General features: G+C 47.2%; 108 protein-coding genes, 2 tRNA genes, 1 pseudogene and 1 riboswitch (1 of these 112 only partly in view). Of the genes and pseudogenes, 20 read left to right on the forward strand and 91 right to left on the reverse strand.

Features of this window, described 5'->3' with window-relative positions; translation table 11 throughout:
- Positions 1–116: 116 nt before the first annotated feature.
- From BBR47_RS21995 to tnpA, 6 genes are all read right to left on the reverse strand, one after another.
- Complete coding sequence (locus tag BBR47_RS21995) at positions 117–1,310, reverse strand: M20 metallopeptidase family protein (protein WP_015892625.1); 1,194 nt, start codon at positions 1,308–1,310, stop codon at positions 117–119.
- 71 nt (positions 1,311–1,381) lie between these two features.
- Complete coding sequence (locus BBR47_RS22000; protein ID WP_015892626.1) at positions 1,382–2,380, reverse strand: histidinol phosphate phosphatase domain-containing protein; 999 nt, start codon at positions 2,378–2,380, stop codon at positions 1,382–1,384.
- A 143-nt stretch (positions 2,381–2,523) separates the two neighbouring features.
- On the reverse strand, positions 2,524–3,000 hold the full coding sequence (locus BBR47_RS22005; RefSeq protein WP_015892627.1) for a dihydrofolate reductase: 477 nt from the start codon (positions 2,998–3,000) through the stop codon (positions 2,524–2,526).
- Complete coding sequence (locus tag BBR47_RS22010; protein WP_015892628.1) at positions 2,997–3,791, reverse strand: thymidylate synthase; 795 nt, start codon at positions 3,789–3,791, stop codon at positions 2,997–2,999. Before BBR47_RS22010 ends, BBR47_RS22005 begins: the two co-directional genes overlap by 4 nt.
- 171 nt (positions 3,792–3,962) lie before the next feature.
- A complete protein-coding gene (tnpB, locus tag BBR47_RS22015) occupies positions 3,963–5,054 on the reverse strand; it encodes an IS200/IS605 family element RNA-guided endonuclease TnpB (protein WP_015892629.1) in 1,092 nt (363 codons plus the stop codon).
- 2 nt (positions 5,055–5,056) lie between these two features.
- Positions 5,057–5,416 (reverse strand): IS200/IS605 family transposase, encoded by a 360-nt coding sequence (tnpA, locus tag BBR47_RS22020; RefSeq protein ID WP_155801105.1) that lies wholly within the window; start codon positions 5,414–5,416, stop codon positions 5,057–5,059.
- A gap of 136 nt (positions 5,417–5,552) precedes the next feature.
- On the opposite strand from tnpA, the gene BBR47_RS22025 reads away from it, so the two are divergent.
- Positions 5,553–6,992, forward strand: coding sequence for a PLP-dependent aminotransferase family protein (locus tag BBR47_RS22025; protein WP_026134243.1), 1,440 nt, complete (start codon positions 5,553–5,555; stop codon positions 6,990–6,992).
- Between the two features lie 117 nt (positions 6,993–7,109).
- Positions 7,110–7,310, forward strand: a complete 201-nt coding sequence (locus BBR47_RS22030) for a hypothetical protein (protein WP_015892632.1) — start codon at positions 7,110–7,112, stop codon at positions 7,308–7,310.
- Between the two features lie 116 nt (positions 7,311–7,426).
- On the opposite strand, the gene BBR47_RS22035 is transcribed toward BBR47_RS22030, so the two are convergent.
- A complete protein-coding gene (locus BBR47_RS22035) occupies positions 7,427–7,633 on the reverse strand; it encodes a cold-shock protein (RefSeq protein WP_015892633.1) in 207 nt (68 codons plus the stop codon).
- Between the two features lie 124 nt (positions 7,634–7,757).
- Here BBR47_RS22035 and BBR47_RS22040 point away from each other — a divergent pair, with 124 nt between their 5' ends.
- Positions 7,758–8,237: a hypothetical protein gene (locus tag BBR47_RS22040; RefSeq protein ID WP_015892634.1), complete on the forward strand. Its 480-nt coding sequence runs from the start codon at positions 7,758–7,760 to the stop codon at positions 8,235–8,237.
- Between the two features lie 186 nt (positions 8,238–8,423).
- A complete protein-coding gene (gene putP / locus BBR47_RS22045; protein ID WP_173362208.1) occupies positions 8,424–9,887 on the forward strand; it encodes a sodium/proline symporter PutP in 1,464 nt (487 codons plus the stop codon).
- A 129-nt stretch (positions 9,888–10,016) separates the two neighbouring features.
- On the opposite strand, the gene BBR47_RS22050 is transcribed toward putP, so the two are convergent.
- Positions 10,017–11,438, reverse strand: a complete 1,422-nt coding sequence (locus BBR47_RS22050; RefSeq protein WP_015892636.1) for a PLP-dependent aminotransferase family protein — start codon at positions 11,436–11,438, stop codon at positions 10,017–10,019.
- A 114-nt stretch (positions 11,439–11,552) separates the two neighbouring features.
- Between BBR47_RS22050 and BBR47_RS22055 the strand changes: the two genes are divergently transcribed.
- Together BBR47_RS22055 and BBR47_RS22060 are read left to right on the forward strand one after the other, a co-directional pair.
- Positions 11,553–12,122 (forward strand): GNAT family N-acetyltransferase, encoded by a 570-nt coding sequence (locus tag BBR47_RS22055; protein ID WP_015892637.1) that lies wholly within the window; start codon positions 11,553–11,555, stop codon positions 12,120–12,122.
- Positions 12,123–12,136: 14 nt separating this feature from the next.
- Positions 12,137–13,000 carry a hypothetical protein gene (locus BBR47_RS22060; protein WP_041749569.1) on the forward strand — a complete coding sequence of 288 codons (864 nt, stop codon included), beginning with the start codon at positions 12,137–12,139 and terminating at the stop codon, positions 12,998–13,000.
- Between the two features lie 107 nt (positions 13,001–13,107).
- Here BBR47_RS22060 and BBR47_RS22065 read toward each other — a convergent pair whose 3' ends face one another.
- Complete coding sequence (locus tag BBR47_RS22065) at positions 13,108–15,075, reverse strand: dynamin family protein (RefSeq protein WP_015892638.1); 1,968 nt, start codon at positions 15,073–15,075, stop codon at positions 13,108–13,110.
- Between the two features lie 5 nt (positions 15,076–15,080).
- Positions 15,081–16,742, reverse strand: a complete 1,662-nt coding sequence (locus BBR47_RS22070; RefSeq protein WP_015892639.1) for a dynamin family protein — start codon at positions 16,740–16,742, stop codon at positions 15,081–15,083.
- A 210-nt stretch (positions 16,743–16,952) separates the two neighbouring features.
- On the opposite strand from BBR47_RS22070, the gene BBR47_RS22075 reads away from it, so the two are divergent.
- From BBR47_RS22075 to BBR47_RS31385, 4 genes are read left to right on the forward strand one after another with little or no spacing between them, the layout of a single operon-like run.
- The gene (locus BBR47_RS22075; protein WP_015892640.1) at positions 16,953–18,527 is read left to right on the forward strand and encodes a spore germination protein; all 1,575 of its coding nucleotides are present in this window, start codon (positions 16,953–16,955) and stop codon (positions 18,525–18,527) included.
- The gene (locus BBR47_RS22080) at positions 18,528–19,634 is read left to right on the forward strand and encodes a GerAB/ArcD/ProY family transporter (protein ID WP_015892641.1); all 1,107 of its coding nucleotides are present in this window, start codon (positions 18,528–18,530) and stop codon (positions 19,632–19,634) included.
- A complete protein-coding gene (locus BBR47_RS22085; RefSeq protein ID WP_015892642.1) occupies positions 19,627–20,859 on the forward strand; it encodes a Ger(x)C family spore germination protein in 1,233 nt (410 codons plus the stop codon). Before BBR47_RS22080 ends, BBR47_RS22085 begins: the two co-directional genes overlap by 8 nt.
- A gap of 4 nt (positions 20,860–20,863) precedes the next feature.
- Positions 20,864–21,016 (forward strand): hypothetical protein, encoded by a 153-nt coding sequence (locus tag BBR47_RS31385; RefSeq protein WP_015892643.1) that lies wholly within the window; start codon positions 20,864–20,866, stop codon positions 21,014–21,016.
- A 43-nt stretch (positions 21,017–21,059) separates the two neighbouring features.
- On the opposite strand, the gene BBR47_RS22090 is transcribed toward BBR47_RS31385, so the two are convergent.
- The 5 genes from BBR47_RS22090 to BBR47_RS22110 form a co-directional block, all read right to left on the reverse strand.
- Positions 21,060–22,931 (reverse strand): DNA/RNA non-specific endonuclease, encoded by a 1,872-nt coding sequence (locus tag BBR47_RS22090; RefSeq protein ID WP_015892644.1) that lies wholly within the window; start codon positions 22,929–22,931, stop codon positions 21,060–21,062.
- Positions 22,932–23,011: 80 nt separating this feature from the next.
- Positions 23,012–23,536, reverse strand: a complete 525-nt coding sequence (locus tag BBR47_RS22095; RefSeq protein ID WP_041749570.1) for a type 1 glutamine amidotransferase domain-containing protein — start codon at positions 23,534–23,536, stop codon at positions 23,012–23,014.
- Between the two features lie 175 nt (positions 23,537–23,711).
- Positions 23,712–23,794: transfer RNA gene (locus BBR47_RS22100), tRNA-Leu, on the reverse strand.
- Positions 23,795–23,811: 17 nt separating this feature from the next.
- Positions 23,812–23,888, reverse strand: a tRNA-Pro gene (locus BBR47_RS22105).
- Positions 23,889–24,022: 134 nt separating this feature from the next.
- On the reverse strand, positions 24,023–24,511 hold the full coding sequence (locus BBR47_RS22110) for a hypothetical protein (RefSeq protein ID WP_041749571.1): 489 nt from the start codon (positions 24,509–24,511) through the stop codon (positions 24,023–24,025).
- A 135-nt stretch (positions 24,512–24,646) separates the two neighbouring features.
- On the opposite strand from BBR47_RS22110, the gene BBR47_RS22115 reads away from it, so the two are divergent.
- From BBR47_RS22115 to BBR47_RS22125, 3 genes are all read left to right on the forward strand, one after another.
- Positions 24,647–24,871 carry a hypothetical protein gene (locus BBR47_RS22115; RefSeq protein WP_007722024.1) on the forward strand — a complete coding sequence of 75 codons (225 nt, stop codon included), beginning with the start codon at positions 24,647–24,649 and terminating at the stop codon, positions 24,869–24,871.
- 67 nt (positions 24,872–24,938) lie between these two features.
- Entirely contained in the window at positions 24,939–25,391 is a 453-nt protein-coding gene (fosB, locus tag BBR47_RS22120) for a metallothiol transferase FosB (RefSeq protein ID WP_050763840.1), read from the forward strand.
- 154 nt (positions 25,392–25,545) lie between these two features.
- The gene (locus tag BBR47_RS22125) at positions 25,546–27,267 is read left to right on the forward strand and encodes a protoglobin domain-containing protein (protein ID WP_015892650.1); all 1,722 of its coding nucleotides are present in this window, start codon (positions 25,546–25,548) and stop codon (positions 27,265–27,267) included.
- A gap of 5 nt (positions 27,268–27,272) precedes the next feature.
- Here the strand turns inward: BBR47_RS22125 and BBR47_RS22130 are convergent, their stop codons facing one another.
- From BBR47_RS22130 to BBR47_RS22220, 19 genes are all read right to left on the reverse strand, one after another.
- Complete coding sequence (locus BBR47_RS22130; RefSeq protein ID WP_015892651.1) at positions 27,273–28,376, reverse strand: hypothetical protein; 1,104 nt, start codon at positions 28,374–28,376, stop codon at positions 27,273–27,275.
- A gap of 1,195 nt (positions 28,377–29,571) precedes the next feature.
- Positions 29,572–30,882, reverse strand: a complete 1,311-nt coding sequence (locus tag BBR47_RS22135; RefSeq protein WP_015892652.1) for a nucleobase:cation symporter-2 family protein — start codon at positions 30,880–30,882, stop codon at positions 29,572–29,574.
- A 32-nt stretch (positions 30,883–30,914) separates the two neighbouring features.
- Positions 30,915–31,505: a xanthine phosphoribosyltransferase gene (locus BBR47_RS22140; protein WP_015892653.1), complete on the reverse strand. Its 591-nt coding sequence runs from the start codon at positions 31,503–31,505 to the stop codon at positions 30,915–30,917.
- Between the two features lie 230 nt (positions 31,506–31,735).
- Positions 31,736–31,837: riboswitch (purine riboswitch) on the reverse strand.
- A gap of 132 nt (positions 31,838–31,969) precedes the next feature.
- The gene (gene rsgA / locus BBR47_RS22145) at positions 31,970–33,055 is read right to left on the reverse strand and encodes a ribosome small subunit-dependent GTPase A (RefSeq protein ID WP_041749572.1); all 1,086 of its coding nucleotides are present in this window, start codon (positions 33,053–33,055) and stop codon (positions 31,970–31,972) included.
- 243 nt (positions 33,056–33,298) lie between these two features.
- Positions 33,299–33,547 (reverse strand): hypothetical protein, encoded by a 249-nt coding sequence (locus tag BBR47_RS22150; protein ID WP_015892655.1) that lies wholly within the window; start codon positions 33,545–33,547, stop codon positions 33,299–33,301.
- Between the two features lie 97 nt (positions 33,548–33,644).
- A complete protein-coding gene (locus BBR47_RS22155) occupies positions 33,645–33,866 on the reverse strand; it encodes a WYL domain-containing protein (RefSeq protein ID WP_015892656.1) in 222 nt (73 codons plus the stop codon).
- 170 nt (positions 33,867–34,036) lie between these two features.
- Positions 34,037–34,516: a DUF4265 domain-containing protein gene (locus BBR47_RS22160; RefSeq protein WP_041749573.1), complete on the reverse strand. Its 480-nt coding sequence runs from the start codon at positions 34,514–34,516 to the stop codon at positions 34,037–34,039.
- A gap of 280 nt (positions 34,517–34,796) precedes the next feature.
- Positions 34,797–36,038 carry an MFS transporter gene (locus tag BBR47_RS22165; RefSeq protein WP_041749574.1) on the reverse strand — a complete coding sequence of 414 codons (1,242 nt, stop codon included), beginning with the start codon at positions 36,036–36,038 and terminating at the stop codon, positions 34,797–34,799.
- 275 nt (positions 36,039–36,313) lie between these two features.
- Complete coding sequence (locus tag BBR47_RS22170) at positions 36,314–36,937, reverse strand: YcnI family copper-binding membrane protein (protein ID WP_041749575.1); 624 nt, start codon at positions 36,935–36,937, stop codon at positions 36,314–36,316.
- A gap of 14 nt (positions 36,938–36,951) precedes the next feature.
- Positions 36,952–38,238, reverse strand: coding sequence for a copper resistance protein CopC (locus BBR47_RS22175; RefSeq protein ID WP_015892660.1), 1,287 nt, complete (start codon positions 38,236–38,238; stop codon positions 36,952–36,954).
- A gap of 152 nt (positions 38,239–38,390) precedes the next feature.
- Positions 38,391–39,224, reverse strand: coding sequence for an alpha/beta fold hydrolase (locus BBR47_RS22180; protein WP_015892661.1), 834 nt, complete (start codon positions 39,222–39,224; stop codon positions 38,391–38,393).
- A gap of 65 nt (positions 39,225–39,289) precedes the next feature.
- On the reverse strand, positions 39,290–40,393 hold the full coding sequence (locus tag BBR47_RS22185; protein ID WP_015892662.1) for a Ger(x)C family spore germination protein: 1,104 nt from the start codon (positions 40,391–40,393) through the stop codon (positions 39,290–39,292).
- Entirely contained in the window at positions 40,390–41,499 is a 1,110-nt protein-coding gene (locus BBR47_RS22190) for a GerAB/ArcD/ProY family transporter (RefSeq protein ID WP_231850508.1), read from the reverse strand. The genes BBR47_RS22185 and BBR47_RS22190 overlap by 4 nt, the downstream gene beginning before the upstream one ends.
- A gap of 17 nt (positions 41,500–41,516) precedes the next feature.
- Positions 41,517–42,992: a spore germination protein gene (locus BBR47_RS22195; protein ID WP_015892664.1), complete on the reverse strand. Its 1,476-nt coding sequence runs from the start codon at positions 42,990–42,992 to the stop codon at positions 41,517–41,519.
- 151 nt (positions 42,993–43,143) lie between these two features.
- Positions 43,144–44,199 (reverse strand): ABC transporter substrate-binding protein, encoded by a 1,056-nt coding sequence (locus BBR47_RS22200; protein ID WP_015892665.1) that lies wholly within the window; start codon positions 44,197–44,199, stop codon positions 43,144–43,146.
- Between the two features lie 60 nt (positions 44,200–44,259).
- Positions 44,260–45,057 carry an ABC transporter permease gene (locus BBR47_RS22205; protein WP_015892666.1) on the reverse strand — a complete coding sequence of 266 codons (798 nt, stop codon included), beginning with the start codon at positions 45,055–45,057 and terminating at the stop codon, positions 44,260–44,262.
- On the reverse strand, positions 45,054–45,857 hold the full coding sequence (locus BBR47_RS22210; protein WP_050763866.1) for an ABC transporter permease: 804 nt from the start codon (positions 45,855–45,857) through the stop codon (positions 45,054–45,056). Before BBR47_RS22210 ends, BBR47_RS22205 begins: the two co-directional genes overlap by 4 nt.
- Positions 45,858–45,901: 44 nt before the next feature.
- The gene (locus tag BBR47_RS22215; RefSeq protein ID WP_015892668.1) at positions 45,902–46,888 is read right to left on the reverse strand and encodes an ABC transporter ATP-binding protein; all 987 of its coding nucleotides are present in this window, start codon (positions 46,886–46,888) and stop codon (positions 45,902–45,904) included.
- 154 nt (positions 46,889–47,042) lie between these two features.
- Positions 47,043–47,993, reverse strand: coding sequence for a DMT family transporter (locus BBR47_RS22220; RefSeq protein WP_015892669.1), 951 nt, complete (start codon positions 47,991–47,993; stop codon positions 47,043–47,045).
- 136 nt (positions 47,994–48,129) lie between these two features.
- On the opposite strand from BBR47_RS22220, the gene BBR47_RS22225 reads away from it, so the two are divergent.
- A complete protein-coding gene (locus BBR47_RS22225; RefSeq protein WP_015892670.1) occupies positions 48,130–49,479 on the forward strand; it encodes a PLP-dependent aminotransferase family protein in 1,350 nt (449 codons plus the stop codon).
- Between the two features lie 318 nt (positions 49,480–49,797).
- Positions 49,798–50,421 (forward strand): YqaA family protein, encoded by a 624-nt coding sequence (locus BBR47_RS22230; protein ID WP_015892671.1) that lies wholly within the window; start codon positions 49,798–49,800, stop codon positions 50,419–50,421.
- A 54-nt stretch (positions 50,422–50,475) separates the two neighbouring features.
- On the opposite strand, the gene BBR47_RS22235 is transcribed toward BBR47_RS22230, so the two are convergent.
- The 5 genes from BBR47_RS22235 to rbsK form a co-directional block, all read right to left on the reverse strand.
- Entirely contained in the window at positions 50,476–52,614 is a 2,139-nt protein-coding gene (locus tag BBR47_RS22235) for an ATP-dependent Clp protease ATP-binding subunit (RefSeq protein WP_015892672.1), read from the reverse strand.
- A 118-nt stretch (positions 52,615–52,732) separates the two neighbouring features.
- The gene (locus tag BBR47_RS22240) at positions 52,733–53,872 is read right to left on the reverse strand and encodes an MFS transporter (RefSeq protein ID WP_015892673.1); all 1,140 of its coding nucleotides are present in this window, start codon (positions 53,870–53,872) and stop codon (positions 52,733–52,735) included.
- A gap of 64 nt (positions 53,873–53,936) precedes the next feature.
- Positions 53,937–54,533, reverse strand: a complete 597-nt coding sequence (locus BBR47_RS22245; protein ID WP_015892674.1) for a TetR/AcrR family transcriptional regulator — start codon at positions 54,531–54,533, stop codon at positions 53,937–53,939.
- Between the two features lie 151 nt (positions 54,534–54,684).
- Entirely contained in the window at positions 54,685–55,047 is a 363-nt protein-coding gene (locus BBR47_RS22250) for a cupin domain-containing protein (protein WP_015892675.1), read from the reverse strand.
- Between the two features lie 9 nt (positions 55,048–55,056).
- A complete protein-coding gene (rbsK, locus tag BBR47_RS22255; RefSeq protein ID WP_015892676.1) occupies positions 55,057–55,959 on the reverse strand; it encodes a ribokinase in 903 nt (300 codons plus the stop codon).
- A 167-nt stretch (positions 55,960–56,126) separates the two neighbouring features.
- On the opposite strand from rbsK, the gene nfi reads away from it, so the two are divergent.
- On the forward strand, positions 56,127–56,813 hold the full coding sequence (nfi, locus tag BBR47_RS22260) for a deoxyribonuclease V (RefSeq protein WP_041749577.1): 687 nt from the start codon (positions 56,127–56,129) through the stop codon (positions 56,811–56,813).
- Here nfi and BBR47_RS22265 read toward each other — a convergent pair.
- The 22 genes from BBR47_RS22265 to BBR47_RS22370 form a co-directional block, all read right to left on the reverse strand.
- On the reverse strand, positions 56,810–57,448 hold the full coding sequence (locus BBR47_RS22265; RefSeq protein ID WP_041749916.1) for an immunity protein Imm33 domain-containing protein: 639 nt from the start codon (positions 57,446–57,448) through the stop codon (positions 56,810–56,812). The genes nfi and BBR47_RS22265 overlap by 4 nt on opposite strands.
- 143 nt (positions 57,449–57,591) lie before the next feature.
- On the reverse strand, positions 57,592–57,867 hold the full coding sequence (locus BBR47_RS22270) for a hypothetical protein (RefSeq protein ID WP_041749578.1): 276 nt from the start codon (positions 57,865–57,867) through the stop codon (positions 57,592–57,594).
- 39 nt (positions 57,868–57,906) lie between these two features.
- Positions 57,907–58,188, reverse strand: a complete 282-nt coding sequence (locus BBR47_RS22275) for a hypothetical protein (protein WP_041749579.1) — start codon at positions 58,186–58,188, stop codon at positions 57,907–57,909.
- Positions 58,189–58,214: 26 nt separating this feature from the next.
- Complete coding sequence (locus BBR47_RS22280) at positions 58,215–58,844, reverse strand: hypothetical protein (protein WP_015892682.1); 630 nt, start codon at positions 58,842–58,844, stop codon at positions 58,215–58,217.
- Positions 58,841–59,362, reverse strand: a complete 522-nt coding sequence (locus tag BBR47_RS22285; protein ID WP_015892683.1) for an imm11 family protein — start codon at positions 59,360–59,362, stop codon at positions 58,841–58,843. The genes BBR47_RS22280 and BBR47_RS22285 overlap by 4 nt, the downstream gene beginning before the upstream one ends.
- Positions 59,363–59,377: 15 nt before the next feature.
- Complete coding sequence (locus BBR47_RS22290; RefSeq protein WP_015892684.1) at positions 59,378–60,481, reverse strand: pentapeptide repeat-containing protein; 1,104 nt, start codon at positions 60,479–60,481, stop codon at positions 59,378–59,380.
- A gap of 17 nt (positions 60,482–60,498) precedes the next feature.
- Entirely contained in the window at positions 60,499–61,974 is a 1,476-nt protein-coding gene (locus tag BBR47_RS22295; RefSeq protein WP_015892685.1) for a contractile injection system protein, VgrG/Pvc8 family, read from the reverse strand.
- 228 nt (positions 61,975–62,202) lie between these two features.
- Entirely contained in the window at positions 62,203–62,442 is a 240-nt protein-coding gene (locus BBR47_RS22300) for a DUF7660 family protein (protein ID WP_015892686.1), read from the reverse strand.
- Positions 62,443–62,628: 186 nt separating this feature from the next.
- A complete protein-coding gene (locus BBR47_RS22305) occupies positions 62,629–63,324 on the reverse strand; it encodes a hypothetical protein (RefSeq protein WP_015892687.1) in 696 nt (231 codons plus the stop codon).
- Positions 63,325–63,590: 266 nt separating this feature from the next.
- Positions 63,591–63,875 (reverse strand): hypothetical protein, encoded by a 285-nt coding sequence (locus tag BBR47_RS22310; RefSeq protein WP_155801106.1) that lies wholly within the window; start codon positions 63,873–63,875, stop codon positions 63,591–63,593.
- Between the two features lie 358 nt (positions 63,876–64,233).
- On the reverse strand, positions 64,234–64,737 hold the full coding sequence (locus BBR47_RS29815) for an SMI1/KNR4 family protein (RefSeq protein WP_015892690.1): 504 nt from the start codon (positions 64,735–64,737) through the stop codon (positions 64,234–64,236).
- A 238-nt stretch (positions 64,738–64,975) separates the two neighbouring features.
- Positions 64,976–65,566, reverse strand: a complete 591-nt coding sequence (locus BBR47_RS22320; protein ID WP_015892691.1) for a CbrC family protein — start codon at positions 65,564–65,566, stop codon at positions 64,976–64,978.
- A gap of 116 nt (positions 65,567–65,682) precedes the next feature.
- Positions 65,683–66,213: a hypothetical protein gene (locus BBR47_RS22325; RefSeq protein WP_015892692.1), complete on the reverse strand. Its 531-nt coding sequence runs from the start codon at positions 66,211–66,213 to the stop codon at positions 65,683–65,685.
- Positions 66,214–66,512: 299 nt separating this feature from the next.
- Complete coding sequence (locus tag BBR47_RS22330; protein ID WP_015892693.1) at positions 66,513–67,016, reverse strand: hypothetical protein; 504 nt, start codon at positions 67,014–67,016, stop codon at positions 66,513–66,515.
- A 220-nt stretch (positions 67,017–67,236) separates the two neighbouring features.
- Positions 67,237–67,656 carry a hypothetical protein gene (locus tag BBR47_RS22335; RefSeq protein ID WP_015892694.1) on the reverse strand — a complete coding sequence of 140 codons (420 nt, stop codon included), beginning with the start codon at positions 67,654–67,656 and terminating at the stop codon, positions 67,237–67,239.
- A 326-nt stretch (positions 67,657–67,982) separates the two neighbouring features.
- Positions 67,983–68,366, reverse strand: coding sequence for a hypothetical protein (locus BBR47_RS22340; protein WP_015892696.1), 384 nt, complete (start codon positions 68,364–68,366; stop codon positions 67,983–67,985).
- 315 nt (positions 68,367–68,681) lie between these two features.
- Positions 68,682–69,146 carry an RHS repeat domain-containing protein gene (locus BBR47_RS22350; protein ID WP_015892697.1) on the reverse strand — a complete coding sequence of 155 codons (465 nt, stop codon included), beginning with the start codon at positions 69,144–69,146 and terminating at the stop codon, positions 68,682–68,684.
- A gap of 234 nt (positions 69,147–69,380) precedes the next feature.
- Positions 69,381–69,974, reverse strand: coding sequence for a hypothetical protein (locus BBR47_RS22355; RefSeq protein WP_041749582.1), 594 nt, complete (start codon positions 69,972–69,974; stop codon positions 69,381–69,383).
- The gene (locus tag BBR47_RS22360; RefSeq protein WP_162023130.1) at positions 69,971–73,585 is read right to left on the reverse strand and encodes an RHS repeat-associated core domain-containing protein; all 3,615 of its coding nucleotides are present in this window, start codon (positions 73,583–73,585) and stop codon (positions 69,971–69,973) included. The genes BBR47_RS22355 and BBR47_RS22360 overlap by 4 nt, the downstream gene beginning before the upstream one ends.
- A complete protein-coding gene (locus BBR47_RS31105; RefSeq protein WP_050763841.1) occupies positions 73,497–74,186 on the reverse strand; it encodes a DUF6531 domain-containing protein in 690 nt (229 codons plus the stop codon). The genes BBR47_RS22360 and BBR47_RS31105 overlap by 89 nt, the downstream gene beginning before the upstream one ends.
- Before the next feature lie 144 nt (positions 74,187–74,330).
- Positions 74,331–74,675: a hypothetical protein gene (locus BBR47_RS22365; RefSeq protein ID WP_015892701.1), complete on the reverse strand. Its 345-nt coding sequence runs from the start codon at positions 74,673–74,675 to the stop codon at positions 74,331–74,333.
- A 33-nt stretch (positions 74,676–74,708) separates the two neighbouring features.
- Entirely contained in the window at positions 74,709–75,257 is a 549-nt protein-coding gene (locus tag BBR47_RS22370; RefSeq protein ID WP_015892702.1) for a hypothetical protein, read from the reverse strand.
- A 283-nt stretch (positions 75,258–75,540) separates the two neighbouring features.
- Between BBR47_RS22370 and BBR47_RS30530 the strand changes: the two are divergent.
- A pseudogene (locus BBR47_RS30530) lies at positions 75,541–75,798 on the forward strand (endonuclease V).
- A 122-nt stretch (positions 75,799–75,920) separates the two neighbouring features.
- Here the strand turns inward: BBR47_RS30530 and BBR47_RS22375 are convergent.
- From BBR47_RS22375 to BBR47_RS22460, 18 genes are all read right to left on the reverse strand, one after another.
- On the reverse strand, positions 75,921–76,340 hold the full coding sequence (locus tag BBR47_RS22375; RefSeq protein WP_015892704.1) for a toxin-antitoxin system YwqK family antitoxin: 420 nt from the start codon (positions 76,338–76,340) through the stop codon (positions 75,921–75,923).
- Positions 76,321–79,065, reverse strand: a complete 2,745-nt coding sequence (locus BBR47_RS29825; RefSeq protein ID WP_015892705.1) for a YwqJ-related putative deaminase — start codon at positions 79,063–79,065, stop codon at positions 76,321–76,323. Before BBR47_RS29825 ends, BBR47_RS22375 begins: the two co-directional genes overlap by 20 nt.
- 13 nt (positions 79,066–79,078) lie before the next feature.
- Positions 79,079–79,501 carry a DUF4280 domain-containing protein gene (locus BBR47_RS22385; RefSeq protein ID WP_015892706.1) on the reverse strand — a complete coding sequence of 141 codons (423 nt, stop codon included), beginning with the start codon at positions 79,499–79,501 and terminating at the stop codon, positions 79,079–79,081.
- Entirely contained in the window at positions 79,488–80,039 is a 552-nt protein-coding gene (locus BBR47_RS22390) for an imm11 family protein (RefSeq protein WP_015892707.1), read from the reverse strand. The genes BBR47_RS22385 and BBR47_RS22390 overlap by 14 nt, the downstream gene beginning before the upstream one ends.
- Complete coding sequence (locus BBR47_RS22395; protein ID WP_015892708.1) at positions 80,036–81,181, reverse strand: pentapeptide repeat-containing protein; 1,146 nt, start codon at positions 81,179–81,181, stop codon at positions 80,036–80,038. Before BBR47_RS22395 ends, BBR47_RS22390 begins: the two co-directional genes overlap by 4 nt.
- A gap of 72 nt (positions 81,182–81,253) precedes the next feature.
- Positions 81,254–82,678 (reverse strand): contractile injection system protein, VgrG/Pvc8 family, encoded by a 1,425-nt coding sequence (locus BBR47_RS22400; RefSeq protein WP_015892709.1) that lies wholly within the window; start codon positions 82,676–82,678, stop codon positions 81,254–81,256.
- Entirely contained in the window at positions 82,675–83,343 is a 669-nt protein-coding gene (locus tag BBR47_RS22405; protein ID WP_015892710.1) for a hypothetical protein, read from the reverse strand. The genes BBR47_RS22400 and BBR47_RS22405 overlap by 4 nt, the downstream gene beginning before the upstream one ends.
- Before the next feature lie 14 nt (positions 83,344–83,357).
- Positions 83,358–84,137 (reverse strand): hypothetical protein, encoded by a 780-nt coding sequence (locus tag BBR47_RS22410; protein WP_015892711.1) that lies wholly within the window; start codon positions 84,135–84,137, stop codon positions 83,358–83,360.
- Positions 84,138–84,181: 44 nt separating this feature from the next.
- Positions 84,182–86,857: a molecular chaperone gene (locus BBR47_RS22415; RefSeq protein WP_015892712.1), complete on the reverse strand. Its 2,676-nt coding sequence runs from the start codon at positions 86,855–86,857 to the stop codon at positions 84,182–84,184.
- A gap of 52 nt (positions 86,858–86,909) precedes the next feature.
- Positions 86,910–87,605, reverse strand: a complete 696-nt coding sequence (locus BBR47_RS22420; RefSeq protein WP_015892713.1) for a hypothetical protein — start codon at positions 87,603–87,605, stop codon at positions 86,910–86,912.
- Entirely contained in the window at positions 87,596–88,873 is a 1,278-nt protein-coding gene (locus BBR47_RS22425; protein WP_016743186.1) for a hypothetical protein, read from the reverse strand. The genes BBR47_RS22420 and BBR47_RS22425 overlap by 10 nt, the downstream gene beginning before the upstream one ends.
- Complete coding sequence (locus BBR47_RS22430) at positions 88,870–90,792, reverse strand: PP2C family protein-serine/threonine phosphatase (RefSeq protein WP_015892715.1); 1,923 nt, start codon at positions 90,790–90,792, stop codon at positions 88,870–88,872. Before BBR47_RS22430 ends, BBR47_RS22425 begins: the two co-directional genes overlap by 4 nt.
- A gap of 20 nt (positions 90,793–90,812) precedes the next feature.
- Entirely contained in the window at positions 90,813–91,652 is an 840-nt protein-coding gene (locus BBR47_RS22435; protein ID WP_015892716.1) for a PP2C family protein-serine/threonine phosphatase, read from the reverse strand.
- Positions 91,653–91,657: 5 nt separating this feature from the next.
- Complete coding sequence (locus BBR47_RS22440) at positions 91,658–92,188, reverse strand: FHA domain-containing protein (protein WP_015892717.1); 531 nt, start codon at positions 92,186–92,188, stop codon at positions 91,658–91,660.
- Between the two features lie 69 nt (positions 92,189–92,257).
- Entirely contained in the window at positions 92,258–92,812 is a 555-nt protein-coding gene (locus tag BBR47_RS22445; RefSeq protein ID WP_015892718.1) for an FHA domain-containing protein, read from the reverse strand.
- 331 nt (positions 92,813–93,143) lie between these two features.
- Complete coding sequence (locus tag BBR47_RS22450; RefSeq protein ID WP_015892719.1) at positions 93,144–93,596, reverse strand: J domain-containing protein; 453 nt, start codon at positions 93,594–93,596, stop codon at positions 93,144–93,146.
- A 102-nt stretch (positions 93,597–93,698) separates the two neighbouring features.
- Positions 93,699–94,124: a hypothetical protein gene (locus BBR47_RS22455; RefSeq protein WP_015892720.1), complete on the reverse strand. Its 426-nt coding sequence runs from the start codon at positions 94,122–94,124 to the stop codon at positions 93,699–93,701.
- Between the two features lie 150 nt (positions 94,125–94,274).
- A complete protein-coding gene (locus BBR47_RS22460; RefSeq protein WP_015892721.1) occupies positions 94,275–96,443 on the reverse strand; it encodes a hypothetical protein in 2,169 nt (722 codons plus the stop codon).
- Between the two features lie 550 nt (positions 96,444–96,993).
- On the opposite strand from BBR47_RS22460, the gene BBR47_RS22465 reads away from it, so the two are divergent.
- Positions 96,994–99,027 (forward strand): VWA domain-containing protein, encoded by a 2,034-nt coding sequence (locus tag BBR47_RS22465; protein WP_015892722.1) that lies wholly within the window; start codon positions 96,994–96,996, stop codon positions 99,025–99,027.
- On the opposite strand, the gene BBR47_RS22470 is transcribed toward BBR47_RS22465, so the two are convergent.
- On the reverse strand, positions 99,008–99,934 hold the full coding sequence (locus BBR47_RS22470) for a serine/threonine protein kinase (RefSeq protein WP_015892723.1): 927 nt from the start codon (positions 99,932–99,934) through the stop codon (positions 99,008–99,010). The two genes, BBR47_RS22465 and BBR47_RS22470, sit on opposite strands and share 20 nt — an antisense overlap.
- A 97-nt stretch (positions 99,935–100,031) precedes the next feature.
- On the opposite strand from BBR47_RS22470, the gene BBR47_RS22475 reads away from it, so the two are divergent.
- Complete coding sequence (locus tag BBR47_RS22475) at positions 100,032–100,403, forward strand: VOC family protein (protein ID WP_015892724.1); 372 nt, start codon at positions 100,032–100,034, stop codon at positions 100,401–100,403.
- Between the two features lie 73 nt (positions 100,404–100,476).
- On the opposite strand, the gene BBR47_RS22480 is transcribed toward BBR47_RS22475, so the two are convergent.
- On the reverse strand, positions 100,477–101,697 hold the full coding sequence (locus BBR47_RS22480; RefSeq protein ID WP_015892725.1) for an MDR family MFS transporter: 1,221 nt from the start codon (positions 101,695–101,697) through the stop codon (positions 100,477–100,479).
- Positions 101,698–101,851: 154 nt separating this feature from the next.
- On the opposite strand from BBR47_RS22480, the gene BBR47_RS22485 reads away from it, so the two are divergent.
- Positions 101,852–103,711 carry an SgrR family transcriptional regulator gene (locus tag BBR47_RS22485; protein WP_041749583.1) on the forward strand — a complete coding sequence of 620 codons (1,860 nt, stop codon included), beginning with the start codon at positions 101,852–101,854 and terminating at the stop codon, positions 103,709–103,711.
- Between the two features lie 524 nt (positions 103,712–104,235).
- Here the strand turns inward: BBR47_RS22485 and nagA are convergent.
- The 10 genes from nagA to phnW form a co-directional block, all read right to left on the reverse strand.
- Positions 104,236–105,405 carry an N-acetylglucosamine-6-phosphate deacetylase gene (nagA, locus tag BBR47_RS22490; RefSeq protein ID WP_015892727.1) on the reverse strand — a complete coding sequence of 390 codons (1,170 nt, stop codon included), beginning with the start codon at positions 105,403–105,405 and terminating at the stop codon, positions 104,236–104,238.
- Between the two features lie 33 nt (positions 105,406–105,438).
- The gene (locus BBR47_RS22495; protein ID WP_015892728.1) at positions 105,439–106,512 is read right to left on the reverse strand and encodes an NAD(P)H-dependent flavin oxidoreductase; all 1,074 of its coding nucleotides are present in this window, start codon (positions 106,510–106,512) and stop codon (positions 105,439–105,441) included.
- Between the two features lie 35 nt (positions 106,513–106,547).
- Positions 106,548–107,582 (reverse strand): NUDIX domain-containing protein, encoded by a 1,035-nt coding sequence (locus BBR47_RS30540; RefSeq protein WP_015892729.1) that lies wholly within the window; start codon positions 107,580–107,582, stop codon positions 106,548–106,550.
- A 206-nt stretch (positions 107,583–107,788) separates the two neighbouring features.
- Positions 107,789–108,820, reverse strand: coding sequence for a FecCD family ABC transporter permease (locus tag BBR47_RS22505; RefSeq protein WP_015892730.1), 1,032 nt, complete (start codon positions 108,818–108,820; stop codon positions 107,789–107,791).
- A gap of 2 nt (positions 108,821–108,822) precedes the next feature.
- Positions 108,823–109,878, reverse strand: coding sequence for a FecCD family ABC transporter permease (locus BBR47_RS22510; protein ID WP_015892731.1), 1,056 nt, complete (start codon positions 109,876–109,878; stop codon positions 108,823–108,825).
- A gap of 128 nt (positions 109,879–110,006) precedes the next feature.
- Positions 110,007–111,599 (reverse strand): AraC family transcriptional regulator, encoded by a 1,593-nt coding sequence (locus BBR47_RS22515; protein WP_015892732.1) that lies wholly within the window; start codon positions 111,597–111,599, stop codon positions 110,007–110,009.
- Between the two features lie 129 nt (positions 111,600–111,728).
- Positions 111,729–112,703: an ABC transporter substrate-binding protein gene (locus tag BBR47_RS22520; RefSeq protein ID WP_041749584.1), complete on the reverse strand. Its 975-nt coding sequence runs from the start codon at positions 112,701–112,703 to the stop codon at positions 111,729–111,731.
- A 200-nt stretch (positions 112,704–112,903) separates the two neighbouring features.
- Positions 112,904–113,692, reverse strand: a complete 789-nt coding sequence (locus BBR47_RS22525) for a DeoR/GlpR family DNA-binding transcription regulator (RefSeq protein WP_015892734.1) — start codon at positions 113,690–113,692, stop codon at positions 112,904–112,906.
- 25 nt (positions 113,693–113,717) lie between these two features.
- Positions 113,718–114,881: a saccharopine dehydrogenase family protein gene (locus BBR47_RS22530; protein WP_015892735.1), complete on the reverse strand. Its 1,164-nt coding sequence runs from the start codon at positions 114,879–114,881 to the stop codon at positions 113,718–113,720.
- 19 nt (positions 114,882–114,900) lie between these two features.
- Positions 114,901–115,343, reverse strand: partial view of a 2-aminoethylphosphonate--pyruvate transaminase gene (phnW, locus tag BBR47_RS22535; protein WP_015892736.1) — the final stretch only. 676 nt of this gene lie beyond the right edge of the window; the window shows 443 of its 1,119 coding nt (coding positions 677–1,119); its start codon lies off the right edge, out of view — the gene reads right to left on this strand; its stop codon occupies positions 114,901–114,903.

Here is a 115,343-nt window from a genome sequence, read left to right on the forward strand (position 1 = left end):
AAAGGCCCCTCCCTCCCTTATTCGATTTTCTAGCTAGCCTCGTATAGCTTATGGTTGAAAGCAAAAAAAAGCGCCTTTGTCCTATGTAGGCAAAAGCGCATCTTTCATGCGTTTTCTTATCGTTGCTGTGTTTCCAAATAGTGCAGCGCTGTTCGTCCCAAGAGCTCGCCTGCGATGAGCATGGCATCCTCGTCGATATCGAAGCGGGGATGGTGGTGGGGATATGTTGCCAGTTTTTCCGGATTGCCTGCCCCTACGAACAAGTAAGCGCCGGGCACCTTTTCCAAATAGTACGAAAAGTCCTCGCCCCCCATCAACGGCTTCATCGACTCCACACGGCCAGCTCCAAACGCTGCAATGGCTGCTTCCCGTGCGATCGCTGTTTCCTTTTCATGGTTAATGACGGCTGGATATCCTCGCTCGTAGACAACTGTAGCGCTTCCTCCCATCATGGCAGCCGTCCCCTCCGCTATTTCTGTCAGGCGCTGCTCCGCACGATCGCGGACGTCTGGCAAAAAGGAGCGGACAGTCCCTGTCAAACGACAGCTATCTGCGATGATGTTCGTACTGTCTCCGCCGTGGAACGTCCCCACGGTCACGACCACACTTTCTAACGGGCTAACGTTACGGCTGGCAATCGTTTGCAGATGACCGACGATTTGTGATCCGATCACAATAGAGTCGACGGTTTCTTCCGGAACAGCACCGTGTCCCCCTTTTCCTTTGATCTCAATGGAAAAGTCGTCCGTATTCGCCATGAGTGGACCCGCACTAATGAATACCTTTCCTACAGGGAACATCGACCAGAGATGAACGCCAAAGATCGCATCGACGCCCTCTACAGCACCATCCTGAACCATTTGGATAGCTCCGCCCGGATTTTCCTCCTCCGCATGCTGAAAAACAAAGCGAATTTCACCGGCAAACTGCTCACGATGAGCTGCCAAAACAGAAGCGAGTCCCAGTAGCTGAGAAGTGTGCGCATCATGCCCACACGCATGCATGACGCCAGGTACAGTCGATTTATACGGTACATCTTTTTGATCTTGAATCGGCAGCGCGTCAAAATCTGCACGCAACCCGACGACCTTACCCGGGCGCCCACCGCGCAAAACGCCGATGACTCCCCTACCACCGACGCCTGTTCGAACCTCATCGAAGTGAAGTCCTCTCAATATTTCGGCAATAAGGGCTGGAGTCTTCTCCTCTTGAAAGGAAAGCTCGGGATGCTGGTGCAGATGACGCCTCCAGCTAATGATTTGCGGCTCCATCTCTTTTAGCAGCTCTTTTAATTGTTCCTGTAAGACCAAGGTTCTTACCCCCCTAGATTCACTATTCTTGTCCCATCATAGCAGAATCATGGGTCAAATGGGGAGCTTAACTAATCCAGAGCGAGCATGCTGCGTTTTCGTTTTTCAAAAACCGCAAAGCTCGTATAGCCTACCCGTTTCAACTGCGCTCGAGCCTCGTCCAAATGCTGACCGACTTGATCAGGCGCAGTAGCGTTAGACGCCAAGGTGATGGGCACCTCATTCTGAAACAAAATTTCCAGAAAACGATAGCTGGGCGAAAATTCACGGAGCTGACTCGCCAAACCGTAGCCCGTATTGATTTCCGTCGCAATCCCCATACGTCCAAGAGCCCGGGCCACACGCTGATAATACGGCAATAGGGCAGTCTCATTCGGTCGCATACCAAACGCTTTGATGCCATCGATATGGGCGATCACATCGAATAATTGCGATTCGATCGCCTGCTCCAGCTTATCAAAATAAAGGCTGTACAATCCGATTAGCTCCTGTCTTCCAAAGCGTTCTTGTGCACCCTGGATCGAATAGCCCCAGCCTTCCAGGAAATGCACGGCTCCTATGCACACATCCCAAGGATATTGATTGATGACATGCCGCAGTGTCTCTTCTCCACCCGAAAAATAATCCAATTCAATCCCGACACGTAGCTCAATTCCATCCTCCGCCCAGCGAAGCCGCTCTTTTTGCAGGAAAACAACAAAGCTGTCCAGTGAATCGTTTGCGACCTGGCTTAGCCATTTGCGCTGCGCTGTCCCCAAACGATCAGAGCCGATGTGCACATGCTGTTCGTAGTACGACCGATACTCATGAAAGCGATATAAGTGCTCGACCACGCAAACTTGCTGAATCCCAGCCTGTTTGGCACGTAATCGATACAATTCAAGCCAATCTCGTGAATACGGGCCTTGTTGTAGGCGTTCTGCCAACCCATTGGTCAGCATACTTGCCCATTTGCGGCTCCCCATCACTTCGGCATGCTCCACGTGGGGGCGCAATGATTCCGCTTGCTTGAGTAACCAGTCCAGCGAATACGGCCCTTCCTCCAGATGGACGTGAAAGTCTACCTTCACCCGATCACCTCCTTAGGTTCGTCCCTGCTATTTCCTATCGTTATATATGCGTTTGGTTCCATACATATGTCGAGTATAACGACCTAGTAGAAGAGGTAAAAAAAGAACAAAAAAATGCCTCAGTACCGAGGCATTTTTGTTTATCAGCTATTTTTCCGCTCATACACGTAAAACGCATGCGGATGAACGTTCTTCTCATCCACGATACCCTCACGCTTGTCCACCAAGGTGTAAGCATCACGGTCCCATGCCGGGAAAAACGTATCTCCCTCTGTTTCCAAATCGATCTCAGTAATGTACAAACGATCAACGACATCGAGGAACTGGCGATAAATTTCCGAGCCGCCAAAGATGATGACATCACCCATGGCGAGAACTTCTTCCTTCGTATGAACGACATCTACACCTTCAGGATGAAAGTCCTGACTGCGCGTCAAAACGACATTTCTGCGGTTAGGCAGCGGCTTGCCGATCGATTCGAACGTTTTGCGTCCCATTACAATCGTTTTGCCTGTCGTTAATTCCTTCACATTTTTCAAGTCGGCAGGAAGGTGCCACGGCATGTCGCCATCTTTTCCGATGACTTGGTTGCGGGCATAGGCAACAATCAGGCTGATCATACGGCCACCTCGCCTTTGATGTGCGGGTGGGATTCGTAGCCAACGATTTCTATATCTTCGTATTTGAAGTCAAAAATCGAAGTCACATCTGGATTGAGCACGAGCTTTGGCAGTGGTTTCGGCTCGCGAGTGAGCTGTAGCTTGACCTGCTCGATATGGTTGAGATACAGATGAGCGTCTCCGATCGTATGAACAAAATCGCCCACTTCAAGCCCTGTGACATGCGCCACCATATGCGTCAACAACGCGTAGGAAGCGATATTAAACGGCACACCCAAAAACGTGTCGCCACTGCGTTGATACAGCTGGCAGGACAGCTTGCCATTCGCTACGTAAAACTGGAACAGCAGGTGACAAGGGGGCAATGCCATCTTGTCCAATTCAGCCGGATTCCACGCGCTAACGATCAAGCGGCGGGAGTCTGGATTGCGTTTGATCTCATCAATGACCCATTGAATCTGGTCCACTGTTTTGCCGTCTCGTCCAGTAAAAGAACGCCATTGACTTCCGTATACCGGGCCTAAATCTCCGTTTTCATCGGCCCATTCGTTCCAGATCCGCACACCATTTTCCTGTAAGTAGCGGACATTGGTATCGCCTGATAAAAACCAGAGCAATTCGTGGATGATCGATTTCATATGCAGCTTTTTCGTCGTGACCATAGGAAAGCCTTCACTCAGGTCAAAACGCATCTGATGCCCAAAAACACTGGTCGTTCCGGTGCCTGTCCGATCCTCTTTTATGACACCCTCATCCAAAATGCGCTGGCACAAATCCAGGTATTGTTTCATCGTCCATCTCTCCTTCCATCTCATCTATTTTACCTGACCCAGACGAAAAGGAAAGATCGGAATGTCATGATTTGACACTCCCCATGCCTAAAGGCGGGGGATTCTTGGGTAGTCACTCCTAACGGAGTGAATATTACCAAGCTATCCCTATGTGTCCCACAGTTTAGTTGACTATGCCAACAATCGAAGTCCTTCTTGCTCAATATTGATCGCAGCGTTTTGGTCACGATCATGTTGTACGCCACAGTGCGGGCATATCCAACTGCGCAAGTTGAGACTTTTCACTTCTTTGTTGCGGTATCCACAGTTTGGAGTTGAGCAGAGCTGGCTTGAAGGAAATTGTTTTCCCACAATGGAGACCTTTCTTCCATACCATTCTGCCTTATACTCCAGCATCGTACGAAACATCGACCACGAAGCATCTGCAATGGATTTGGCTAACTTGTGATTTTTGACCATATTTTCCACTTGCAAGTCCTCCAAACAGATTACTTGGCTTTCGTTGATCAGCTTGGTTGACAGCTTATGTAGGAAATCGTTACGGGTATTTGCAATTTTTTCGTGGAGTCGAGCTACTTTGGTACGCGCCTTGTTCCGGTTGTTGCTGCCTTTTTGTCTACGAGATTGAATCCGTTGCCACTTCACCAGTTGCTTTTCATACTTGCGATAGTATTTGGGATTTGCTACCCTCTCACCAGTAGAGAGAATGGCGAAATCCTTGATTCCAAGGTCAATCCCAACTGTTCGTTCTACTTGTGGGAGTAATTTACTCTCCGTTTCACACAATACGGATACAAAGTATTTACCCGAAGGATTGCATCTAATCGTAGCCGATAGGATTCGCCCTTCCACTTCTCTGGATTTAGCAAACGATACCCATCCCAGCTTAGGAAGTTTGATGCGATTGTCTTCTATTTTGATGTTCATCTTGCATGTATAGGATTGCTTTGGGTTCTTCTTGCTCTTGAATTTGGGATAGCCTTTTTTCTCCTTGAAAAACTTTTTGTAGGAGGAATCCAAATCTTTTAAGGTTGATTGCAGGGCAGTGGAGTCCACTTCTTTCAACCATTCGATTTCTTTTTTAAGTTGTGTGAGCAAAGCAGAACAGTCGTTGTAATTCAACGTTTTGTTTTCTTGTTCGTAAGCATCTTTTCGTTTCGCAAGAAAGTGATTGAATACAAAGCGAGTACATCCAATTGTCTTGTTGATGAGTGTTGTTTGTTCTTTGTTTGGATACAATCGGAATTTGTAGGCTCTATGCAAGTTCAATCATTCCTTTCTTTTTGAGACTCCATGTAGTTCTTAATCACATCGAGTTGCACCGTGCCAACCGTTGCTACAAAGCAGGAGTTTGTCCATAGCGAGGGAAGTCTACTTTTGAGAGAATGTTTTACGACTCGGTGGATTCCGAAATGCGGATCGCATTTAATGAGCAAATGAACATGATCAGGCATGATTTCCATTTCAACAACTTCACGTAGTTCCACTGCCTTTTCAAGAAACAACTCTTTTAATCGAATGTCTACTGGCTCTTTCAAAACCTTTTTACGATACTTCGGACAGAAAACAACGTGATATTTACAGTCAAATACGACATTGTGGTTACTTTCCACTGATCTACTCAAAACCATCACCCATGGTTAATTATACCACTTCCTTAGCACCCCCTACAGAGGATGCAGAGCAAAGTACCTTATATCCCCATAGCTAAAGCAAGGGGTTTTACGGCACGAGTAATAAATGTAGAAAGCGGGATTCGTGATGGATGGCAAATCTTCTGTTCCTACAAAGCCTTTATATAAACAAATAGCAGAGCAAATCGAGCAACGAATCAGCAGTGGTGAATTCGGTCCTGGCAGCTACTTGCCCTCGGAGCGCACACTGGCCAAAGAACTGAACGTCAACCGCTCGACCGTCGTCGCTGCGTACGATGAACTGCAAGCAGCAGGGATGATCGAGCGCATACAAGGAAGTGGCACCATCGTCAGCCAAGATATTTGGGGACTGGCACGGACCCGCGTTCCGAACTGGCGTCATTTGACGGAATCAGGTTCGTTTCGTCCGAATTTACCGCTGATTCGCAAAATCCGTCGTGAAACACAGGAAAATGACTTGATCGATTTAGCGAGTGGCGAGCTCTCGACCGATCTCGTTCCCAATCAAACGCTCCAGCAGCTCATGACCCCCGATGATTTCCCGGCTCATCTCGGCTATGAGCATCCGCAGGGCAATTGGGCTTTGCGAGAAACATTGAGTCTCCACATGAAAGCATGGCGAAGCATCGAAGCACCCGCTACCTCGATCATGATTACGTCAGGCGCGCAGCAAGCCCTTCATCTCGTTGTTCAATGCTTGTTAAAGCCAGGGGATGCGGTTGCCATTGAGGAGCCGTCTTATTGTTATTCCTTGCCGCTTTTTCATTCTGCTGGCTTGCGTACGTTTTCGCTGCCTGTCGACCGGGATGGAATCGACCCGAAGCACTTGGCCCAGCTCCACCGCCAGCACCGCATCAAAATGGTTTTTCTCAATCCGAATTATCAGAACCCGACAGGAACGCTACTTTCATTGGAGCGGCGCCAGGAATTGCTCGCGTTCTCCTATGAAAAAGGGATTCCGATCATCGAGGATGACCCATACAGCCTGACCAGTTTTTCGAGAGAGCCCGTCCCAACCTTAAAATCACTGGATCAACACGGAACCGTACTCTATATCAGCTCTTTGACCAAAATCGTAGCCTCAGGTCTACGAATCGGCTGGATCGTCGGGCCCCCTACCGTCATGGAGAGATTGGCAGATGCGAAACAACAGTTTGATTTTGGGCACAGCATTTTTCCGCAATGGCTGGCGAATCGCTTTCTCGGATCGCCTCAGTTTGCGAGTCACATCGATCTGTTGCGAACAGAGCTATCCTTGCGGCACGATCAGCTTGTCTCCTCGCTCCAAGACAAGTTCGGTGATCAAGTAGAAATGGTCGGGTCAGAGGGAGGCATTCACCTGTGGTGTAAATTTAAAGGGGAATGGAGCGGCGAACATTTTCTCACAGAATCAGTCAAACGGGGAGTCGTTTTCGTTCCGGGGCATCTTTTCGGCGCGGAGCAAGGGTATGTCCGCTTCACCTTTGGCAGAGCTACCCTGGATCAGATCACGGAGGCGGTGTCACGCTTAGCAGATGCATTCACAGCAAGTGGATGGTCAAAATAATCCCCAAGTGGATGGCAACATTTTTGTGCGGTCGGTATATGATCGAAGTAAGCTACCGTATGCATCCTCGTGTATATCCAGCAGGATGACTGAGCCATACAGAAAGGACTGGCTGTTATGAGTATTTTGCCTTTCATTATTGCTATTATTGTACTTGTTCTCATAGGTCTCGTCGTTACCATAAAAATCGGTATGAACCCATCCGAATCCAAAGTGCGGGACTTTAAACAACGCTCCCGCAATCTGTTGATCATTTACGGCATGATTACCATCGCCTTGGTGATTGCATTGTCAGTCTTTCTCTACAACAACCTTTGATCCATCCCGAACGATACGTGACATAAATAAGACGCCGTCTGCCTTGTACAGGTATGACGGCGTTTTTGAATCGAAGGAGGTCCTTCGTCATGTGTTTTTAGAAGATGATACCTCTTTTACACGACTTTCCTCGCCACATTCGCGGCTTGCAGCCCACGCTGTCCATTCACGATTTCAAAAACCACCTGCTCGCCTTCCTCCAAGTTCCGGTAACCTGCCCCCGTGATCGCAGAGTAGTGTACGAATACATCAGGTCCTCCATCACGCTCAATAAACCCATAGCCCTTTTCTTTGCTGAACCATTTTACTTTCCCTTGAATCATTGTGTTTCCTCCCTGTAATCAGTGCAGCTCTTACGCTTACCCCATCATATGCGGATGCGAAGTCAGTGGATATACGGTAAAATAAATAAAGTATGAATCGTCACGCCAGAAAGGAGTGAATCACATGAAAAAAGTATGGATGATCGCATGCGCGTTGCTGCTCACTGCCTGCTCCGATCTATCAGAAGGGGTCCAAACCGCCCAGCAAGCAGTAGAAACAGGTCAACAAGCGATTGAGACAGGAAAACAGGCTGTCGAAGCGGGCCAACAAGCTCTCGAAGCCGGCAAGCAACTGGCTGAGTCTGAAGTCGCCAAACAGCTGCAAACATACCTCCAGCAAAAATACGAATCCTCTGAGGCATTGCGTAATGCCATGTTCAGTGGAGATGGTCAGTTGCTCGTGAATGAATTGCAAAAAACCGAGCTTGCGAACTTCAGCTTTTATAAATCTGACATGTTTGGTGTTGAATATACAGGCACACTCTCTGCCGATGGTACTTTCAAAGTGCTCAAGCATGATTTGAACAACCAAGGTGCGGAGCCTACTGTCGTAAAGGAATTCAAAGTAACACTCGACGGAAACGGTCAGGTTCAAGTTCAGTAATTAGGAAAATATTTCAAGAAAAGCCTGCGATCCATCATCGCGGGCTTTTTCCTGTTATTAAAAAACTTTTTATTGGGTTTCTACAAAATTTTCTGTATTTACTTATAGATTTTTATAATTGGGCATGATAATGTGTAAGATGTTCATATAATTTTCACAAATACTAAACACAACGAGGTGATGCCAATGAATATGCTGCTCGCATCTATTATTGTGTACATGGCAGGTATGCTCCTGATCGGCTATTATGCCTACAAACGTACCTCCAATCTGACAGACTACATGCTCGGCGGTCGGTCGCTCGGTCCAACTGTAACCGCTCTCAGCGCGGGTGCATCCGACATGAGTGGCTGGTTGATGATGGGCTTGCCTGGCGCCATGTTTGCCCAAGGTCTTAGCGCATCCTGGATTGCCATCGGTCTGACTCTCGGGGCTTATGCCAACTGGCTGTATGTCGCTCCCCGCCTTCGCTCGTATACAGAGGTTGCCAACAACTCGATTACGATTCCTGCTTTTTTGGAAAATCGTTTCGGGGACGGGTCTCGGATGCTTCGTCTTGTTTCGGCCCTTGTTATTATGATCTTTTTTACCTTTTACGTCTCATCTGGTCTCGTCTCTGGAGGCGTGTTGTTTGAAAACACCTTCCACCTGAGCTATCAAACGGGGCTATGGATTGTTGGATTGGTCACCATTGCCTACACATTGTTTGGCGGCTTCCTCGCTGTAAGCTGGACGGACGCTGTACAAGGACTCATCATGGTCATCGCACTCATTCTCGTTCCGCTTGTGACCGTTCTTACAGCGGGCGGATTTGGAGAAACATTTACCGAGATTCACGCTGTCGATCCCTCTTTGCTCGATATTTTTAAAGGGACGAGTCTGCTCGGCATCATTTCTTTGTTTGCATGGGGTCTCGGCTATTTTGGACAACCGCACATTATCGTTCGCTTTATGGCGATCACGTCCACAAGTGAGATTAAAAAAGCACGCAGCATCGGTATGGGCTGGATGATTTTCTCCGTTATTGGCGCCATGCTGACAGGTCTGGTCGGTATTGCCCTGTACTCCAAGCAAGGCTGGACCTTGAGCGATCCTGAGACGATCTTTATTCAGTTGGGTACAATTCTGTTCCATCCGATCATTACCGGCTTTTTGCTGGCGGCAATTTTGGCAGCGATCATGAGTACGATTTCCTCTCAGTTGCTCGTCACCTCCAGCTCCTTGACCGAGGATATTTACAAAACCTTTTTCAAGCGTTCTGCAACCGACAAAGAGCTGGTCACGATTGGCCGCTTGTCCGTCTTGCTTGTATCTGTCGTCGCCTTTTTGCTCGCCTTGAATAAAAATGACACGATCCTCGATCTCGTTGGATATGCGTGGGCCGGATTCGGCGCTTCGTTTGGGCCTGTCATTCTGCTGTCCCTCTATTGGAAGCGCATGAACAAATGGGGTGCTCTCTCCGGGATGGTCGCTGGCGCACTTACCGTTATTATCTGGACTCGTTTTGATGTGCTGAAGGACTTCCTCTACGAGATGGTTCCCGGCTTTGCCATTAGCCTGCTCGCCATCGTGGTTGTCAGCCATTTGACTAGCAAGCCTTCGAATGAAGTAACTGCTCAATTTGATGAGTACCAAAAAAGCATGAAATAATCTCTGCCGAAAAAAAGCCAAGCAGCCTATGCGCTGGACAATTGCCCTGTCCCACGCCATAGGCTGCTTTTTTCTGTTGAAACTATTTGGGACCCCCACCGGAACGAGAAGATCCGGCAAAAGCGCCAATCATACCGAAAACCAAGCTTCCGCTAGACGACTAATTCCTACCGCAATGTCTTGTTCCTCCACTCCACCAAATCCAACGATGATTCGCGGACGCACATTCGTCGGATCATTGGCCCAGTTATGACCGCTCGGATAAACGCGAACATCGGACGCACGCGCTAGCTCGATCAGCTCCTTTTCCGTTCGGGAAGTATCTACCTCTAGCAAAATATGCAGCCCCGCTGACTGTCCCAAAACTCGTACTTCCCGAGGCATGTAGGTCTGTATCGACCGAAGCAATGCATCGTGCTTGCGGTGATAGACGGTGCGCATTTTTCGGACATGCTTTTCCCAGTAGCCCTTTTGCATGAACAACTGCATACTCCGCTGCAAATGGCGGGAAACCGGAGAAGGATACGCCTGGAATGCTTCCAAATATCGCCCGAGCAATTGCCGCGGAAGTACCGTGTAATCCAAGCGAAGTGCTGGAGAAAATGCTTTGGAAAAATTCCCGATATAAACCACACACCCGTCCCGATCCATCCCTTGCAAAGATGGCGTAGGGTGTACGTTGTAGCGGAATTCGCCATCGTAATCATTTTCGATGATGATTCCGTTCCTTTTCTTTGCCCATTGCAACAATTGCTGGCGCTGACCGACTGGCATAACCATCCCAAAAGGAAATTGATGCGCAGGCGTCGTGTACACGACAGTTGCCTTGCTTTTCTCCAAGGCATCTATGGACAGCCCGTCTTCCACTAGCGGGATGGACACGACCTCATAGCCGTGCTGGGAAAAGACGATTCGTGCATCTGCATAGCCGGGCTCCTCGATCGCAACCACACGATGTCGATCTGCCAAGAGCAGACACAAAAAGCTGAGAGCCTGCTGCAATCCAGTGCCGATGATGATGTGCTCAGGCCGACAAATGAGCGTACGTGCTCTGCGCAAATATTTACTGAGCTCTTCTCGGAGCTCCCACTCTCCTTGATCATCCCCGTAAAAAGAAAAGTCCTCCGGATAGACATCCAGCGCTTCCAGCATGCAAGAGCGCCATGCAGCGTAAGGAAACGACTTCGTATCGATGACCGAACCGTGAAAATTGTAGCGACAGGTGAGATGCTCCCCTTTTTTCTTTTTCAAGAGAGATGAGTACAAGGCAATCTCCTCATCCTGCTCCACTGGCTCTGACCATCTCTCGATCTCGGCAGCATAAAAGCCACTTCGCTCCCGGCTCACGATGTAGCCTTCTGCGAGTAGTTGCTGATAGGCAGCCTCAATCGTATTTTTCCCGACGCCGCTTGCTTTCATCAACTGACGGATCGACGGCATCTTGGTTCCGGACGGTATCTCTCCCGATGCAATCCGTTTGCTCAATTGCTTGTATAGCTGCTGATACAGAGGTTCCTTGCTCTGTGCATCCATGACCGGCATGTACTCCATCAGCGGCCCTCCATTCTGTCCCTATCCAACTCTCCCAAACTGTCACTATGTATAGGAGCAGTTCTCTTTTACAATGATTGTACCAGATTCACCCAAACGAAAGGAGAACAAGTCATGCGTATTCATTTGCAAGGAGAAAAGGTGGTTCTTCGAGATATTCGAGCAGAAGATTTGGATACGATTTACTATTGGAAATACGAAGCCGAGGATCGGGAACATCTCAATTGGAATGGCCCCTATAAACCGCTTGACCCGTACACAAAAGAAGAGTATCGTGCCCTCCCACGCTCCCAGGAGTCTCTCGCTCTCGTCGGGACAGATGCACCAAGAACCGAGCTGATCATTGAGATTGACGGCGAGCTAAAAGGCAGTGTCGGTCGCTACTGGGTATCTGAGGAGACGAACTGGTGCGAAATAGGAATCGTCATTTACGACTCCCGCTACTGGCAAAATGGTTATGGCCGGGAAGCGTTTCGGATGTGGATCGACTACTTGTTTACCCACATGGATACGGTACGTTTAGGCATTGGTACGTGGTCCGGCAACGAACGGATGATCAAGCTGGCTGCTCACATGGGAATGGTGGAAGAAGCGCGGGTACGCAAAGCAAGGATTGTTCGTGGTGAATATTATGATGCGATTAAGATGGGGATATTGCGCGAGGAATGGGAGAATCGGGAATAGAAGCAGGAGGAACCATGAGACTGGAAATATGCAAACTCGATGAGGTGATCGTCATAGGCGTCCCAGAGGATTTGGATTTCGATTCTCATGACGATGATTACGCACAATTTTACAATCCTAGGCTTACGGGGATCGAGCATGTACTTGAGCCAGAAAAAATATTTGAGATGTGGGATTCAGATGGCACGATCATCGGGAAAAGAGTGAGTCATATTGAACACATTCCAGATGGGTGCTATGTGAAAACGATACCAGCAGGAGAATTTGCCAAGCTTCATAAGAGTCAATTGCAGTACTCACTAGATATGTTTGCCAGGACAAATTATCTCGAAGAAATGAGCTATGGATTCTCTACCAAACTGACGAAAAAAAATGGCGATAAACAAGAATTTTCCTATCGGCCGGTTCAGTATCGTCCTGATGTTGTGAATACACGTACGATTCCATCTTTAGAGAAAGAACGTTCTAAGTTGTTAAAAGAACGCTATGTTTCCATCTTTTTTGATACGGAAAGCTGTAGCTTTCGTCGATTTTTATATAAGCGATATGTTTCACAGGACAGAGGTTGTCTCTGGGAATTAGCGAGATTCAAAAACAATGATAAGGGTATCGTCAGAGAAGGTCTTTCAAAAAATGAAGCTGCAACATTTTTACTCCAAAAAGGCGAGGTTCTCGTATTTTGGGAAGGGTACAGTACGTTTGGTAAAGAGATGATTCGTGACAAAGTAATGAAGATGGACGCAAAGCATCTGCTAGAAAACTACACGCGATTCACCTTGGATATGTACATTTTTGATGAGTCATTGACGTGGACAGTTATTTTTCAGCACGAACGAGATGAAGATGGATTCAAGCATATTTTGCTACGGGTAGAGTGATGAATAGGCTGACTCCCTATGCACTCCCCACACTTTTACCGAAAAAAGGGCAATCCCTGGTCTGAACAAGACATAGGGACTGCCCTTTATTACTTTCAGAAAATTAATTACGCCAACTCAGCCGCTACACGACTTACTTTTGCCGCCAGCTCGTCGAGATCGACGTTCATCTCAAGAGCCGCAAACAGACCTGTGAAGTACTCGTTGATCTGGTCGATGACGCGATTGCGCTCACTTGCCACCAGCTCTTGGAACAGCGTAGAAAACTGCTCATCCAATTGCTTGTTTCCGATTTCTACGTACGCGCTCACTGGTTCTTGCATGCGCTTCTCCAGCTCGTCACGCATTTTGGCTTTGCCATCCTGCTCGAAAAAGTCTTTCGTGTTTTTGAACAAGGAAACCGCTGAAGCAAATGCCGATTCGGCTACTGGCAGCTCGTTCGCAAAGGACAGTGTTTCTACCTGTCTCTGCTGATAAGGTGCCAAGGTCAAACCTGCTGCGTAGCCTTGTACATCCTGTTGCCACACCGCAACAAGTGTCGTCCCCTGCTTGTTCGTGAATTTCTCCAAGCGAAGGGTAGTGGCACGCAGCTCCTGCGCCAAGTCGTAGCTGATCGAACGCAGAAGATCAGTCAAGCATCCTTGCAGGGCTTGCTTCATGTTGCGTCCATCGTCCTTGATGACAGCCGGGTTAAATGCGAGATTAAACAGCTCATTAAAACGGAAGAACAAGCGCTGGCGAACGTAGTAGAGCAGCTCCTCGCGCTCTTTTGCCAAGTCGCGTTCGAACGAAGCGGTAGACAGTGCTTCAACAGCTGACAGAGCCTGTGTCTTGGCGTTGCTTGCTGCTTCTTTGCGCAACAGACGCTCGTCTTCTCCGGACTGTGCCATACGCATGAATTCTGTCAAGGTATCATGGGCGCGGCGGATTTCACCGATTGCAGCATTCACGGCAATTTGCGTCAGCTCTTCAATCGTAAAGCGGAGGAACTCTGCTTCAAACGACGCCATTCCCGAGAACTTGAATGCTTCATCTGCTGGCATTAGCTGCTCGCCTTCAGCCGTATTCGTGCGCTGGCGGTATACTTTCTCCGCAGAAGCTGCGAGCTTGCCTTTTTCATGCATCCGTGCCAACAGAGCAGTCTGGCTCGACACCGGATAAATACGTGGGAGGCGAATTCCGCACGAGAGGAGGTTTTTCTCTACGTGAGTAATCACACCCTGCAATTCCTCATCGTTTGCTGCAAGGTCACAAGCATTGACGATAAAGAACATTTTGTCCATTTCAAACGTATCCTTGACCCGTCCCATTTGTAGCAAAAACTCGCGGTCTGCCTGTGAAAAGGCGTGGTTGTAATAGGTTACAAACAACACAGCATCCGCGTTTTTCATGTATTCAAACGCCACACCTGTGTGACGCGCATTGATGGAATCTGCACCAGGCGTATCAACGAGAACGATGCCCTGGTCTGTCAGCGGGCAGGAATAGAACAGCTCGATGTATTCCGCAAAACAAGCTTTTTCTTCCTTGGCTACAAAGCCTTTGAATGCCTGCATATCCACAAGCAGTTCTCCACCCAGATGAGCAGCCATTTCTGGCAAACCTTTTGTTACAGCCTTCAAAAAGGTGTAGTGAGGTTTTGCCGTAGGCGGGATTTGGGCTACGTCGATCTTGCCCAGCTCAGCTAATGCGCCATCCAGATCAGATGCAACCAGTCCAAACACAGCGAGTGAACGGATAACATCCTGCTCAATTGCTTCGCGCTCCTTCAAGACGACACGCACAGTTCCATGTGGATGCTCATCCGTAGGCGGCATAATTTTGTTGATCGCTGCTGTCGTCGGATTCGGCGATACAGGCAACACGAGATCGCCCATCAAGGCGTTGGCAAACGAGGATTTACCTGCGCTAAAAGCACCAAACAGTGCAACGGTAAAACGATTGGCGGTTAGACGATCTGCTCGATCCAGCATCGCCTGTGCCTGCGCTTGCATCCCTGGTACGGAAACGACTTCTTCACTTGCACGTCGCAGACGCTCTGCTGCTGCAATTAGTTTGTCTCGTAGTTGATTCATGCTACTTATTCTCCTCCACGCATAATCGCCAACAGACGACCCTTGGTTTCTTCTTCTCTCGCTGCCAGTCCTGCCAGCTTTTGATGCAGCGCTGCCAATTCACGCAATGCGCCAAGACGCTCGCCTTGAGCTGCACTTTCTACGCGCACTTTCTCCTTTATCATCTCAACCACTTGTGCAATGAAGGAGAGACCCACTCGTCTGTACTCCAGCTTCATCCCGCTGGAAATATCCGCACAGTAGTTCAGGACGTACTCACTCGAAGCAGCACCCTCTTTGATGTGCTTGCTCAGGAACTCACCTGTAATCTCGATCTTGGTCGCGTGCACGCTAGCGTGATATTCTTCGTTCCGCAAATCAAACACTTGCGGCTGCTTGCCAAGCCATTCTTTGAAATGGAAGTCGAGATTTCCCGCCACTTTTTCGCGGAACTCGACGAGAAGCGCTTCTTCGCGGCGTTCGCGCTCTTCTTCTGTCTTCTTGCCTGCAAACAATAACCCCACCTTGAAGCCCGGTTTGCGGCTCTCCAAGTAGCTTCGTGCTGCTTCGTTCGTACTGAAATAAGTCAAACGAGCATTGTCCAAAAGTACACTCAGCTCTTTTTCCATCTGCACTCGGGCATCCTCAGCACGCTTCTCTAGAGCCGCCGCTGTTGCTTCCTCCTGCTCAAGCGCTTCCTGAACAGCCGCTGCATTACGACTATCGATGCCTTCTACTTCCAGACCATCTAGCTGGGCTTCCCACTGCTGTCGTTGATCTGCCTGGCTTGTTCTTACTACTTGGATGTGTTCATCGATCAAATGCTCGGCAGCACTGCGAACGCTCGTGCCAACCAGCTTTTCACGATCAGCGATCAACTGCGAAAGCATGCCCTTAAATTCTTCATACATGTTCTCAGAATGATCTGGTTCCGCAAGCGACGTGTAAAAAATACCATCCGGATGAATGTTCCAGGTCGCGAATGCCTCCTCGACACTTTCCTTATAGCTATCGAAATCCAATTCAAAATCAATATGCTTATCAATCATGTTCACAACCAGATAAACTGGCTTGCCACGGTCCTTCAACGTCTTCGTAAAGTTGAAGTTCTCTTCGGCTTGAACATGGTTATAATCCATCATATAAATGACGACGTCAGCCAAATGCAGAGCAGATTCTGTAGCGATTTTGTGTGCAGCATCTGTTGAGTCAATGCCCGGTGTATCGAGCAAGCTGGCGTATTCGTCAAGGAATGTTCCCGGATAAGAGACCTCTACGGATTCAACCGTATCTCCGTCAACAGCAAACTGCTTGAGCTTCTCCATCTCCGTATCTGGATCAAAAGTAAGGACTCCGCTGTTCATGGTGAAGACGCGAGCCGCTTTTTCTCCGCCACGAATCTTCACGACATTCGCACTTGTCGGAATCGGATTGGAAGGCAACAAATTAACACCCAGAAGCGTGTTAATCATCGTTGATTTTCCAGCGGAAAAATGTCCGCAAAACGCAATATTCAGCTCAGCGTTCTTTGTTTTCGCGGCCAGTTGAATGAGCTTGAGCGGCGTGTTTTCGTCTCCCTGCGACTTCATTACTTCTGCGAGTTCTTCCCATGTATGTGCCAGTCGGGAAAAGTCCGTTTCCCGGATCAATACTTGACTGTCAAGCACTTCTATTCCACCCTTCTCCATCGTTCCTACTCTCTCTACTAATACCTGTTTATGAACTTCCTTTTTACTTCACTCTATTCTACCATGCCGAATGTATCACAGGTCACAAATGAGTTCAATTCAAAACTATGAAAGATTTAGCATTCGCCTATTCTTCCGCATAATTTTCCTCTCATCTGGAAAAAATCGCACTAACATGATATTCGTTATCTGAACGGGAGGAAACTTCAAATGATGCGCAGATTTTTGTCACAGCGTCGCAAAAAGAAAACTCCCTCTCTTATCACACAGCGCTTGCAGCAGCGAAATGATCCTGCGCTTGTACTAACGACCAGTTTGCAGCAAAACTTGGAGACGTTTAAGACCGTGCTGGGCAGCCCACACGATTTATTACTTCGTTCCTTTACGATCGGCAACACCAATCATTCCTGTGCCGTGATTGCGATTGATGGATTGGCGAACTGCGATATGCTGGATACGCAAGTTCTCGGACAAATCCAGTTGATGATCTCAACTGCTTCCAAAGTAGTACCGACTGAACCAGACGAGATTGTCCGGATGCTTTATGAGGAAGTCCTTACTGTCGTTGAAATATCGAAAGCAACGGATTTGACAAAAGTACTCGAAGGCATTCTTTCCGGGGATACAGCCATTTTTGTAGATGGAGCGACCGAAGTCATTATTGTCGACAGCAAGGGATGGAAAACTCGTGCCATAGAGGAGCCGGTCTCCGAAGGATTGGTGCGTGGTCCGCGGGATGGCTTTACGGAGAGTATCCGGGACAACACCGTTCATATACGCAGACGTATCAAAGACCCGAACTTGCGCTTTGAAGGGTCGATCATAGGCAGACGCAGCCGAACAGATGTGATCATCGCCTACATTGAAAACATCGCTGATCCAGAACTACTGAATGAAGTGAGACGACGAATCTCTACGATCGATGTGGACGAGATAGAAGAGTCCGGTTTTATTGAGCAATGGATTGAAGATGATTTTTTATCACCTTTTCCGCAGATTCATAACACGGAGCGTCCCGATAAAGTGAGTGGAGCGTTGTTTCAAGGTCGCATTGCAATATTGGTGGACGGGACTCCGATGGTGCTCATTTTGCCTGTGACGATTGGTTTGCTCCTGCATTCACCAGAGGATTACTACGAACGTTGGATTGTCGGTTCATTGGCTAGGCTGTTGCGGTATTTGGCAGCATTTCTGGCCGTCTATTCGCCCGCTTTCTATATCGCTCTCGTCACCTTCCACCCTGGCTTGATCCCGTCTGATCTCGCCTTCTCGATCGCGGCCACACGTGATGGGGTTCCGTTTCCGGCATTCGTAGAAGCGATCATGATGGTGACGACGATGGAGCTGCTGCAGGAAGCCGGATTACGCTTGCCGAAGCCGATCGGCCAAACAATCGGGATCGTCGGCGGTCTTGTCATCGGTGACGCAGCGGTTTCTGCGGGCATCGTCAGTCCTGTCATGGTCATCGTCGTCGCCCTCACTGCCATCGCTTCTTTTGCCATCCCTTCTTATCACCTCGCCATTGCCTTTCGGATGATTCGTTTTTTCGCCATGTTTATGGCGGCCATTTTTGGTATTTATGGTGTGGTGCTTAGCTTTATTGCCATCATGATTCATTTATCCAATCTGACCAGCATCGGGTACCCTTATTTGGCGCCTCTTGCTCCACATATGCCAAGGGATTGGAAGGATATGATTTTGCGTGCCCCTGTTACCTTCTTGAAAACCCGACCAGATGCCCTTCACACGAAAGATGAAAACAGAATGAGTACAGGAGGGTCGTGAGTGAGTGCAGAAACCTTGGCGGAGAAGTTGATCAGCAAAAATCATATGGGGATTAACATTGCCTCAGTCACAATCGGCGTCGGCATCCTGACCTTTCCCCGCTCCTTAGCCAAGGCAACCGGAGCATTCGATGGATGGATCTCCGTCGTGATTAGCGGTCTTTGTGCGTGTCTGGTTGGCTGGCTGCTAGCCAAGCTCGCTGCTCGGTTTCCGAGACAAAGCTTCTTTGAATACAGCTCGATAATCGCAAGCAAACCGATCGCCTACATCTTGACCTTTCTCGTCTGTATTTACACGATGCTATTTGTCTCGTTTGAAATCAGGGCAATCGGAAACATCGCTAAGCAGTACCTGTTCTACAATACCCCGGTGGAAATGATCACGCTCTCTTTTCTCTTGATCGTTCAATATTCCGTGATTGGATCACGTATTGCCATGCTGCGGCTCAACTTGCTGTTTTTGCCTGTGGTTCTTGTCGTCATGTTCGTCGTCCTGCTGTTTACTACCCAGTTGTTTGACATCCAAAATGTTCGTCCCTTCTTTTCATCAGACTGGCGCTCACTCTTGGAAGGCTCCAGAGTAGTCGGATTGTCTTATTCCGGCTTTGAGATTATCCTTTTTTACACCATGCTGATGAAAAAGCCTCAGGAAGGGGCAAAGGCCGTGACGTTAGGTCTCTCGATCCCCATTCTGCTCTACATGACCATCTACATGTTCGCCATCGGAGTATTCTCTGCGGAGGTTGCGACGAACCTGACCTATCCAACCATCGAGTTGGCAAAGGAAGTCGAAATCCCCGGCGGCTTTTTTGAACGGGTGGAGTCCGTTTTCTTCACCATCTGGATCATGACGATCTTCAACACATGTGCGATGTGGCTCGATATTACCGTGCTCAATCTGTCGTCCATGTTCAACAAGGTGCGCAAAACGTTTTGGGTGCTCATTCTTTCTCCCATGATTTATTTTGTCGCGATGCTCCCACAAAACCTGGTTGATTTCTTCACGTTTGCAGATAACATCACTTATTTCGGAATGATCCTCGTCTATTTATGTCCGATTTTACTGCTCCTCATCGCTGTCATACGAGGTGTAAAGGGTCATGAATAGACAGCTCACTGCTTTCTGCATCTTCCTGCTTCTATCGACTTTGCTGGCTGGATGCTGGGATCAGGTTCAAATTGAGGAACGAGGATTTGTAGTAGGCGTAGCGGTTGATAAACCTCGTACAAAAGAAGCCGAGCAGCAAGCCAAACAAGAGGCACCAGACAAACCTCAAGTAAAAGAGCGCTTTCTCGTCACCCATCAATTCGTCGTCCCCGGTGGATTGATCTCCGGCGGACAAGGAAAAGGCGGTGGTCAAAACACAGCCAATGAGGCTTTCCTCAACCTCATATCCGAGGGAGATTCTCTTTTCGAGATTTCCCGGGAATTGGCTACCCGGACCAGCAGAACTCCGTTTTATCAGCATATGAAGATCCTGATCGTCTCCGAAGACGTCGCCCGTACGAAAAACGGTTTTGCCAGAGCACTCGATTTCTATCTGCGTGATCCAGATTCCAGACGAAGCAGCAAGGTATTTATCTCAAATGGCCCCGCTAAAGAAGTACTGGAAGTCAAACCGAAAACAGAGAAGCTGCCCGCTATTTACGTCAACTCGATTGGAGAAAACGTTAATAAAAATTCCCGCATGCTTCCAGAGGCCCGATTGGGCGATGTCCACGAGGACCTTCTCAGTTCGTACAGTTTTGTGGTTCCGCGTATCAGAGCCGAAGAGCAGGAGGTAAAATTAGCAGGCGCCTCTGTTTTTACCCGAGACAATCAGTTGGTTGGTTTTCTGGGGGAAGAAGAGACGGAGGGGCTGAATTTTCTCACGGGAAAAGTTAAGGGAGGTATGGTAAAAGGCAAGGTAAAAAACGGTCTTGTCTCGATGAACATCCAAGGGATCAAGCATAGCATTGAAGTAGATTTACGCGATCAGCAACACATGAAATTTACAATAACGATCGAATGTGAAGGGACATTGGCTGAGTCTTACGCCACAATGGATTCACTGAATAACACTACGTTGAAAAAGCTTGAACAAGTGTTTGCCGAAGAAATCGAGCGAATGAGTAATGATACCATCAGAAAGGTTCATAAGCAGATGAAAGTGGATGTCATCAAGCTTGGCAACTATCTGAAGCAGCATTATTTTTCGCTATGGAAAAAGATTCGGCATGATTGGGAATTAGGGCAGCATCTGTATGAAAAAAGCGAAATAAAAGTTCAAGCAAAAGTCTATTTACGCAATATCGGTGCAATCAACCGTACCGAACGTCAAAACAACAGGTGATCCCATGTTCAAGTTTTTAGGCGTAGTTCCTCCTTATTTGACCTTCGCAGGGACGATCATGGCGTTTTTGATTCCCTATCTTTTTTTTAAAATCAATAACAAAATTCATGAGTTAGGCGATCCGCCGTGGAAGAAACGGAATAACTCCGGTTCATAAAACCCCAAGCCGAAATGTACCATGTTTCGGCTTGGGGTTTCTCTCATTCTGTATCAATTGTGCGCAAATCGATTTTGTCTTTCAAAAATCCGTCAAATGTCTCAACTCGCCTGCAACTGTTTTTGTTCCACTCGAAGTCTCGTAAATTTTTTTCATCACTCACCGTTTTTCTGCTTTTCTTCTTCAAGATTTTAAATCTTTCATGCGCGGCAATCGATTTTTTGACCGACCTTTCCCATTTTCTTTTATAGATGGGACGTGTTTTTTTGACGATCTTTGAATACGCCATTCTTTCCCGTCTATGATTGAGGATGACTCGTATAACGCGGCTTTGCTTTTGGAGCATGGCTTTGCATTCCTTCAGCAGGTCTGGGCTTATATCTTTTGCGTTCATTTTTGTTTCGATGTCTTTCAGATGATCCTTTTCAAGCTGCAAGCTTTTCAAGTCATCATCCTTCATAGAAAATGATTCCAAATAATTTTCATTTGCATATTTCAGCTCATCGTACTCCTTACCAATCTTTGCATCCCGCAACTCTTTGATAAAACAGCTTCTATATTCTTCGTCAACCATTTTGTCCATCACAACAGCGGGAACTAGCTCAAAGTCCTCTGGTTGATCTGCATCCTCCATGGCATCAAACTCGAGAAAATCTTGTCTGTTTTTCTCATACATGATGTCAATCGCTTTTCGAATACCCGCAGACTCTGCCACCAATCCGTCTTGTACACTCCCGTAGTCCGCTACTCTTTCCCTTCCTTTCCATGCTATCGGGTCTTTATTTTTCGCATGATCTGACATCAAGGCTTGATGCATGGAAAAACGAACACCTGTAACGCCCTTCGTATCCTCCAAATCACCGGGCGTATAATCTTTGTCTTCTCCTCGATTGACGGAATACCATAAATGGTATCTCGCCGTATAGTCGCTCTCCGTATAATCTAGATTACCTTCGTCCATATTTTCTGAATATTGATCATAGGACGAATTCCCTGCCGTCGGACGACCAAATTGCCCATTGTTGAGCATCTCTGCCTTGGCCTCCCATTTGAAGGGTATTCTGACAGGAAGCTGAATTTCCCATGGTTTATCCGCGTCTATTTTTTTCAAGATCCCCAATTTCAAGAGCTGATCCTGGTCTACACTGAAGTTCAATTGATCGTATTTTACTTCCACCGTGTACTCGTACTTTGTTCCAATTTTCGCTTCACGAAGCATTTCCTCGATTGTATTATTGTAGGATTCTTTATTATTTTTTGTATCCTGCGGGGCTACATTCCATTCTTGATCGCCTCCTTGTCCTCTGAGGATCTGATAGCCAACCAAATGACCTCCCTCGTAGCTGGCCAATAACCCGCTAATCGCGCCTTCCCGTATGAAAATCTCTTCTTTTCCAAGATTTCCGATGGCTGTTACCACCTTTAAGCCTTCACGGTCATTTTTAGAGGCACTTTTTGTAACAAGAGCGGTAACAGAATGAGGACGGTCGCATGTATCTCCCAATTCGTTTTTTGTTTTGGCAAATATCTCTGCATTCAAATTTTTTTCGCCGAATACTTCCTTTAACATCCCCCAAAAAGTAGGAAGTCCTTTGTCTGCTTGCACATCCGTAAACTTCCCGTCATCTCCAACGGCTTCTTCAAAATCTTTTTGTTGGTATGCATCTGGATGATCCGCTTTCATTTTATTGAGATTCTCTTGTTTGAGTTTTCTTTGGATGAGTGGCATTCGAGGTTGCTTTTGATTTTGCAGGAGTTGCGTCATTGCCTTGTTTCCTACTTTTTTGGCGAGTTGTAAAACGGGTGGCATGTTTCGGTGGGAATTTTGTGGGGGAAGCACATTGTCAGATAGATTTTTGCTGCTTGGCCTCTGATTTTGATTTTCTTTTGGGAGTGACTCCCGATTATTGAACACCCTATCATCCCCTACTAGGTTGGCGTTTCTTTCATGAAAGGACTTACCCGTCAATCCGAGCAAGCCCTTTTCATCATTTCCTATTGTAGTGCCAGCAAATCAGCAAACGCTTTGGCGTACGCAGGGAGGTCAGGCGGTCTACGGGAACCTACAATGTGACCGTCTACCACAACCTCTTCATCTACCCAAATCGCTCCTGCATTCTCCATATCATCTTTAATGCCTGGCGTCGATGTCGTCTTTACCCCGCGCAAAATTTTTGCGGAGGCAAGCACCCAACCCGCATGGCAAATGTGTCCAATCGGTTTTTTCGCCTCGTGCATCGCTACCACAAACGACAGCACTTCCGGATAGCGGCGCAGCTTGTCAGGTGCCCACCCTCCTGGAACGAGTACGCCTGCATAGTCGGCAGGATTGACCTCTCCCATCGCTTTGTCAGCCTCACACGGTACACCGTACTTCCCTATATAGACTTGATTCGCCTTCGGACCGACGAAATGGACGGTAGCGCCTTCCTCTCGCAGTCTCATCACCGGATACCAGAGCTCGAGATCCTCAAATTCACTTTCGACGAAGCAAACCACTTGTTTTCCTGCAAGTCTCAACGTTCTCGCCTCCATTTCCTTCTATACTACGCTATTGTAGCAGGTACAAAAGGAAAAGACAGCAGGTACATGGATCAAGCTTGCTGCCTATCTATCCTCGGTATAATAAAAAAAGTGAGAAACAGGCCTACTCACTGTTCCCCACCTTATAACGAAAACCATATGTATAGATTGCTGGTGCCGGTAGAGGGACTTGAACCCCCACGGTTTCCCTCACGATTTTGAGTCGCGCGCGTCTGCCAATTCCGCCATACCGGCCTATTCAAAAGAAAACATGGTCGGGAAGACAGGATTCGAACCTGCGACCCCTTGGTCCCAAGCCAAGTACTCTACCAAGCTGAGCTACTTCCCGATCGCCAACCATATCGGACCTTCTCTCATTCGACAATTTCCGATAAGTATCGCAACACTTACATACTATACAGGCAAATTGAACCAATAGCAATACCGGATTTTTTTGGAATATAGTCATTTTTTCCTAGTGTTTCATTTCCCTCTCCATGATGCACAGGCTTTTCCACAAGGTATTTGGCGTTTCAAGAAATCCTGCGGTAGATTAAACGGATAGTCCAGCGGATGACGCCCTACAACAATCCAGCGCCCATTCGAAAGCTTTTTCAACTGGTACACACGGAAAAATCGATCGCTTGGATCGAAGGCAAACCATACCACAAGCGTCGCACACCTGCTGCCCGAGGACAGGACCTGTGATTTTACAATTGGTGGAGCCCCTATCGTATCCCCTACCGGGATCGCGAGTCGTCCGTTTATTCGCCGCAAATCAAGATTGCCGATCACTCGATTTGCCAGACAAGGGGTCATGAATTTTTGCAGGAAACGGCGAATTTTCACCTTGGAATTGAACCGTTTTGGCAAAATGATTCCGCGATCCCCCACACGCTTATGCGCTGAAAAGATAATCGTAAAGAATGCTTGCTCTGCCAATCGAATGACCTGCACCCATTGCTTTTTCATCTGACGTCCCTCCCCCTGTCAGATTATGCATCACGGGAAGAAAATGGTTGGACGCTTACCTATATACATAAACCGTTGCGTGCAGGGCAAATTAATACGGTGTTCTGATCACCCAAAACCGCAGGAGGTATAGCAATGCCTAGCCAAATTAACACGGACTCGCTTAAAAAAGCAGAGGTAGCCACCACGCTGGCAAAAAATATGATTACGCAAGCAATCGAGCAATCTGCTGCCAATCCACAGCTCGCCGAAGAAGCCTTGAAGCAAGCGTCTCAGGAAATTGCCCAAGCGCAAACAATGGTGTCCCAAGTCCAATCTACGCTGCAAACCCAAGCGCAAGCTCAACAAAGTCAATCCTAACCAAATGGCAGGCAGACCCGGATTAGACTGGTGGTTTGCCTGTTTTCCCCATACAATAGCAATTGAGATGATTGCTAAAAAGGTGGGGGACATATTGCCGCAACTTCAAGGATTGAATCATTTGCTTTTCTCTGTCTCAGATCTGGAGAAATCTTTTTGTTTTTACCGGGATGTCCTGCACGCCAAACCACTAGTACGAGGTCGCAAGCTGGCTTACTTTGACTTAAATGGCTACTGGTTGGCGCTGAATGAGGAACCCGACATCCCGCGCAATGAAATTGCTCACTCCTATACACACATGGCCTTCACTATTACAGAAGAGTCATTTGATGAGTGGTATGCTCACTTGGAAAAGCATGGCGTGACCATTTTGCATGGACGGGATCGCTCAGAGCGGGATAAGCGCTCCATTTATTTTATCGACCCTGATGGGCATAAGTTCGAATTACATACAGGCACTCTCCAGGACCGTCTCGCTTACTACCGGGACGAAAAGCATCACATGACCTTTTTTGAATAATCGATGACGCTGTCCATTTCTTAATATAATTTTCACAAAATCACAATAGTTCCAAAGATTCAACTCCATACGTGAATGCTATAATCGATAAAACACTTATGGCCTATTCCCTTATGAATAGGCCCGTTTTTCGTAAACATTATGGAGGGATTTTATGTTTGGTAAGCGTGGCGCCCAAACCGTTACCGCCTTAATTCAAAAAAGCGATGTCCAAATGTCCGATCAGCTAACGGGGAAAATTCATTTTTTACAAATGAATCAAACAGACCTTGATCGGCTGAAACAAATTGAACCACTCCTAACAGAACACCTAGAGGCCATTACAGAGCGTCATTACCACATGCTTTGCCAATACTCCCATCTTATGCAGATCATCGAAACGCATACGACGGTTGATCGATTGGCCGTATCCTTTCGTCACTATTTGCAATCGCTTCCACACGCCAAGCTAGACGATGCCTATGTAGCCGGGCGTAAGAAAATCGGAGAGGTCCATAGCAAAATTGGACTTGCGCCAGAATGGTATACGGGCTCATACTTGCGGGTTTATGAATATTTGATTCCCGCTATCGTCAATACCTATTCGAAACGTCCCCAGGAATTATCTTCTGTCCTGTTGGCGCTCATGAGAATCATCACGCTTGATTCGCAAATCGTCCTCCAATCATATCAGGAGGACAATGATTACAAAGTCATTGATCGCCTGGGCGAAGTTCTGGAATTAGTGATTCAGATCGATAAATTCAAGCATGTGCTGGACACGCTTGAGGCTACGACTGAGGAAGCTGGCAATGTGGGATCTGCTGCTGAGCAGCTAAGCGAATCTGTGCAAAAAGTGGCTCAATCAGCCGTCTCTGTCGCAGAGAGTGCTTCCACGACAATCGAGCAAGCAACGATGGGCAAGGATATTATCCAAGATTCATTAACGAGCTTTCTTTCCATGGCAGATGAATTCCAAGAGATGCAAGCAAAAACTTCGCAATTAATGACATCCATTGCAGAAGTTTCTCAGGTCGTCCAAGTCATCCGCAATATTGCCGATCAAACCAATCTTCTTGCATTAAATGCGTCGATTGAGGCAGCGCGTGCCAACGAACACGGGCGAGGCTTTGCTATCGTGGCAGATGAAGTACGAAAGCTCGCCGAGCAGACCAAGCAATCCGTTCAAAGCATTACTGCTACAATCAACAATGTTCAGAATGAAGCTGTCCAGGTAAAAGAAACGGCCACTCTCATGAGCGACCATTTTAACGATAAAGTGATTCAGACACGCGATGCCATTGGAATATTAGGAGATATTGTGCAAAACATTGAGACTGTCGGGCATTCCACCGGACACATCGCCGCATTGGCACAAGAGCAGTCTGCTGCCACAGATGACATTTCCATGCGCATATCGCAAGTCCTGACGAATATGGAGCAGGTCTCTTCGCACGTCTCGAATGTAGGTAAAAACGTCTATAATGTTGGGGCTGGCATTAACAGCCTACACAAGCTGAGCATCACACAAACGAGCCACTTTAAGACCAAGCATTACTTGCGAATCGTCAAAACCGACCATCTCTTATGGAAATGGTGGCTGTACAACTTCATGCTTGGGTATCACCACATTGATGAAAAAGAACTCGTGGACCATCATCAATGCCGCTTGGGGATTTGGTATGACGAGGCCCTGAACAATCCATCCTTGAGCACCTTGCCTTCTTTCAAGCAATTAGAAGCGCCTCATCGCCAGTTCCACGAAACGGTTCGGCGGATTTACCACCTCGTCAAGCAAGGAAAACTAGAGGAAGCAGAAGCTACGTTTGATACGCTAGAAGATATCTCACAACGCATTCTCAACGTACTGGATCAGCTCGCCAAAGAAGTATCCTAATGCTATTATCTACTTTTCTTTTGCTTGCCCGGCTGCCTTTTGGAGGCAGCTTTTTTTGTTTGGACACGGTTTAACTCTGCGGGAGATAGCGGTCCAGTACGGGTGTCGGTTCGCCTGACCCTTTTTGCTTTGACAACTGACCTGCCTGCTCTCCCTGTTGCTCTTGCTATCCCCACGCCAAACGCTTGCAATGCCCAGACAACCGGATACGAAATGGAGAGCCTCCCATTGGCTGAACCAGCAAAATTCACAGCCGCCGCGTAATTGCCCGCAGTCAGCCAAACAGAGCCGGAATCTCCCGGCAAGGAGATGGGAACCGTACTTCTGATGACCGTCTGGTTCTGAAAACGAATGGTCCCCAGTCCTCCGTAGTTCCCGTAACTGACATCAATATCGGTGTGGATCGATTCGACCGTTCCCCATGCCAGCCCCGATGAACGGCCCACCTTTTTCAATCTGCGCCCGATACCATACGAGCGAATCACACCTGGTACTCTGCCTACGGTTGCATAACGAGGGGCAAGGAGTCGATTGGAAGTAGGGATGCTAAGCGCTGCATCCATTCGATTACCTGCATTTCTCCGAAGACGAACATACCGATACAGGCGTCCGATTCGATCTCTTCCCGAGCGACCACCGTCGGCTCCACCTGGCTGGATGGTCTCGGTATAGCCGCTCGTATTGTTACGATTCAGGACGTGATTGTTGCTCAACACAAACCGTTGGCCTCCTCGGGCAACGATTAACCCAGCCGTTCCGGACGCCCCTGGGTAGCCGATGCTATATCCAGCGATCACAGGTCTGATTCTACTGCGATAATTCGTTGCAGAAGGACGTACAGCAGGATGACAATGGCACCGTCCAGAGGTTACGGTGCGAACAGGAACGGATACATGGGCTGTCGCCACTTGTCTTTTGACAAGGACGCAACTCGGGCAGCTCTTCTTCACGGCGGCACTTGCATTGACGGTATACATCACAATACAGGCGCCGCCTTTTTTGTTTTTTCCGTTTGCGTAGCCAATCCCGATGCCAATTACGCCCGGCATCCGCTTCCACCTTTTGACCAAATGCTTCTTGGCCAGGAGCGCTTCCTGAAAGGTTGCCATGGCACCCCTTCCTTTCTGGAGGTAGTTTGTTTTACATGGTCATCGTATGTAAAACTTGGCCAGCACTGTTGGACGCTTGTCATTGCGGGGAAGCCTTTTTTAAAACCTGTTGTTCGAGCTGTTGGGGTGAGAGGAAACAGGAGAAAACGCTCAGCTTCTTGTCCCACCCGCTGAGGGATTCACTGCCCGACTCCATGAAAAAAAGTGAAACCCGCGTCCAAAGTGGTCCATTCAGGAAGCGTCTCAGAGGTGGCCGCTAAAAGCTTGTTTCTCTTTTTTTCATTGCGTCTCGGTCGGTGTACCAAAGATCTTCGCTTATTTCTCCTGTTTCCTCTACGAACTTTACGTGTTAATCGATTTTTAAAAACCTTAGAAAGAATGTAAGAATATCATCAGTTACGCCAGAGAAGAATATTTCCAGACGTAGCGACTTGTGGAGTCCTACCGAGCGGAGAAGGGATTCGCGGGCAACAGAAACGCAACTGTGCCCGTGCTACGAAGCGGCTACCACTTTTGCGTTTCCCCGCGAATCCCTTCGGAGCGGACAGTCCAACCCTCAGCGGGACGGAGCACTGAGCTTAGACTGGAAATATTCTTCTCCCCACCGCAGCCACATACATAGAAACTCAAGTACGTTGCACTAGTGCCGGGGAGGAAACAGGAGAAAACGCTCAGATTCTAGGTCCACCCGCTGGGGGATTGACTGCCCGGCTCCATGAAAAAAAGCGAAACCCGCGTCCAAAGTGGTCCATTCAGGGGGTGTCTCAGAGGTGGACGCTGAGGGCTTGTTTCTCTTTTTTTCATTGCGCCTCGGTCAGCGTCCCTAAGATCTTCGCTTTTTTCTCCTGTTTCCTCTACGAGCTTTCCGTGTTTACCGATCTTTTCACGAATTAAAAGATTGAAGAATGTGATCAGTTACGACAGAGAAGAATATTTCCAGACGTAGCGACTTGTGGAGTCCTACTTAGCGGAGAAGGGATTCGCGGGCAAAAGAAACGCAACCGTGCCCGTGCTACGTAGCGGCTACCACTTTTGCGTTTCCCCGCGAATCCCTTCGGAGCGGACAGTCTCAACCCTCAGCGGGACGGAGCCTGGAGCCTAGACTGGAAATATTCTTCTCCCCACCGCAGCCACGATAAAAGAAAACCGCCACCTCCTGTCTAACCAGGAAACGACGGTTCATTATCTGATGATGTTAAGACGCTTCCGAAACAGTTACATTTGCCGGAGCAGTCTGAGATGCTTTTTTATTCGTATGAACAAGCAAGATATTCAAAATGACTGCCGTCAAAGAACCTGTCACGATACCATTTTGCAGCATCATTTTTGCCAAAGTAGGCAGTTGATCGAACATCGTCGGAACCGCAGCAGAGCCTAGTCCAACAGCGATACTGCAAGCAGCGATCAGCAGATTTTCGTTTTTGCTCAGGTCAACCTGCGAAAGAATATTGATACCTGATGCAACAACCATCCCGAACATAGCGATCATGGCCCCACCCAATACCGCGTTAGGAATGACCGTTGTCAAAGCTGCCAGCTTTGGCAGTAATCCGAGAACGACCAGGATTCCACCGGCACCAATCATCACATCGCGCGATTTAATGCCAGTCAAGGAAACCAAACCGACGTTTTGCGAAAAAGCCGTGTAAGGGAATGCGTTGAAAATGCCACCCAGTACGATTGCGACACCTTCTCCGCGCAATCCTTTGACAACATCATGATCCGTCACTTTTGTATTGGTCACTTTACCGAGTGCAAAGTAAACACCAGTGGACTCAGCCATGCTGATGATATTGACGAGAATCATGGTAACAATGGCCACAATACTGAACTGTGGTGTACCGAAGTAAAACGGTTCAACCACACTAAACCAAGAGGCTTCCGCAACATTCGCGAAGCTGACCATCCCCATCGTGTAAGCGACAGCCGTACCGACAATCAAGCCGAGCAGAACAGAAATCGCACGAATAAAACCGGTAAAGAAACGATTAATAAGCAAAATGATAACCAACGTTCCTAAAGCCAAAAGCAAATTGTGCGGTTGTCCAAAGTCCGGCATGCCTTGTCCGCCAGCTGCGTTGTTCATCGCAACGGGAATGAGCGACAGTCCAATGATTGTAACAACTGAACCTTGTACCACGGTTGGGAAAAAGCGCAGCAGCTTGCCAAACAGTGGAGCTGCCAAGACAACGAATATACCCGATATGATGATGGCACCGTAAGCGGTCGCTAGATTACTCGTAGACGCAATCGCAATGATCGGTCCTACTGCTGTAAACGTACAGCCTAGCACAACAGGAAGGCGAATCCCCGTATAACGTGTACCAAGAACTTGCAAGAGCGTCGCGATTCCGCATGTGAAAAGGTCAGCAGCAATCAAATAAGCGATTTGCGTAGGAGTCAGATTCAAAGCACCACCGATGATCAACGGTACGACGACGGCTCCTGCATACATGGCAAGAATGTGCTGTAAGCCCAAAGTAACAATTTTATGTTTGGCTAGCATGAGTGAACCCTTACCTCCTATTGATTTTTTGATTATACGCGAGCAGGCTCTTCTTCAATAAAATGAATGCCTTCTGGTGACATCGATTCAATACGTGCCAATGATTCGATTCGTACGCCAGCTTGCTCCAAGAGACCGCGGCCCTCCTGGAAGCTTTTTTCAATAACAGCGCCCACTCCAACGAGATGAGCACCGGCATCTTTGACAATATTCGTAAGCCCTACCAGAGCAGCTCCCGTAGCCAAGAAGTCATCGACAATCAATACGCGGTCTTCTTTGGACAAATACTGACGGGAAACACTGATTTGGTACGTTTCCTGACGGGTAAAGGAATGAACAGGAGCAGAATATACTTCCTCTGTCAGCGTGACAGCTTTTTTCTTTTTCGCATAAATAAAGGGAACACCCAAAGCAAAGGAAGTTGCCATAGCAAAATGAATTCCACTTGCCTCAATCGTCACGACTTTTGTAATGTTTTCACCAGCGAACAACTCGGCAAAGCGTTGCCCGATCTTCATCGTCAATTGCGGATCTACCTGGTGGTTCAAAAACGCATCCACCTTCAAAACGGATGCCGACAGTACCTTGCCATCCTGTACGATGCGCTCTTGTAATTCTTTCATCAGTTCTTCCTCCTCAGATATCGTTCCGGCCATTTTTACTTGCGGCCTGCTGAAATATAGAAAGCCCAGAGTGGACAGTGTCACAAGCGGGCTACGTAACGAACCAACGCCAAGTGAAACTGTCCCTCTGGGCTTTTATCCCTTAGGTGTGACACATCATTCGTGCCTGCGCCGCTCGGACCAGCTTTCTTTCAACCCTATGATTGAAATAGGAAAGAAAGAGACGGAACCCTAGACGCACTTTCACTCGTAGTCAGGTGATTTACGGTCACCTGGTAGAAACGGTTGGGCCTTATTCCCAAAATTATACGAGCTACCTATCTTTTTCGAAGTGTAATAACGAGTATTGACCAAATCTATCATAACTCTCGCGTTGGTAGCAAGCGTTAATTTTTGAAAGAAAAAGGAAGCGCTTACTTGCCCGATTAAAGGAAAGAGCCCTGATTTCTCAAGGGCTCACGTACTTATCTCTTTGGTTTTTTCTCCCGCATTTGAACGTTGAGCTTCTTCCATTTATCCCTTTCAGCAGCAGCAAGCCTTGCGTCTTCTTTGCGTGCCAGATGTGCCAATTCGCGTTGGAGCTTTAGGTAACTGTCAAAGCGTGCCTTTTCCAATGATCCATCATTGATAGCAGCTTGAACAGCACAGCCGGGCTCGCGCATATGCTTGCAATCATTGAAACGGCATGTTTCCGCAATGGACTCGATATCGTCAAAGGCACCGCGGAAGCCCTCATCTGCCTCCCAGAGCTGGAGTTCCCTCATACCCGGTGTATCGATCATAAGAGCACCACTCGGCAATCGGAACAGTTCGCGATGAGTCGTCGTATGGCGGCCACGGTCATCACCTTCACGCACGCCACTGACTTTTTGCATCTCCGCTCCGCTCAATTTATTGATCAACGTGGATTTTCCAACACCAGAGGAACCCATCAAGGCAATCGTCTGGCCCTCGCCCAAATACGGTGCGAGCTGATCCAGTCCTTCTCCCTGCTCAGCACTGACTACGTGAACAGGTACTCCGATCGCGATTGATTCTATCTCTGCCATACATGCATCCAGATCGTCACACAAATCTGCTTTGGATAGCACAATCACCGGATTGGCTCCACTTTCCCACGCAAGAATGAGATAGCGTTCAATCCTGCGTAGATTTAAATCATTGTTTAAGGAATTCACGAGGAAAACCGTATCGACGTTCGCAGCCACAATCTGCTCTTCCACTGTATCCCCAGCTACCTTGCGGGAAAACTTGCTCTTACGTGGAAGAAGTCCGTGGATCGAGGCTTTCTTTTCCTCTGGGCGGGCACTGATCACTACCCAGTCCCCGACAGCCGGAAAATCTTCTCGTCCGGTTGCCTCATAACGAAGCTTACCTGTTACCTCGCCTAGGAGCTCGCCATGCTCACTCCACAGACGATAAATACGTTTATGTTCAAGTGTGATACGTCCCACACTGAAGCCTTGCTCAGCATAAGGGGTAAAATGATTAGCAAAATACTCATTCCAGCCCATAGATTGCAATACTTGTTGATTGGTTGTTTGATTCACTGCGGATTCCCCCTGCAATTGGTTAGATATATGGCTATCAGCCAGAACCAGTCACAGTCGAATCCTCATTTGGTGAACGATATTACTGTTCGCTTGAAAGGAGGATTCCCGTGACCCCGACTACGACACTCTGAACAAATTTGATGACTACCATAAAACATCTCTCCTTTAGCAAACCTACCATTCAGGTTTGGAATCATATTTCCCAATTATTGTACCATAATGAAACAAAATGCAACAGCGTCAATCTCCCCCGCCGCCGCCTCCGCTATCTCCGCCACCACCACTATCGCTTCCGCTGTCATAGCTATCCCAACGATCATTTGAATCATGACTTCGATGATGGTGATTATGAGAGCTGTCTACATAGAAGGCTCCGCCCCCGCTGTCTGAAGAGGAATGAGAGCGCCCACTTCCGCCTTCTGCAGCTTTGGACGCTAAGACAAACACTACGATCAAGAACATGATGACAATGACAATGAAGAACTCCATTGTTGTCCCCGCCCTTCCTCTTTTTTGAAGTTGTTTACCTATTTAGTATAACATAGTATAGCTGGAATAGGCTGGGGGCGTGGAGGATGATTCCTTTTTATCCGGCAAAATACCCTGACACAGGTGCGATCGCCAAAATGTTTTCTAACACAAATACACGATACGCCTTCCTCCTATAACAGTATGCTTTCAAGCTCCCTTTGTTCCCATCGATATGAACCACACGAATCGTACGCCTGCTAGCCTCTCCATCCTTCTTCAAATAGATGATCTCCACTGCTTGCTGCCTCGCTGCGTACCTTCTCAACTCCTGAATCATCAGGCTGTCACCACCACAAAATGTGTCTTCTTGTTGTTGAGATCATCATACTAAAAGAGAACACTGGTTCTCAAGTTCCCCTTTACAAAAGAAAAAGAGACCCATAAACACATACGAGTCCCCATCCCAGAGATAGTGCGGAGTGCCGAAGAACTGACGTTTTCAGACGATTAATCCAGATCTCTAGCCCAACTAACTAACTCTTCATCTTCAAAATCATATGGATTCTTGTAAATATTAGAGTAATAGTACTCTGCTTCTAGGACGTCTCTAATTTTATTAAACGTATGATTGGTTGCATGAAATCCATTACTGATTGGAGCAGTAAACGCGAGTGAACCATTATAAAATCCATCTAGAGAGCCTGATAGTTCTTTTTTAACTATAGATTCAACTGCTTCTATCTTTTCTTTGATAGGCTGCTCTTTGTAAATTTGAATACAGAAATTACCGCCATGCTTTATTAACTCAAAATCTCCGTTGGGATGGAGTTTTATTGTATCTCCTTTCGCAAGACCGAGAGCTAGCCCTGGAGATGCACATAATTTGAATTTTTGATCGCTTAGGTATTCTGCAGGAAGCTCTTCTAAAACTGTTTCCTGCGAACTTGTGCCAGCAAAAACTTTAATCAATGTTAATTTATCTTCCATACGATGCTCCACACCTGTCTCTATTTTGAAAGATTATTTTTTCTTGATTATACCAAAAAAAGTCAAGACTTCAGAAGATTGATGAAATCGCAGAGTGTGAAGATACACCACACACGGTAGAGAAGGTGCTCGCCGTGCATCCTGATCTCATTCTTCGTGACGACTGGGATGAAAAGAGCATCGACAACCTCAGTCACGATGCGCTTCGCCACCCAACTATTGCCCCAACCAAAAAGGCATGCGTCCTAAAAATGGACACATGCCTTATGCTTGTTACAACTCAGCGCCTCCTAAGCGCACGTCCGAACACAATCAGAATCGGTGCCAACAAGATCGCCGCTGCAACGAGCGAAGCGCGAATCGAAAAACGCGTCCCAATCCATCCGACAGCCGGACCACCTGCCGTTTGTCCCAACGCATTGGACTGGCCCATCATCGACAAAACCGTCGCTCGCACATTGCTTTCAATGTTTAAATTGAGCCACGTATCATACAGCGGATTGCTCAATGACTGGATCACACTGATCAAAAGCAATGCAACTAATGCCCAGCTAAAGCTAGGAGAAAAGGCAAAAGCTATCATTGCTGCAATTTTGAGCCCCGTCAACGTGAACATGCCTACAAGGACAACCCGCTCATTGTTCACATCCAATCTTTTTTCCACAACGCCTACGACGATGAGGCCGAGCAAGCTTGCAAGTGCGGCAATGATCCCGAACCACATGGGCATCGAAATAGCAGCAAACTCTGGAAAACCAATTTCTGCGATCAAATGCGCTTCCCACAAACGGTCATACCCTTCTGAGGCTGCACCCGTAAATAGCGTCACGAACAAGATCAGCATGAGAATCGGCTGACTGCGAATTACTTTGGCACCCGAAGTCCACGTCTGAATCATTTCCTTCACGTGGGAAGCACCTTGCTCACGTTCACGAGGAATAAATCCGGTCTCCTTCATGAACAGAATCAGAAAGACGCCAAGCCCCAGATACATGAGGCCACCTATGAGGTAAGGCAAATTGGGAGCGAGTGTTGCCAATGCCACACTAAGTGCAATCCCGAGCAGATTCCCAAACAAGGAGTAGCGCTTGGCCTTCATGAAAATCGTACCGATCTTCTCTTCCCCGACCTCATCTACAATCCATGCAGTATCCGCTCCACTGATAAACGTATACCCAAGACCACTGACGACTTGCGAAAACAACACCAAACCAAAGACAGAAATCATCGGTATCCAAGCATCAAGCGCGGGAACAATCCCCTGCATCGCAAATCCGATTCCCAGAAAAAACATCCCGAGAATGACGGAGCGACGGCGACTGTACGTATCCGCCACGACTCCTGTTATCCCTTCAAGCACCAACACGGATAACTCCAATACCGTCCCGATCACTAGCAATTCAAACGGGTTAAAGCCCAGTGTCACAATGTAGTAAAGCGCATAGGTCGTGAACATGGTCGTATTGGCCAGGGAAGTCAAAAAACTTTTGATCATATATACTTTTGTCGCATTCATGAACATGGAAGCAGTATCCACCTTTTTTTAGGCAGATGACGCGTTCCGTTTTCACATACTGATCGTACCTCTACAATCCTCTACTGTGCAAAATGCGTCCGCGTCATGCTGCCGTTCGTATTTTTCCTTCCGTGTACTTGCTTGCTCTGAATAGTGTTTTTAACATGTGATATACACCTCCGAAAGTAATTACAGCTATTATAGAACGTTTTTAATTCCCATACAATGGAAAAAGCCGTGCAGTATGATTGGACACACTGCACAGCTTCATTAGGAAGTACTTACGCTTTTTTTCTAAACAGGCCAACTATGGAGATCAGCAACGCCAAACCAGAAAGTACCAATGGCAAGGTATTGTTGCTGCCTGCACCAGCCGCTTCCCCAGCAGGAGCGGTTGTCGGCTTTTGTTCTTGTCCATGCTCATGCCCTGCTTCGCCTACACCAGCCTTAATGGTAGTAACAGACGCTGGCGTGTTGGAATCCTTGTCCCCTGTCCATTCCACAACCTCGCCGTTTGCATAGGTCTGATAAGCCTTCCAAGCCAATTGGCCCTCTTCTTTTGGGTTTGCCCCGACAAACGTGAACTCTTGGAACTCATGCGCCTTGATTCCGCCTGCTGTGGCTGTCCACACAAGTGCTGTGTTCACACCGTCTTTATCTTTCTCGAACTCGTAGGACCAGCCCGGAATCGGTTGTACGGAATTTACCTTAACACCAGCCGGGAATTCCACCTTCACTTTTGTCGTGTTGACGTCTTTTTCGACTGGAACACGCACGGTGTATTTTTCATAGGAGCCTGTAGTAGTCTCTTTCGGATAGACGTTCACATGTGCTTGTGCTGCTGTCGCCAACGTCAAAACTGCACCTGCTACCAGTACACTACTCATCCATTTTTTCATTTTCATCGTATAAATCCTCCCTAGTTTGAATCTGTTTGAATTACGGCTTGATTATTTGTCACCGCAGTTGGGTAGTTGATTTGGCTCATCCAAAGTCCGGCCAGAATAGCGATAATCCCGAATACAATCTCCCAACGCAAGTAAGCGGGCTTCAAGGAATTTTTCGTCCGCCAGCGTCTGGTTTGCCTAAAGGCCAGAAGAAGCATGAGGCAGACACTTGCTATTTTTCCGTATAACAGATAACTCCATGCTGTTGCACTCTGGATAATATTCATGACATCCGTCTGCACGATGAGCATGACAACGCCCGTCACGACGGCAAGCACTGCCGCCACCGCAACTGTCTGCAAAAAGAACTTCTTGAACGACTCCTGTCCTCGTTCAACCGCTTTGACTGTAAGTAACAAGTAGACAAGTGCCCCCATCCACACAGCGACCGTCAAAACATGCAACAGTCTCAGCAAAATCGACAGCCAGACAGGAGCAATGCCCCATGCATGACCGCCAAAAGCTTGCGCGCTGATCAATAGAACCCAGATTCCCACATACCAGCCAGACACCATATTGGGGATCGCAATCAATAACAGTAGGGCAAAGGACACCAGCAGCATGATCGCAAACGGAGACTGACTGAGCAAGTTCCCGTCCATCTGCCATAGTGCTTGCGTGAGTGATACAGTGGTTAACGATTCGTCATACAGGAACCACAAAAATATAAGTCCGATGATCGCCAAACTCCATCCGATTTGTCTGCCAATCCCGATGAGCTGGGCAAGCGAAGGCAAACCATGACGCTGTGCTGCCCACGCTACCAGATACAACCCGCCACCGACGAGAATAATTCCCTGCGCCAAATAGCGGTACATGATCAAGTAGCTTGAATCTGCTTTTTGCTCATTTGGGGGAACCACCACTGCACTTTTTTGTCCGATGGAAAACGTGAGCTTCTCTGAGATCGGATGTCCGTCCTCGGAAACGACCGTCACGATAACCGAATACGTCCCCTCAGCCAAATCGCTCGGCAAATTCGCATTCAACTGCGAGGCATCACCCGGCTGCAATGTCGGCCGCTCCAGTTTTATTTCCTTGCCATTCCAATCAAATAGACGCACGTTAACAAGATCCGGCTCCAAAGTTTCAGTAAACCGCGCAGATATTTGTCCTGGATTCGCCTTCAGTACCTCACCATCTTGTGGGGAGCTGCTCATCAAGCCAGCGTGGGCGTAAGCAGTTGTCATACCCGTTGTCAGTACAAGTAAGAAGGCGAGCAAAAACACAACCGTATATTGTCTGATGTTGTATGTCACCCTGTCACCTGCTTCCTTATTTCGTCCTTAATCCTATCAGATTAGTACGAGAATCTATATGGCTCCATCGGGCTATCTGTTGTGGCAAAGTGTTGAAAACAAAAAAAGGCATGAACGGAAATTCTGTCCGATCCGTGCCTTTTCAAACTGTATTAGGATGATTTTACAATGTTTTGTGCGAGAAATTCCAGGACAAGCTTGTTGAATACCTCTGGTTGATCCATCGGTGGGATATGTGCTGAATCAGGCAGGATGACTTTTTTTGCGCCTGTAATCCGCTCACCTAACACATCGGCGATCTGTAAAAAATCAGGATAATCCCGCCCTCCTGCAATAACGAGTGTCGGGGCTTTGATTTCTTCCAAGCGCTCGATTGGTGATGGGGATAAAGTCTCCAATCCGACTCCAAACTCCGGCAGCGAAAAGGCGTGTCTGTTTATTTCTTTAAAGCGGTTACGTGCTTCGCGAGCTTGCTCATTTACCGGCTGACCAGGACCGTCAAACCACATTTGTGTCGTCATTTCCAACGCTTCCTCTGTCGTGCCACGCTGACATACTTGATTGAAGCGTTCTACATCGTGCAGCCTTTGTTCACTTCTTGGGTGACCAAACAAGCCGGATGCAACCAGAATCAAGCTGTTCACCATCTGCGGATAAGCAAGGGCGAACTCCTGCGCCACCATTCCCCCAAACGAAAGCCCAGCCACATGCGCTTTTTCGATACCAAGCCCTTGCAGAACCGCTTTCACATCATCGTACAAGGTATAAGGAACGTCAGTCGCCAGTGTTTTACCGAACCCGCGGATATCAAAGCGAACGACCTTATATGTCTGTGCAAATGCTTGCAGCTGGGCATCCCATAGCCTTGTATCCAGATTGAAGCCGTGGATCAATAAGAGCGGTTCGCCTTCCCCTGCTACTTCATAGTAAATGCGTGCGCCATTTGCTTCGAGAAAGCCGGTTTGTACAGACTGCCTGTTTTCCATTTTTTCTCACCTCCCCCTCACTATCTCACCCGGGGTTGTAGCTTGTCTATGTATTTTTGTTCCGATTACCCAATGACTCCTGTACGTAAAATCTTGATCTTGACATCGACATCAAATTTCGCCCTTTTCATGATTTCCCGCCATTCATCCTTACTCATTTTCTTTTTCCCGCTTCTTTGACTGGCTATATTGTAGATTTCCCCAAATCCTACCGGGTCTACATCTTGCTTTCTAAACTTTTCCAGTAAATGCTCCATCTCTTTTTTAACCGCCAGCTCGATTGCTTTTTGTACCTTTTTCAACTGCTCAGGCTTGGATAAATCGATTTTTTCAGCCATTTCCTGAATCTGCGCTGTCATATTGACTTTCACAGAAAATCTTGGTTTCTCCAAATCCAACACTTTTATTTGCTTTTTGCTTGAGATATGTTCAATGACAGTAAAAAAACGCTTTTTATCGAGGGAGATGTTTATTTCCAATTCACCCTTATTGTAGCGCTCCCGTAATATCTTGAGGAAAAATCCCTCCCTTGATGTAATCTCTGCCACCAGTTTTTGATCTCGAAATAAACCAATTTGATTAATATGCAATTCATTCTCTACTCTTTCGATATAAGGCATCACGGGATCTTTCCCGATTGCATAATAATCTTTCATGAACTCATGAAGTTTCGAGGAGATCATGTTCTCCCCTTCGACATTCTGCCGTATGGCTTGATAGAGGTATATTCCAATGTTGCTGTTCTCGGGATAGCGATGTGTCAAAATATCATACGCTCTTCCTTTGGCTACTGTTAAATAGACATTGCTTCCGATGGAGGCATCACGCGTTAAGTTTTCCACAAGAGACAGGATTCCTTTACGAGCTAACTCATCGTGGTAGACCACGACGCGAATTTGACCTCCTACAATTTTTTTGGAAGACTCCCTGTTCTGTGAAACGGTAAGTCCTTTGCTCGTATGCGCTGTGCCCGAAATGACGGTGACCAACTCACGTGCCTCCGGGTCAATTTGATAAAATACCGTGGTACCCAATAGCTTTCCGTCTTTACTAAGATCGTACCCCACTGCAACTGCCAGTCCCAATTTTTCTAATACGTGCTGCTCCCCACAGCCGTTCAATAACACGACCACTGCTAAGTAGTAAACGAGCAACCGTAACCTTTTCATGTTCGGACCGCCCCCTTCCGAAACAGCCGAATCACTACATAAAGCACGATGGGATAAATAAAAATGATATAGAAACCTACTCCACCGAAAATATCCGTGATGAGATTAATCGACTGGCGTGTTTCCAAAAAATTGCTAGCAAAAAACATAACACCAACAATCCCGATAAGGGCCATTCTCTCCTTGACCCCACTAATATGGTGGACCCCCCGCATGGCTACCCACAGGTTCATCAGCAAATTATCCAGCATGATGAGCATCCACAGTGAGATCGACACAAACTCAAAACGCTCCAAAAACGGAAACTCTACAATTTTCATCATCATTAGCGTTGCCCAGATAAGATGCTGAAGCTGCTCCCCTTGAAAGTACAAGAGTGTAACCAGCATGACTGCCACATACAAGAAGGTGGTCATAAACAGGCCACCATGTACATATCGCGGTAGCATTTCCTTTTCCTTCACAAACGGATAGATGAACAAAATAATCTCAAATCCGATGATGGAAAAAGACATCTTCTTCGCACCGTCCATAAGCTCTACAAGATCATGATGAAAGACTGGCTGCAATAAATGAAAATCGGCGTATTGCATGGGGTAAACCAAGAGCAGTAACTGCCAAACCGTCAACCCGACAGAAAAAAAGCTAATGCCAGCCAGCACCCGAATGCCACCCGTCACTCCATAAATGGCTAGGCAAAGCAAGGAGGCATTTAATACCCAAGAAGGCACTCCTGGAAACATCCATGACTGAATAATCTCGATGTACCCTCTCAAGATCGTTAAGGCAGAGCCCATGATATATACGATAAAGATGAAATTAAGAACACGTGCAGGCCATTTTCCAAATACCGTTTGATGAATGTCATACAAATCCATATCTTTGAATTTCGCTAAGATTTTCAGCATGAACCATGCTGCTATATGTGTCATAATGCCTGCTATTATGACCGAAATCCAGGCGTCTTGCTGCACCCTATCATAAATAAAGCGTTGGACACCCGCTATGCCGATTCCAACCTGATTGCTATGAACCATAAATAACGCAAGCGATACGCTGATAGCCATGTGAGTATTTCGACGAAAAGTGGACCGTGACATTGACATTCTCATTCAACACCTAACTACTGAACTGGTCTTTTTTTCCTGGCCTCATCAGGCACACGGGTATCGTCAGGAGAACGTGTCATAGCCGGACGCTTGCCGAGAGAGTAAAAAGGAAACCGGATCAGACTGTTTTTAATATCCTGCAAGCGAAAAGGAAAAAAGGGAAGAAAAAACGGACGTCCCAGACTTGATTGACGCAGGATGTGTATCAAGAGAAAAGACGCGCCTAGCATAATACCAAACCCTCCCCAAATCCCAGCTAACACGATAATCGGAAAGCGGAGGATGCGTACTGCCGTACTCATCATGTAGGAAGGAAAAGTAAAGGAAGCTAATGCACTGAGCGCCACAATCATGATCAATATGTTACTGGTAAAACCCGCTGCAACGGCTGCCTGTCCAATTACGATACCGCCGACAATCCCTATCGTTTGTCCAACTTTAAAAGGAAGTCTCGCTCCAGCCTCCCGCAAGAATTCAATAATCATCTCAAGCAGCAAAGCTTCAAACAAGGGGGGAAAAGGTACCTTGGAACGAGACTTTACGAGCGATACAAGGAGAGCAGATGGAATCATTTCATAATGGAACGTAAGTGCAGCCACATAAGTAGCAGTAAAAAACAAAGAGACAAAAAGGGCCGAGAAACGTAACAATCGAATGAAGGAAGCCATTTGCCACCGGATATAAAGATCTTCATTCGACTTAAAAAAGTCCACGAAGGAACTGGGACCGACGATAGCAAACGGGCTTCCCTCCACAAACACGGCAACCTTTCCTTCTAACAGGGCTTCACTTACATGATCAGGTCGTTCGGTTAGGATTAACTGCGGAAAAATAGAGAACGTATTGTCATCAATCAGTTGAACCAATTTTCCACTGTCAATCACGCCGTCTATATCTAGATCGCGTAAACGCTGAATGACGGTTTGAACATTTTCTGGAGCAGCCAGTTCCTCCATGTAACATACTTCCACATTCGTCCTGCTACGTTTCCCAATCGTAATAGTTACGTTGGTAAGCAAATCAGTTGAAAGATATCCCTGTAGAACCCCTAAATTGGTTTCCAAGTCTTCTGTAAAAGAAACCTGAGGACCGAAAATCTGGGTTTCGACCTGAGCCTCTCCCAAAGAACGACTCGGTATTCTTGCTACGTAGAGAAGAAGCCCGCACGCCATTCCTTCTATTTGAAGGTAAATCCATCCCCTCACGAGATGATCGCTGACTTGTCTGTAATCCATGGTTTTGGTGACATGAGCAACAGGAACATTCCCCAAAATCGTATCAGGATCGATCTTTTCGTCAGGTAACCTTTCGAAATAGGGAAGCAACACCTGCTGAAGAATGACCGTATCGACTAGATAGGGTAGGTAGGCTAGCAACAAGCTATTGGTTCCACAAGAAAGGGTACGAAACACCATTCGCGGATTTCGCATGTGATCCCATAATTTTTCTCGCGTCTCGCTAACGGATTCAGATATCATGTTGGTTGTCATCTTATGTTTGCCCCAATATATGGTGTCCCCTTATTATTTTTCCAATGCCCTCGCTCTATTCCCCTTTCAAGCCGAAGAGTAGGCTCCCAGACAAAATAAAAACAAAAAAAACCGAGACGGAAATGCTCCATCTCGGTTCGTTCACCACTATTTATCTGCCGCTCTTCATTTCAGTCCAGTAGCGGTCGTATTGCTGCAAGGTTTCTCCTACATCCACCAGCCACTCCGCACGGGCAATGTCTGCTGTATCCAGGAAGACCATCTTGTTGGCACGGTATTCTTCACTGTGCAGTGGGTATGCTTTTTCGTTCGGGTTACTGTAGCCGATAGACTCGTAGTTTTTCACACTGACCTCTGGGTCCATCAGGTAGTTGATGAACTTCTCAGCCATTTCCTTGTTCTTAGCACCCTTTGGAATTGCCATCGTGTCTGCCCAGATCGTTGCGCCCTCTTTCGGAATGACGTACTCTACATCTGGATTTTGTGCGTGAATGAAAGCCGCGTCGCCGGACCAAACCGTTCCGATCCATGCTTCTTCCGCAATCATCTTTTGCTTGATGTTGTCTGTATCAAAAGCAACAACATTCGGTACTACTTTTTTCAAATCAGCAAAGGACTTTTCCAGTTCCTCTTTGTTCGTCGTGCTATTGGAGAAGCCATTTTTGATCAGTGCCATTCCCATAACCTCACGAGGGTCATTCAGCATGATGACACGGCCCTTGTAAGCTTCGTTCCACAGATCATTCCAGCTTGTCGGGGTTTCTTTTACATATTTCTTGTTGTAAGCGATCCCGGTAATTCCCCATGTATATACGAGTGAATACTTGTTTTCTTTGTCAAAAGGAGGTGTCTTGAACGTAGACACGATATTGCCCATGTTCGGGATGTTCGCTTTGTTCAGTTCTTCCAGGAGACCCAGCTGAATCATGGTACCTACCATGTAGTCGGAAGGTTGGATCAGGTCGTAACCAGATGCACCCGCTTGAATTTTTGCCAGCATTTCTTCGTTGCTGCCGTATACATCATAGTTGACCTTCACGTTGAATTTTTGCTCAAAACCTTTGATGACGTCTGGGTCGAAGTTGTCTGCCCAGCTGTAAATATTCAATACTTGTTGCTCTTGCTCAGATGACGATGAGCAGCCTACAGCAGTCACCGCAAGTACGGCGGTCAGAGCGCCGATCATCAAGGACTTGAAACGTTTCATTTTTTCCTCTCAACCTCCAAATCAGTTATGGGATTGCCTTATGAAAACTCCATGATGGTTCTAAAAGATGGATTGATTATTTTTCGAGTCTTTGCGGCGAAAAATCTCTGCCACCACAACCAACAGCACGGTACTCACGATCAAAAGTGTCGAGAGTGCATTCACTTCTGGCGAGACGCCTCGTTTTACCAACCCATAAATGTAGAGTGGCAATGTAGTCGAATTCGGACCAGCCACGAAGAACGAAATAATGAAATCGTCCAGCGACAGGGTAAACGACATCAGGAAGCCTGCGATGATCCCTGGCATGATCAGGGGCAGCGTCACATAGCGCAATGTCTCCCATGGAGTTGCTCCCAAATCTTGGGACGCTTCTTCTAGTTCTTTGCCCATATCAGCCAAACGTCCAGAAATAATAACCATCACATAGGGCATGCTAAACGTAACATGCGCCAGGATCAGGGTCACTTTCCCCAGCTCCATCTGTACCTGACTAAATAGCACGAGCATAGCCAACCCCATCATGATCTCCGGGATGACAATCGGCAAGTACATTAACCCGTTGAAGATATTGCTCCAACGCAGGGAAAAGTGCTTGACCGCCAGAGAAGCAGCCGTACCCAATACCGTTGCAATGACGCTACTGATAACCCCAATCGTCAAACTGTTCATCAGCGCTTGCATGACCTGCCTGTTTTCAAACAAAGAAACATACCACTTCCACGTAAAACCAGTCCACGTAGCGTTGATCCGTGAATCATTGAACGAATAAAGGACAAGGATCAAGATTGGCAGATACAAAAAGACCAGCATCAGCCATGAGTATCCAGATAGTGCGTTTCGACGTAATGTTTTCATGCTGATCCCTCCTTTGTCTCGCTCGCTTTGGTAGCGCGGAAATAAAGAAGAATCAATAGCATGGACAATAGCATCAGCACGATGGACAAGGCAGATCCAAACGGCCAGTCACGGGCAGACAAAAATTGATTTTGAATGACGTTTCCGATCAGAGCCGATTTCGCTCCTCCCATGACATCCGGAACGACGAACATCCCGATGGAAGAAACAAATACGAGAATCGATCCAGTGACGACACCTGTCTTGGTCATTGGCAAAGTCACATGCCAGAAAGCCTTCCAAGGTGTTGCACCCAGATCATACGCTGCTTCCAGCTTGCGGCGATCCATCTGCTCCAGTGACACATAAATCGGCAGTACCATGAACGGCATAAGCGTGTACACCATCCCGAGCAGAACAGAACCCGAATTGTACAGAAGCGGCAGCGGCTCCGAAATAATGCCCAGCGACTCCAGGAACGTATTGATTACGCCTTGCGAACGCAGGATGATTACCCACGCATAGGAACGGACCAAGAAATTGATCCAAAACGGAATCATCACGAGCAACAGCCATATTTGCTGAGTCGATTTTTCCAGCCGTGAAATGTAATACGCCAACGGATAACCGCACAAAATCGAAAATACAGTTGTCAAAACCGCTACGACCAACGTATCCCAAAAAATTTGGCCATACAGCGGATCGAAAATACGGATGTAATTGTTCAGCGTAAACTCATAGACAACTTGTCCGTACGTGCCTCTTTTGAGGAAAGACAGTATGGCGATCATAAGCATAGGCAGAACGAAAAGCGCACCCATCCACAAAAGGGCGGGAAGCGCGAGCAGTTTTACCGGCTTCTTGTTTAACAAGGAAGGATCACCTCGTCCGTCTGTGCCCAGCCAATGGCCACCTGATCTCCCACCTGCCAGTCCAGACCGTCACCTGCGTACTGGTGTGCCATTACGGTCATATCCTGCCCCTCAAGGCGGATAAATACCTTGCGCAAATTGCCGAGGAACACCGCGTCAGCAATGGTGCCCAGCTTCTTGTGCTTGTCCTTGTCGCAGTCAACCGGGTACAACTTGATCTTTTCCGGACGTACAGCTGCATTCGTTCCGTTTTCCCGGAAAATGTTGTTTTCCCCAATAAAGGTAGCCACAAACAAGGTTTGCGGGGAGTTGTAAATCTCTGCTGGAGAAGCAATCTGTTCAATTCGTCCCTTGTTCATGACCGCGATTCGATCGGACATCGCCATCGCTTCTTCTTGGTCATGGGTAACGTAAATGAACGTTATCCCTAGGTTTTTCTGCAAGTTTTTCAGTTCAAGCTGCAAGCTTTTTCGCAATTGGTAGTCTAAAGCACCTAAAGGCTCGTCCAGAAGCAGAACGCGTGGGTTGTTAATAATCGCCCGTGCGATTGCTACACGTTGCTGTTGTCCGCCAGATAGCTGCTTTGGCGTACGTTTACGCAATTCTGTCAGTTGGACGTACTGAAGTACTTCCTCCAAACGCTTTTGTTGTTCAGCTGCGTTCACTTTTTTCATTTTCAAGCCAAACAGGATGTTTTGCTCCACGGTCATGTGTGGAAACAAAGCATATTGCTGGAACACCATGTTCATATCGCGCTGATATGGCGGCACATGGCTGAGGGGCTTTTCGTCTAGGAAAATTTCCCCGGTCGTTGGCTGCTCAAAGCCAGCAATCATTCGCAGCAGTGTCGTTTTCCCACAGCCACTGGGGCCGAGTAACGTCAAAAACTCCCCTTCTTCAATGGAGAGAGAAAAAGAGGGGACGACGACAGTATCTGCAAATCTCTTTTCAATCGAATCCAGATGTATAATTTTTTTCATTCCGTCATCTCACCATATGTCATTATACTCACAATCTAGGTAACTATATCGTGTATGATACGATTTGTAAACAGTTTCACGAACGATTCCTCCTCAAAAACAAACAGAGCCAATGAATAAACATTCGCTCTGTTGCGTATCCTTTCTCTTTTTCTCACACAGATGTAGATTTCGATTGAGGCGTGTGCTTCTGTTTTTTAAATTTTGCCCCTAGGAAATTCGTCCCAATCACCCCGATAATAATCATCACTGCGCCAATGAGATGGTAGTATGCCAGTTGTTCCTGTAAAAAGATAACGCCTGCCACGATCGTAACCAACGTAGACAAATTGTTAAACACGCTGAGTTTGGATGCTTCCATCTTGGACAAGGCAAAGTTGGTCATAAAGGACGTCATGAGCGAGGACAGAATCCCCAAAAATACAATCGAGATGATAAATGTCGAACTGGCGAAAGGAACAAAATAGGTCGATAAAGTCCCCTCCGCACTATGGCGAATGACTGACCAGCCGTTAAAAAACAAAAATCCGAGTAACGCCACCATATACGTCATGTCTATATAATGAAAGGACTTTGTCATTTTCCTCGCCAGAACACTATATCCCGCCAAAGAAAACGCGGATAACAGGATGAGAATGGTACCGATACTGCTCCCTGAGCCTGAGCTTACACCCAGCCCCTTCATTGCAAAAATGTACACGACACCTCCGACGGATAAAAGCGTGGACAGCTTTTGCAGCCACGTAGAAGACTCTCCCAAAAAGAATGCCGCCATGACCATGGTAAAAATCGGAACGGTTGCTTGAATAATCCCCGCCTCAGACGAAGTGGTATACACCAGTCCAAACGCCTGAAGGGTAAAGAACAGAATGGGGTACAGCATGGCGAGCGGAATAATCGTGAGCATGTCTTTTGGTTTGATGGACAGCTTGATCCACCCAAACAGGATCGGGATAGAAGCAACGATAAATGCCACGGTAAAACGGTGTGCCAAAGTATCAACCGGATTGGTTACAGCGAGTGCCATTTTCAGAAACAAAAACGATAAGCCGGTAATCCCCGCGTTCAGTAATGCTGCAAGAATCGCTTTTTGTTGGTCTTTCATCGTATGTATCTCTCCTACTGGGGACTTTTTACAGACGGCCGTCTTAGGTTAATAGTAATGGGGGATCAATCGTGCTACAATGCAAAAAAGGAGTAACTGTACCGATACAAATTCCGCGTAAGGGAATGTTTTTTGGATGCACAAATATTTGCAGCTTCAAAATGAACTCGAAACGTTGATTGAAAGCCTCTCCTATCAAGACGGAGACCGGCTTCCCTCCATTCGGGAGCTCGCCACTCGCTACCAATGCAGCAAAAGTACCGTTATCCGCACCTTGGATGAACTCGAAAAGCGTCATCTCATCTATTCGGTCGACCGAAGCGGCTACTACGTCGTGAAAAAGCAAAGGAAGATACAGCCCGCAGATACGTCGATAATCGATTTTGCGACCTCTGCTCCCGATCCTGACCTCTTTCCTTATGTCGACTTTCAACACTGCATCAATAAAGCGATTGAAACCTATAAAAACGATCTTTTCATATACGGAACTACACAAGGCCTGCCATCACTCATTTCCGTCGTTGCCAAGCTGCTTGGGAACCATCAGGTTTTTACGGACCCGGGCAATATTTTCATTACCTCCGGTGTCCAACAAGCTCTAACCTTGCTGTGTAGTCTTCCTTTTCCAAATGGCAAAAAAACGATTCTGATTGAGCAGCCCAGCTACCACCTTTTCATTGAAAGCTTGCAAGTACGCAAGCATCCTGTTCTCGGGATCAAGCGGACTGCCCAAGGAATCGATTTAGAAGAGCTAGAGTCTATTTTCCGAACGGGAGAAATCAAATTTTTCTATACGATGCCTCGCTATCATAGCCCGCTCGGGACGTCATACAGCCGAAAGGATAAGCAGCGCATTGTGGAGCTTGCCCAGCAGTACGACGTCTATCTCGTGGAAGACGATTATATGGCAGACCTTGAGCATGACAGTAAAGCCGATCCGCTCTTTGCCTATGACCGTTTTTCTCGCACGATTTATGTAAAAAGCTATTCCAAGATTATTTTTCCCGGGCTCCGTCTGGGTGTAGCTGTTATACCTGATGCACTAAAGGATTCCTTCAACCAGTACAAACGACTCATGGATATCGACAGCTCCATGCTATCTCAAGCTGCGCTGGAAATTTACCTAAAAAGCGGAATGTTTGAGCGACACAAGCAAAAGATACGCAGTTCCTATCACCGGCGATCTAACCTGCTGATGGCGTCCTTGAACCAGTTTGCGGTGAATGAAGAGCATCTGTTCACCTTTCAGCCCCTTGCGTATCCGGGGATTCATACGCATATTATGTTGAACGATTCTATTCCGGTCTCAGCTGTTATCAGCCAGCTCAAAAAACGCTCGATCCTTGTGGATGCTACTGACAAAAATTACTTGCTGGGCTTTCCGCAAGAAAATATGTTAAAGCTGAATGTGTCCTATGCCAAGGAAACAGTGATTGAGCAAGGAATTGATGTGTTGATGGATGTGCTACGCCGCATGCACCGTTAACCTATCCGCCTTAAGTCTTAGATAAAATCCGGCGGGGGTGCGTTTTTGGACAACAATAAAATCTCGATAATGGAACAGTAACCAGAAAACGATCTACATCGTATTATCAGATACAAGGAACATGGTTTACCCGGAAGATTCTCTGGTATAAATTGTTTCAGGATGCAGGGATTGGGGTATTTCATTGTATAATTAGTGAATCCATATCAAAAAAAATTCGTTCCATAGTCGGCCAGTTTGAAGTAGAATCGCATCTATACACATACTTAATTGAGTTGATGACTGGCAGTTAACGATAGAATGACAAAGGAGAAATAGATGCTTCAGAACATTTTAGATTTCTTAATGGAATACGGCTATTTAGGAATGTTCATCCATTCTTTTGCAGACGCAGTCATCTTTCCCGTTCCTGCCTTCTTTCTTCAAGTGCCACTCAGCCTCGTTGACCCTTCGCAGGCATTGTGGATTGCTACGGTAGGCTACATCGCTTGTCTCATAGGGACTCCCGTCGGTTATTTTATCGGTAAAGTACTAGGCAAATCCGTTCTGTACAAACTCCTCAAGAAGGAATGGATTGACTCTGCCACAGAGATGTTTCAAAAGAAGGGCGAAGTCGCGATCTTCATCGGTTCGTTTACACCGATTCCGTTTAAAGTATTTACAATCATGTCGGGTTGCTTGAAATTCCCGTTGTGGAAATTGATCGGGTATGCCGCAATTGGACGGGCAGTCAAATTTTACGCAGTTGGACTCTTGTTCTATTTTTACGGTAAAATGGCGGAAAATATGGTCCATAACGTTTCTCTCTATATCTTTCTCACCGTGGTGCCGCTCATCTTGATCGGGTTATGGGTGAAGAAAATTGTCGCCAAGCGCCGCCAGCTGAAAATGGAAAGTAATGGCGTCAGCAATGGCATCAATGAGAAACTCATGAATAAATAAAGAAGATCTTAAAAAGCAAAGAAACCCCAATCGGGGTTTCTTTTTTTACAACTGTTAACCTTTTTTCACTCGAATTACATCATCCTCGACATCAATGACCATTGCTGTCACATTGTCTTCTTCCATCACCAGATCCGCAATGCCATCCTCAACATATTGCTGAATCACGCGGCGCAATGGACGTGCCCCGAAGGCAGGGTTGTAGCCCAGCTCAGCCAGCTTTTCTTTTGCGGCATCTGTCACGCTGATCTCCATTCCTTGCTCAGACAGATTGCCCATGACATCTTGCAGCAGCAGATCGACGATTTTGACCAAATCCTGTTTTTCCAGATGAGCAAAGGAAATGATCGAGTCGAAGCGGTTCAGGAACTCCGGCTTGAAGTACGCTCCCAGAGAATCCAGCACGGTGGCAGGCTCGGGCGCTTGTGCTCCAAAGCCAACGGAGATTTTACGCTCGATCACACCGGCATTGCTCGTCGCAATGATGACCGTCTCCTTAAAATTCACCGTACGGCCCTGACTATCTGTCAGACGGCCATCCTCCAAAATTTGCAGGAACATGTGCATTACGTCCGGATGTGCTTTTTCGATCTCATCCAGCAGGATAATGCTGTACGGATTGCGGCGTACGCGCTCAGTCAGCTGACCTGCTTCCTCATGACCGACGTAGCCAGGAGGAGAACCGATCAATTTGGATACCGAGTGCTTCTCCATGTACTCGCTCATATCGAGGCGGATCATGGAATCACGGGTACCAAACAGCTCCTCTGCCAGCGCTTTGGACAGCTCTGTTTTCCCTACGCCAGTCGGACCGACGAACAGGAAGGAAGCAATCGGTCTGTTTTTCGGTTTCAGACCTGCCCGACTGCGTCGAATCGCCTTCGCTACTTGTGTGACTGCCTCGGACTGGCCAATGACTTTTGCTTCCAAATGAGCTGCCAGGTTTTTCATTTTCATCTGCTCATCACTTTGCAGCTTGGTAACAGGAATCCCGGTCTTTTGCTCGATCAAGGCTTGGATGTCTGTGACATCAACCTTGACGCGTTGGTCCTTGCCCTCGATTTGATCCAGCTTCTCTAAAATGCCCGCTTCCTCGTCTCGCAGACGGGCAGCACGTTCGTAAGCTTCTTGCTCCGTCGCTTCCTTTTTCTCCTGATTGATTTGCGCAAGACGCTCATGTAACTCTGACGTATCCATCACGGAGGATCTCAGGTTCAAACGCGAGCCCACTTCATCCATGAGATCAATCGCCTTGTCAGGCAAGAATCGATCCTGGATGTAACGATGGGAGTATTCCACGGAGGCACGGATGACATCATCCGAGTAAGCGACTTGGTGGAATGCTTCGTATTTCGGGCGCAAACCTTTCAAAATCTCGATGGCTTGTTCTACGGTTGGTTCCTTGACCATGACTGGCTGCAGGCGGCGCTCCAGAGCAGCGTCTTTTTCAATCACGCGGTACTCTTTTAACGTAGTTGCCCCAATCAGCTGCAACTCACCGCGAGCCAGTGCAGGCTTCAGAATGTTCCCTGCATCCATAGATCCTTCCGCAGAGCCTGCCCCCACCAAGAGATGAATCTCATCCACAAACAAGATGACGTTTTTGCGTTTTTGCAGCTCGGCAATCACTTGCTTCATTTTTTCCTCGAACTGTCCGCGAATACCCGTTCCTGCAACTAGAGAGGCGACATCTAAAATGTACACCTGCTTGTTTTTCAGCTTGGTCGGTACTTGCCCTTCCGTAATGCGCAGAGCGAGGCCTTCCGCAATCGCCGTCTTCCCGACCCCTGGCTCCCCGATCAGAACCGGATTGTTTTTGTTCCGACGGTTCAAAATCTCGATGACACGCTCGATTTCTTGTTCGCGTCCAATCACAGGGTCAATTAGTCCGGCACGTGCCGCATCGTTTAGATTACGGCCCAGGTCATCGAGGATGCCCCCACCGCGTTCTGGCGCTTGTCGCTGCGGTTGACCGGAAGCTTTGCCCGGATTCATCTGGCCTTGAGCAAAGCCTTGCAGGAACTCATCCAGTCCAGAGAAGGAGGAGAAAGGACTAAAGCCCATACCCACTCCCATTTTGTTGGTCAGCTTTGTTTTGCAATCCTGGCACAGATCGTATTTTTGTTGCTGATTTTGTACACGTATATGAACAGTCACAGTTGCTTCTCGTTGTTTGCAGATTTCACAATGCATATTCAATCCCCCCAAAAGCGTTGTTTTGGAATTCAGAAGACCTTTGACCTTTTCTGACCTTCGTTGACTTTATTATAGTTTGACCTTTTTTGACTTTCAAGAGGGATTGTATGGTTTTTTACACTTTGCTCTTTTGCAGGTAAGGAACGATTGAAAGTAACCCGATAACGGCGAAACAAGCACCTACCCACAATGGTGAAACAAGTCCATAGCCACTGCTGATCCCGATCCCGCCTAAGAAAGATCCAATGGCAACACCCAAGGTAATAAAGGAAGTATGCACCGTGTTTACCATCGTCCCACTGCCTGCTGTATTCATGACGCGTGCAATCATGGCCGGATTCATCGCTACACCCGTCAACCCAATCAGAACAATGGACAGCACCGCGATCCATTTATTTTCGGCACCTACCGCAAACAGAACCAATGCCCCTAAGAGGATGCTTAATCCTGTTACAAGGATTCGCATGGTAAAACGATCAGCAAGTCTGCCAATCACGATATTTCCGATCACGGTCGCGATGCCGTAAAGGGCAAGCAAATACGGGATGCTCGCATCCGAAAATGCCGTTACATCCGTAAGAATCGGAGTAAAATAACTAAACGCTGCGAAGGTACCGCCAATGATTAGCATACTCGTTGCATACGCGGCCCAAAGGTGTGGATTTTGAAAACTGGCAAGCTCATCCTTTGCGTTCATCCGATCTTTTTGTGTGGAGGAAGGGAGCAGCCATTGAATCAAAATCCCTGATAGCAATACGACGATAGCAACAGCCCAAAAGCTCATTCTCCAGCCGAAATATTGTGCAATCACGGTTGTCAGCGGGAGTCCTACGACAGTAGCAATCATTAAGCCTGCCAAAACAATCGAAGCGGCCTTTCCCCGTGAATGAGGGGGAACCAAGCCGGCTGAAATACTGACAGAGATGCCAAACGCAGCGGATGAGGCAATACCCGTTAAGATACGCGCAAGCATCATTGACTCGTAATTCCAAGCCATTGCTCCTAACGTTTGACCAATAAAGAAGACGGCAATCAATGATAGCAACGCTTGTTTTCGGCGAATGTGCAGGAGCGTTGCCGTTAGTAGCGGGCCCCCTATCACCATTGCACCCGCATACGCCGTAATGAAATACCCGATGGATGAAATCGATACGCCGAAATCATCGGCAAGCTCATTCATCATCCCTGCCACCATAAATTCAGAAGTCGTCATTGCAAAAATCGCTACCGCTAACAAATAAATCATCGACGGCATAAAGAAACCCTCCCCACTTATTATTGTAACAATCGGTACAAAAATCACTCAAAAAAAGAGCGCATTACGCGCCAAAGATAGATTCCATGGTCCCCTTCATAATTTGTTCAGCCAATGTCCGATTCTGTGTGGAAGTATTCAATACACGAAAGCCGTAGTAACTGCTTAAAAATAGGCTTGCCAAATCCACCGCAGATCGTTTTTGAGAGATTTCACCCGTTCGCAAGCCTTCCTCCATCACTTTTTCCATGGTATCCTTCAGAAGTTCAACATGCCTGGAGACGATTTCTTCAATCTTGGGATCGTCTTTTGCACGTTCCAATCCCGCATTGATCAGCAAGCATCCCTTTGGATTCGTTGATTGAAAGTCTTCCACGAATGCCCACGCTAAAAAATTTTGCAACCGTTCTTTCACGGAATCCGGACCTTCCAATAACGCCCGCTGTTCACGAATCCCGGTATCGTGATAGTGTTCCACCACTGCAAGATACAGGTCTTGTTTGCTGCCAAACGTATTGTACAAGCTGCCTTTCCCTAGTCCAGTATCACTGCATAAATCATGCGTAGAGCAACCATTGTAGCCTTTTGACCAAAATGTTTTCATGGCCACATCTACGATAGATGTGTAATCAAAATCACGTGGTCTGCCGCGTTTGCTCACCGGAATCCTCCTTTCGTCTCCAACTGTTATGGAAATCTTACACATTATGTACCGTTCGGTCAACAAATGAAATGGTTGCAACTGTACAAAACCATGCCTATAGAAAAAGCCCATTTTGAAAATCATCTTTCAAAATAGGCTCGATCATTGATTATATCGTCTCTAAATCTGTTACTGTTTTTTCGTTTACTTGATCACCAGTATTCAGCGTCGTCTTTGGTTCAAGCAATAATACATGAACCTCTTCCTCTGCAACTGGCATATGCTCTACACCTTTTGGAACAATGAGAAATTCCCCTTCGTTTAACCAAACATCTTTATCGCGAAACTTAATAAGCAGTTTCCCTTTCACTACCAAAAACATCTCATCCTCATTTTCATGCTGATGCCAGACAAACTCTCCTTTCAATTTCACCAGCTTTACATAGGAGTCATTGATTTCGCCTGCAATCTTGGGATTCCAATACTCATGGAATAACGTAAACTTTTCAGCTACATTGACCTTCTCCATCATTTTCCCCCATTAAAAAGAATATGCTTGTACTTCATCGAAAGTAGGCAGGGATGGTTGAGCACCGTTCCTAGTAACGACAATCGCAGCTACTTTGCTAGCGAAAGTGGCCGCTTCGGTTTCGGTCATTCCTTGTGTGATCCCAACCGCAAAAGCAGCTGTAAAGGAATCGCCTGCCGCAGTTGTATCCACTGGCTCTACGCGGAACGCCGGGATATGGGTCGCTTCATCAGCGGTTATTAAGAGAGCGCCCTTTTCTCCCAACGTCACGATGACGCGCTTTGGTCCACCAGACAAAAGCTTTTTGGCTGCGGCATGCACTTCGTCTATCGTGGATACAGGCATTCCTGTGAGAATGGAAAGCTCTGTTTCATTCGGGGTTAGGGTATGTACATGGGTTAATAGCTCACTGGATAGCTCGCGTGCAGGTGCCGGATTTAAAATGACCAGCTTGCCGAGTCGAGCTGCCTCTTTGACTGTATATTCCACGACAGGCATCGGGATTTCCAGTTGGAGCAATACAACGTCACTGTCCTTTAAAATAGACAGATTGTCAGCAATATGCTCAGTGCTGACGAGTGCATTCGCTCCTGGAACAAGCACGATGTTGTTTTCCCCATCATCACTTACATTGATAAAAGCCATGCCTGTCGTACCTGAGCATTTGATCCCCTCTATGTGAACCTGCGCATCTGTTAGTCCTCCCAGCATGACCCGGCCGTTCTCATCTTCTCCTACCATTCCAATCATGGAGACATGCGCACCCAGACGAGACGCTGCTACTGCCTGATTCGCTCCCTTTCCACCCGGGATCAGCTCGAAGTGATGGCTTGCGATCGTTTCTCCTGCTTTAGGCAAATGTTGTACATGGGTTACGAGATCCATATTGATGCTTCCTACTACTGCGATTTTCACGACGAGCCCTCCTCGTTCCATCTCGAACATGATCATTCTGTCGGTTACAAAATAGTGCTTTTCATCCGAGAAGTCAACGTATTTTCTCGGAATTGTTCCTAAGACTTGGAGCATAGCACATCCATTGGATATAATGAACAAATCTTCTATCATCCGGAGGTAACCAGATGGAGCCGATTATCCAGCATCCTTGGAACATGAATGAGCAAGAGGCAATCAACTTACAGCGCCAGCTAGCCCAGCAAGTAAAAGAAGAAGATCAACTAACGGACGTATGCTATATCGCCGGGGTAGATGTCGCCTATCATGCCGAGTCTGATTTGTTAGTCGCTGGTGTCGTGATCCTCGACGCCAATTCCCTGCAAGTCGTCGAGTCTGTCGTCATTCAAGACACCGTCGAATTCCCGTATATTCCTGGCTTGTTCTCTTTTCGAGAGCTGCCTCCGTTGGTACGTGCATTCAAGGAACTCAAAACAACACCGCAACTCGTCGTCTGCGATGGGCAAGGTATCGCTCACCCGCGAAGATTCGGACTAGCCAGTCATTTGGGCGTCCTTTTTGACATTCCTACTATTGGCTGTGGAAAGACGAGACTACTAGGTGAATACAAAGAGCCAGCACACCAAAGAGGTGCGTATTCCCCGTTGATCGATCAGGGTGAGATCATCGGTGGAGTCTTGCGCACACAACCGAATATCAAACCAATCTTCGTCTCGATCGGACACGGAATCTCTTTGCCAACTGCATGCACGTGGATCACCAAGCTCTCACCCAAATACCGTTTGCCCGAAACGACGCGGCAAGCGGATCAGCTCGTGAATAAAGTATCGGCGGAGTTAAATCGGAGCCGCTAATGAAGTGTCGGCCATACATTAACATCGTGCTCGTCCAAGACTGCTTCAATCTGATCTCCTTGGAAAACGACAATGTAGCCTCGTGGCAGAGCCATCGCTTGCAAAAGAGACGGACGTAGCTTTAGCAGTTGGAAAACGTAGTATGACTCTAGCTGGTCACTGTCTACTTCGCCTTCCACTGGCCCAAGATACCACCCGGAGTCTCCTTTTCGAACATCTTCTGCACGCTGCAAATAGACGTGTTCTTGTTCAAATGCACCTTTTGCCACCACCATTTTATCTTGGAACAAAGCAGCTTCCCCTTCTGCTCGCACGGTTTGCAAGCAGTTGTTTTGCGCCATTTGCACGACCAAGGACACAGACAGGTCAGAAGTTGTTTCGGAAAAAGGATTCGCGTCGTAGTCGGGTGCCACGATCTCCATACACCCATCCCGTTCGAAAACCAGTAGAATGGTCCAGCCTACCTGAATTTTCGCACCGTTCTTGATAGGACCCATCTCGTCTTCTACATCAGAGAATACGTCCAATAGAAAGTCTGCTTGCTTCACCAAAAACTCTCGGCAGGTCACGACAAACGTGCGGTTATGAATCTGTTTGGAGCGTTGGCAGAGTCGGTTCTCTTTCTCAGCTGACATGGACCTCTTCCTTTCTGCGTGATCGATTGCAACTATCTTCAGGATAACATGAATAGGGGAAAAGCTCCGTGTAAAAAACAAGGCATATTCCTCCTCGGTGATTCGAGTTGGAATATGCCTTGTAGACATCTTAGTATCGCTCCTTATTGCCCTTCCATGCCGATTAAAATAAACGTGATAATTGCGGTTATCGTACCAAAGACGAAATATAACCCCATAAGAATGGCCATTAACAACAAACCGGCTTTTGCCCAATTTTTACGATTCAGATTCCCATCTGAACCAAAAGCCCAGACAAATAACAAAACAATATTCGCGATCGGAATCATCATGAACAACGAGACGACTATCCAATCTTTCATTGTCATGACTTTTTCGTTTTCCGCTACGCTTCCTTCCACATACGCTTGGTGATCCATTCTATACCCTCCACGTTTTTTGCCAATCCACCGTTCTCGCTATTGTTCAACCGATGCTCCAATGAATGCCAAGATCAGAACAAAAAAGAATACGCATAAGTACAACCCGATGCAAACGCCCATAATCAGCAAGTTCGCTTTTGCCCAGTTCTTTCTATTTAAATTGCCTTCACTGCCAAATGCCCAAACAAAATACATCACCAGATTGACCACGGGCACCATCATAATTAAAAAAGTAATCAACCACTCTTTGACCGACATGACCCGCTCATTTTCAGGCACGCTCACTTGCCATTGCTGTTGATGTTGCTGCTGTTCCAATTGGAAACCTCCTTGTTCTGTCTTGATCAAATGTTCTCTACCCGCAGCGTGCGAATCAACGCATCGGCCAAAGGTTGCCACACGAGCACTTCCTCAGACTCAAAATGAAAACTCCCGAGTAGTGCCCGCCCGTTTAGTGATGTCGCGAACAAGATTTGGTAGTAAGTTTTGTCCTCGACCGGGATGATGAATTCGCTGCAGGCAATCCTGCATCCATCCAGCTCGATAAGCTCATGATGTACGACCTGCAAGCCTGCCTGCGCCTTTTTGACTTGCGCTGTCATCGCCTGCACAAACGGTTCTACGCCGCTCATCGGCAACTGATGTGCCATATGATTCATGCCGAGCATGACCGCGCTCTCTTCCTCTTTATAGGAAATCTGCTCGTGCTGAGAATTCCCTCCGCTATTTGACCCGCGTCCCCTCGGCATCAGCTGCATCGAACGGGGCAGCTGAATGCCAAGCTGCCCGTCAAAGAGGAGATTCTCCGCGAATTCGAACCTGCGCCCTTCGTACTCCAGGTAGCCTTTTCGCACGCCATCCAGACACTCCTCAAGCGTCAATTGCACCCGTTGTTCTTCCATTTCAGCGAGTTGACGCCGTGTCTGAATGCTGTTCCATACATCCAAAATCTTTTCGTCCCAGTAGATCGTCATAGCTCCCTCCGCAGTGCCTGCTCTACTTTTTGTAAAACAAATCCGTTCAAGCTTCTGCGAAGGAAGCTTTCCGCAGCATCCAGACTCACCACGATATACGGCTCCAAGATCCCTTGAACTTTAAAGAAATGATGTGCCTTTATCTTATCGGTATCTAATACAAGTCTCTTTACCGTTCCATTCAAATGAAAATCAGTCTGCATAGAAAGACAATCTACAGCAGGTACCTGCATGGCCCAGTAAACGTTGCGCAGATTGGTTTCGCTGTCAATCAAATCGACGCGCTTCCATTGTATGCTCGGATTGTATTTGGCAGTAATGGTTTTCATCCGCTCCGAAATCATCGGCAGTGGCTTTTCCAACCAATCTGTATAGGCTTGGGCCCCATCCGTGTTGACCTCAAGAACGGATATCGGCGGGAGTTGATCAAATGTGTTTTCCTTTTGCAGCCCCAGCCCCGATGGCACGACCTTTTGAGCCATTCGACCGTCATCTGCTAGCAAATAATAATCGCGCATGTCATCCCGCCTCCTTTATTCCGTTCTCCACTCAATCTGCTGTATCTGTGTTTCACTCAATGCAAAGCGCTCACGATCCTTCTCCAAAAAAACAGCATTCCGCATATTCGCTCTATGAAAATTCGCATGATACAGACGAGAATGGCGAAAATCCGCTCCTTGCAAATCAGCATATGAAAATTGGACACCGAGTAAGCCCGGTACACGATGCAGCTCGTCCGCACTGACTCCTTGTCCCTCGGCATATGAGAAGATGGCTCCGCTCAAGTCAGCATGACGAAAATCGGCATCACAAAGAAGCGAATGGCTGAAATCAGTGCGTGGAAGCTTGCTACTGACCCACCTTGTTCCGAATAGGATACACGCACGGAACTGACTGTCTGCAAAATTACTGCCACTAAAATCGCAATAGCGCAAATCTAATGCGTCTACATTGCTTCGCGGCAAATCCATATGGGCGAATGTTTCATGGGTGCAAAACGTTCCTTTCGGTTGCCCAAGCAGGCTTCTGCTCTCCTTCTCCTTCCGCTTGATTCTCTCTTCTATGTACACCACTTCGCTGATGTCTTTGAATTCGCCCACTCGTATGTACAGACGATCCGCTTTCCTGATCTGTTGGTACTCAGGCAGCTGAATGGCCTCCGGAATCGCCACTCGGGCAAGCGCTGTGACAAACTGACCGAAAAGCTCCATTTCCTTTAGCACCATAAACTCCACATCAGTAGCTTGTATGATCCCCATGTACATTTTTCGACGTTCGTCCAGTAGCGAAATGAGCTTGGAAGCCTCTTGCAATGCCCATGCTGCATCGTACCTTGCATAGCATTCCACTGGCTCCCAGTACCATTGCTCCGTATAACCCTCAATCAAAAATGTGTGCGTGCCATCCAATACGGTTGTCCGAAGCAATGAGAAGTGAATAAAACCGACAGGGGGAAGCTCCTGGTTGTTCTGCATAAACTCAACATGCAGGAGCATTTGCCGAAAGGACTCCACGAACTCCCGGACGAGCTGATCCTTGTTTTGCTGGAAATAGCGCTCGAGTGCCGCTACGCTTTCAGCCAATGCTGGTAGAAAGGTGTTATCATGCAGATGCTGGAGCGCTTCCTCTTTCTTCATCGATGTAAGTGCCCCCTCTAGTTCATCTTGATTTCCGAACCTTTCAGCTCGATCTTGTCTTCCAGTTTGATCGTATTTCCTTTTCCACTCAGCTCGATTTTATCCGCACTAATATGAAGAGAAGATGCTGATAGCTTCATGTCCTTATCCGCTGTTATATTCACGTTCTGGCTACTCTTGATATCGATTCCACTCGTATCACTGATCGTGATCGACATATCTCCTGTCGTGATCACAATTTTGTCAGGAGCTAGCACGATTTCCTTGCCATATTTGGTACGAAACGTCTTTACAGCAGGGTCCTTCATCCGGTCTCCCCCGCCACCGCCACCTCCACCTGCATTGCTTTTCGGTGTGGCTTGCTTTTTGGGAGCTGGCTTGTCGTCGTCTGGGATTTCCTTGAGAACAGAGCTGATCGCGATACCGTCCTCTTCTTTTTTGCTCGGGAAATAAATCCGAATCTGGTCGTTCAGCTCTGGCATGACATACCATCCGGTTTGATCCTCCGAGGCATAAATGGTGGAGTAAGGGAACCAATATGCCGTGCTCTGATCCTGCTGATCATCCATGTCCAGCTTGGCCCGCACATTATCCTTCTGGACTTGCAACACCCGGCCCTGGATGGATGCCCCGATGATGGCATGGTTATACTGCTTTTTACGCGCCAGACCTAGCCGTGGATAAAGCTTGTATGTGTGCGTGACAATGCCTTCCTTCACCTCCGTGACCGCTTCTCCGACGACAAGTGGTCTGGACTTGAAGTTCACCTCATTGCCGACCTCCAGCACTCGTTCACTCTGCACTTCATAAACGGTATAGTCCTGGTCATCGATTCCCGGAACCTTGTTCTCCGCATCACTCTGGTAATCCCCGACACGCTTGTGCACCGTATAATGACTAACCGCAAGCTTTCCTTTATCTTGACCTTTTGGCAAACCGAAATAAAACTTGGGAATGTCAAAAGCTGTTGTCGGGATCAAACCTGTATAAAAACGCGATGCCATCCTCTTCAGGAACTGCCAATCGGTTTCTTCATATTGCATCACAAACGTATTCAAAGCTTTGCCGTTGGTAACAGAGTCAATAAAGTCAGCTTTGCCGTACCCGGACAGCACCGTTTTCACGAGCCCCGCATAAGTCATCGCCGGGTTTTGAAACGAACGCTTTCTCGTTTTGACATCCAACAAATACGTATGAGAAATAGCCTCCAGCGACAAGTAATAAATACCGCGAACCGCTTTGACATGGACGCGCAAAACGATGCCCTGGAACCATGTTTTCGGCTTGCCCGATTCATCCGCCAGTGCCACGCTGATCAGTGTTTGCGCATTTGTCTGGTTCACGTAGCTATCTTTTCGCTCTTCAGAAATAATCCCTGTGAGCGTCAGTCGCGCATGCTCGTTCATCTTTTTCACGACTTTCATCGTTTGCAAATGAGTAAATTCGTAGGGCGAAACTTGTATATCTCCATAAGTGAGTGTTCGATTGCTCATGGTATCCCCTCCCTGCCAGATGAACCCCCTCCCTTCGATACTTCTAGGGAAATGGATTCACCCTTCCAAATAAGACCATTATTTTACACACAATCTTACAATCGGTATTATTTGGGATTTTTTGAATGGGTCGTTAGTCCTGAATGATATGTTTTTGAGGCAAGGAGAGGGGCTTTGTACCTTTAATAACCCTTAAAATCGTCGAAGACCCTTGAATTCGGTTCCTATTTACTCATAACGGCTTCCTGCAATTAAAATGGTAGCAAACAAATTCCAGTCTACCCCTTCAAGATCAGCTAACATATTATCACAATCCTCAATCCATGATTCCATCCCACTTAGGAACTCTTCCAGAGACATATTCGCCCACTCTTTTTTATTTTGCTGATAATCCTTAATCAAATGAGAAATGAATTGAACCATATCCTCTCTACTCTCAACCGTACCCGCTCTCTCTAGAATATCCATGCGAAACTCATCCTCTCCTATGTCTTTATCTTCCATTTTAGTATAGATGCTTCAAAGGAGTTTGACGAATCGGGGAATGACAAAAAGCCCGCTGGCGTGCAACGAGCTTTTTGTCTCTTATGTGAGGGGGAACATCTGTCTCGTCAATAACAGGATTCGGGCTGTCACTATTCTCGTAGACGTTCCTTATTGAATAATCTCGGAAATTGCTTGCTTCTGCTCCAAAATCTCGCTTTGTACCTCGATCAGATCTTTCAACAGATCTGCAGCCTCTTGCAAGGATGTCGCTGCTTGCTCCTTGTCACCAGCCTTGAATACTTCTTTTGCTTCTTTCACTGTGTTCTTCTCTTTTGCTTTCAGTTCTTTTGCTTGCTCTTTGTTCTCTTTCTTTTCTGTGCGGATTGGCTTCAATTGTTGGTTCATCTCTTTGAAGGACGCTTTTTTCTCTTTTACTTGGGTCAATTCTGTTTGGATCTGCGCTAGTTTTTCTTCGATGGCGGTATGGTTCGCGGCGATTTCAGCCTTGATGCTCGCTACCTTTTCTTTATCCTTTGCTATCTTCGCTTCTTTCAGTTCAGCAGATAGCGCCTTGTTCTCTTCGCGGAGTGGCTTTGTCTCTGCCAGCGCGCTTTTCACGGTTTCACGTACTTCTGGCGTCACATCGCCCCAAAGAATATCCCATGCTTGTTTGTTGGTCTGGGTTTGGGCTTTTCGTTTATCTTGGAGAGCTTTTTGCTCCACTTGCAATGCTTTTAGTGATTGAACTTCAGGCAGGCTGCTCCACCCTGCTCCTTTTTCTTCTTTCTCCGCCGCAAAAGCTCCTACCGCACTCGTTGCCAACAAGCACGCTGCGATTACAGATACGGAAAGCATTTTTTTCATGTGTGAACACTCCCTGTCTCCTATTGTTTCTTGCAAACAAATCGTACCGTACGAGCGCCGGGAATGTTCGGGATAACCTCGTGAAAAGTAAGGGGAAAGTGTGGGATTTGGGGAAAACGCAAAAAGCCTAGGAGAGGCCTAGGCTGATCTGGATTGTCACTCAGAGAAAGCTATTTGATATAACCGTTCTTGGTGTAATCTACTTCCACTTGCAGAATGACATCATGTTCCACTTTTATGATGAGTAAATTATACATGTTTTAGCTCTAATCATTCGATTTGAATTTCAAAACAACAATATTTCCAGCGTTTCCAAAACAAGAAGCATGGTACAACCCTTCCAAAATATGCTTTTTATGAAATTCCCCAACAAATATGTGGTCTTCATTCTTTTGTTCATGAGCGTATCGAACAAGGATTACTGTGGCATTCTTCACATGCTTGTTTTGCATAAACAGTTGAATATTGCGGCTGAAACTTAAAATATCAACTGGTACTTCCTCTCTTTCCAACCACTCGTCAAACTCTCCAATGAATTCTTGATTCACCATTTCAAAAACGCTTGAATGTAGTGACATCAGCTTCATTATCGGAATCAAATGAAATAAACTGTGTACAATCAAACGTTACATATGACATAGCCGCACCTCATACTGCTCAATTAAAATGATGAAAAGTTTACGCTATTCTTCATGATTTTATCTAAAAACTGATCAAACGAAGATGCGATTTGTTCAACTTCTTCAAATTCAGGTTCATAACCGCATACGATTGAACCAACTTCACTCCCGAGATCGGTATAACCATTTCTTACAGATAAAGCTCTGGGCAAATACATGTCCCAAAATTTTGTAATCTCTTGTTTCCACGAGTCATCGTCGCACGCCGATTCTAAACTTACTGTCATTATTAATCTAAATCGGTACCATCATAAGCATCTCCAAGAGACTCAAAATCCTCTTCATACCAATACCATGTTGTGCCTTCACCTTTTGTTTCTATAAGCCTATTCAGTAAGTCCGTAAATGATTTGGCTATAATCGCACAACTACCTGCAATAGCATGACAATCCCAATGACTGTCATAACATTTACCTAATCTATCTTTATGAAGATCAATTGTTAGATAGTCTCCATTTCTATCATCGGCTATGATAAACCAATTAGAAGAGATATCATATTCACATAACTCTTTTACTATAACGGGATTTGCTAATTCGAATTTTTTTGGAGATACAATGTCTACACCAAAATCTTCATCTTTAAAGAATTCAATTCCCCCGCAAAGTTCATAGAACTCTTTCACGTCATCTGGTAATATGTGCGGGTATTCAATCTTAGGTAAACCTAGAGATGGATGTATAATGCAATTATCAAAACCTTTTATTTCGTCGATAATTTCCTTGATATTCATTCATTACTCCCTCCATTTTTAGTCTCAATCAATTATTTTCTAAGTTTATCTGAATAGTCTCCTTACAATAGTTTTAAAGGAAAGTTCTTCTACAATATCTCCTATTACAAGATTGAACGGATCCTCTTAAGCACCCTTCTCATAATAACTAGTTTTGTCGTCTTACCATTCTAGGTCGGTGAGGTGTCCCCTATTCTACTTCATAGGTGTACATAGCTTGTAATAAATTTCCCACAAATTATGTGTGATCAATGTGAATTCTATGTTGTCCGAATGTAAGACACTGAAACAAATGTATTCCTGAATCCTCACTTACTTGGTCCAAAGTATCAATACCATAGTTTTCCTTTATTGCAAACAATTCTTCATCTCGTAAATCTATCTTCATTGCTGATAGCTCACTTTTATTCACGTATCCAATATAAGCACAAAATTCATCGCAGTGGCTTAGCCATTGTGGTTCCTGCCATGAAATGTAACCAGGGGTACGAAAAAGTAACTCCTCTAGTTTATCATCTTGAAACGGTTCGACTTCATCGTATCCTATAAAATACAAATACTCATTCGATTCATCATCATAAGTCACAGACAACAACTTATCCTTATATTCTACTGCTGCCTGTAGGACACCATTATATTGCTTAGTAACAGTTCCTTCATAAATGCACCAGGGACAAACATTGTCGACTTCGTCTATTGAATAAAATGGTCCCGTGTAAATATAATCTGTTTCTTTATTACAAATACTGCAATTTTGTGCAGGTACCTTTTTGAAGACTCCAACATCGTACGCTTTTGGTTGATACTTAAATATTGGTAGGTTATTCATATAAAATATTCCTCCCATGTAGAAAAAGGCTGATCCATCCTCATCTTTTAAGATGGATCAGCCTTTGTAAGTTCATCAAATGAAAATAATTTTTGAGTTGTATTGAAAGGCTCTTACTACGTTAACAAACCATTCTCTTCTAACATTTTATACCATTCATCCTCTTTTGAACCAACGGTATTTATACTTCCTCCAGATTCAACAAGCTTCAATCCAATTTCTCCATATTGTTCCCCTAGAAAATAGTTAAGTAAGAAGTTATTGAAGTCTCCATACGACTCTAAAACATAATTTTGATCTAATGGATCTCCAAATAAACACGTTACTTGACCATTTTCCTTATTAATAAACAAGGGGTACATTTCAATTTTTCCTATACAAATCCAGTCACCATCAAACCTTTGCATTTCCTCTACATAAAACTGAATATCGGCAAATTTGCGTTGACTAGAAATATTGATAACTCCTCCAATTAATCTTTCATATCGATTTGTAATTAAATAATAATCTTTTAAATGACTATTCTCGGAATTTGTGAATTGTTCTTCATTAGTATTTTTAGTAATGTCCATAAAGGTCAGACTAAATGGGTCGTCACTTAATATTTCACTAATTTTATCTATTTTTCCGATTAATAATTCGATCATATTCCTCACCTTTCGGAACATCTTTTACCTGTACTCTCAATACTCCCACCTAATCTTCTATGAGGAAACTCCCTATGAATACTTTTTCAACAAGAATCATTATTGTTCCAACTACATGATGATGCCATATATAACCTTTAGGTGCTTTATCAGGCGTCGGTACTGGTGGATCCGAATCCTTATTCAATTTCGCTTCTGTATTTGCTCCCCTGTAATCTCTTGATCGTTTAGTAGGTGATGGAATTTTTATTGTAACTAAATCACCTGTCGCTTTTTCAAATTTGGTAAAATATTTTATCCTACCTTTTTATAGAGATTCTTTTTAATTGGTGTAATGCATTCTTTTCAATTTCTTTTTCCTTTGATTTACTTAAGAGTTCTAATATCTCTTTAGACTCCGGCGTATTAATATCACCTAGAGCCCAGATGCATTTTACGGCAAGGGCATTTGTGTAATGAAGATACTCAAATTTTGTTATTGCTGCTTTATAAAGACTTTCTACTGATGAATTTGATTGAAAATATTGAAGCAAGCCAGCAATATCCTCATGTGCCTTATGCCAAGCTTCAGTAAGTAACTGGTTCAACATTTCCAAATGTCTTTCATCAAACAAATCAAATGTAAATCCTATATAAAATAGTAATCCTAGGTCATCTTTATTTTTTTCTCTACAAGTAGCTTCTAATAGTTTGTCAAAGTAGCTCGTTATTTCTATATTTCCCTTGAACAAATCCAAAAATTCTATATCTGTTATTTCGCCACCAATAAGTTTTTTGATTAGTATTCTTAGTTCTTGATTCATTTTTCTATCCTCTCAAAACTAGTAATATGATCATTAAAAATATCCTGCCACGCGAATCCGTGTGATAGGACAAATAATTTTTTATTAGTTAGATGGTTAATTCTTTCGTCAACAGCCGTTCAAAAAATGAAACCTTGAGAGGCAAGCAGCCAATCAAGGTTCTGGATATTTCCACTCAAAACTTTAGACTAACCCATCATTTAGGCAAAACTTTCTAATCCTAATCCCATTCATTAAGTGGAAAGTCTAGTAACTCATTACTGCATTTCGGGCATTTTTGTTTCGAAAAATCTCTTGTCCAAATCCTGCAATAAATACACCTTTTGCCGTATAATTCCGGGTGTTGTTTATTTTCCTCATCCGCTTCTGGTTCCAGTATAGCAAATACTTTTTGTCTGGTTTTTTCATATAAATGCATAATTTCGGGGGAAACATCATACGAATTGGTAGTCGAATCCCACTCACACCCTTCTATTATTTCAACTGGTCTTTCCAAATCCTCTTCTAATCTTTCAATAGATGTTTCAGGCCATTCATCAGTATGAAAAATATCTATCTCAATTTTGTACCAATCTTCCCAACTACATATTTTTTCTAAATCACTATATAATTTGCTTGTATCAATATTAATATTGAACATTACATTCACCTACCTCGGTGTTTGTTGTTTCTTAGTTTCCTCACATACATATTACGCTTTGGTCGCTACAATTTCCTCTAGTTCCACAAGAACCTGGGTCAGGTTAGCGTTTTGGTCGGCCACACATACCGTGTCTGTCTTCCTCCCCAAGTCATAGAGGTGCGCACGTATTCTACATCATAGGTGTATTGCTTCCCTTGCAAATATCCCTATCCCGTTGTACGCAAACTTATGGCTGGAACATGCAAAAAGGGCTCATTCCTCCTCACCATTTAAGTTGGAATAAGCCCCCCCATTATTTGAACAACTTTTTACCGATTTAGAAACTATTCTGTAATAATAATATAATCTTGCTCGACAATTTGTTCATGCTTTATCTTTATTTGTTCCGTTCCTTCAAGAAGAGAAGCGACATAACAAGTTAAATCAATTTCAACTTCATTCACATTATCCGGGGCATCATTACCAGGGTGAGAATGAACTTCTACTATATATCCTTTTTCGCCTCCATAACCTTGTATAACAAATTCCAGCCCCAAAATACTCCTATTAATGTATACGGCCGGAACCTCTTCATAGATATAATCTTCTAATCCACCAAATGTAATACCGCCAACTAACTTTTCAGAAATAATTTTTGCAACACCATAAATATCTTCCTCAGATGCAATTGGTAATGAACAAGTAAAATAGGGGTACTTTTTTCTCATAATAATTCTCCTAGTCAATTATTTGACTTCCTTTTCTATATTGGTTGGCGAACTCTTCCTCAGTGAATATTCGGAAAGTAAATTTATCCGGTCTTCCTTTCTTATCGAACTTTCTTAACCCCTTTAAAGATCCTCTAAGAGTTTTATCTACGTCCTTCTGTATCTGCCTAATTTCTCTAATCTGGGTTCCTGCTCTCCAAGTGACATCAGGATCAAATCTTGAAGCTAATTTATCGCTAACAATAAATGCATCGATATCGAAATCTGTTGGATCAAAAGGCGCATATCCCTTGTGTCTACCCTTCCTACCAGTAGCTAGGGAACCTCTATATCCCACTTTTGCATTGGATCTAATTTTTTTATCTTCTTCACTTCAGGACTCAAAGTCTCTCGAACAATCTCCATTATTTCCGTTCTAGTTTGAGATTTCCCCTTCTCATCCTTACACTTCATCAACCCCAACGGATCAATGAACCCAATCGGATCCCCATTGACATAAGCAAAACGGTTAAACGTCTGCCCGTCCGTCATATCCCCTTGGAGCACATCTCGATTCAGGAACCGCTTTAATCCCGGATGGTAATACCGCGCCCGCATGTAGTACAACCCATTCGGATCGGTCATGACTCCATCACGGCCGTTATAGCAAAACGGCTGTTTTGTCCTGCCCTCATGTGCTTTCAGTTCACCATACAATCCGTAGGTATAACGGTCTGTGACTCGACCATGCTCGTCGGTCAACAGGGTCGTGCTTCCGCGCGTATCCGCGTGATAGGACAAATAATCGCCTTGTGCATCCTCACGACCAATGAGCCCCAGTCATATATATCTATCAACAGACAGTAAATACTTCTTTCTAAGTAAAAATGTCTCGGTGGATATTAATTCCACCAAGACATTTGGGTCTTTAAATCAAAACTCCTCCGATCATGACAAGAACATTCATTCAAATTTCCGATTCTCATTCAGACTTTCAGAATATGCATTTTTAGGCATCAGATATCTCATGTATGCTTAATCATCTGTTTCATTACCTACTAAATCTTCTTCCTCTTCCTCTTTTCTCTCCACTTCAAAGGTCTCCATCCAATATTTAGCCCTTAAAGCTACCAGTTCATTATTTGAAGTAACTAAAGTAGATATAAAATCTTCTGCATTCTCATCATTCCATACAACTGTCTCAAAATATTTCTCGATTACTGCAGCTGACCATGAAGAATTTATTTGTTCCGATAATTTTTTGAGCGCAGGCAGTGCGAGATTAGAAATGTTTTCAGGCATATACTGTATCACATCAAGGACCCAATAATGAGGTGCATTAGGATCCTCTTCACTTAAAACCATCAAAAAGTAATCCAAATATCGTGAAGAAGGGTGAATTAAAGCTGCACCAATCCAATGTTGGGCGTTTTTCCAACTTTTTGTTACAAGATTGTCTTTAATATAAGACAATATTTCTCTCTCAACATAATCATGATCCAATAACCCAACTTCTCTTCCAAGTTCATCAAGTTTTTTTTGCACTTCATCATAGGCAGAATTTTTCCCTGCAGTAGTAATTGCCATACCATACATTTCAATTAATTGTTCTAACTTATTATTTTTCAAAGTTCCCTCCAAGACACAATGTTTTTATTAAATAGCTCAAGCCCATCTTTGCTAGAACCTAGACCCAAACTTAATACTCCTCTCTTTTCAAATTTCACTTCAACTAATCCCTCTTTATGCTCAGGTAAATGTGGAAAAGTGGATCTAGCAGACTCATGGGTACCACCGAGCTTAATAAGCTCTTCCTTCGTACCAGCTTTAACTTCAAATTCGACAAATCTAGTGTAATTCCTAGATTTTTGGGACTTCCGCTTAGATAAATCACCCGATCCGTATTGTGGATCGTCCGTAATTTTAAGCTCACTTTTTCCTTCAAGTCGCTTTGTTAGTCTTCCATCATTATTTTGCAGTTTCTTAAATTCTTTTTCTGACATTGCCCGATAAAACTTTTCAGTTTGTTGATTACTTCCCGTCTCCTCTTTACACTTCATCAATCCCAACGGATCAATGAACCCAATCGGATCCCCATTCACATAAGCAAAACGGTTAAACGTTTGCCCGTCCGTCATGTCCCCTTGGAGCACATCTCGATTCAGGAACCGCTTCAATCCCGGATGGTAATACCGCGCCCGCATGTAGTACAACCCATTCGGATCGGTCATGACCCCATCGCGGCCATTGTAGCAAAACGGCTGTTTAGTCCTGCCCTCGTGTGCTTCCAGTTCCCCGTACAATCCGTAGGTATAACGGTCTGTGACTCGACCATGCTCGTCGGTCAACAGGGTCGTGCTTCCGCGCGTATCCGCGTGATAGGACAAATAGTCGCCTTGCGCATCCTCACGACCAATGAGGCCCAGTCCATATACATAATACGCTCTGGCGGTTCCACTTTCCTCCAGCTCCATAAGAACCTGAGTCAAATCGGCGTTTTCGTCAACCACATACCGTGTCGTCTTACCGTTCCAGGTCATGGAGGTGCGGACGTATTCAGCATCGTAGGTGTAGCGAGCTTGTCCGGCGCGAACAAGACGATTGCGGGCATCGTACGCATACGTTTCTGGCTGTTGCTTACCTGGGAGCAGCAGAAGGTTGCCGTCCTCGTCATACTGAACCGGTTGACCATCTACTGTGTCCAGTCGGTTGTCCTTGGCGTACGTCATCGCCGTAGCAAGACTCGAACCTGAATCCCCGATCGCGGTAATATTCCCGCCCTGGTCATAGGTATAGAGAATCTTGCGTCCTGCCATGGCTCCGCTCGTCAGGCGTCGCAGGGCATCATAGGTGTATTGCTTTTCTTCCTCTTGGGTGATCTGCCCGAGCTCGTTGTACACAAACCGATATTGCTGGAGCATGACGCCTTGCGCATTTTGATCCCAAAGACGGAGAAGCTGCCCGGCTGCATCATAGTGACGCTGCTCTACCGTACCGTTCGGTCGCTCTGTACGGATGAGGCGGTAATTTTCATCGTACGTGTACCTTGTAACACGACCTGCCCAGTCTGTGACCGTGGTCAATTGACCTGCGAGATCGTAGGAATAGTGAACCTTCTTGCCATCTGGATAGACGAGCGTTGCCAGTCTGCCTCCCGCATCGTAGGTGTACTGTAGCGTATTCCCATACTGATCTGTGCTGGAGACGATTCGCCCCAAAAGATCGTAGGTACGACGCTTGGTGTCTTTTCCATCTTCTTTGACACTTACCACGCGACCCTCGGCGTCGAAAGTCCTGCGAACAGTCCCTGCTTCGTCCTGCTGCTCAATGAGCTGTCCTGCTGCATCGTAGCGATAGTGCGTTTCCTGACCGCGTGCATTGGTCTTGTTGGTCAGCCATCCGCGCTTGTCATAGCGGTAGGTCGTTCCTTCGCCAGTAGCATTCCGCTCAGCTAAAAGCAAGCCACTGGCATCGTAGGAGAGGGTGGTGGCATTGCCATTGGCATCTGTATAGCTCGTTAGGCGGCCTTCTCCGTCGTATTGCTGCTTGTAGATGGCTGCTTCATTTTCCAATACCTTTGTCAGTCGTGCGGCTGCATCGTAGGAGAATTTGGTTTTTTGTCCAGCAGCATTCGTCGTGGCAATGACTTGATGGAGCTTGTTGAACTGGTATTGAGTTGTTCTTCCGAGTCCGTCAATATGGGCAAGCATATTGCCTGCGCCATCATAGGTGAGCCCGCTCACCTTCTGTCCGGTTGCATCATAGACAGCCGTTAAGCGCCCGGCAGCATCGTATTCATAGCGCTGGGTGTTCCCCAAAGGGTCGGTGACTGATGTCACTCTGCCCATGGCATCGCGTTCGAGACTGGTCTTCGCCCCGGTTGGGTCTACCACCCCAATGATTTGCCACTCTTTGTCATACTCATAACGAGTGACTCCACCGTAGACATTCGTAATGGTCTCTACTTTTTCTGTAATCGTGTACCCGATCTTCGTCGATGCTCCGCTAGCCGTAGTCTCCTCTACCCGACAATCCTGTGTATCGTAGGTGAAGGAATGCATCCTTCCGAGAGGATCTATGACACCAACAAGATTATCATTGGCATCGAATACCTGACGCAGCGAACCTCCAAAAGCATCTGTAAAGGTTGTCATCCTGCCTGTAGGGTCGAAGCCAACACGGAAGATGCGGCCCTCTGGGTCCTGAGCGGAAACGAGCATTCCCTGTCCATCGTAATGATAAGTGGTTTTTGCTCCTGTAAAATCAATATAAGTGCTTCTTTGCCCGTGCTCGTTATACCCGATGGAAGAGGTGCAGCCGTCTGGTCGTGTAATGCTAACCAGCCGATCGTGCTCATCATAGGCGTAAGTCGTGACTCCGCCTTCCGCGTCTTCTTCTGCTATCAGTAGGTCATTCTCGTTGTACGTATAGGTCGTTGTATTGCCAAGAGGATCTGTCTCTTTTACCAGATTCCCGCGATGGTCATACGTGTAAGTGGTTGTTTCGCCCGCTCCGTTTGTTTCAGATGTCGTTTGTCCCCACTCATTATAGGAGTATTTGGTGACCGTTCCATCCTTCTCAGTCTTCTCCAGCAATAGGCCATTGTCGTCATGGACCATGACCTCGACATGCCCATTTCCGTCTGTGAAGGTCGTGACCATCATGCCAGGGCGGCTCTCGGTATCGTAGTGAATATAACCAGGGATGCCTGCCGCGTCTGTCTGGCAGATGATGCGCCCTTCTTCGTCAAACGTATTCGTGTAGACAATGACGCCATCGGATGCCAGAGATTCCAGTTGGTCATTTCCTGTATAGGACAAGTCAGTGACAACATGATTAGGATTGGTGTAGCGAGTCATCCTGCGGTAGGCATCATACGAAAAGCGAAGGGAACGAGTCCCATCAGACAATGCTGACACCAAACCATCCGCCCCATACTCCAGTGAAAACGCTCGACGACTCCGCTCTTCTGTCAAGCGATTCAGCCTGCCATGCTGGTCATAGCTGAAGAGCAACGACATTCCGGCAGCCACCGTATGGCGAAGTGCTTGTCCATTTCTTGCAAAATCGTACGTCTCTCTCGTTTCCTTGACCCACAGCGTATAGCCGTCTTGTCTTTCCCGCAGTTCGTCAAAGAAGACGTCCGCATCGCTAGACCGATATAAGCCGTCCTGAACACGAGTAAAGGTATTGGCGCGGGCCAGCATTCCACCAAACCGTAATTTCTTCGCGTGTCTCATCCAGGAATTCCAGGCGCATTTCGTAATTGTGTGTCCATGCTTTGCCCAGTGCTCCCTCTTGTAAAAGCAGGGAGTTGTAATGCAGCTCAAACGTCCACGTCTCGGCTCCATACAGCTTGAGGGCAGGATGAACGATAAACTGCGCTCCGGTGCCTCCGTGGATAGGGTCTCGAAGACAACTTTTCAGCTTCGCTTTTTTGATGTTCCGCTTTTTCAGCCTATCAGTGTTCTTATAAGTCACACGAACTTTTTTACGGCGCCCGGCAATTCCCGCTACGGTTGAGAAAACACCATCCGTCGCATAATCCAATGCCTCAGATCCGGCTTCCTTGATCACTTCTTTCACAACGGGCTTCTGCATGAACTTGCCAAGCATGCTCTTCTTCAGCTTCTGCACAGCCGCAAGCTTGTCCATGCTCTCCTGAATGTTCCGCGCAGCAGTGACGACCTTGCCTTTCACCGCACTTGCTGCTTTGGCGGTCGCCTTGACCGCTTTCGTTGCCTTGGACATCGCTTTTGTTGCCTTCACTGCTTTCGTCGTCCGCTTTGCCGCAGTCACTGCCGTACCCGCACCTTCACTCATTTGATTTTGAACATGCAAAAAAGGCTGACTCCATCTTATTGTTGAAAGATGGAATCAACCTTTGAAAGTTTATCACTTCTTACTTACTTGAGAGGAGGCAAGTGGTGTTTGTTTACACAAAGAATCTAGCCTCTGGCACTGTGGTAGACATAAGTCCCTTCATTATTCGTCGTCTTCTTCTACTAAAATATCATCTAATCTCTCTCTATCTTCAGCAATTTGTCTAGACAATTCAAAGCTATTCATAAAGTGATCCAGTGGCAACTCTTCTTTGTAATCTTCGTCCTGTTCATAAAGCTTAAATCTAGCTTTATTTTTAATTAAATCTTCTACTAAGGCCCTCATTTTTTCCATCTCATCATTATCAACATAATCAACTTCCATGAGAGGAATATTGTTACTAATGTGATTTTTTATCTCTGATAGACTTACAGCAGTGTGCTTCTTAATAGTCATTAACAAATTGCTTGTACTTTCTGATTGGAGTATTATAGTTATTTTAGTCAAAGAAAATTCCCCCTTCTAAAATATTTTTAAAAATTAAAATTCCTCTGGAAATGAAGGGTCATACGGTTTACCAGGTAAACTCCTTCTATATGAACGACCGTGCCAACGAATCAAATGTTCTTTTACTGTTACAGGATAGATAATCTCTCCTCTATTTGCAAGGTGAGGGTACTTAGAAACACTGTAGGCATGATGTCCGGTTATTGGTTTTCCATTAAATGTAGGAACTTGATTACTTAATATCGCATCTTTTTGTTCCTGAGTCCAATTCCGTGTTGTGGGTTCTCCATTTTTGATTCTTCTTTTCTCTTGTTTCCAAAATTCTTTAACCCCTGCATCCCTTCGCTTTGCAAGCCGCCTATTCCATTCAAGTCTCTTCCACTCTTCTTTGGTTATAGTTCGCTTATTTACCTTATCCTCTAATTCTTTCTTGGTTTTATTTCCCAGTTGCTTATAAGGACTAGGTTTAGGTGTTAAATCAATTCCTGCTTTTCTTGCTCTTTCTTCTATGACATCATTCGTTGCCTCCGGCGGCTTTTGATTCGGCTTCTGCCCATTCGGCCCCCATATGTTTCGCGCCACTTTAGTTGGTTCTCCGTAGGAGCAAGCTCTACCACATCTTTTTTATTCGAGAATTTTATTGGAAACCCTTGTAAATTTCAGTTGATCCTCGAACCTATCGTCGGCCAAATGGCCTGCATCGTCTTTACCATTTATTTTACCTGGTGTATTTTTGCTGTGTGACAATCTCTCTGTTCTCTTTGTTAATTGTAAATTATCCTCCTGAGTTAATTGTCTGTGATGGTCAGGGATCGCACATCCTAGAAGAATTGGATTAGCTAGTCATTTAGGCATTCTGTTTGATATACCAACGATTGGATGCGGGAAAACTAGGTTAGTATAGCGGAGTTCAAAGAACCTGAATCAAAAAGAGGGTCTTTCTCGCCATTAGTTGATAATAGTGGAGATAATTGGGAGTGTACTAAGAACCAGAACCCAAGAGAACATTAAACCTATCTTCGTGTCAATTGGTCATCGCATTTCCTTAACAACAGCTCGCGAGTGGATATTAAAACTCACACCAAAATATCGATTGCCAGAGACAACTCGGCTATCGGAATAAAGCATTAGCAAGCATCCCCGATAATCCAAATTAAAAATAAGAAAAACAAGGGCGGATTTTTACCCTTGTCTCCCGCTATAAGTACTATGACTAAAGAATCTTCTTTAGAGATGCTTGCTAACTCAAAGATTTTCATATTTGGAATAGTGTTCTCTAAACTTCAATAAAATTTTATAGTTGGAATCCGGGGATTCAGGGTCAAGCTTGCGTTTTTCAATTAACTCACCATTCTCACTCCATTCAGTATAGTCTAGTTCAACTCCCCATTCATAATGCCCGATTGATCTTATTGAATCATTTGAATGCCAGTAAGTCCTACGTCCATGAACTTTCCCTCTTCTTAGTTCATATTCTGTTTGAATTTTTCCATTAGGAAACCATTCTCTTCGAAACCCATGTGGAAATCCGTCTTTATAGTGAGTCTCCCTTTTGGTCACTCCGTTAGGATATTTAACATATCCAATACCTGTAAAAGGCTGATCACAATAAGTTCTTATATCATCGTCATAATCTAACATTTCCTCATCTACGATTTTTTCCATATTTTAAAACCTCCGGTATGAAATTAGAACCTTGTGTCAAATAGTCACAATGTGGGCATCGAGGGACAGGTGTGCCACGAAGCTTTTTAGAGCCATTGGATTTTATTACATAAATCATATAATCTGAGAGATTTGAACCGGATCTGGATAAAAGCGCATCATTTAGTGCAAAAATTTCCGCGTGTGATCCAGCACCTTTAGTTTTTTCATACCCATGCAATATCTCATCAGGCATGTTCTCTAATCTATCCTTAATTTCTTTAGCAAGTTTATTGGGGATACTACCGTCTATAGTATTTCTTCCAAAATAAATCTTTCCAGTCTTCTTATCAAGAACCCCAGCTAGACATGGTCCCATTTCATCATTAGTTAAACCCATAGCTTTTAGTCGCTTGTATTCGTCAACAACGGCACCTCTCAAGTTGATGCGTTGATGCAATTCTGTTGGGCTTAGTTGACCATATTTCGCTCTTAGCTCCTCTAAGCGACTTGGTTTAGCATTACCCGTCCCCTCAGGCGGCTTCTCCGGCGGCTTTTGATTCGGCTTTTGATTCGGCTTCTGCCCATTCGGTCCCCCATATGTTTCGCGCCACTTCAGTTGGTTCTCTGTAGGGGCAAGCTCCACTACATCTTTTTTATTCGAGAATTTTACTGGAAACCCTTCCGCCAATTGTAACTGAGGACTTAAACTATCCGCTAAATTCTGCAAGCCTTCTTGCATATCATCGCGCAGCTTCCTAGCCTTTTGCTTGAGCTGTTCCTTCATCTGCTTCGCCTTGTTGATGACAGCATCTTTTGCAGCCATGACGCTAGCGTACAACTGCTCCTTGATTCGCTGGACGGCTTGCATCACATCCATCTCGTCTAGTGTTTTGCGGGCAGCCGTCCAGACCTTCCCTACGGTACTTTCGACGGCATTTGCTACCGTCTTCACTACATCCGCCGCTGAGTCTGCTACCTCAAGCACTTTCTGTCCCACTTTCGTTCCCTTTAGTGCTTTGTGCGCCTTTGCTCCTAGCTTGGCTCCGGTTGCCGCCCAGCCCGCAAAAGGGATACACGCCGCCAGCGATAGCGCCGCTCCTGCATAGTCTCCACGCGCGAGCGAGATTCCCGCATTCGCTAAGTCCGCTATTTCTCCCAGACCCGGAATGAGTCCCACAACATCCAACGCTAACTGTACACCATCCAGAAATCCACCCCAGCCAGACTCTTCCTCTTCCTGCTGCTCCTCTTCCTCCTCTTCCTCCTCCTGCGGCAAATCCTCCACAACCACAGGCGCTTTCGTCAGCCCGACCATCTCAATCTTCGGTGCTTGAAGATCGACTTCCCCGTCCAAAATCATGCTGCTGGTGCTGCACATGAGGTAGATCGCTTCCTTGGCCTTGATCTCGACCTTCGTATCTGACGTAATCTCCATATCCTTTTCCGAGGAAAATACGATCGGATGCATACTGTGAATCTCGATGCCGTCCTCTTCATGCAGCTTGATAAAAATATTGCCTTCCTTGCTCTCCTTGGCAGTAAGAACGAGCTCCTTGCCGCCCATCATCAGCTCTTTGCCAAAGTTGGTTCCCCAGTACTTGATGCCGGGATTGCCTGTCTTCGCCGTGCTGCCCCCGCCTTTTCGCACGGAGCTGACTGCCATGGCGCCTTCTTCATCTGGTGTGGAGAAGTACAGCTTGACGGAGTCGCCCATTTGCGGCATGCAGTGAAAACCGCTGTTGCCCTCTGCCGAGTAGACCGTGGCATACGGGAACCAACTCGCCTCTGCCTTGGGCTGCTTCGGATCAATGTCGAGGTGGATTTTGACGGTGTCCTTCTGGATGTCGATAATCTTGCCTTCCAGGGCAGCGCCGCATATGTCGTCGTTACGGATAGGGTTTTGACGGATGCCTGCTTCGGGCATGAGCTGATAGGCGTGAATGAGAAGCGCATGTTCGATCCTCGTTGTTGACCCGGAGACGACCAGCTCTTTACCTTGGTAGTTCACGCGGTCTCCGAGCTGGAGGACCTGTCCGCTTTCTACTTCATAGGTGAGAAAATCGTTTTCCGACATACCTGCCGCGTAGCCGTTTTCTGTCGTTTCCATATAGGGCGACAGCCTTTTGCTGATGGTGTAGCTCGCGTCTGTCAGTTGAGCAGTACGTCCCTCGGGTAAGCCAAACCAGAACTTTGGCTTATCCGCGACAGCCTCGGCGACGAGAATAGAGCCGAAGCGGGAGGCCAGTCGCTTTAAAAACTCCCAATCTGTCTCCTGATACTGAATGGCGATGGTCCCAAGCGGCGCTCCATTCGAAGCATGATCCAAATAATCCGAGCCAGGATAGTCCTTTGTGATTTCATCCAGCAGACTGGCATAGGACATTTGTTTATGCTGAAAAGAGCGCATCTTGCGCTGTCCGTCCATTCGCTGCGTGTGCGAGACCGCTTCGAGCTCCAAATGGTACACGCCGTGAACAAAGTTCACACTGACGGAATCCACGAGTCCTTTGAATAATGTCTTTGTAAGCGAACCGTTTTCCACCAAATTCAGCGCGACTGTATCCTCACTCGTCGCCATTTCAATGTAACGGTCGCTTTTTTCCTCCGGGATGATACCGGTGACGAACAGCCTGGCGTGCTCATTGACTTTCTTCACGATTCTGACATCTTGTAGGCTTTGGATTTCAAAGGGTGAGACCAACTGAATATTCTCGTATCCAGCCAGCTTCTCTGTCGTATTCATACAATCCCCCTCACTATTGCTCCTGTCCGTCGTCTTCGATGCGAATGCAGCCTCCATATATGCACATGTTCGTGCTGGTGTTTAACAGGGCGGGATGATTTTCCACAAGTACATCTGCCTTGCCATCGATCCAGGGCATGGTGACTACTGGAATGCATGGCATCGGCTTGAGTACACCGTTGTTAGCAGCAGTTGCAGCTGCAACAGTTGGATTTTTCTCGCATTTGCATTTGCCGAACGGCATGATGTTCACTTGCGGCATATAGTCATTCACGTTCATCTGTGCCTGGTTGCGAATGTACACGCCATGACTAAACGGCGTTTTCAGCTTGTTCTTCTGGCTCCCGTAGTCGCACGTGAGAATTGCTCCTGCCACGACGTAGCTTTTCTTCGGAGCCGACGAAGGTACAACATCGACATCTTCAATCATGGGCATGACTCATTCTCCTCCCTGCTTGCTCTACTTTTTTCAAGCGGATACCGAAAAAGTCCCTGCGTAGCAAAGCTTCCGCCAGCCGCAAATCGATGATGATATACGGTTCGCGAATCCCTTCGATTTGAAAGATCGTATGGCGTCCAATCTTGTCTGGATCGAGAACCAGCCTTTTGAGGGAGCCGTCCCTGTGAAACTCGCTTTGCTCGGACAGGCAGTTCACACGCGGCAGAATCATCAGCCAGTACAAATCCTGCTTGATCCGCTCCCTGTCTACGAGCACGACAGATTTTACGAACAGCTTCGGCGCGAACTTGTGGATGATTGTCTTTAAGCGGTTGGAATAGAGCGGGATCGGTCTGTCGAGAAAATCCAGGTAGTCATTTTCTTTCTTTTGCTTGATGTCGAACTGGATGACGGCCTCGTCCAACTCGTCCTGATATTCTGTGGTGAGCCACTCCTGCCGGATGACGTCAAAAACGCCCGTTGGCTCTACTGCACTCGCGATTCGCTCGTCCTGTGACAAGATGAAATAATTCATGCCTGACTCCCCTCTCGCCAAATGACATGTCGCTCCTGAAGCTCATCCAACAGAATGGACTCCCTGGCCTCCTCCGAGAATACGGCTCTCTCCAGAAGCGCGCCGCTAAAATTCGCTCCGGTCAAAATCGCATCTGTAAAGTCTGCGCCGCGCAGATCGGCTCCAGTAAAATCAGTCCCGGTCAAGTCCGCCCCGACGAACAAGACACCATCAAAGCCGGGTGTCTCCCACGCATCTGGTTCCAACAACCCCCTTGGCCCGGATGCTTCACGAAAGCTCGCGCCTAGCAGATTCGCTCCGGTAAAATCCGCTCCATGAATGAGACTGTCTCCGAAATCAACTGCTTTTAGCTGGGCACGATGCCATCTCGTCCCGACCAAAACACTTTCGCGAAGGGTCGCTTTCGTTAGCTGACTGTCAGAGAGGTCCGAATAACGAAGATCAAGACCATCGAATTGTCCTTGTCCTAAATCGAGGCCAGCCAAAACCTTGTAGCCGTATTCCAGCTCTTGCTTTTCTTCCAGCCAGGCACGGATCATCCCGGAATCTTTGTGGCGAGTGTCCAGACAATACACGATCTCGCTTTGATCGATATATTCCCCGACACGCACCTCCAGCTCCAGCTCCTTGTCCACCTGTTGAAAGACTTCCAGCTGAACAGCCTGCACCATGGCATAACGGATCAGGTGAACGACATATTGATGAAACTTCTCTGCCTCCACGAGCTTGATCCGTTCGATATCGGGAAGTCTTACGTGTCCGGCATACGCTCTGGCAGCCTCGTTCCATTCGTCTGCGAGCCGATCCAAAAAGTGGAATGCCCAGCTCGCATCATAGCTGGTTTGACACTCTACCGGATCGAAAAACCAACTGCTGTCCGTAGCTTCCAGCAAATAATGACTGCTTCCAAGAAGATGCTCCGTCCGCAGCATGGAATAGGTCAAGTGCGCCAGTTTGCCCTTTGTCCCTTGCTCCTGCTTATCAACCACGCGTCGGCATATGGCTTCAAATGAATGAAGAAATTCTTTTGTGAGCCTCTCTTTATTCGCCTGATAGTAAGCATCCAAGGCATGCAGGCTGGCAATGGTTCTCTTCGGCACCTCGTGCTCCTTGAAATGCTGCAAGGCTTCCTCTCTCTCCATGCCAATCCCCCCTTCTTCTCACCGTTTTTGCATACACCAAACACACGGTTACCCGCGTGGCAACCATGTGTGTCAATTGGTTTTGAGCTCCTGCCCGACGATGCTTGTATTTCCGTCCATCTTGATGTTGCTCTCTTTGCAGGTGAGACTGATCTCCTCTTTCGCCGAGATAATCACCTTCGTGGCAGAGTCCATCAAAATGTCCTTTTCGGAGACAACCTTGATATTTTTTTTGCTAAAAATCTGGATGCCGTCCGCATCAGTCATGCGAATGAGGATTTCCCCGTCCTTTGCGCTAAGCAATACCTCCGACGGGCTGAACATCAGTTCTTTTCCGTTGGCTGTTCGGAAGTATTTGATATCGGGATTCCCGAGCTTGTTCGTTTCGCCCTCGTCTGAATTTTTCCGGACAGAGCTGATCGCAATCCCGTCACTTTCCTTGTTGCTCGGAAAATAGACGCGGACGTAGTCATCGAGCTCCGGCATGCAATACCAACCGCTGTTTCCTTCGGCCGTATAAACGGAAGAGTACGGGAACCAGTGCGCCTCGCTCTTGCTCTGGCTCTCATCGATATCGAGGTGGATTTTGACGTTGTCTTTTGAGACCTCAATGACTTTCCCCTGTACCGATGCCCCTACGATGAGCGAATTGTGGAGCGGCTTTTGGCTCATTCCTTTTTTGGACGCGAGCAAATACTTGTGCTTGAGCAAGCCTTTCTTCATCTCGGTATGGGCCTCATACACATACAGGCTCTTTCCTTTAAAATCCACACCGTTGCCCAAATCGAGCACACGATCCGTCTCTACCTCGTAAAAGATGTAGTCATTTTCATCCACGCCCTTGACCCCGTTTTCCGAGGAATGGCGGAATTCATTCAAATTTTTGCGCACCCGGTAGTGAAAATCGTCGAGCTTGCCTTTCGATGCACCCTCTGGCACACCGAAGCTGAACTTCGGCTTTTCAAAAACGGATGCTGGCATTAGTCCCGTCTGAAAACGCGAAGCCAGCCGCTTGAGAAATTGCCAATCCGTCTCCTGATACTGCATGGTAAAGGAGCCCAGCTTCCCACCATTGGAGGCCATGTCCATAATGTCCATGCCTGGGTATTCTCCTGCGATTGTCTTCAAAAGGGCACCGTAGGTCATGGCTTTGTTTTGAAACGAACGGCTCTTGCGCTTCACGTCGAGATTGTACGTAGGCGAGACAGCTTCGACGTACAAATAATACACGTCTCGTACGGCCTTGATGCCTATCTCCAGAACGATCCCCGCAAAAAGCGGCGTGGCGTTGCCATCGTTATCTACCTGACTGATTTCGATCGGGGTCTGTGCTTCTGTCATTTCTACATAGCTGTCCTTCAATTCTTCTGGTACAATCCCCGTAAATGTCAGGTGGGCATGCTCATTGATCTTTTTCGTAATCGTCAGTTCTACCAGATGCGTCAATTGATAAGGAGAGATTTGCAAATTGTTGTAGGCAATGACAGGAAGACTCATATTTTCCCTTCTCCCTTCCCATTTTCATCCGAATTGGTGGATACGAGCGACAAGGAATCCATGATTCCCCAGCCTACTGGCTTCCAATCTGACAGCTCCTGCTCCGTGCAATTGAACGTGCAGAGAAGAGCGCGTCCCTGTAGCGAGACAAAGCTGATCAGGTTGTAAATGTCTGTATCCAATGCTGGTGCAACAAATTCGAAAAATCCGACGCTGGTCCCGGCAATCTCACGTATTCCTTCCTCCTGCCAACGAGCGAGCGGCTGTGTTCTCCGCAAAACCTGCTTCATGACATCCATGAAGGCTTTTAGCTGCGCAGGAGAATCCGTCAGCTTGCTCTCGGTATAGGTAAAAGCCAGGTTAATTGAAGCTGTTTCGTTCGTAAAAATCAGGGAAGGCCTACGTTCCGATGGATACTTCAGAGCTGCTACTTCTGGACTCATGATGGAAAATGTCTTCGGAATTCGAATCTGTACGAGATCGTTGAGGACGCGCTTGTCCTCCATGGGAATTTTCTCTTCACCGACTGTAATAAATGATTTGTTCACCACATCCAGTCGATTTTTGCCCTTGGGACCAAAACGTATTGCTGCTGGCTGTGCATCCTCACCGGAAAGCTCATTCAACATGCCAATAATGCTTTCATCCATGCGCGCCATTTCCATTCACCATCCTCTCGTTAATCAACAATAACTCGCTGACGCCCGCCTGTTTTCCACTCTGTTTTTGAGGATCTTCCGCCGCTCTTGGCGTCATCCAAGATGCGTGCGAGGTATTTGAGGATCTGCAGGTTCGTGTACTCGCGGTAACCCGTTCCCATTCTGTTGCCTATATAATGAAGAACGAGCCCCCGCTCTACTCTGTCCGCATTCAAGCACTGCATGGCAAAGGCGAGATCATACGGGTGATTGGTGACCGTTTTTAGCATTTCATTCGCAAAATATCGCAGGATGTAGGGAGCAAGCGTTGGCTCGTTTCTCCCGGCATGTTCGACATGAACGATATTCCACGTATTGAATTCGGTCGCCATATCGGCTAAATCCTGATAATCACCGCGAAGCCTTGCCCCTTGCTTGAGCTTGAAGCGCCCCAACTCCCTTTCATCCAGACGTGACTCTAGCTCCGTATCGAGAACATACGACGTCTCGTAAACGTAATAGTCGGTCAGCGAAGTCTCTTCCTGAAAGCGAATCTTGAGCACCGTCTCCATACCTGTGGCCTCATAAGGGATATGCTCTTCGCGTTCAAACAAGTAAATCCGTCCTTGATGCTTGACGATCCCTCTGCCGACAGTGAGGTGCCCTTCGCCAATCGTTACATCCATCCCGGAAATAATGCCGTCTGTATAATCTTGAAAGTATAAATCGACAAAATGTCGCGGGTAATCACGCAGATTCTCAAGCATCTCTCGCTTGAGAATTCGCCCTTTATGAAAATTGGGATAGAGATGGGAAAACACCGCTGTTCCCCCTTCCTGTTCATTTAAGCTGCCTGGTTATTTGCTCATTTCATCCCGTCAAAGAAATCCAGCTCGGACAAGTCACTCTCAAAAGCAAAGAAAACCTTTTTCCCCAAAGCAAGCTGTTCATTCAGACGAGCTACTGGCACGACATGGAATCCCCACTCACTGCCGCTCGCAAAAACGAAGTATTTCGACTCCCCATTTTGAATCGAGTCAGTCTCGTCCTGCGGGATATGCGTACCGTACTTACTCGCGATGTCCTCATACAATACGGTTTTGTATTGAGCGGGTTCATCCATGTACAAGTACCGCTGGCGCAGCTGGCCGTCATTTTCCTTGAGATAAAATTCAACCTCGCTCACGCCGTAGGGACGCGAGATAGAGCCATGCACGAGACTCAGCTTTTCCTGACTGTGAATGAGCACTCTCTCTTGCTTGTTATGCGTGAAGGCGGTCACGGAATACGGGACGATCGGTGCATGATTCGTAATCTGCGCTTCGATGAAACCTGCCTTTTTGGCACTTTGATAGCGCAGTGCTCCACGCAAGCAAGACAGCTTCAGGTCTGGCACCTTGCCCGCATCCTCCGACTTTTGCCGAAACTCGATGCTGCGTCCAGGGACAAACTCTTTGAGCGCTTCACGGAAAACATCAATCCGGCACGACTGCCCAGTCAGCTTGATGATCGAGAATTCAGCCAGCCTTCCCTGTTGGTAAAAATCGTCCAAGAAGACGCGCAAAATCTCGTAAATATCGGCCTTGATCAGGTGATTGATCTCTTTGGCGTTGAAAACGACATCAGGAAAATCAAACACGTCCCGGAAGCGTCCATCCTCCCGTATCGACAACACCCATCGCTCGACTGCCGTCAGCTTTAGATCGGGCTCTTGACGATTTTCTGTATCGGATGTGAAGCGATTGCGCAGAATGCCGGTCTGACGGAAAAACTCTTTTTTCATATGGTCAGCGAGGTCCCACAAAAAGTGAAAATTGTTGCGAACACGCTGATACTCGTCCCGGCTCTTGTTCTCGTACTCCTTGTAGCGAGTCGGCAAAATCGCCTCGGCCTCCCGATATCTCGCTTCGAAGCGTTCATAGATGGAGTCGACGCCGTATTCATCCACGTACCGGAATATTTCCGATCCAGGGATGTCGATGATTTGGTCGATGTCGGTCACTTGCCGCCCTTTTCCGTAATAGTCCGCGAAGACGATTTTCATAAATTGCATGATGCGATACGTAATGTTGTTGCCTCCAAAATTGGTGTCGCCGTTTTCATAGGTCGTATCGATATCGATGCGATAGGAGATATGTCCGTCCTCAATCCGGAAATGGCAGGATGACAGATCCGTCGTGCCTCCGCCGCAATCGATGACGAGCGCTTGATAGGTCTCCCCATCCAGAAAGCTGTTTTTGTCAATTTGATCGGCAATCGTGTTAAATAGGACTGCCATTCCTTCATCGAGGGCGTGCTCTGATTCAATCCGATACTCAGGCAAAATCTCGGTGAACATCTCAAGAAACTGCGTTTTCAGCTTGACCGGACTTGTGATATGCAGATGACGAAAGCGGCATTTGAATTGATGCTCGGCCATTTGTATGACGTGAAGAAGGTATTGGCGCAGGATGTCGCTTCGTTTCACAGTCGCGGTATTTCCTTGGCTGTCCATGACCTCTTCGATCTTGTGATAGCTGTTCACCCAGCGCTTAATGCCTTGAAACACGGTCGCGTTCGTGCTGTATCCATTCTTTTTCATGTGCCGAAGTGCTTCATAGCCGATATGAAAGCGAACGTCATGTGGGGAGGAGCAATCCGCCACGCTGACAGCCGTCGGCAGCACCTCGATCCATTCCTCGTTTTTTTGCGTCGTATCGGGGAAGGAGACGTAATTGATCGCATTCAAGCGTATACGTCCATTCAACAAGTCGTTGCTGGAAGGGGAGCTGACATATTGATGGTCGAGAAAAGCACCCGCTGTCGTCGAGGAGGTACCAAAATCAATCGCGAGAATGGCATCTGTTTCTTCCAATTCCCTGATCTCGAGGTCAGTCACAGGTACTTTGTAGTAGTGGAGATTGACAGGCGGTAACGGATGGTCCTGATGATACGCCTTGTACAAATACTCCGAATCCTGCTTGCGGAAAAAGAGCAGGCTGTAGTTTTGATTGACCGTTTTTCTCAGTTGAGCATCTTGGCAAGCGTGCAGCGTAAAATGCCCGGCTCTCCTATCATCTTTTTCCTTGCGCAGATGCAGAATACCGCATAGCTCCATATGGTCATTCACCAAAAGTACATTGGATTCGGACAAGCCTTTGGAGGACTCGACGTGATAGTTGTCCAGCCTGCCAATGGCAAGACCCATGTACAAGCACATCTTCGCTGGAATTTTGATCACATCTACACCTGGCATCGGTGTGTTTAAATATTTGTGGAGTACGGCTTCGAGGCGTTCAACACCACCTGGTACAGTACTTTCAATCAGGAGGTTTTCTTCTGCACCGCGAAAACGCAGAATCGTATGCAGCAGTCCCTCCCGATCGAGATTGTTCACGACAGAGCCGACCAGCTTCTCCTTGTAACAAATATTGCGGAGCTGAAAGGTCGTCATCTCCATCAGCTCGTCCCGTGTATAGGTCGCTTCGCCTGGATGATTGCGTTGATTTCCATCCCCGCTGCTGCCCTTTTGGAGATGAAGCTTGTATGAATAGGTAGACATCCCAACTCTCCTCTCTCCCGACCTTTTGTTGGGGTCAATCGGTCAAAAACCTCTAGTACAGTGCAACACTGTCGATTTGCATCGTTTCCTCGACATCCAAAATGCCAAAATGGTTTCGCCAATAAATCTCTGTATGGAACCGAACCGGTAGAAAAATATCCTTGATTAAAGCGAGCTTGGCTTGTGCGGTTTCACTCTCCGACTGCCCGACGTAAATCAGCAGCTCATCTTTTTCTTCACAATTGGCGTAAATGGTAGAGTGAGAGAATATTTTTCGCATCGTATCCTTGAGCAGGTACACCGCTTCGCCGGTCTCATACAAGCGCAAAATATTGCCCGCGATAATCTCTCGCTCCTCTTTGGTAAAAAGTCGGATATTTTCCTGTACCCGACTGCCGAACAGCCCCGCTTCCAAGTCGCGCAATACAAAGCGGATGTGGTATTCACGCTTGTTCATCCCTTGCGACAGATCGATCTCGGCCAGCAGATGGATGATGATATCAAACAAGGTATGCCGAAGCTCTGCATCGTCAGAGTAATTGGCGTCAAAAAGGTCACGGAAAATATCGTCGAAGCGATAGTACGGATTCACCTCTACCGTTTTTTCCACCGCTTTGGCGTTGATGGCCTCATGACTCAGCTCCATGTAGGGCGAATATACTTTGGCGGCTTTGAACTGGATGTCTTTATTGGCGATCCCGGCGCGTTTTGCACGAATAACCAAATCCCAGATGTAATTCAAGCCCATTCTCCTTCACACTTGTATTCCGGAAAATACATCTGTACCTCAGAAACGAGGAAGCTCATCATGTCTTGGAGAATAAAGCTGTTCGCCCCGCGTCTCCGAAAGCCGAGAGCCATAATCTTCTTGTCATTTTCTACGCGCACATTATCGCTAATGAACGGATTCAAACCGTATGTAGCGGGAGGACGATTGTTTTTATCCCGAATCTCAACATTCACTAGCTCCAGCTGTTCAGCGGCCTCAAAGGAATGGACGATCCGGATAATCTCTCCTTTGGCCCGTACGGTCATCGCCTGCTTCCGCGCATAGCTCCCAATGAAGCTGTTTTTGCGACGATTGGACACTAATTCGTAATCCAGTCTTCCGATGCGGGTCGTGACAGGCTGCGTAATTTTGCATACATTCCAAACTCCCGACTTCTCTTGAGGCGAGACGATCGTCAGCTCTTCCGGTGACCGCTTGATATAGCGAATCAGCTCTTCATCTCCATCCACCAAATACCCGTGCTCGCTACCCGTCTTACGTAACGACAGGACATGCTCGAAGTTCACCCGGTCAATGGCAGGTACGGGAAAGCCGATGTTTTTTAAAGCCAAGCGCTCGATGTTCCATAACGGGATGACATCCAGCTTTTTGTAAGGCTCCCACTCATCGAGGGTAATCGACATTTCCAGTATCTCTTCGTCTTCTGTAAACGTGCCCTCACAGGCAACCAGAATGACATCGAAAAACTTGCTTGCGTAAGGATGATTCACCGTTTTCCACGGCATCCCGTTCTTTTGAAACATGTTGTACAGCTTTTCTAGCTCATCCATATACACGCGACTTTGTTGGAGGCGCACCTCGATTGGATAGTGATTGCCTGCCGTGTTCAGACGACCCTTGAAGGTTCGCTTGCTCATCATCAGCTCCTGAACCTTGTCGTACTCACACTCTAAAAAGATCGTCATCATGACCGCTTCTTCCTGGTTGCTGAGCTTGACCGCCAACTCTTTGCGATCACATACCTTCTTTTCCTCATCGCCAGGAATCATCGGGTATAAATACTCGTGGATTGGGTCAAAGTCATCGCGGTGGCAGAGGGTCACATAGATGTCATGCTTATCTTCCTTGTCCTCGATCTCGGAAAAAACACGCTCCTCTAGCTTCTTCTGCATCTCCTCCTGGTACTCGACCAGATTGAGGAAGACACCGTTCATGATCTGCTTGAGCAATCTGCGCTGCTCCAGCTCCTCCATTTTGTTTAAACGATCCAGTACGATCTCTTTCATGGCGTTTTCGCTGCCTCCTCCTGTGTCGGGTTGGCTGTAGCTGGTGGATTAGCTTGCGGTGGCTGAACTGGCTGAGTCGCCGGAGCAGTCGCGGCTGGCGGAGCTGCTTGATTGGTCGGCACTACTGGGGGCACCGGAACTAGCTGGTACATTGGAGCCACCGGATTGACTGGGACTGCCTGATTGATCGGAGCTGTTTGGTTCGTCGGTGCCGTCTGATTCACCGGAGCTGTTTGATTTACCGGTGCGGTCTGATTTGCAGGAGCTGTCTGATTAACTGGTGCCCCTTGATTCACCTGAACTGCCGGAGGTTGACTCCCAGCACCCGTCCCTTGCACAGAAGGCTGACCTGCTGGCGCACCTGCCGAAGACGGAGCAGCAGGAGGATTCAGCTTCTCCTCTGCTTTTGTCACCTTGCGCTCCATCGCCAAAACCTTCTCCAGCACACCAATCTCCTGATAAATTTCCTGCGCCATCGTATACGATTGGATCGCTCCCTCGAAGTCTTGTGCTGCATAGCTCTCGTCGCCTTGCTTCTCCAGCTTGTCGCCGTCGAGCGTCTTCTTTTCCTTATCGATACCGGTCTTTTTGGAAGCTACCTCGTCCAGCTTGGTACGCAGCTCCTTTTCTCCTGTTACAAAGGAAGTTTCCAACGCCAGCTTGCGCGCCTTTTGGTAATAGGCTTCTGCACCAGCGTAATCCTGCCCCTCAAACAAGAGATCGCCTTCCTTTTTCCACTGCATGACGAGCACATACGATTGCGTCTTTTCTTTTTTCTCCAAAATCTCCGATTCGTTAAAATCATCGCGCCCTTTCATTTCTTTGAGCGCCTTGTCGTACTTATCCAATGCTTTGGTATACTGCTCATCCTTTACAGCCGTATCTCCATCCACGATCAACTGTGTAATGCGAATCTTTTTGGCCAAGAGAGTAGCCTGAATTTTGTTTTTCACGATATTTGCAGCATTTCGGGCATCGCTGTACGCCTTGAGTGCCTTCGGATAATCGCCCTCCGCAATGAAAGCGTCTCCGGCTGTTTCATGCTCGAACATCCCTGTCGCAGCATCCGCAATGCGCTCCGCTTCCTTCATCTTGAACAGCAGAGCGCCGCCTCCAGCCAAGGCAAGCACGAGAAGGATGAGTGCCACCCTTTTGATGATCCGCCACTTTTTTTGCGGGTCTGTCTTGAAAATTTTGTTCGCAAAAATAGCAGCCGCCGTGTAGTTTTGAACGACATGCTCCTGCTTGCTCAAAAGCACGTCCTCCAGCGTATCGATCCAGGCTTCTGGATCTTTCGCCTCTTGTAGACCGTCCTGCATTTCGGCCGGATTCACCTTTTCCCACAGACCAGGGGTAGCAAGCAGAAAAACATCACCGTCATAGAGCGGGAGCTTCTTGGATACAAACGGACGAAATTCATTGGGTGTCCCCAAATAGCTCAAGAGATTATGGCGCTCCTCGTGCTGATCAAGCGCGTCCTCTGCAATTTCCTCCCCGTCCACCATCTGTTGGGCAAGACTCTGATCCTTGCTCTGCCATTGCAGTCGGCCATTGCGAAACTGATACATCCGGGTGTTACCAGCAACCCCGTACCTCACTCTGGCATAGTCCGTTACGATTACGGTCAGGCTCGCTTTTAGTCTGACGCGATGGCTCTCAGCTTGCAGGACACGATGGGCCTCCTGCAAATAGCGGCGAATGCGATAACGCGAAATGGACGGCTTCTGCAAAAAGTAGCCCAGAACGCTTTTGGCCGCCAACTCTGCACTCTCTACTTCCTGATCGTTATCCAATCCACGGGCGATTACCCAGCACGCGATATCATCCAGCTGTGCGTAGGCAAAGTAATCCTTGTTGCGAACGAAGCTGCCTGATTCGGATAGAAACCCGGTAATGAATTCACTGTTGTCCTTTCTCATTCGTACTACCCGCTCCCCCGTTACCAGCCTTTTTCCAGGATGAGAATGGTTGCGTTGTCCTGATTGGCTTTTTGCTTGCTTTCCACCGCTTCAATGATTTGGTCAGCCGCGTCATGGGCAGCGATATTTTGGAACAAAATCTGCTCCAGCTCCATCTCGGTTAACGTATCGTAAACGCCGTCACTACAGAGAATGACCTTGTCTCCCTTTTCAAGTGGAAACGGCTCACGACCAATTTCGATATTTTGAAAGTTATCGTAGCCCAAGTAGTTGATTAACTGTTTTTTCTGCGGATGCTCCAACGCCTCGTCCTTCGTAATCTCACCGGACAGAAAACGCGCCTCCAGCACCGACTCATAAATGTCTTTTTGATTGATCGGAATGAATTCTCCATTCCGGAAAACGGTAATGATACTGTCTCCAACCGCTCCCCAATACAGCTTGTCCTCAACGATTACGCCAGCGACCAGTGTTGTCCCACCCCGACTTCCTCTTAAGGCCTGCAAAATCTCCGAATTGGCAAGAAAAGCAGCCCGGGAAAAGAAGAGGGAGATATGCTTCGGGTTGTCCAGCTTAGTAAATTCACGGATAAATGTAGTCACGGCAAGCGTTGAAGCAAGTCTTCCGTTAGCCAATCCACTGATTCCATCAGCCAAGACCGCAATCGTCCCATGAGACGATGTTGCTGTCGAAAAGTAATCATCCTGTTCTTCTCGCCTGCCGATCGTCTGTCCATTTCCGATCTGGATGACGGGATTCATTTCTTCCCGGATCAAAGCTGCACGTAGACGAAACAAAAGAGTAATGGCAATGATCACGCCAAGGACGACCAGATACGGGATTGCGCCCTGTTGAAACATGCTCATCATTCCTTGCCTTTGTTGGAGTTGTCCCACTCGAAGTGAACACCGCACAGCGGGATGAAAATAAAGGTACTCTTTCCGAGCTGGAGCACATCGTACGCAGTAAGCTCGACTGGTGTGTACACGGCTTCATTGTTATGATAGGCAAGCCCCGACGCATCACCTGGGAGCAAGTAAAAGTTGCGTTTTTTCGGATCGTAGACAATTACCGCATGATTGCGGCGAGAGATCGCGTTGTCTCCGACGATTCGGATATGCATATCCTCTGCGCGACCGATGAAGTTCTTTTCCGCCATAATGCGGTAATCTTGACCTTGTTGTGGCCCCTCAATACATACCAGCCATCCGGTAACAGGTTCAATCCCTTCTGTTTCCCCCAGATATGGCATCGTCTTATCGTCGTCCGCCACTCTCGCCAGTGCTTTGTTGTCCGGTTTCGCCCCAGGCTCGACGACCATACTGCAATAAGGGCAGGTGCTTCCGTGTTTTCTGGTGCTAAACATGTGACCATTTGCGCATCTTGTCAAACTCATTCTTCTGCTCCCCCGTTTCGTTCCGTGCAAGGACGATATGTATGTGTAAAAGCGATGTTTCCCCCGTTGTTATTTCAGCAACAAGCGGGTATTGGCTATGTAAATGATGTCGCCAGCCTTCACTTTATGCGGCTGTTCAATCTCTAGCTTGCTCTTGTCGCGTTTGTTCGGCTGCTTGATGCCCGTACCGTTTTTGGAATGAATATCCTCGATGAACCAGTCCCCGGACGCTTGATTCAGAACCGCATGCTGCTTACTGATCAAGGCAGCGTATTCCGCGTCCGCCAAGTCGATGTCAACCTCGTTTTGCGCGGAGCTTTTGCCGATCAAAAGGGAGGTCTCCCCTTGGATCAACCACTCCTTCACGCTCTCTCCCTCTTCATCTAATAGAACCAGTTTGGTGACGCCATCCTCTTTCTTTGGCTCCGGTTCGTCGGGGCTTCCGAATCTGACGATTATGACCCCGAACAAAAAGAGTCCGAAGGCGATTCCTGTAAAAATTTTCAGAGCGTTGCTGTCCGTATAACCAAAGACATAAATGAGTGCACTAATCACAAGAACGGAAATCAACAGCTCTATGAGCTTCACTCTGATGGACTTTTGGTATCCTTTTTTCTTCGCCACGTCTTAACCCCCAATCAACTACCTCAAAATGCTCTTGTTCAAAAATTTGTCTTTTCAGCACCGAGAAAGTTACGTGAACTTAAAGAAGAAGGAGCGCAGTGTAGGGGACCTACATGAGCACCGGACTTCAAAGGTGAACGTAAATTTCGATGCCGAATGAACTTCGAGAATGACTTCGTGATCAAAAGACGAATTTTTGACTTCCTTTTAAGAAAAATGCTCCGAGCTTTGGGAGAATGGTGTATGTATGGACATCCATCCAAAGACAGGAGCAGGTTGCTACTACCTCTATGTCATGAAAGAGCTGTCATCCAAGCCCGATTTTTCCTTCTTATTTTTTCTTCATGCGGAAAAACTGTTCAAACATATCTGTTGTATCCAGTGGATTTTTCTTTTCGGATTTCATGGTGTTTGGGTTAACCTCACCCGTCTTCGGATGAAAACCAAAAAATCGTTCAAAGGTGCTCCCCAAATCTTCGAAGTTCACACCTGGTGCAGACTGTGCTTGCTGTTTGCTTTGTCCTTGTTTTGTGCTGCTTGTATGACTGGTCTGCTGTTGCTTCTTCTGCTGAAAAGCTTCGTAACGCGCGTCGTACGCCTCGCGCAAGGCCGGGTCTTGCAATGTCTGATAGGCCTCGGTAATTTCTTTAAAGATTCGCTCTGACTCCATGCTCCCGGCATTGACATCCGGATGATGCTGCTTTGCCAGTTGACGGTATGCTTTTTTGATGTCATTCGTGGAAGCTTGTTTGGTTAGCCCCAGAATCTCGTAATAATTTTTCATGTGCGCACCCTCTGTCTGGCAATGATTTTCGTTATTTTGTAGAGCCGTACCTCGAACACGGCTTTCGAGGTACGGCTCTTCCTACCTTACTTCTCTCAAAACCTAAACAGCGTAGCCGCCTTCGATTTTGGTGAATTCGGTTTTGTCTTTCTTTTGCTTGATGAAGATGCTGAATGTTCCTACACCCTCGGTATCGCCGAAGCTCTCGTTGTAATCTACTACGAATGCGTTCGGGAAGTAGATTTTGCGGATCACTTGATCAGCAGCGATTACTTCCAATGTTACTTTGCGGTAGCAATCCGCTTTTTCTGCTGGTACCAAAGACCAGAGAGCCAGCTTCATGGTGTCATCCGCACTGTCACCATCTGTTGCAGTGATGATTTTGCCAGTCAGTCTCAGTGTTGCACCCACATCTGTGGAGCGCGCGTTGGAATCGTCTGGCGTGTCAGTGTCGTACTTTACTGTCTGAATGTTGTCCATGCCCAGTTCAATTGTTTCAGAACCTTCTACTTTGAGTCGAAAACCCATGGATAAAACCTCCTTGAAATGAGATCTTGCTCTCGAAATACCTGATTGGCTTCGAGGCTTATGTGTAAGGGTGCGTTTTGGGAAACACACCTCTAACCACCTGCGTAATGTGTCAAAAAGTTTCATAAACAGCTCTCCAGGGGATCAATGCTATGCTTTGACCGGAGTCGTTCCTTTGGTGATGGTGACCTCCAGGTTTTTCACATTGCCGTTGAACACCAGATCGATATGGCACAGATTGCTCTTGTCATCGATGATGTAGCTCATGTCATCGCCGTCGTGAATAATGGAGTTCACGAAGCCGCGTGTGCCCAGCCATTTGCTTTTTTGGCTGCTCGGATTGTTGCTGAAGAACTTCACGATGTTATCGTGTTTGAAATCACCCGTCTGGAAGCGGAGAATCCGCTCGATATAGGTGCTGACAAGTGTCTTGTAGATGGAATCAAAGCCGTCCTCTGCCATAGCGAGGCTGCGTGCCTTGTACACCGTAATTCGCTTGATATCTTTGCCTTGAATTTGTGCATTTTCCGAAGAGAAGACGAATCCAAAGTTTTTGCGGTTGATGGAATCTTTGATGTTGTTGGTGAAGCCGGAGATTTCTTTGGCCATTGTGGTAATGGCGCGCAATCCATTTTCACCTGCTTCGATGTCAAAGCGCACACCCGGATATTCGCGGCTAACCACTTTGAAGGTTTCGCGCAAGTATTCTGGACACTGGTACGCTGCCACGATACCAGCAGCTACATAGCTGGCACCGACATAAACACCCTCGATCCACAGCTTCAGGATGTCTTCTTTTTCCTGGGACAGCTTCACGCCGTCTTCGGTTTGCAGCATTCTGCTGTCGATGACAACTCCTGATTTATCTTTGGGAATAATCGTGAAGTTTGGAATGCACGGGATTGCGAATTCACTGAATTCCTTGCGCACCAGAATTCCGCACTTGTCGATGTATTTATCAATGCCCGCTGTCGCCATGCTGTTGAAGGTGGTTTCTTCACCTGTACTGAAGCTGAAGAACACTTGCACCTTGAAGTCCTTGACGACCTGGAGCAGCATGGTGAGCGATTCCATCGTATTGCCGTCCTGCTTGACGACTTTTTCGTTGCCACGGAAACGCTCGCGAGTCACTTGTGCTTTTCCGGAGGAATCCATATCAACGGATGGAACGATTCCAAACCAGATCGTATCTGTGAAGTCGTTTTTCGCGTTGACCGTGTTCAGATAGGTCTCCAAACGTGGAATGTTGCTGCTTTTCACGAGCATGTCGAGCTTCGTATTCGTGATCAGCATAGCTGGCTGCATGCCTTTGTTCTTGGTCACGTACTGATCGAAGAACATCTTCACACCCAAAATTTTCTCCACCAAAGGCTTCACCGTTTTTACGAAATCGTCCTTGGCGTTTTTATAGAACTCGAGATACGTATTGTAGTTCTGTACTTCTGTCTCAATGTTGACTTCGGTATGTACCGTCGGCAGTGGGCAGAAGGTGCGCACCACGAGATCTTTTACATAGGAGGATGGTGTCTCAGTGATCGACTCGTAATCCTCTTCGAAAACGTTCATCAGTCCGTTTCCGCTGTTTTCATCGAGAACCATCAGCTCGCGGCTGTCACTCTTTGGTGCCTCAATGATCTTCAGTTCTCCGTCTTCCCCAATCGTCAGCATCCCGATCTGAATCGCTTCGGATTGGTTCTCCTCTTGTGCGCCGCCCAAGAGCAATCGTGTCTTGATATCTTCAATCGCCAGCGGCAGCATCGCCATGACGTTGTTGTAGTTTTTGCTGGCATCCTCGAACATCGTGTTCAGCTTGTCACCGAGATCGAGCTTCTTCGGATCGCCATCATCGAGCTTTTCGTAATGGCCGTACAAGTAGTGGATCTCTTTGCGCACCTGACGGATGTCATCCATCACTTTTTTCGGGGAAATCATATCGAGCAAATTCTCGAATTTGAAATCCACGTTAGTGATCCCTTGGCTGCGCTTCGTATCAATCAGGGTAAACAGCATTTTCAAGAAATCGTTGCTCTGATCGATCTTGATCTCGGAAATCGCATCCTCTGCAATTCCGTCAGGCTTCTTCAAGGTGTACATCACTTTTTGGTTCGCTGCATTGTAGAACGAATACACGCTCGGGGAGAACTTGTCCAAAAACTCATCGAAGCTACGCACGAGAAGATGCTCGTTGATCTCCTTGATCTTGTCGTCGCTGAGACTATCAATGCCTTTTACATCTCCAACAATGGTGATCAGGTCCAATTTTTCCGGGTTGATCTCTTCGAACAGCATGGTTCGGTTGGTCTGGTTAATAATGTCCATAAATGGCCCCTTTCTGTTGTCTGCATAACCACTTAGTCCTACTTGATAAATGATGAGTCCTACTTCACGAATAAAGATACAAAACGTGACATTTATACCAAAAACAAACAAAAAATCTTGCCTCTAAATTAAACTTTGCCCGCATTATTTGTCAACATTCCGCGGATTGTGAAAAATTTCCTATGCCGATACGACCATTCTCAGTATTTAGACCCATTTTATTTCACAAATCTTCCTTTTCTTGGATTTCCGTTTTATGCTGAAGACACAGAGTCTCCTTTCCTAGGTCTTCGGAAAAATAGGGATAAGCCTCGCCTTGTCCCCTCTCTTACTAGGAAAGTAGCACAAGGACTGATAGATAATTCTCCCTAGTTGCCGCTGGGGAGCATTATGCATTCACCTCATATTTACAAAAATGGGGGCAATTAACTTTTATATACATCGGCGATAGGAAACCGATTTTTTATACGAACAACCATTTATAGGTAAATCGTCCCATTTTAGTAAGTCATGAACTTTTTAAAATTTTTTTCAGAAAAAAGGTGAATGTATGTACAAAAATCGTCAGTCAACCCTCTCTCTGCCGCCACTTTTTCGAGTGGTGGTCATCGGACTGCTCCTCCCCATGCTCTTCTTGTCCGCCCCTCTAACTGCTGGGGCAAATGGAACAGCAGAGGCGGGAGTAGACGCGGTCTTTGTCGTTGATACGAGTAATTCCATGAACAAAACGGACCCTGGCAAAACAGCCGCAGAGGTCATGAGTATGTTCATTGATATGAGCGAAGCCACCCGTACCCGCATTGGTTTTGTCGCCTATAACGATCGAATTGTACAAGCTCAGTCTCCGGCAAGCATGGCCGAAGCAAGAAATCGAGAACAGCTCAAGCGAACCATTCAAGGGTTGCGTTACTCTGGGTATTCCGATTTGGGACTCGGTTTGCGCAGAGGGGCAGAGATGATTGAAAAAGCAAAGGACCCGGCTCGCAAGCCATTTTTGATCCTTCTGTCAGACGGGGGAACAGATTTGCGGCAAAATGCGGGTGGCAGGAGTGTGGCAGCATCCAACAAGGACGTGGAGACAGTTATCTCGAAGGCAAAAGCGCAAGGCTATCCGATCTATACGATTGGTCTCAATAACGATGGCTCCGTCCAGAAGGAACAATTGAAAAAAATCGCAGAAGCAACAGGCGGAACTTCCTTTGTCACACAAAGTACTGATGATCTGCCTGAAATCTTCAATCAGATTTTTGCCAAGCATATTCAATCCCAGCTCGTATCCGTGGCGGCCATGACAGCTACCGGTGGTTTGCAGGAAGTGACCGTGACCATACCTAATTCAAGCATGCAGGAAGCTAACATCATCTTGTTGTCCAACAATCCGCTGCTGGAATCGCAAGTGTACTATCAATCGCAGAATGTCCATTTTATGAAATCCCAAAAATACTCGCTGATGAAAATAGAAAAGCCGAAGAAGGGGAACTATCTCGTTAAATTTAGGGGTAAACCTGGGGATTTGGTAAAGATCAATTTACTGGGGAATTACAGCTTGATGGCTGGTGTAGAGGTCAAGCCTGAACCGGTTATCAAAGGGAATCCGGCCACGTTTACTACCTATCTCCAGCATCAGGAGGGACGACTGGATGACAAGGATGTGTACGCATCCATGCAAGCAGAACTGATCGTAAACGATCTCGTCGGGAAAAAAGAAGAGAAGGTCCCGATGAAGAATCTTGGCGATAGCTTTACAGTCGACTACGTCTTCCCTCACACGGGCAAGTACGAGTGGAAAATCTTCATGAACGGCCCGGACTTTTATCGCGAAACGGCGACGAGCGTTTATGACATTACGAATATCGCGCCAGTTGCTGCCTCGGTCAATACCTTGACGATTGAGAAAGAAAACGGCGAGCAGGCTATCGATTTGGGTTCGTTCTTCATAGATGCCAATAACGACAAGCTCACCTATACCATCGTCACCGCTGATCCGGAAGAACGATTTGTCGCTACGATTCAAGACACGTCTCTAAAGCTGTCACCAGAGAAAAGCGGTACATCTGAAATCACCATCACCGCCACGGATGCAGAAGGCGCAAGCGTCACAGGCCCGCTCGTCATTACCGTGCACTCGGTATGGGATCGTTACATCACCATCAGCATGATTGTGTTGCTCGTAGCTGCGATCGGCTACGGTGTTTACCTGCTTACACGTCCCAAGCCTGCGTTTGTAGGTCGTCTGGAGGGGTATTTCCTGCACACAGCAAGCGGCAACGACATCCCTGTCAAGTTTTGGCCTCTCGCCTCCTTTGGCAAGAAGCAGCGGATCACCTTGCAGGAGCTGTTCACCAGTTTGGATGTGAATGAGCATTTGCCCGAAGCGCAAAAGATTTACCTCCAGCCGGGAAAAAATCAGACGCTGCTCTTGGTCAATCATAGTCACTGCACAGTTGAGCGGGGCAAGGAAACCATGCCCCGACATAAAAAGCTCGTCCTCCAATACAACGACAAGGTATATGTGACCTTCGAGGATCGGATGACCGAGATCGAAATTCGCTTTAAGAAATCGTCTAGTGAGGAAGCTTCTTAAGAGAGAAGCGTGCCTTTCCCTTCCAAATCAGATGCTCTGCACGAATCGCTGTCGCAAACAGTTTGAGTGTGGGGCATCTTTTTTTCGAGTCGACGGCCAATCCCCACATAATGACATTCGCCAGCAGCAGCGGAACATCAGGGTTCCGTGTTCGAATCGCCGGCAAGGTATCCTCAATGACTCTTGCCGCCACATCAACGGGACGCTCTTTGGTCAGACAGTAATACAGCGTGGCAGCCAGGCTGTAAATATCCGAGACTACTCCTTGCTTGGATTGACCCGAGTAAAACTCAAGCGGTGAATATCCTTCAGTCGTCACAATCGGCTTGGGTTCATCACTCACGAAGTAGATCGCGGAGCCAAAATCAATCAGCATAGGTTCTCCAGCTTCTGTGACCAAGATATTTTTGGGCTTAATATCGCGATGTATGATGCCTTTTTTGTGCAAATAGTCTAATCCGTCAAAGATCGGAAGTACCGTCTGATGCAAAAATGCTCCCAGATCAAGCTCGGTTTGGGCCAATACATACGCATCCAGCGTCTTCCCTTTGCAATAGTCCACGACGAGATAACCTGTGCCATTTTCGGCAAAATGGTCGATATATCCGATGATATTTGCATGATTCAGTTCCTTGTGCAGGGACGCCTCATGCCAAAAGCTGTCTAGCAGCCTGTCGAATTTGGTTTTTAACGATGGTCTGCGACAAATGACCTTCACGTGATCCAAATCCCGCATTGCCAATGCTTGAGGGAAAAACTCTTTGAGAATGAGTGTCCGCTTGCTTTTCAAATGGTAGACCACATACACATTCGACAGCTCACTTGTGGAAATGATCTTTTTGATCCGATACGCTTTTTGCAGGATCGTGCCTTTTTTCAGACCTCTTTCCCGTTCTACCTGTCCCATGTCATGGCCTCCCCTATCTTTCCTCTCAAAAAATGATAACGAAAGATGGGGGATTATGGCAATATAAAGAAAAGTATGGAGAGGGGAATGATTGGTCATGGCACATTTGGAATCGTTGCTTCACGTACAAATTCCTGTGAAAAATTTGGAAGAGGGCATTGACTGGTACTGCAATCACCTTGGTTTTTCCTTGCAAGCGCGGTATCGTACTTCCGCTTTTCTCGCCCTGTCTGCGGGACCCACCTTGATGTTATGGGAAACGGATGAGCAGACGTCCACAACCTTTACCGTTGATCAGCAACCCATGCCCGTCTTTTTGTACACCACTTCGGATGTGCATGCACTCCATGATTATTTGCAGGCACATGAAGTCTCGATTACCCACTACCAAAACGATGGCTTCGGATGGGTGCTCAAGTTTTTTGACCCGAGCGGAAACATGTGGGGAGTCATTCAGAAGAACAACTAGTCAGTTGGATATGGCAAAAATAAAAAGAAGCATGCCTCGACAGCGTGCTTCTTTTCGATGTTACGTACCCTATTCAAATCATAACTTGTGAGGATTTTTCACAGCTGTTTCTTTGCTGTTGCCGCTGCTCCCATAAATACTGGCCGCGTTGATAAAACGGAAGCGCGATAAAGGTCAACAGCATAAGGATCGCGAAAATGAGAGGCCCTTGTCCAAAGCCGAGTACCTGGAGCAACACGCCACCAATCCATGCACAAACACTCTGTCCAAGGAAGGCAAAACCGCTGGCGCCGTAATATGCTCCACGCAAATGCTCGGGAGCAATCTCCCCGATCAGGATATCTCCAACGACAAAGCACAAGATTTCGCCGATCGTAAACACCACCATCGACACAGAGAGCCAAAACAAATTTGTAAATAGCCCGAAACCGAACAGCCCTAATCCAAACAATAGACAGCCCAGCTTCAATGCAGTCATCGATGAGTAGCGCTTCATAAACTTGGCGAGCGGATATTGAAGCGCTAAAACGGAGATGGTATTCACTACAAATAAAAAGGAATACGCCTCTATCCGATCATGCCCAATGTACAGGGAGAGTGTCGTGTCCAGATGCGAGTAGGCACCAGCAACGAACAAATTCCCGAGCAACAAGTAAAGAAATACTTTGTCTGTAAAAACAATGCGTGCCATCTGATTCATGGTGACCGGATCAGCAGCCACGTCCTTCTTCAGCTGTTCCTTGAACATGACCATAAATACCACCAACACAGCTGCATACACGGCAAAAATGATGGCGGTAACGAGGAAAGGTAACAAGGATGTGCTTCCTGCTCCCAATTGCAAGCCGATGAGCGGACCGATTGCTCCACCCAGATTGATCGCGAAATACCTGGCGTTGAAAACAGCTGCCCGCTGATCATCCGACGTGACATCCGCCAGCAGGGCACGGGCTGTCGGCTCAAATACATTTCGAAAAAGGCCGTTGCAAGCACTTAAAACAAAGAACATCCACGTCTCCGTCGCAAAAACGTATCCAATCAATACGATGCTCCAAGCTCCCATCGCAGTGATCATCACTGGATATCTCCCCACTCGGTCTGAAAGAGCTCCCCCAGCAAAGCTGCTAATCGTTCCAACAAGCAAGCTGAGTGCGAGAATCGAACCAACGATCGCTGGATCAATTCCTTTTACCTTTCCTAAATAAATCCCTAAGAACGGAAGTGTCATAAAAAAGCCTGTACGTGACAGAAATGTACCGACAATGACACCCCATGCCACCGGATGAAATCTCATTCTCCCCATCTCTCTTTCCCATTCCCGTTTGTTATCTCTCGTGTTATCTTCAGTATAGGGAACTAGAAAAAGGGGAAAAAGGGTTCGATTTGCGTGAATCCGATCACCTTTTTTAAGCATGCGTTTTATTTTCATCAGAGAAATGGGGGCCAGCATGGTTACCGTTCTGCATTTTTTAGAGCTTCGTTCGGTTTTTCATCAAGAAGAAATCGGGAAACCGTTCCCTGTCACCATCGAAAAGCTGGCTGGGATTTGGCACTGTACACCTCGCCACGCCAAGCTGATTGTCCGTAAGCTAGTCGAGCTGGATTGGATCGAATGGAAGGCTGGACGTGGGCGCGGGAATGTTTCGGTCATGACGCTTTATGCTGATTCCGATGAGATTCTCCTCGCCGAGGTCAAGCTGCAAATAAACAAGGGCGACGTACAAGAAGCGATGGAGCTCATGAATCGCTACGGCAAAGCTGCCGCCAAAGATCAGATCATGGATTGGCTCTCGGAAGGAATGGGGTTCTCCAGCCAACTCGCAAGCCAATCGGTATCGCACCAAGATATCTTGCGCTTTCCGGTGTACCGCAGGATTGTGACGCTGGACCCTGGTCTGGTTTACTACCACTTCGATGCACATCTGGTGGGACAAATTTTCAATACACTCGTCCAATATGATCTGAATAGTCGTTCGATATTACCTTCCATCGCCCACTCATGGGAAAGCAGTCCAGATGCAAGAAAATGGACCTTTTATTTGAAAAAGAACGTGCTGTTTCATCACGGACGGGAACTGACTGCTCATGATGTTGTTTTTTCCCTGAATCGGCTTCGCTTGTATCCAGACACGTATGAAGCAAGCTGGATGTTTCGTGACATAGATCAGCTCATCGCCATTGACGACAGAACCGTGCGCATCCTGCTTAAAGAACCGAATTACTTGCTTCTGAGGCTGTTGGCGACGATACCCGCAAGCATTGTTCCAGAAGAAATCGTTTGGCAGGATGAAAAAGGCTTTGGAGAAAAGCCAATCGGAACAGGCCCCTTTCAACTGGTCCGCCTTACCGAGGGGATCTGTATTCTCGAGGCATTTCCTGCTCATTTTCTAGGGAGACCGCAGTTGGATCGTGTGGAAATTTTGATCTTCCCCGAGTTGGAAACGGGTCGCCTAAAAGAACCAAATTGGGCGTCTGTGATGGTGTCGCACGGTGTCCAGTCGAAAGCACAAGCTTTGAGGGAAGCAGTCATTCAAGATGGTCAGGACTGGTGCGACACGGAGGCGTTTTTTTCCTGCTGTAATTTGCTTGTTTTTAACCAGTGGAAGAGCGGTCCACACAATCATTTCAAGTTCCGTCAGGCGCTTGATCTGCTGATTGATCGGGATCAAATGATTGCCGATTTGGGCGGTGATCGCATCTACCCGGCAAAAGGCTTCCGCACGTATCACCCTGTTTTAAGGGAGGTAAGAGCGAGAGAGAACGAGCAGCCCTGTCATGCCCAAATCATGTCCCTGCTACAAGAAAGCGACTATCAGGGAGAAACATTGCGTCTCGTAACCACAGCCTACCATGAAGAAGATGCGCTATGGATTCAACAACGTTGTGGCGAATATGGCATTCATCTGGCAGTCGATGTGAGAGAACCATGGGAATTTTCGAATCGCGATTGTTTGCCCGAACATGACTGCCAGCTGTATGGCAATGTGTTTAGCAGCGATCAAATCAGCGAGCTGGAGATGTATTTGCAAAGAAATTACTTTCTCCCCGCATTTGATGAATCATTGGCTTTGGCCATCAACAAGGAGATTGGCTTGACGTTTCAGGAGCCCGACCGGCTTGCTCGTGAGCACCATCTTGCCAGGATCGAAGCCATGATCAAGGAAAACTATGCCGTCTTGTATCTGGTTCAGAAAAGGACCCTTGCTTCGTTCCATAAATCTTTACGAGGCGTGTCGATCAATTCGTCGGGTTGGCTAGACTTTCATAAAATCTGGTTTCAACCGGATGCGTTGCAGCAGCAGTTGTGAAAAGGGGGTGTGGTGGGGGAAGAAGTGCATTTCCAGTCTACGCTTCGGCCTCCGCCCCGCAAGGGGGAGAAGACTGTCCGCTCCGAAATGAATGGCGGGAGCGCTTCGAACGTAGAAGTTTCGAGGAAGTATCTCATAAGTGAAGCTGAAATTCCCCGCCATTCATTTCGGAGCTAGGTCGGGCTCCAGAGGCGCTTGGACTGGAAATGCACTTCTTCCCACGCAGCTGTTGTTCACAACATTTTGAAAGGTCATCCGGGAAGGTAATCGTTAAGGGATTGTTTTGAAAGCCACCCTGAGTTGATCTTTAAATCGGGGTAATACTCGAAGAAGACAAAAGCTGTACGAAAGCCCTGTCACATGTTTGGAAGGAGACCGCCCGAACGAAGTGAGGATATAGGCGACTGGAAAACATGTGGCAGGGCTTCGCCCCGACCACAACCGATCGGATACATCTTTATTCTTTCATGCTAAAAAAAGCAATCCAAGAGCGAACCTTAGACTGCTTTTTTCTATATAAGAAACTATTTTGACTGGTGATAAACTTCTTTACCTGCTACAAAAGTCATGGTCACGTCAAATTGTGTATTCAATACCGTAATATCCGCATCATATCCTGCCGCTAACCGTCCTTTTCGCTCGCCAAAGCCAAGGATGCTTGCTGGTGTCAAGGAAGCCATTTCTACTGCATCTGGCAAAGAGACACCGCTCAGCGTCACCATATTACCGACCGCTCGATTCAGCGTCAGGATGCTTCCTGCAAGGGTTCCATCTGCGAGCTTTGCCTGATTGTCATGGACGTGAACCTCTTGTCCCCCAAGATCGTAAGTCCCCTCGCCCATCGCGGCTGCCCGCATGGAATCGCTGACGAGCGCGAGCCGTTCTGCCGTTTTGACCCGATACAAAATCTTCATAACTGCGGGATGCACATGGATGCCATCTGCGATCAGCTCTGTGCTCAACTGCTCATGATACATCGCGGCGCCCACTACGCCCGGCTCCCGATGATGCAGCCCTGTCATGGCATTGAAGCAATGTGTAAAATGGCGCACGCCCGCATCTACCGCTTCCGTCGCCTGGGCGAACGTAGCGCCTGTATGTCCAGCAGACACGATGACATCGCGCTCTTTTAACCAAGCAATCGCTTCAAGTGCTTCCGGTTGTTCTGGCGCAATCGTCACGACCTTGATCAGGCCTTCTGACAGCCCGTAAAGCTTTTGCACTGCATCGAGCTTGGGTATCGCGATGTTTTCTTCTTTTTGCGCCCCCTTGTAGCGAGGATTGATCCACGGGCCTTCCAGATGGATGCCGATCGCTTGTGCCCCCAAAAGCCCTTCCTTGCTGTTCTGCGCGATGTTTACCAGCACCTGCTCCAACTGAGCATAAGGAGCCGTCATCGTCGTCGCCAAAAAAGACGTCACCCCATGCCGTGCAAGTGCAGTCGAGATGGCCTGAAGGGATTCCGGCGTCCCGTCCATCGTGTCGTATCCGTCAATCCCATGCATGTGCATATCGACGAATCCAGGGCAAATCCAGCTATCCTCTACTGTCACCACATGATCTGGCAAAGCTTTTCCATACTCTTCAGCCTTGCCAGCATAGGTGATCGTTCCATTTCCCACGACTACGAGACCATTATGCAATTCCTGTCCATCTGCGACAAGTTTCCCCTTAAGCGCGTATTCCTGGTTCACTTTGATTTCCTCCGTTTGTAGCGTGGCGTGGCTTCATTGCCCCAGATTGCTGCAAATTCTCGTCGTCTCCGCTGCCAGCTTTTCAACGAGCTCACTCGCGCTGATTTCCTGGCTGAGTGGAGCTGCCTGCCCCGCCCACATCGACATGTACGCACGTTGCTGCTGCTTGCCCGCTGCTGCTCGAATGTCTTTCGTCAGGGCATTTTGTACCGGATAGGTCGGGAGCTCGTGATCAAGTGGGGCGAGCGTTGTCATAAACTCATTTTGAATGCCTCTTGCCCATTTTCCTGAGAAAGCACGTGTCATCACGATGGACTCTTCTCTCGTCTCTAGAATGGCTTTCTTGTGCAGGGCATGTGCTCCGCTCTCCTTGCACGTCAGAAAAGCCGTTCCAAGCTGTGCCGCCTGTGCCCCGAGCGCAAGTGCTGCTGCGATCCCTCGCCCATCCATAATCCCTCCAGCCGCGATTACGGGTATCTTGACTCGATCTACGATTTGCGGGACGAGCGCCATTGTTCCAATCATATTGCTTGGTGAATCAGGCAAAAAGGACCCACGGTGCCCGCCTGCCTCACTGCCTTGAGCGGCAATCATATCGACTCCGCTTGCTTCCAATGCAATTGCTTCACGAACGGTTGTCGCTGTTCCGATGACAGTGATTCCCCTCTGCTTCAATTCTGCCAGCAAGCGATGATCCAAAACACCAAAGGTAAAGCTGAAAACGGCAGGCACCTCCTCCAAGACGACAGCCATCTGCTCAGCAAACGGCTCTGTAAATTGCGTCACCTGCGGATTATGCGGGATGCCCAATCGATCGCGCACATCATTCATTGCCTGAGCAACGCCTTCTGCGATCTGCTGGTCAGCATCGAAATCTTCCGGGATAAACAGATTTACGCCAAACGGTTTATCCGTTAACGCCCGAATGGACTTGATCGCCTCACGAATCTGCTCAGGAGACATATAGGCTGCACCAAGCGTTCCGAGTCCCCCTGCTTCTGAGACAGCGGCTACCAAGGCAGGTGTGGTCGCTCCCCCTGCCATTGGCGCCTGAATAATCGGCCATTTCAAATGTAAATGCGAAGTGATCGAATTGTTTGTCCACATGGCTTTCCACTCCTCAACTTTTTGAACAAGCGCTTTTATTGTCTATCAGTTGATCGGTCATCGATGTGAATCCATTCAAGAAACTGAGCCAACACCCGGGCCGTTAACCCCCAGATGACACGCCCGTCCACCTCGTAAAACAAATGCTCGACTGTGCCTATTTTCCACGGATATCGCTTGCCACCCGGGATCAGATGATAAGGAAAATCCTCTTCGGGCTCGGACATGACAGTGGAAAGATACTTCGCTGGCTGTGTTGCCAATAGACGCTCGAGTGGAAGGATAAAGACCTCTCCGACCTCGTCTGGATTCGGCTTCATCTCTGGAATTCCTTCCACGTATCCAATAAAGGGCGTGATAATAGAGGAGCCTGGCCCAATCACCTGATCGAGCTCGCCTAGATAATGAATTTGATCAAGTGGAATCCCCAGCTCCTCGCTTGTTTCCCGAGCAGCCGTCACCCAACGGGATTCGTCACTCTGCTCAGCTCGCCCTCCCGGAAAACAAACCTCGTTCGCCTGTCGCCGCATCGTACTGGCTCTTTTTTCAAATAAAATGCCTAGCTGGTTGTCAGCCATTTTGACGAGCGGAAGCAAGACACTGTATGCGCCGCTCGTCCCGCGTTCACGTTCTTGCAATCTCTTGGAAATCTCCTTGATGGCAGGAGCAAGGGAATCCTCCCCTGATTCCTGTGGCAAGTACTGCGAGACTTCGATTAAATTTTGATCCGGATCACGAAAATACACCGAACGAATTGGCCCGATGGCCCCTGTTTTTTCAACAGGACCTTCCACCAAATGGACGCCGCATGTATGAATATGCTGGATGACTTGTTCCAGTGGAAACGATGTGATAAGACACAAATCAGCGGAGCCTGCGACTGGATGCAGCGCTTTTGGCTCCCATTCTTGTCCGATTTGATGCAAATTGATTTTTTGCTGGCCGAAGTGCAGAGCCCTCCTGCCGTCGCCAAAGGTAACTACCTTCATACCCAGGACCTTTTCGTAAAAGTGACAGGTTGCCTCGATGTCTTTTACCGTCAAAACCAAGTGGTCTAATCGATCGATCATATGCCTTTACTCCTTTTTGTCCCGATACATGCTCATGCTGTTATTATAACAAACACAAGGCGGTTGCTTCTTCTCCCCCATTGTCCTCCAACCTTTCCCTCTTTTCAATTCCCAAATTGCCTCATTCCCACTTCGCTAGATAAAAAAACGAGCGTCTCCCCCGTAACTCGTCGGGAAAACGCTCGCTATATCCACCATATGCGAAACTATGCTTTTGAACGTGCCAGCAGGTACAAGAAATACGGGGCACCGATAACAGCTACAACGATCCCAGTCGGAATCTCTGACGGCTGCATGATCCAGCGACCGATCGTATCAGCCACGATGACCAGTAGCGCACCCGCCAGCGCAGATGTAGGCAAAAGCATCTCATGCTTTGGCCCCACTAGTCTTCGAGCCAAATGCGGACCGATCAGCCCGACAAAACCGATGCCTCCACTCACTGCCACGCAGGAAGCAGCAAGCCCGACAGCAGCAGCCAGCAGCTTCAATTGCTCTTTGGCAACGGGTGCACCCAAGCCTTTCGCCAACTCTTCTCCCAAATTGAGCACGTTCATGACGCGTGCTTTGTAAAAAACATAGGGAATTAAAATGACGATCCAAGGCAAGAGCGAAAGAACGAACTTCCAGTTGGTCCCCCAGATACTTCCTGCGAGCCAAGTCGCCACGAACTGGTACTTGTCCGGGCTCAGCTTCAGCGTCAAGACGATCATCGCGGCACTCATCCCAGCCGCCACGGCAATCCCCGTCAATATGATACGGGTCGGAGACAATCCCTTGTGTCTTTTATAAGACAATACGAAGATCAGCGCTGCTGTCACGCTGGCCCCAAGCAACGCCAACACTGGCAACAAAAAAACAGGTGCCGCAGACGTTGAAGGATAAAACGAAATGAACAGCATCACCATCAAGCCAGCACCAGCATTGATCCCTAAAATACCAGGTTCAGCCAACGCGTTGCGGGAAATTCCTTGAATAATACAACCGGATACGGCAAGTCCTGCCCCAATCAGGAGGGAAATGACAATCCGAGGCAAGCGGAATTCAAACAAGATCAGACTTTGTTTGTCTGTTCCAGAACCAATTAGCGTCATCAGAAGATCGCTTGGTGACAACCGTATGTAGCCTGTGTTCATACTGATAATAAACGCGATGAAAATGAGGATAGCGAGTATCGTCATAACCGCAAAGGCTCTATTTCTTTTGCGGGTTTGGTAATGGGAAACCATCTGCTGCATCATTACATCTCCCTTCTTTCTTTACGCGCCAAGTAAAGGAAGAACGGTACACCTATTAGGGCAATAAGTGCCCCTAACGGTGTCTCATACGGGGGATTTACCATTCTTGCGGCCAAATCGGCGAATACGACGAGCAAGCTGCCCAAAATGGCTGAGCAAGGAATGATCCAACGGTAATCGACCCCAACCAAAAAGCGGGTCATATGTGGAACGATCAATCCAACAAAGCCTACAGCGCCAACAACGGCGACCGCAGATCCTGCCAAAATCAGGACGATGATCATGCCTGCCAGTTTGACTAGTGCCGTGCGCTGCCCCAAGCCTTTTGCCACATCTTCTCCAAGACTGAGCATCGTGATGGAACGCGACAACATCATCGCCCCAATAAGAGCTGCGACAATCCACGGAAACATGACTTCAAGCTGAAACCATTTGGTTCCCGCCACACCGCCTGCATACCAGAAGGCCAAATCCTGTCCGATTTTAAAGTAAAGCGCAATCCCTTCGCTTAACGCAGACAATAGGGCGGTCAATGCGGCACCTGCCAAAACGAGGCGCACCGGAGTCAAGCCGCCTTTTGCCAAGGAACCGATCCCGTAGACCATACCTGCCCCTACGCCAGCACCCAAAAAGCTGTAGAGAATCAGATACATGAACGGCAGACCCGGGAAAAAAGCGAAGCAAAGTGCCAAAACAAATCCGGCACCTGCGTTCAGACCGAGCAATCCCGAATCTGCCAACGGATTGCGTGTCATCCCTTGCATGATGGCACCTGCAACAGCGAGGCTAGCCCCAACCATTGCACCGCCGAGCAAGCGTGGCAATCGAATCTCCTGAATAATTTGATGTTGGGTAATAGCAGGATTAAATTGAAAAATAGCTTCCCATACGACAGCAAAGTGGATGTCGGCTGCTCCGAATGACACAGACAAAAACATCCCCAGTATTAAAGCGAAAACCCCACCAGTCAAAATGAGCGTCGCTGCCCAAGGGCGAGAGCGAAACGCGACCGGCTTTCCGTTATTCCCCTCATTCAGGGAATGTGCGTGTTGACTCATACGTGCCACCTTTTTTCGTTAGTTTGGAGCTGAGTTGTTGGTGATATTGATTCTTATTATCATATATGGATTTTAGGCGAAGCATGAAAACAGTGTCAATGGACAATTGCGTGCTTTTCTTTGTAGATTTACGCTAATACTTTTCGGACATCGTCGACCTTTTTTCCGTTGGCGATTACACCGTGATTCATCCAGGTCATGAAATCCACCTGGTACGCCCGCTTGCTTTGAACAGCAGGAAGCGATTGCCACACGGGATGGTTGAGCTGTAGCTGTTCGGCACCTGGTTTACCCTGATGCCATCTGTCAAAGGCGAAAAAAATATGATCGGCATCCAGCGTAGAAAGTTCTTCCCACGATACCCCTTCTCTCACCTGCTTAGCGAATTGTTTTTTTACCAGCAGGGCCGGCTCCATTTCCAAATCTTGAAACAACACCTGCGATGTGTAGCTTTTCTCCACGAGGATTTGATCGGCCGAGATGCGCAAGAAGGCTACCTTCTGCCCTTTGAGACTGCGTGCCATTACATTTTTGGCAGCTCTTACTTTTTGTTCATACTGCTCGATTGACCGCTCCGCCAATTCACTTCGGCCCAACCGATCACCGAGGGTGCGCAATGTTTTTCGCCACTCCGGTCCGAACTGCCGAATCACGCATGTTAGGGCAATCCGGGCACATTGGGCATACACATCCGCCTTCCAGCCTGTACACTCCCGTAGCATAATGACATCTGGGGCACGACTGGACAAGAGCTGCACGTCATCTGTCAGCACATCGTACGTCGGTACATCATGCAGACCCAGGTAGTCCTGCTGTCCCCAATATGTATGCGCCCATTGAACAACGGGTCGAATGCCAAGAGCCAGCAAATAATCCTCCATATAAAGAGAGACGACTCGTAAATCATCCCGATGAATGTTGCGATATTTTCCTGGCGCGAGCCCTACCCGCTGTTTAAAACGACGACTGAAATAATACTCGCTGTTGAATCCGACGTTTTGGGCAATCTCGTTGATCCGATCACCTGTCATGAGCAGAAGTTGCTTCGCCCGATTGATCCGCAGCTGATTCATGTAATCGAGTGGTATTTCTCCCGTCATTTCCTTGAAGAGCTGCGTATATCGCCAACGTGGAACATTCGCTTCGTGTGCTAGCTGGTCTACGGTCAGCGGCTCTTGATAGTGTTTCTCTACATACGCAATCGAACGTTCAACCGCTCTCCTCGGGTCCAACCTTGTTTTGCCTGGTACATTTTGCTGGGCCAAAACACATAGCAATTCCTCAAACCGCACGTGATTATAAAATCGTTGCAGCGCCTCCGTGGCTTCGCGATGCTTGTAAATCTCCGCAATCAATTCAACGACACGTGAAAAAGGCGTGCAGGTCAACTCCTCCAGACAAAAAAATGCCTCGCAAGCTTGTTCCTTTGTCGGAGCTTCCGTGTGGACGACACGAAAAGTAAGAGAATAGTAGTCGAGAACGTGACCCGTGCAACTGATCCGAACGTTCTGACGCGGTGCTGCAATCCAGCACCGCTCCCGAGTGAACCGATATGTCGACGATTCGATTTCCAAGAGCCCTTCTCCATCTGTTGCTACAATCATCGTGTAGTCTTCCGGCTCTAGATAGTCCTGCCATCTTTCCACATTGACCTTTTGGATGGCCGTCATAGCAAAGAATGATGGTGGAGATAGTTTGGCCCCGGATGCTTCGTTATTCATCTCCCTCATCCTTATCGTGAGAATGATTATCATTTTTATTATAATGAGTTAACACCCCGACGACAAGCTCCACCAATAAAAAAAGAAAGCGCATCAACCGATATGACGCGCTTTCTCTATTAAACTCGATTACTTTACAAACACTTTGACCAAATCGTCTGCCTTCTTCATATTGGCCAGAATGGCACCAGATTGCCAATGTGTCCGCTCCATTGGGTAGACATGACCTTTTTTCACAGCAGGAACAGATTTCCAGATGGGGCTCTCCAAAATCTTGAGCGCATCCTTGTTTTCTTCGGAAGTCCACGTACCGTTCGACGGGAACACAATGATATGGTCCGCATCGATAGCCGGGATGGCTTCTTCTGATAATACCACGTGGGTTTCCTGATTTTTGGCAGGCGCATACGGTGTAAGGCCCAACTCCTTATAGAGCATTCCTGTGTAAACATTGCCATCTCCGAAGAGGGCTAAATTCGGCTTATTTCCCACGTTCAAACGAATGACAGCAACTGTTTCATTGCCAATTGCCTTTTCCAGCTTTGCCTTCGTATCCGCAATTTTCTCATTGTACTTTTGGATCGCTTCGTCTGCTTTTTCTGGAACGCCTAACACCTCGGCGATTTTCTTGAGTCTGCCAATCGTATCGTTACGGAGCTCATCCGGCAGCTTGTACGTAGGGGCTACCTTGCTGAATTCCTCGTATTTCTTGGGATCAGCGTAGCCATCCACAATAATGATATCCGGATTGGCTGCAAGTAACGCTTCCATACTTCCTGTAATATCAAAAAGCGGCACGTCCAGACCGAGGTAATCCTGTTTGCCCCACGCCGGGTGATACCACTGGATAACCGGGGTCACACCCAGTGCTGTCAAAAAGTCCTCCTGATAAATTGCCGCTACCCGCTCTGGCTTTACCGGAATTTCCACATCACCATAGGCGTCCTTCACCACTTTGGTTTTCGCAGCGGTGTTCTCTGTCGATGCTTTCTGCTCAGTGGATGTTGGCTCCGCTGCTTTTTCTGCACACGCAGTTAACACGAGCATCATGATCAATAATAATGCCATCCATGCCAATCCTGCTTTCCGAACCATTCTGACCATCTTTCTACCCTCTCTCACAACTGTTGATGATTATCCAATTGATTCTCATTCTCACCTTTTCGCATCCTGATCATATGTGTTTCCTCTCTGTATGACAATGCATTTTCTCCATTATTTTTTGTCTAAACTCCACACTAGCCGTTCTGCTAAACAAAAAAACCAGCTCCTCCCTCTTACGGGAATCGCTGGCCTGTTTGCTCCTACTCCTCTGCTACCATCCATGCTACATTTTTTGCTTGGAGTTCTTTATTCCATTCTGCTGGTGCTGCCATATCGCTGATCACGATATCGACCTCTCCCAAGTCTGCGATCTTGCACAATGTGCTGACCCCGATCTTGGAGTGGTCCGCTAGCACAATGCTTTCATTAGCATTTTCGATGAAACAACGGGCGAGTTCCGTTCGATCCGGCTCATAGCAGGTCAAGCCTTTATGGAGCAAGATGCCGTCTGCCGCGATAAACGCCTTGTCTACATAAAATTGTTTCATCATCTTCTCTGCATAGGTCCCGCTTACCCGATGATGCTTGGCACTCACTTTTCCACCCAGGAAGTAAATGTCTGCCGCAAGCATTCCATTGTTTTGGTACTCGATTAATCGATTCAGCGCCGTGATCGAGCTAGTGAGGATCGTCAAATCTTTTTTCGTCACGAGAAAGTTGATCATTTTCAGAGTCGTTGTTCCTTCATCGATGACAATGGTATCGCTGTCTTGCACCAAGTCTGCTGCCAACCGTCCAATCCGTTTCTTTTCTTCCGCTCGCAAGACTTCACGAGCAATATGAGAAGGCTCAAAGCGCTCCACTGTCAGCTTTACTGCCCCGCCATAAACCCGCTTCAGCTTTTTCTCCGCTTCCAGCTCTTCCAAATACCTGCGGATCGACTCAGACGAGACTTGCAGCTTTTTTACCAGTTCATTGGTCCGCACCTTGCCATTGGAATTGATCAACTGCAAAATGATTTGCTTACGCTCTTCCCCGAACAACGACACGACGAATGTCCCCCTATATCGTACTTTACGTCATTTCGATTTTCTCTCCATGGATGTAAATCTGACGTTTTGCCAGCTCGTGAAAAATCACAGCCGGATCAAATGCTTCTTCTGGTGTGATGACACCAGTAGCTTTTACGTTTCCTTTTGCGATCTGCTCAGTCGCAATCGCTAGTGGGATTCCTACGTTGCGGGTATAGGCGCGCAGCCCAGCCCAGTCAGCTACAGAGCCGTCAGATGCCGGATGTGTATGGTACAGGACATGTCCAACTTTGCGACCGTCCTTGGTACCTGTTACCTCGACATGAAGCGAATACCCGTATAATTCCGTTTCTTTTCCCTCTCTAGAATTGTAGAGGTATTGGGAGATACAATCAAGGATTCCCACCTTTGTTTCCCCTACTGTGATGGGGTCGTTGCGTAAAAAGCCATAATCATAGAGGGCTTTGACCAGCTCCATGTTTTGCTTCGGCCATGTTCCGCGCACCTCGATCAGCTTTACCCCTTTTGGAGACAAAGCCTGTGCCAGCGTCTTCGTTTCTGCATGAGGAATGATGTACTGAATTGTTTTTCCATATGGCTCGGGAAGCTTTATTTCGCGTGGGCGGGCAAATGGCGGGACTTGAATAAATTCCCCATTTTCATAGACGACGCGCCCTGGCAAGTCTGGATCATACTCATAGGTCGTCGTCTCTGTGATCGATTTGGAAAAGGCAATCGGGCGAAAGGAACCGTGGCTGACGCGGACTTCGTCGACCTCATCGAGCTGGTTTGCTGCATGCATCGCCATCATTTGGGTCAGTCCAGGTGTCATGCCAAAGCCTGGCAGGCAGGTCTTCCCATGATCGCGGAAGATCGCGTCTGATGCGTTTTCTTCCCCAAAACCGTTCAAATTGATGCCATGGCAGCCAGCTTCCGCAATCGCAGCAGTAGACAGACCGTTCAGTGTGATCGTGGTTCCGTCCATAACGATGTCGTAACCTCGCATTTTTTGGACCGTATCCGCATGATCGCGTACATTTACCGGAACAAAATCTACGCGTGGGTCGTTCAGCCACTCGACTACTTTGCGACCTTCCTCTTCATGAAAATCGCCGATCGTGATCTGCTCAAAATCTGAATGCATCACGAGATCGAGCACGGCTTCTCGACAAATATTTCCCGCTCCACCCAAGCAAAACACCTTCATCACGATAGCCTCCTGTTATTTACTCCAACCAGAAACGATTGTTTTCCATTGCGGTGATTAATCTCTCGATATCCTCTGGATAAACCTCTCCGATATTACCAATCCGAAACGTGTCCGCTTGCGAGATTTTGCCCGGATAGATGACGAAGCCTGCCTGCTTTAGCCGCTCATACAGCTGTGCGAAGGTGAATGCCTCACTTTCGGGATAATAAAAGGAAGTGATGAAGGGCGATTGCGATTCTTTTGGCAACAGGATGCGAAAACCGATGCGCTCCATGCCTTCTGCGAGTAGCTGCTGATTTCGCTGGTAACGCTCGTACCGTTTTTCCACTCCGCCCTCTGCCTCAAGCTCTATCAGTGCCTGGTAAAAGGCTCGCACGACATGAGTCGGAGAAGTATAGCGCCACTTTCCGTTTTGCTCCTCCATCGTCTTCCACTGGCTGTACAAATCGAGGGACAATG

Source organism: Brevibacillus brevis NBRC 100599 (assembly GCF_000010165.1).
GTDB classification, from domain to species: Bacteria; Bacillota; Bacilli; order Brevibacillales; family Brevibacillaceae; genus Brevibacillus; species Brevibacillus brevis_D.

What these genes read in the sequence shown, in the direction of transcription:
- nfi (WP_041749577.1), top strand. Translation starts at nt 56,127, where the DNA reads ATGGAGCCGATTATCCAGCATCCTTGGAACATGAATGAGCAAGAGGCA.
- BBR47_RS22240 (WP_015892673.1), bottom strand. Translation starts at nt 53,872, where the DNA reads ATGCCGTCGATGATTTATTTGTTAGCGGTAGCGATTTTTGCAATGACG.
- BBR47_RS22280 (WP_015892682.1), bottom strand. Translation starts at nt 58,844, where the DNA reads ATGACGATCTACTGGGACGAAAAGATTTTGGATGTATGGAACAGCATT.
- putP (WP_173362208.1), top strand. Translation starts at nt 8,424, where the DNA reads ATGAATATGCTGCTCGCATCTATTATTGTGTACATGGCAGGTATGCTC.
- BBR47_RS22235 (WP_015892672.1), bottom strand. Translation starts at nt 52,614, where the DNA reads ATGCATTGTGAAATCTGCAAACAACGAGAAGCAACTGTGACTGTTCAT.
- BBR47_RS22440 (WP_015892717.1), bottom strand. Translation starts at nt 92,188, where the DNA reads ATGAGTTTGACAAGATGCGCAAATGGTCACATGTTTAGCACCAGAAAA.
- BBR47_RS22180 (WP_015892661.1), bottom strand. Translation starts at nt 39,224, where the DNA reads ATGGAAAACAGGCAGTCTGTACAAACCGGCTTTCTCGAAGCAAATGGC.
- BBR47_RS22320 (WP_015892691.1), bottom strand. Translation starts at nt 65,566, where the DNA reads ATGAATAACCTACCAATATTTAAGTATCAACCAAAAGCGTACGATGTT.
- BBR47_RS22165 (WP_041749574.1), bottom strand. Translation starts at nt 36,038, where the DNA reads ATGTTCATGAATGCGACAAAAGTATATATGATCAAAAGTTTTTTGACT.
- BBR47_RS22215 (WP_015892668.1), bottom strand. Translation starts at nt 46,888, where the DNA reads ATGAAAAAAATTATACATCTGGATTCGATTGAAAAGAGATTTGCAGAT.
- BBR47_RS22135 (WP_015892652.1), bottom strand. Translation starts at nt 30,882, where the DNA reads ATGCTAGCCAAACATAAAATTGTTACTTTGGGCTTACAGCACATTCTT.
- BBR47_RS22390 (WP_015892707.1), bottom strand. Translation starts at nt 80,039, where the DNA reads ATGAATTATTTCATCTTGTCACAGGACGAGCGAATCGCGAGTGCAGTA.
- BBR47_RS22300 (WP_015892686.1), bottom strand. Translation starts at nt 62,442, where the DNA reads ATGGATATTCTAGAGAGAGCGGGTACGGTTGAGAGTAGAGAGGATATG.
- BBR47_RS22110 (WP_041749571.1), bottom strand. Translation starts at nt 24,511, where the DNA reads ATGAAAAAGCAATGGGTGCAGGTCATTCGATTGGCAGAGCAAGCATTC.
- BBR47_RS22155 (WP_015892656.1), bottom strand. Translation starts at nt 33,866, where the DNA reads ATGATTCAGGAGTTGAGAAGGTACGCAGCGAGGCAGCAAGCAGTGGAG.
- BBR47_RS22455 (WP_015892720.1), bottom strand. Translation starts at nt 94,124, where the DNA reads ATGGGTTTTCGACTCAAAGTAGAAGGTTCTGAAACAATTGAACTGGGC.
- BBR47_RS22150 (WP_015892655.1), bottom strand. Translation starts at nt 33,547, where the DNA reads ATGGAGTTCTTCATTGTCATTGTCATCATGTTCTTGATCGTAGTGTTT.
- BBR47_RS22160 (WP_041749573.1), bottom strand. Translation starts at nt 34,516, where the DNA reads ATGGAAGATAAATTAACATTGATTAAAGTTTTTGCTGGCACAAGTTCG.
- BBR47_RS31385 (WP_015892643.1), top strand. Translation starts at nt 20,864, where the DNA reads ATGTTCAAGTTTTTAGGCGTAGTTCCTCCTTATTTGACCTTCGCAGGG.
- BBR47_RS22415 (WP_015892712.1), bottom strand. Translation starts at nt 86,857, where the DNA reads ATGTCTACCTATTCATACAAGCTTCATCTCCAAAAGGGCAGCAGCGGG.
- BBR47_RS22475 (WP_015892724.1), top strand. Translation starts at nt 100,032, where the DNA reads ATGGCACATTTGGAATCGTTGCTTCACGTACAAATTCCTGTGAAAAAT.
- BBR47_RS22460 (WP_015892721.1), bottom strand. Translation starts at nt 96,443, where the DNA reads ATGGACATTATTAACCAGACCAACCGAACCATGCTGTTCGAAGAGATC.
- BBR47_RS22425 (WP_016743186.1), bottom strand. Translation starts at nt 88,873, where the DNA reads ATGAAAGAGATCGTACTGGATCGTTTAAACAAAATGGAGGAGCTGGAG.
- BBR47_RS22420 (WP_015892713.1), bottom strand. Translation starts at nt 87,605, where the DNA reads ATGGGCTTGAATTACATCTGGGATTTGGTTATTCGTGCAAAACGCGCC.
- BBR47_RS22040 (WP_015892634.1), top strand. Translation starts at nt 7,758, where the DNA reads ATGAAAAAAGTATGGATGATCGCATGCGCGTTGCTGCTCACTGCCTGC.
- BBR47_RS22405 (WP_015892710.1), bottom strand. Translation starts at nt 83,343, where the DNA reads ATGGAAATGGCGCGCATGGATGAAAGCATTATTGGCATGTTGAATGAG.
- BBR47_RS22470 (WP_015892723.1), bottom strand. Translation starts at nt 99,934, where the DNA reads ATGGGACAGGTAGAACGGGAAAGAGGTCTGAAAAAAGGCACGATCCTG.
- BBR47_RS22050 (WP_015892636.1), bottom strand. Translation starts at nt 11,438, where the DNA reads ATGGAGTACATGCCGGTCATGGATGCACAGAGCAAGGAACCTCTGTAT.
- BBR47_RS22265 (WP_041749916.1), bottom strand. Translation starts at nt 57,448, where the DNA reads ATGTCAGCTGAGAAAGAGAACCGACTCTGCCAACGCTCCAAACAGATT.
- BBR47_RS22190 (WP_231850508.1), bottom strand. Translation starts at nt 41,499, where the DNA reads ATGTCAATGTCACGGTCCACTTTTCGTCGAAATACTCACATGGCTATC.
- BBR47_RS22025 (WP_026134243.1), top strand. Translation starts at nt 5,553, where the DNA reads ATGGATGGCAAATCTTCTGTTCCTACAAAGCCTTTATATAAACAAATA.
- BBR47_RS22400 (WP_015892709.1), bottom strand. Translation starts at nt 82,678, where the DNA reads ATGAGTCTTCCTGTCATTGCCTACAACAATTTGCAAATCTCTCCTTAT.
- BBR47_RS22225 (WP_015892670.1), top strand. Translation starts at nt 48,130, where the DNA reads ATGCACAAATATTTGCAGCTTCAAAATGAACTCGAAACGTTGATTGAA.
- BBR47_RS22530 (WP_015892735.1), bottom strand. Translation starts at nt 114,881, where the DNA reads ATGAAGGTGTTTTGCTTGGGTGGAGCGGGAAATATTTGTCGAGAAGCC.
- BBR47_RS22465 (WP_015892722.1), top strand. Translation starts at nt 96,994, where the DNA reads ATGTACAAAAATCGTCAGTCAACCCTCTCTCTGCCGCCACTTTTTCGA.
- BBR47_RS22520 (WP_041749584.1), bottom strand. Translation starts at nt 112,703, where the DNA reads ATGGTCAGAATGGTTCGGAAAGCAGGATTGGCATGGATGGCATTATTA.
- BBR47_RS22115 (WP_007722024.1), top strand. Translation starts at nt 24,647, where the DNA reads ATGCCTAGCCAAATTAACACGGACTCGCTTAAAAAAGCAGAGGTAGCC.
- BBR47_RS22170 (WP_041749575.1), bottom strand. Translation starts at nt 36,937, where the DNA reads ATGAAAATGAAAAAATGGATGAGTAGTGTACTGGTAGCAGGTGCAGTT.
- BBR47_RS22070 (WP_015892639.1), bottom strand. Translation starts at nt 16,742, where the DNA reads ATGGAGAAGGGTGGAATAGAAGTGCTTGACAGTCAAGTATTGATCCGG.
- BBR47_RS22340 (WP_015892696.1), bottom strand. Translation starts at nt 68,366, where the DNA reads ATGAGAAAAAAGTACCCCTATTTTACTTGTTCATTACCAATTGCATCT.
- BBR47_RS22450 (WP_015892719.1), bottom strand. Translation starts at nt 93,596, where the DNA reads ATGAAAAATTATTACGAGATTCTGGGGCTAACCAAACAAGCTTCCACG.
- BBR47_RS22515 (WP_015892732.1), bottom strand. Translation starts at nt 111,599, where the DNA reads ATGAATAACGAAGCATCCGGGGCCAAACTATCTCCACCATCATTCTTT.
- BBR47_RS22250 (WP_015892675.1), bottom strand. Translation starts at nt 55,047, where the DNA reads ATGATGGAGAAGGTCAATGTAGCTGAAAAGTTTACGTTATTCCATGAG.
- BBR47_RS29815 (WP_015892690.1), bottom strand. Translation starts at nt 64,737, where the DNA reads ATGAATATCAAGGAAATTATCGACGAAATAAAAGGTTTTGATAATTGC.
- BBR47_RS22375 (WP_015892704.1), bottom strand. Translation starts at nt 76,340, where the DNA reads ATGGAAAAAATCGTAGATGAGGAAATGTTAGATTATGACGATGATATA.
- BBR47_RS22495 (WP_015892728.1), bottom strand. Translation starts at nt 106,512, where the DNA reads ATGTGGACAAACAATTCGATCACTTCGCATTTACATTTGAAATGGCCG.
- BBR47_RS22010 (WP_015892628.1), bottom strand. Translation starts at nt 3,791, where the DNA reads ATGAAACAATACCTGGATTTGTGCCAGCGCATTTTGGATGAGGGTGTC.
- BBR47_RS22270 (WP_041749578.1), bottom strand. Translation starts at nt 57,867, where the DNA reads ATGGATCACCAAGCGTATGTGGAAGGAAGCGTAGCGGAAAACGAAAAA.
- BBR47_RS22055 (WP_015892637.1), top strand. Translation starts at nt 11,553, where the DNA reads ATGCGTATTCATTTGCAAGGAGAAAAGGTGGTTCTTCGAGATATTCGA.
- BBR47_RS22430 (WP_015892715.1), bottom strand. Translation starts at nt 90,792, where the DNA reads ATGAGAAAGGACAACAGTGAATTCATTACCGGGTTTCTATCCGAATCA.
- BBR47_RS22075 (WP_015892640.1), top strand. Translation starts at nt 16,953, where the DNA reads ATGATGCGCAGATTTTTGTCACAGCGTCGCAAAAAGAAAACTCCCTCT.
- BBR47_RS22335 (WP_015892694.1), bottom strand. Translation starts at nt 67,656, where the DNA reads ATGTTCAATATTAATATTGATACAAGCAAATTATATAGTGATTTAGAA.
- BBR47_RS22435 (WP_015892716.1), bottom strand. Translation starts at nt 91,652, where the DNA reads ATGTTTCAACAGGGCGCAATCCCGTATCTGGTCGTCCTTGGCGTGATC.
- BBR47_RS22295 (WP_015892685.1), bottom strand. Translation starts at nt 61,974, where the DNA reads ATGAGCAATCGAACACTCACTTATGGAGATATACAAGTTTCGCCCTAC.
- BBR47_RS22230 (WP_015892671.1), top strand. Translation starts at nt 49,798, where the DNA reads ATGCTTCAGAACATTTTAGATTTCTTAATGGAATACGGCTATTTAGGA.
- BBR47_RS22480 (WP_015892725.1), bottom strand. Translation starts at nt 101,697, where the DNA reads ATGAGATTTCATCCGGTGGCATGGGGTGTCATTGTCGGTACATTTCTG.
- BBR47_RS22330 (WP_015892693.1), bottom strand. Translation starts at nt 67,016, where the DNA reads ATGAATCAAGAACTAAGAATACTAATCAAAAAACTTATTGGTGGCGAA.
- BBR47_RS22210 (WP_050763866.1), bottom strand. Translation starts at nt 45,857, where the DNA reads ATGGGTGCGCTTTTCGTTCTGCCTATGCTTATGATCGCCATACTGTCT.
- BBR47_RS22130 (WP_015892651.1), bottom strand. Translation starts at nt 28,376, where the DNA reads ATGGCAACCTTTCAGGAAGCGCTCCTGGCCAAGAAGCATTTGGTCAAA.
- BBR47_RS22065 (WP_015892638.1), bottom strand. Translation starts at nt 15,075, where the DNA reads ATGAATCAACTACGAGACAAACTAATTGCAGCAGCAGAGCGTCTGCGA.
- BBR47_RS22200 (WP_015892665.1), bottom strand. Translation starts at nt 44,199, where the DNA reads ATGAAACGTTTCAAGTCCTTGATGATCGGCGCTCTGACCGCCGTACTT.
- BBR47_RS22310 (WP_155801106.1), bottom strand. Translation starts at nt 63,875, where the DNA reads ATGGTGAATCAAGAATTCATTGGAGAGTTTGACGAGTGGTTGGAAAGA.
- BBR47_RS22505 (WP_015892730.1), bottom strand. Translation starts at nt 108,820, where the DNA reads ATGCAGCAGATGGTTTCCCATTACCAAACCCGCAAAAGAAATAGAGCC.
- BBR47_RS22205 (WP_015892666.1), bottom strand. Translation starts at nt 45,057, where the DNA reads ATGAAAACATTACGTCGAAACGCACTATCTGGATACTCATGGCTGATG.
- BBR47_RS22325 (WP_015892692.1), bottom strand. Translation starts at nt 66,213, where the DNA reads ATGATCGAATTATTAATCGGAAAAATAGATAAAATTAGTGAAATATTA.
- BBR47_RS22485 (WP_041749583.1), top strand. Translation starts at nt 101,852, where the DNA reads ATGGTTACCGTTCTGCATTTTTTAGAGCTTCGTTCGGTTTTTCATCAA.
- BBR47_RS29825 (WP_015892705.1), bottom strand. Translation starts at nt 79,065, where the DNA reads ATGAATACGACAGAGAAGCTGGCTGGATACGAGAATATTCAGTTGGTC.
- BBR47_RS22220 (WP_015892669.1), bottom strand. Translation starts at nt 47,993, where the DNA reads ATGAAAGACCAACAAAAAGCGATTCTTGCAGCATTACTGAACGCGGGG.
- BBR47_RS22030 (WP_015892632.1), top strand. Translation starts at nt 7,110, where the DNA reads ATGAGTATTTTGCCTTTCATTATTGCTATTATTGTACTTGTTCTCATA.
- BBR47_RS22395 (WP_015892708.1), bottom strand. Translation starts at nt 81,181, where the DNA reads ATGGAGAGAGAGGAAGCCTTGCAGCATTTCAAGGAGCACGAGGTGCCG.
- BBR47_RS22125 (WP_015892650.1), top strand. Translation starts at nt 25,546, where the DNA reads ATGTTTGGTAAGCGTGGCGCCCAAACCGTTACCGCCTTAATTCAAAAA.
- BBR47_RS22005 (WP_015892627.1), bottom strand. Translation starts at nt 3,000, where the DNA reads ATGATCAGCCTGATTGTTGCCTATGCCCGCAACCAAGTCATCGGAAAA.
- BBR47_RS22035 (WP_015892633.1), bottom strand. Translation starts at nt 7,633, where the DNA reads ATGATTCAAGGGAAAGTAAAATGGTTCAGCAAAGAAAAGGGCTATGGG.
- BBR47_RS22360 (WP_162023130.1), bottom strand. Translation starts at nt 73,585, where the DNA reads ATGAGACACGCGAAGAAATTACGGTTTGGTGGAATGCTGGCCCGCGCC.
- fosB (WP_050763840.1), top strand. Translation starts at nt 24,939, where the DNA reads ATGATTGCTAAAAAGGTGGGGGACATATTGCCGCAACTTCAAGGATTG.
- BBR47_RS22510 (WP_015892731.1), bottom strand. Translation starts at nt 109,878, where the DNA reads ATGAGTCAACACGCACATTCCCTGAATGAGGGGAATAACGGAAAGCCG.
- BBR47_RS22085 (WP_015892642.1), top strand. Translation starts at nt 19,627, where the DNA reads ATGAATAGACAGCTCACTGCTTTCTGCATCTTCCTGCTTCTATCGACT.
- BBR47_RS22140 (WP_015892653.1), bottom strand. Translation starts at nt 31,505, where the DNA reads ATGAAAGAATTACAAGAGCGCATCGTACAGGATGGCAAGGTACTGTCG.
- BBR47_RS22305 (WP_015892687.1), bottom strand. Translation starts at nt 63,324, where the DNA reads ATGAAAAAAATGCTTTCCGTATCTGTAATCGCAGCGTGCTTGTTGGCA.
- BBR47_RS22290 (WP_015892684.1), bottom strand. Translation starts at nt 60,481, where the DNA reads ATGAAGAAAGAGGAAGCGCTCCAGCATCTGCATGATAACACCTTTCTA.
- BBR47_RS22185 (WP_015892662.1), bottom strand. Translation starts at nt 40,393, where the DNA reads ATGAAAAGGTTACGGTTGCTCGTTTACTACTTAGCAGTGGTCGTGTTA.
- BBR47_RS30540 (WP_015892729.1), bottom strand. Translation starts at nt 107,582, where the DNA reads ATGATCGATCGATTAGACCACTTGGTTTTGACGGTAAAAGACATCGAG.
- BBR47_RS22285 (WP_015892683.1), bottom strand. Translation starts at nt 59,362, where the DNA reads ATGCGCGATTATTATTTGCTAGCAGATGACGGTCGAATGGCTCAAAAG.
- BBR47_RS22195 (WP_015892664.1), bottom strand. Translation starts at nt 42,992, where the DNA reads ATGACAACCAACATGATATCTGAATCCGTTAGCGAGACGCGAGAAAAA.
- BBR47_RS22385 (WP_015892706.1), bottom strand. Translation starts at nt 79,501, where the DNA reads ATGCCCATGATTGAAGATGTCGATGTTGTACCTTCGTCGGCTCCGAAG.
- BBR47_RS22060 (WP_041749569.1), top strand. Translation starts at nt 12,137, where the DNA reads ATGAGACTGGAAATATGCAAACTCGATGAGGTGATCGTCATAGGCGTC.